Consider the following 115,343-nt stretch of genomic DNA (forward strand, 5'->3'; position numbering starts at 1 on the left):
CCGTCGAGCACACCGCGGTCGTCGAGGATTCCTTGGCGGGTGTCGAGGCGGGCCGACGCGGCGGCTTCGGCCTGGTCATCGGCGTGAACCGGGGGTCCCGCCCCGATGCCGATGCCGATGCCGACGCCGACGCCGACGCCGACGCCGACGCCGACGCCGACGAGGAACTGCGGTGTCGCGGCGCCGATGTCGTGGTACGCGATCTCGGTGACCTGCTCGTCGAAGGGACATCGTCGTGACGGCCATGACCTGGGAGTACGAAGGATATGACGCGGGGCAGGAACAGCTCAGGGAAGCGCTGTGCACGCTGGGCAACGGCTACTTCGCCACGCGTGGCGCGCTGCCGGAGTGCGCGGCCGACGACGTGCACTACCCGGGCACGTACGCCGCGGGCTGCTACAACCGGCTCACCTCGACGGTGTCCGGTCGGCGGGTCGAGAACGAGGACATGGTCAACCTGCCGAACTGGCTGCCGGTCCGCTTCCGCGTCCGCGGTCCGGAGGGCACCGGCGCGTGGCTCACGCCGGACACCGCCACGGTGCTCGAACACCGCTTGACCCTCCATCCGGGTTCGGGCCTCCTGGAGCGCAGCACACGGTACGAGGACGAGTCCGGGCAGCGGATCGGGGTGCGGCAGCTGCGCATCGTGCACATGGCGGACCCTCATCTGGCCGCGCTGCGCACGGAGTTCAGCACCGAGCAGCGGGCCTGCGAGCTCGAGGTCGAAGCGGCGCTCGACGGGACGGTCACCAACTGCGGCGTCGCCCGCTACCGGGACCTGGAAGGCCGCCACCTCACCCACGGACACACCGGCACGGCCGCCCCGGACACGGTGTGGCTGCGCTGCCGCACGCGGCACTCGGACATCCGGATCGGCATGGCGGCCAGGACCACCTCCGACGCCGCGGCGGCGGCCGAGACCCGGCGCGAAGGACCGCGCGTGACGCAGGTGTTCCGCTTCGCCCTGTCGCCCGCGGCCACCGTCACGCTCGACAAGACCCTGGCCCTGCACACCTCACACGACCCGGCGATCACCGACCCGCTCCAGGCCTCCGTCGACCGCGTGGGCGAGGCCCCCGGCTTCGACGAGCTCCTGAAGTCGCACCGCACCGCGTGGCACCAGCTCTGGCGCAGGGCCGACCTCGACGTGCCGGGCGAGGCAGGACGCATCCTGTGTCTGCACCTCTTCCATGTGTTGCAGACGCTGTCCCCGCACACGGCCGACCTCGACGTCGGCGTCCCGGCCCGCGGGCTGCACGGTGAGGCGTATCGGGGCCATGTCTTCTGGGACGAGCTGTTCGTCCTGCCCTATCTCAACCTGCACTTTCCCGAGGTGTCCCGCGCCTTGCTCACCTACCGGCACCGACGCCTCGGGCGGGCCTGCGCGGCGGCCCGGCAAGCCGGCCGCACGGGCGCCATGTTCCCGTGGCAGAGCGGCAGCGACGGGCGCGAGGAGACCCAGGAACTGCACCTCAACCCGCGTTCGGGGCGCTGGCTGCCCGACCACTCCCGGCTGCAGCACCACGTCGGCTCGGCCATCGCGTACAACGTCTGGCGTTATGTCGAGGCGAGCGGCGACACCGAGTTCCTGCACACCAAGGGCGCCGAGATGGTGCTGCAGATCGCCCGCTTCTGGGCGCACTCGGCGGCGTACGACGAGGCGCTCGGCCGCTACCGCATCCGCGGTGTGGTGGGCCCCGACGAGTATCACGACGGCTATCCGGACAGCGACCGGCCGGGGCTCGACGACAACGCGTACACCAACGTCACCGCCGCCTGGGTGCTCAGCCGTGCCCTGGAGCTCCTGCAGACGCTGCCGGAGCCCCGCAAGCGGGAGCTGGTGGAGCGGATCGGGCTCGACGACGGTGAGCTGGAGCTGTGGGAGTCCGTGTCCCGTTCCCTGTATGTGCCCTTCCACGCGGGCGTGATCAGCCAGTTCGAGGGGTACGGCCGCCTCGCGGAGCTCGACTGGCAGTCGTACGTCGAGAGGTACGACGACATCCGCCGCCTGGACCGGATCCTGGAGGCGGAGGACGACTCGGTCAACCGCTACCAGGCGTCCAAGCAGGCCGACGTGCTGATGCTCGGCCACCTCTTCTCCCCCGCCGAACTGCGGGCGCTGTTCCGGCAGCTGGGGTACGACTTCGATGACGCCCTGTGGCAGCGCACGGTGGACTACTACTTGCACCGCACGAGCCACGGGTCCACGCTCAGCGGCCTCGTTCACGGCTGGGTGCTCGCCCGGGTGCGCCGCGCCGAGGCGTGGACGTACGTCCAGGAAGCGCTCGCCGGGGACATCGCCGACGTCCAGGGCGGCACCACCGGCGAGGGCATCCACCTGGGCGCCATGGCCGGCACCCTCGACCTGGTGCAACGCGGCCTCACGGGCCTGGAGACCCGGGACCAGGCCCTGTGGCTCGACCCGGTGCCGCTGCCCGAACTGTCGGAGTACGGCTTCGCCATCCGCTACCACGGCCACTGGGGCGTCCGACTGCGGATACGCCACGGAGAGCTACACATCCACGTACCGGCCTCCGACCGCACCCCCATCCGGATCGAACTGCCGGGCCGCGAGGTGGACATCGAGCCGGGTGAGACCTCGGAACTGACGCTGCCGGACTCCTGAGCCCGGTGGTCGGACACCCTTCCCTCTGCGCGGGGCACCGAGACCTTGAGTCCGGTGCGTGCCTTCGTGTTCGACGCGAACGAACCGTGGTGAGGTCAGGACGAACGTCGGCCGGCTACGAAGGCCGCGCACCCGAAAGCCACACCACCAACGACGAACCAGGGGTTCCACAACACCAACGTCCAGAACCGCTGCCCGGCGCTGATGGACGTGTCCACGTGGGTCGCGTTGCTCAGCAGGAGGAACTCGACGCCGACGGCGCGGATCAGGAGCAACGCGGCCACCCCCCATCCCAGGCACCTCACCACCAATCCAGGAACCCCGTGGAGCCGCCAGCGGGCCAGCGCCCACCCCAGCAGGCCCCCGACCAGGCACAGTGCCCCAACACCCCACAGACCAGTGACGACGAACCAGATCGGCCGTTCAGCGGCCAGTCTGTCTCCCGCCGAAACGCTCAGACCCCAGTCACCACCAAGGGCCCAGTAGAAGTGAAGCCCGCCAAAGAGGCTCGCCCACAGGCACGCGAGGTACCCCCACCAACCGCGTAGGTGTATCCGCGCGCTCACACCGCTCCCCTCAGCAGCCGACCAGGTTTGCCGCGACTGTACCCGGCAGAGTGCTGCAACAGGCCTACGGGGCAGAGGGCGTACGAGGCACGGGGCCGCGCCGCGGGCGTGCATCGTCCGCAGGGCCGCAGGGTCGCAGGGCCGCAGGTGCGACAAGGCCACGTCTCCACTTACGAGTTGGTCTCTGCCTGCGTCTTCTCGCTGGTCGACTCGGTGGTGGTGGCCGAGTCGGTGGTGGTGGCCGACTCGGGCGTCGTCGGAACGGCGCTTGCGGGCGTGGCGGCGGAGGAGCCGGTCGTCGCGACGCCGAACCACACCGCGCCCTGCTTCTCCTCGCGTTCGATCGCGCCCTTGCGCAGCAGTCCGTTGAGCGCGTTGCGCACCGATTGCGTGCTGGACGCGCGCTCGGGGTGCTTCTGCTTCAGCTCGTCGAAGATCTCGCGCACCGTGCGCCGTTCCGGCGCATGCTGGTCCAGGAGGCCGGAGACGACGTCCTGCAGCGTGGGTCCCCGACCGGCCTTCGGGGCGTCGCCCTCCTTGGCATTGGTGCTCTTGGCGTCGGTGCTCTTCTTGGCGGCCGCGCTCTTCGGCGCGGCGACGTTCTTCGCGCTGCCGCCCTTCTTCGTGCCCGCGGACCCCTTCGCGCCGGTGGCCTTCGTTTCGGGTGCCGCGTTGGTTGCGGCTGCGGACTTCTTCGCCCGCTTCGGCTCCGTGTCGGTGCTCGCCGCCGCCTTCTTACGGCTCCGCCGCTGCTGCGGGACGGACTCCGCGGTGACCTTGGCCTCGTCGGTCACCGTCTCCGGGGTTGCGACGGGCTCTTCCCGCGGTGTGGTCTCGTGGCCGAGGGCCGCGAGCAGACCGCTCAACGTCGTGTGGTCCTCGCGCAGTTGGCGGAGGCGCTCTTCAAGTTCCTTCTGTTCCTGCTCGTTCCGTGCCAGCTCCTGTGCGAACTGCGGGGCGTACCGGTCCTGGACCGAAGAAGTGACCTGCTCGTCAGACACAACGGCTCCCTTTCGTCGAGTTGTTGGAATTGAGTTGAGCCCGGATGCTAATCACCCAGGTGTGTCTTCTGTCCAGCGAAGTTGCACTACCTCACCCAACGCGGGCCGGAAGTTCAGCATTTGAGGCACACGACGACCGCTCGGCTCGTAAGGTTGCCCGGCTGATTCACGGTGCCGCGACCGACGCCCAGGACCGGCACACGCACCCGCACCCGCACTGCGGCGAGGGACGGTGGTGGTTGCCATCGTCTCTCGCCGCGGCGATTACTTCTCGTCGCGACGGGGGTCTGCATGTATGTGCGTAGTGGGGAACCCATCCGCCACGCACCTGGGGCCGATAACTGCCGCGAGGAAGCGAGACCTATGAGCCGCCGACTGAGCCGCCGACAGGACCTTCAGAGCCTCCTTGCCTCGCATGTCGCCGAGGAGTCGCTGTGCGGAGCGGTCGCCCTGGTGGCGCGGGGCGAGCGGGTCGAGGTGGCCGCCGCGGGGTCGGCGGACCTCGACGGGCACCGGCCCATGACGCGGGACTCGATCTTCCGGATCGCCTCGCTCACCAAGCCCGTCGTGGCCGCGGCGGTGCTGACGCTGGTCGACGACGGCACGCTCACCCTCGACGCCCCGGTCTCCACCTGGCTGCCGGAGCTGTCCGCCCCGATGGTGGTGCGCACCCCGCAGTCCCCGCTGGACGACGTGGTGCCTGCCGAGCGGCCGATCACGGTGCAGGACCTGCTCACCTTCCGCGCGGGATACGGTTTCGCGCCGGACTTCGCACTGCCCGCGGTGGCCGCGCTGGTCAGCGAGTTGTACCAGGGGCCGCCGCAGCCGCAGTTGGTGGTCGCGCCGGATGAGTGGATGGCGACGCTGTCCCGGATTCCGCTGCTGCATCAGCCAGGTGCGGCCTGGCTCTACAACACCTGCTCGGACATCCAGGGCGTCCTGGTCGCCAGGGCCTCGGGCCGTCCGTTGCCAGAGTTCCTCGCGGAGCGGCTGTTCGTGCCGCTCGGCATGGTCGACACGGCGTTCCACGTACCGGCCGGGAAGCTCGACCGGTTCACCGACTACTACCGGGCGGGCGGGGCAGGCAGCGGCGGCCTTGACCTTGTGGACGCCCCCGGGGGGCAGTGGAGCCGACCGCCCGCGTTCCCCTCTGGCGCGGGCGGCCTGGTGTCGACCGTCGACGACTGGTGTGCGTTCGCCCGCATGCTGCTCGCCGGGGGTGAGTACGGCGCCCGCCGCGTGCTCTCGGTCGAGTCGGTGCGCCTGATGACCACCGACCACCTCACCGCCGCGCAACGCGCGGACAGCACCCTGTTCCTCGACGGTCAGGGCTGGGGTTTCGGCGGCTCCGTCGACGTCTCGCCACCCCTCAACTCCTGGAATGTGCCGGGCCGTTACGGCTGGATCGGCGGCCTCGGCACGGCCGCGCACCTCGTCCCGGCCACCGACGCGGTCACGATCCTGATGACCCAGCGCGAACTGACCGGGGCGGCGGAATTCCCCGCGGTGATGCGGGACTTCTGGACCTACGCGGCCGACGCACGGCACAACGGGGACCGACCCTGCCCCGATACCCGACGGGCATGATCAGCCTCGCCGGGGCACGTCGTTCCGTATCCGCTTCACGCCCTCTGGGCCCGAGGCCACGTACGCCACGTACCGCGGCAACCACCAGATGGGGAGCCCGGGCAGGTGGCGCGGATCACGGACTTCGTCGGGTGCACGACTAGAGACGAGACGCATCGTCTTGTTATGGTGGGCGCATGGCTTCCTTCTGCTTTCTCTGAGTCCGGGCACGGCCGACGCCGCCGTTTCTGCTGCCCGTAGACCCTTCGCATCCCCAGGGAAAGTCACATGCGCGAACGCGCCCATACCGCTGTGCCCGCTGCCGTGGCGCAGCTGTCCGTCAAGGACGTCACCAAGTCCTACGGCACCCGGACCATCCTCGATCAGGTCTCCTTCACCGTCCGCCCGGGTGAGAAGGCCGCCGTCATCGGCGAGAACGGCTCCGGCAAGTCCACCCTGCTGCGGTTGCTGGCCGCGGCCGAAGCGCCGGACGCCGGGGAGATCACCGTCAGCTTCCCCGGCGGCACCGGTCACCTCGCCCAAACCCTCGTTCTCGACCTGGACTGCACCGTGCAGGACGCCGTCGACCTCGCCCTCGCCGAACTGCGCGCCATGGAGCGACGGTTGCGCACGGCGGAGGAGCTCCTCGGCGAGGCGACGGAGGACGAACTCGCCGCGTACGGCGAGCTGCTGACCGCCTACGAGGAACGCGGCGGCTACGCGGCGGACGCCCGCGTCGACGCCGCCCTGCACGGGCTGGGCCTCGCCACGATCACCCGCGACCGCGTGCTCGGCTCGCTCTCCGGCGGCGAGCGGTCCCGGCTCGCGCTCGCCTGCGTGCTTGCCGCCGCCCCCGAGCTGCTGCTCCTCGACGAACCGACGAACCACCTCGACGCGGCGGCCGTGCGCTGGCTCGAGGACCATCTGCGCGCGCACCGCGGCACCGTCGTCGCGGTCACCCACGACCGCGGCTTCCTCGAGCGCGTCGCCACCACGATCCTTGAGGTCGACCGGGACGCGCGCACAGTGCACCGGTACGGCGACGGCTTGCCCGGCTACCGCGCCGCGAAGGCCTCCGCCCGACGCCGCGCCGAGCAGGAGTACGCGGACTGGCTCCAGGAGGTGGCCCGTACCGAGGAACTGCTTCAGGCCGCCGGGAAGCGGCTTGCCACCACCGGCAAGGACCCCCGGCAGGGGTTCGGCAAGCACCGCCGCTCCCACGAGGCGAAGCTCGGCGGACAGGTGCGGGCGGTCCGGGAGCGGCTGGCCCACCTGCAGCGCAACCCGGTCGCGGCGCCGCCCGAACCGCTGCGGTTCACCGCGGTGCTGTCGGCGGCGGGCGCCGAGCATCCCGGCGAGCGCGCCTGCCCCGGCTCTCGGCCTCGCCCTCGCCCCAGCACGGGGTGCCCCATTGCCGAGCTCGACGGCGTAGCGGTCGGCGACCGGCTCCGCCTGGACGGGCCGTTGGCGATCGGGCCCGGGCAACGGCTCCTTGTCACGGGCGAGAACGGTGCGGGCAAGACGACGCTGCTGCGCGTCCTGGCGGGCGACCTGGAGCCGGATGCGGGCACGGCACGCCGCCCGGCCCGGATCGGGTACCTGCCGCAGGAGCTGCCGACGCACTCCACGCGGCTGCCGCTGCTCGCCGCCTTCGCGGGCGGGCGGACCGGACTGCCGGAGGAGTACGCCGAACAGCTCCTTGCGCTGGGGCTGTTCCGTGAGGAGGACCTGCACGTCCCGGTCGCGGCGCTGTCCGCGGGACAGCAGCGGCGGCTGCAGCTCGCGCGCCTGGTGACGCGGCCCGCGGACCTGCTCGTACTCGACGAGCCGACGAACCACGTCGCGCTCGACCTGGTCGAGGATCTGGAGGCGGCACTCGCGGCGTATCCGGGAGCGGTGGTCGCGGTCTCGCACGACCGCGGCTTCCGCGCACGGTTCCCGGGCGAACGCCTTGAGCTGCGTGGTGGCCGCAGGCGCTGACACACCACACCCCACACCGAAGGACCGAGCCATGACCACCTTCCTGACGCCACAACACATCGCCCACCGCACTGCCGCCGCAGTCGACGCGGCTGTCGGAGCAGGGCGCGCCCTCGGACTCACCGTGACCGACGCCAGGGTGCTCCATGACCTCTTCTCCGTCGTGGTCCACCTCGCGCCCTCGCCGGTCGTGGCCCGGATTCCGACCGTCCTGCCGCACCACGAAGACCTTGATGCCCTCGCACGACGCCAGCGGACGGAACTGAACGTGACGCGGTGGCTCGCGGGCCAGGGAACGCCCGTGATCCCGCCCAGCCCTCTCGTGCCACCCGAAGCCGTTCAGCGCGACGGGTTCTCGATGACGTTCTGGCAGTTCGTCGACGAAGACCGGTCCCAAGAGCCCGACTATGTGGCGAACTCCGAAAGCGTTGCCGTCCTGCACGCCGCGATGCGCGCCTACCCGGGCCGTCTGTCGTTTCTGTCCGCAGCCGACCCGCAGTTCATTACGGAGAGCCTGGTCCTGCTCGACAGGCTCCCCGGTCTCGTCGGTGCGGCCGAGCTGGACCGCGCGCGCCGCGAGTGGCAGGTCCTGGAACCGCTCGTGCGCTCACGCACGGCCTTCGAAGAAGCGTTCCCGGGGATCGAACTCCAGCCGATCCACGGCGACTCCCCGCCCGCGAACATCTTCCCCGGGGTGGACGGGAACCGCTACGCCGACTTCGAGCTGGTGACGTTGGGCCCCGTCGAGTGGGATCTGGCCTCTCTCGGGCCCGACCTCGCATCCGCCTACAACCGCGGCGCGCGGCGCGCGGGCATGAGGCCGCTGGACGAGGACGTCCTGCGCTTCGTGAACGCCGTGGGGATGCTGCGGGCCGTCTCCGCCTTCGCGCTCGCACCGCAACTGCCCCAACTGCTGGAATACCTGCAACCAGCCCTCGCCCAATGGCAGACGACGCCGTTCGCCGGTGGCCTGTGGTGACCGGCGATGCGCGGCTCCTCGACCGGGTCCGGTCGTCTCTGATCAGGTCCTATCCGACCGTACGCCGGAGGGCGCGCGCGATGGCGCGGGCTTCGACGCGTCCCTCGCGCATCGGTCCCGTGAGGGGGTTGGCGTAGCCGGTGAAGTAGAGGTGCGGGGCTGCGGGATGGGTGCGGGCTCCGTGGACGGCCGGGTAGCCGTCAGGGGTGAGGATGCCGTCGAGGTCCGGCAGGAGCGGGCGGAGAGCGGGGCGGTAGCCGGTCGCGGCGATGACGGCGTCGGGCGTCAGACGCGAGCCGTCGGCCAGTAGTACCTCCGGGCCGTCGAAGCCCTCGACCGCCGCTACGGGCCGGACCCGCCCCGACCGCACAGCCGCCACGAAACCGTGGTCAAGGACCGGATTCACCCCCTCACGAAGGTTACGGGTGAACGCTCCGCTCCGGGGCCGGGGCAGACCGTACCCGGTCAGGTCGGGGACAAGGGCCCGCTGTAGCAGCTGTACCGTCCCGTCGGCCCAGGCCGTCGGGATGCGCTGGGCGAACGCGCCCGCGCGGTAGAGCCTGCTGATGTCCCTGGGCAGGATGGTGGGCGGGGTACGTACGGCCAGCCACACGCGTGCGGCTCCGTTGCCCGCCAGGGCGGTGGCGATCTCGGTGCCCGTGTTGCCCGAGCCCGCGACGAGTACCGAACACCCGCGATACGGGGCGGGGTTGCGGTACTCGGCGGCGTGAGCGAATGTGCCGGTGAACGCATCGCGTCCCGGCCACTCCGGCAGGTACGGGGTGTGGCAGCGGCCGGTGGCCACCACGACCGCGCAGGCCGCGATCGGCCCGCCCGGTGTCTGCACCCGCCAACGCACCGCCCGGGAGTCGTCCTCGCCGCAGGGCTCGATCCGGGCCGCTGGAGTGTTGAGGCGGACATCGAGTTCGTGGTGGGAACGGTAGCGCTCCAGGTAGCGCACGAAATCGTCCCGCGTCGCCCAGGGCCCGTATGCCCGGGGCAGTCGGAGCCCTGGGAGGCTGGAGAAGGAGGGCGTGGTGTTCAGACGCAGGTGATCGTGCTGGGATCGCCAAGTGGCCCCGAGGGCCTCGGAGCGCTCAAGGACGACCACGGGGATGCCCGCACGGCGCAGCAGGGCGGCGGTGGCCAGGCCGTTGGGTCCGGCGCCGATGACCACGGCCGGAGCGGGGGCGGAAGAGCGGGGGTAAGTCGTCATCGCCCGGCCCCAACGAGCTGGGTGCCCCCGCGTCACGCGATGCGTCCACGGACCGATCGCGTCCGGAGAAGACCGTGCGTATGCGGGTTGACGGTCAGTGACCCGCGGGGACCGGCTTCGTTGAAGGCGGCGATGCCTGGATACCCACACACCCATCCTGAACTGGCGGCTGTGGTCATCGGAGCGGGACCGTACGGACTCGCGGTCGCGGCCATGCTGCGCCGGGCGAACGTTCCCGTCGTCGTCCTGGAGCGCTCGGACCGCGTCGGCGCGAGCTGGGCCGGGCGCTATGACCATCTGCGGCTGCACACCACGCGGGGCTCGTCCAAACTGCCTGGGCTCGCGATGCCGTGGCGGTACGGACCCTGGGTGGGCCGGGACGATTTCGTACGGTACCTGGAGCGGTATCGCGGCCACTACGAGCTGGATGTGCGCCTTGGGAGTCGGGTGCGCCGGATCGAACCGGCCGCGCCGGGCCCGGGGGCGCAAGGCCCGATGACGCAAGGCCCGGGGGCGCGCTGGCTGGTGCGTACGTGCGCCGACGTCGTGGCGGCTCGCGCGGTCGTGGTGGCCACCGGCCGCTGCCACACCCCGTACCTGCCGGAGTGGCCGGGACGCGATGCGTTCACCGGCACACTGGCGCACGCCGCCGAGTACCGGAACCCCGCTGCCTACACAGGTCGTACGGTGCTCGTAGCGGGCGCCGGGAACAGCGGTACCGAAATCGCCACGGCCCTGGCGGACAGCGGGGCCAAGAAGGTGTGGCTTTCCGTGCGCACGCCACCGAACATTCTCCCGCGCTCCAGCAGCCGGTGGTCCGCGGCGGGCCGGCTGATGGATCGTCTGCCGATCGGATGGCGCGACCGCCTCTCCCTTCTGACACAACGCCTCTCGGTTCCGGACCTGAGCCCGTACGGGCTGCCGCGCCCACGCGTCGGCGTCTACAGCCGTAACCTTCGTGAGGGGGTGAATCCGGTCCTTGACCACGGTTTCGTGGCGGCTGTGCGCTCGGGACGGGTCCGGCCCGTAGCGGCGGTCGAGGGTTTCGACGGCCCGGAGGTACTCCTTGCCGACGGCTCGCGTCTGACGCCCGACGCCGTCATCGCCGCGACCGGCTACCGCCCCGCTCTCCACCCACTCCTGCCGGACCTCGACGGCATCCTCACCCCTGACGGCTACCCGGCCGTCCACGGAGCCCGCACCCATCCCGCAGCCCCGCACCTCTACTTCACCGGCTTCACCAACCCCCTCAACGGCGCCCTCCACCAAGCGGGCATCGAGGCCCGCCCCATCGCCCACGCGATCCGCCGCGACACGGCCACGCCACGGCTCCCCGGTCCCCGCATTCCCGATCTCGACGCGGGGCCGCTGCACGGAAGAAACGCCCGATGACGGTACGGGTTCCCGGAGCGGTACCGGCACCCGGCGCGCTCCCCGGTCTAGGCCACCTCTGGGCCGTGCTACGCGATCCCATCGCGTTCGCCGGCTCACTCCCCGCGCACGGCGACCTCGTGGAGATCCGCCTGGGCCCCGCGCGCGCCTACGTGCCGTGCCACCCAGAGCTGCTCTGGCAGGTCCTCACCGACGACCGCACCTTCGACAAGGACGGCACCCTCTACACCAAGGTACGGGCGGTCGCCGGCAACCCCCTGCCGCTGTGTACCCGGCAGGACCACCGCAGGCAGCGGCGCCTGACGCAGCCCGCCTTCCGCCGCAGCCGCATCGAGGACTTCAGCGCGGTCATGGCCGACGAGTTCGAGGCCGCCACGTCCCGGTGGTCGGAAGGCCAGGTCCTCGACGCCTTCCCGGTGCTCTTCGACGCCTCCCTGCGCACCGTCTGCCGCACGCTCCTCGCCCTGAGCCCAGGCCCTGACGCGGTACGCGAGTTCCGGCAGGCGCTCGCCACCGGGCTGCGGGGCTTCCTGCCCGGCTTCCTCCTCCCCGCACCACTGGAGCGCCTGCCGCTGCCGTTCATCCGGCACCCGCAGCTGATGCGGGCCCTGGAACGCGCCCGCGACATCCTGCTGCACAGCGGCGCATCAGGCGCGAGCCAGGAGAGCAGCGCCCTGTTCACCGCCCTGACGACACCCCGGGGCAACTGCCCCGCCATGACCGAGCGGGAGCGCGGCGAGCAGCTCGTGCCAATGATCATCGCGGGATCGGACACCGTCGCCTCGCTGCTTTCCTGGACGCTGTATCTCCTCTCCCACCACCCGGAGGCCGAACACCGCCTCCATGCCGAAGCCGACGCTCTCCCGTCGGTCCGGTGGGAGCACCTGGGGCGGCTCCCCCACACCACCCGTGTCCTCACCGAGGCCCTGCGCCTCTACCCGCCCGCCTGGCTGATGCCCCGCAGCACCACCACGACGGTCCGGCTCGGCTCCGCCGAACTGCCCCGCGCCACGACCGTCCTGTTCTGCGGCGCCGCGGTCCATCGCCACCCGGACGTCTACCCCCACCCACACACCTTCGACCCCGACCGCTGGCTCCCGCACCGAGCCCAGAGCCTTCCCCGCGGGGCCTTCGTACCCTTCGGCGCCGGGCCACGCACCTGCATCGGAGACCACTACGGAATGGCCGAAGCCACCCTCGCCCTCGCCACGATCGCCCGCCGCTGGACCCTCCGTATCCACCCCCGGTCCGACCCCCGCCCCACCGCCCTCGGCACCGTCCTCACCCCCCGCCGCCTCCTGCTGCGCCTCCATCGCCGCTGAACACCCGCGGCTACCAGTGCCGTCGCGACGGGGACCAGGAGGGACGCGTCTGACGCCCGACCAGCCCGACCAGCCCAATCAGCCCCATCAGCCCGCTCGGCCGGTTCGGCCTGTTCGTGTGCGGTCGGCGTCGGTGGCGTGACGGTCGAGTTCGTACGCGGTGTGGATCAGTGGGACGTGGGTGAACGCCTGCGGGAAGTTGCCGAGTTGGCGCCGGACACGGGGGTCGTACTCCTCGGCGAGCAGCCCCACGTCGTTGCGCAGGGACAGCAGGTGTTCGAAGAGCTCGCGCGCCTCGTTCTCGCGTCCGATGAGACGTAGCGCGTCCGCGAGCCAGAACGAGCAGCCGAGGAAGGCGCCTTCGCCGCCGGTCAGCCCGTCCGGTGAGCCGGCCCGTCCGGCGGTATAGCGCCGGACCAGGCCGTCGACGACCAGCTCCCGCTGGACGGCCTCGACGGTGCCCACCACCCGCGGATCGTCCGGCGGAAGGAACCCGGTCCGCGGGATGAGCAGCAGGGACGCGTCGAGTTCGGGCGAGCCGTAGGACTGCGTGAACGTGCCGCGTACCGCGTCGAAGCCCTGGTCGCAGACCTCACTGTGGATACGGTCCCGGAGCTCGCGCCACCGGTCGACGGGCCCCGGCCTGCCGTGCCGCTCGGCCATCCGCACCGCCCGGTCGAAGGCCACCCAGCACATCACCTTGGAGTGGGTGTAGTGCCGTGGCGCGCCGCGCATCTCCCACAGCCCTTGGTCCGGTCCGGACCACACCTGCTCCAGATGCTCGAGCCACGCCCGCTGCAGGGACAGCAGGTGGCGCTCCGGCCGCAACCCGGCCCGCAGCGTGAGCGCCAGCGTGTCCATCAACTCACCTGGTACGTCCAGCTGTTGCTGCCCCACAGCGGCGTTGCCGATGCGCACCGGGCGGGACGCCTCGTATCCGGGCAGCCAGTCCGCCTGCCACTCCGTGAGCCGACGCTCGCCGCCGATGCCGTACATGATCTGAAGGTCCTGTGGCCGTCCGGCCACCGCGCGCTCCAGCCAGCCGCGCCACGCATCGGCCTCTGCGGTGAAGCCGCTGCGCAGCAGGGCCTCCAGGGTCATCGCGGCGTCCCGCAGCCAGCAGTAGCGGTAGTCCCAGTTGCGGACGCCGCCGGGCAGTTCGGGCAGCGAGGTGGTCGGGGCGGCGACGATGCCGCCGGTCGGCTCGTAGGTGAGGGCCTTCAGCGTGATCAGGGAGCGTACGACGGCGTCGCGATAGCGGCCCTCGTACGAGAAGGGGCGCAGCCACTGGTTCCAGAACCGCTCCGTGCCGCGCAGCGCCTCGAAGGGGTCCACGGGGTCCGGGACGGGCAAGTGGGAGGGGTGCCAACTCAGGACGAACGGGAGCCGCTCACCCGCCCTGACCGCGAACTCGGCGATGTGCGCGCCCTCATGCCGTTGTCCGGTCAGCTCGACCGGTGAGTCGAGGCACACCGCGTCGGGCCCGGCGACGGCGGTCAGCCGCTCCTGCGTGCCGGTCCACCAGGGCACCACGCGGCCGTAGTCGAAGCGCAGGCGCAGGTCCATGTGCAGGGGCACGGTGCCGGTCATGCCCTCCACGATCCGTACGACGCACGGGGCGCCGTCGCCGCGCCCCGGCATGAAGTCCGTCAGCTGCACCCAGCCGGTGGAGGTCTCCCACTCGGTCTCCAGGACGAGGGTGTCGCCGCGGTAGTGACGCTGGGTACAGGACCGGGCCGCGGCCTCCGTGGGGGCGATCTTCCAGCGGCCGTTGCCCTCGTCGCCGAGGAGCGCGGCGAAGCAGGCGGGCGAGTCGAAGCGGGGCAGGCACAGCCAGTCCAGACTGCCGTCGGCACGGACCAGGGCCGCGGTCAGCAGGTCCCCGATCAACGCGTAGTCCTCGATCGGTCCTGGCATGGGCCCATTGTCGTCTCCGGGGCGCATATCGGCGCGCTGACCAGGGCGTATGAGCGCTCAGGTTGCCGCGGGCCGGGGCCGGTGTGCTCCGGAGGCCGGGTTCGGGTGAGCGGCGGCAGCGGCAGCGGCAGCAGCGGCGTACGCGCACAAAGGGCAGGCGGACCGTCGGGCCACCTTGCCAGGCGCTCCCACTGGTGCAACGCTGATTACATGATTACATCGGAGCAGCGCGAGAAGATCCGCGGCTGGTTCGTCGGCCGCCTGCCAGAAGATCTCTACGAGAGCGTCCTCGACGTGACAGTGGACCGCGAGGAGATCACCGTCATCGGCCGCATTCCCGAGCCCCGGCTCGCCGAGTCCGCCTCGGCGGCCGAACGGGAGGCGGCCGTCAAGGGCCGCATCCAAGAGTTCCGGGAGCGCACCCGCGAGGCCCGCATCGCCGTGGCCCAAGAGGCCGAGCAGCGCTTCCGCAGGAAGGTCTCCTGGGGGGCGGCATGCGGCGCGCACCAAGCCCTGTTCACCCACGTCGCGGCCCCCGTCATGACCCGCCTGCGCCAGCCCGAGCGGCAGGTGCTCGACACACTGATCGCAGGCGGCGTGGCCCGCAGCCGCAGCGACGCGCTGGCCTGGTGCGTCCGCCTGGTGCAGCGCCACGCCGACGACTGGCTGACCGAACTACGCGAGTCGCTCGACCACGTCCAGCGCGTGCGCGCCCAGGGCCCGGACGCGGGGCAGGAGGACGGCACCGACGACGAGACCGGTGACGCCTGATCCAACTCGCCGACGGACAGCGACAGGCCCCGTGCTGGAACCACCGCCGGAGCGCCCCGCGGAGCCGGTTCAGTAGGAGCAGCGGTTGAGCATGGACTGCGCGGCGGAGTCGGTCTTCAGGCCCCGGCGGTACTTGGTGTGGATCCAGAACTTCGCGTACCCGCACCAGGAGGCGATGCGCGGCGGCTTCCAGGAGCGCCTCCGGAAGGGGAGTTCGAGCGCCAACAGTTCCAGCGTGAACTTCCCTCAATCGAAAGGGGTTCTAACGGCGCATCAGTGAGTGCATGCGGCATGTGTACGGCGATACGGCCATATCTTGCCTTGGTCCTGAGTCCCGCGCCGTGTGCGCACTCCGAGCGGGGGTCACTCCCAGGGCAGCGGGCCTTCCTGGCGCAGCGTGTGCACGTCGAAGAGCACCGCGGACTCCACGCCGAGGGACCGGCCGCCCATCCGGGCCAGCCAGGTCAGAAAGGGCCGCGGCTCGAAACCGGCACTGCCCAAACCCTTGGTGTACTCGGCGTGCGCCGCGAGCGACGCGATGCCCCGCTCCACCGGCTCGCCGGTCACGTCGACGCCGTGCGTGGGGCGTTCGGCACCGGCGAAGCAGACGTACCGCACCCCGTCCCAGGGCGTGAGACCCTCGTCGGCGAGGTCGGGGAAGATCCACCGGTTGCCCGCGTCGCGGGCGGCGTCCAGGGCCGCCAGACCCACCGCGCGGTGGTCGGCCTGGTTGGTGAGGCCGCCGAACATCCTGACGGTGAAGGCCCCGGACACCACGACCTCGGGCCTGAACCGGCGCATCGCCCGCACCAGGTCACGGCGGAGCGGAAGGCCGTACTCGACGACACCGTCCCGGTGGTCGAGGAACTCGACGTCCGTCACACCGACTTCACGGGCCCCGGCCCGCTCCTCGCCCTCCCGCAGCGGCCCCGCACGATCGGGGTGCATCCCGTCGATGCCCGCCTCGCCGCGGGTGGCGAGCAGATACGCGACCTGCTTGCCCTGCGCGGTCCAGCGGGCGACGGCGGCCGCGGTGCCGTACTCGATGTCGTCCGGATGCGCGACCACCGCGAGACACCGCTGCCAGTCCTCCCGAAGGGCGGGCAGCGGAACATCCCCGGTGCCGCCGCCGTTCGCGCCCTCGGCGTCTGACCCGATCATGACTCCCATGATGGCCATGCCCCGCACCGGACGCCAACGGTGGCTCGGGCATCGCCGTGGCCATATGGGTCGCGGGCACCACAGGCGGCGCCCGGCGAACGCAGGGCCGAGCGCCGCCCGCAAGGTCAGTCGCTCTCGTGCAGCACCATCGCGGAGCCCCCGCCCCGGCGCTTCGGCTCGGCGACCACCTGGAGCCTGCCGTCGGGCAGGAACTCAAGGGCCGCCACTGCCCCGATCTCCGGGGACGGAGTGAAGGTTTCCGGGGCCGGGACGAAGCGGTGTCCCAGGCGTTCCAGTGCCGTGCGCTCGGGCGAGTCGAGGAAGGCCGGTTCGGCTTGGGTCGCCGCCCGGTTCCGCTGCGAGATGCGCGGCGCGGCGACCGCCTGCGGCAGCGGCATGTCCAGGTCGAACCGGTTGACGAGGGTCTGAAGGACCGTGGTGATGATCGTGGCCCCGCCGGGCGAGCCGACGGCGAGCAGCGGCTTGCCGTCGTGCAGCACGATCGTCGGCGACATGCTGCTGCGGGGGCGCTTGCCGGGGCCGGGCAGGTTCGGGTCCGGCACGCCCTCGGTCAGCGGCGTGAAGTCGAAGTCCGTCAGCTCGTTGTTGAGCAGGAAGCCCCGTCCGGGCACGGTGATGGCCGAGCCGCCGGTCTGCTCGATGGTCAGGGTGTACGAGACGACGTTGCCCCAGCGGTCCGCGGTCACCAGGTGGGTGGTGGAGGGCCCCTCGTACGGCTCCTTGCTGCCGGTGCCCTGCTTGCAGCCGGAGCCCGGGTTGCGTGGGTCGGCTGACGCCAGTGGGCTGGTCAGTGCGGCGTCGGGGCGGATCAGGCAGGCGCGGTCCTTGGCGAACTCCTTGGACAACAGTTCCTTGGTGGGTACGTCCGAGAAGGCCGGGTCGCCGACCCAGCGGTTGCGGTCGGCGAAGGCGATCCGGCTTGCCTCCACGTAGTGGTGGAGCGCCTGGCTCTTGTCGGCAGCCGACAGGTCGAAGTTCTCCAGGATGTTCAGCGCCTCGCCGACGGTGGTCCCACCGGACGAGGACGGCGCCATGGAGTAGACGTCAACGCCGCGGTACGTGGTGTGGGTCGGGTCGCGCCGTACGGTCTCATAGTCGGCGAGGTCGCTCTGCTCCATCAGCCCGGGGCGGACCCGACGTTCGGAACTCGGGTCCACCGGCGGCTTCTTGACGGTCTGTACGACGTCGCGCCCGATGTCACCGTGGTAGAGCGCGCCGACACCGTCACGCGCGAGCTCGCGGTAGGTCCGGGCGAGGCCGGGGTTGCGGAAACGGGAGCCGACGACGGGGAGTTCGCCGTGGGGAAGGAACAGCTCGGCGGTGGAGGTGAAGTCGCGGAAGCGGTCCTCGTTGAGCTTGGTCTGGGCGCGGAACTCGTCGTTGACGACGAAGCCTTCGTCGGCGAGGCGGGTGGCCGGACGCAGGGCCGACGCCAGCGGCACCGTGCCCCAGTCCTTCAGGGCCTTCTCCCACGTGGCGGGGGTGCCCGGGACGCCCACGGACAGGCCCGAGTTGACCGCTTCCTGGAAGGGTATGGGCTTGCCGGTCGAGGGGTCGACGAAGGAATCGGAGCGCATCTTCGCCGGGGCGGTCTCCCGGCCGTCGATGGTGCGGGTCTTCCCGGTCCTGGCGTCGTAGTACACGAAGTACCCGCCGCCTCCGATACCCGCCGAGTACGGCTCGACCACACCGAGCGCGGCCGCGGTGGCCACCGCTGCATCGACCGCGTTGCCGCCGTGGCGCAGCACGTTCATTCCGGCCTGCGAGGCATACGGATTCACGCTGGAGACCGCACCTCCGCTACCGACGGCGACGGCCTGCTTGTCCGGCGGTTGAAGCCCGGAGCCACCGCTACCGCTACCGCCACCGGCGGCCGGTGCTCCGGCCGGAGCACCGGTGGCGCTGGTGGACGTCAGGACGGGGATGAGGAGCGCCGTTGCGGACACAACTGCGACGACGGCACGACGGACAGCCAAGGGAGCCTCCGGTGACCTGCGTTGAGGGAATGATCGAACCCTGACAGCGTCCGTGCAGGCCAGCAATGGCGCACAGCAAGATTTGCGTGAGATCTGAGGTTTCCGACCGGTAGCGGTCGGGGCTCAGGCGGCCGCGAAGAGCCGGTCGTACGCCTCCAGTTGCGGAGGGATGCCCACGTGTCCGCGGGCAGTCCGGTGACGGTGACCCGCACGCTGCTGGCCGGGCCAGCCGCCGCCCCACCACAGTTCGTCAATCGTCCCGTACTGGGTGACCAGTTCCTTGACCTGCCGGTACACCTCGTACTTCATGGTCCGCGCGTTCTCCTTGTGCGCGGCGTCGGTGACGTAACCCCACACGTTGGGCAGGCAGTTGGTGCCCGTCACGTCGTAGTAGCTGGGGTAGCGCCAGTCGGGCTGCTGCTCGGCGCCCATGTCGTCGCGGGGGATGCGCGGCAGGGGGATCGGCAGCGGCGGGACGGACCGTCCTCACCCAGACCCAGCCCTACGCCAACCACAACGGCGGCGACCTCCTCATCGGCGACGTCGGCCAGAGCGCCTGGGAAGAGATCGACTGGGCCCCGGCAAGCAGCAAGGGCGGCGAGGTCGTCGCCTTCGCCCAGAACAGCAACGGCGAACTCTACGTACTCAACCTCGGCGGCAGCATCAACCGCATCGACCCCGCATAACCCCAGGGAGACGGGAAGAGGCCAGGGACAGGAAGAGGGCCAGCACCTTCCCGGTGCTGGCCCTCTTCTGTCATGTCAGCCGTGGCAGGCTTGGCCTGTCAGGGTACTTACAGCGCGCGGACGTGCGAAGCCTGCGGGCCCTTGGGGCCCTGCACGACGTCGAACTCCACCTTCTGGTTCTCCTCCAGGCTGCGGTAGCCCGAGCTGTCGATCTCCGAGTAGTGCACGAAGACGTCCGGGCCGCCACCTTCCTGGGCGATGAAGCCAAAGCCCTTCTCGGCGTTGAACCACTTCACGGTTCCCTGAGTCATTGTTGCTCCTTACAGGGGCTGGTTGAGGGGACTCACACGGTGCGAGATCCCGGCCGGTTCACGACGCGGCTGCTCCAGCAACCTGGAAGGCAAGCTTCGCGCCCGCAACATCGTTCTCTGCGAGCATGCGATGAACACAAACACACACATAAAACTGCGACCACTTCGTACAACCAACCTGCCGTCGGAATCATTCCCGTCGTACCCGCGACACCCCCGCGATCACTGCTGTGGTCAGCAGCCAGCCCGCCGCCGATCAGGCGGATCAGCGGACCTCGAGCAACAGGTCGCCTCCCTCGACCTGCTGAATGGCGCCGATCGCCAAGCGGGCGACGGTGCCGCCGCGTTGGGTGGTGATGGTGGCTTCCATCTTCATGGCCTCGATGGTGGCGACGGTCTGCCCGGCCTCGACGGATGCCCCTTCTTCGACCTGCAGGGTGACGACCCCGGCGAAGGGGGCGGCGACGTGACGGTCGTCGCCGCGGTCGGCCTTCTCCGCGACCTTGACGTCGGTGGCGATCGAGGTGTCACGCACGGACACCGGGCGAAGCTGACCGTTCAGGGTGGCAAGGACCGTGCGGTAGCCGCGCTCGTCGGGCTCGGAGATCGCCTCCAGCTCGATCAGCAGGTTCACGCCCTGACCCAGAGTGACGGTGTGCTCGGTGTCGGGTTCCAGGCCGTAGAAGAAGTCCTTCGTCGAGAGCACCGAGGTGTCGCCATAGGTCTCGCGGTGGGTGTCGTACGCCTTGGTCGGTGCGGGGAACAGCAGCCGGTTCAGCGTGGCCCGTCGCGTATCGCGCAGCCCACGCCGGTCGTCGCCGGAGAGCTGTGGCGGCTCGGCCTGCGCGGGACGGCCCTCGAGGGCGCGGGTCCGGAAGGGCTCCGGCCAGCCTCCGGGCGGGTCGCCCAGTTCGCCGCGCAGGAATCCGATCACCGAGTCCGGCAGGTCGAACTTGGCCGGGTCGGACGCGAAGTCGCGCGCCTCGACTCCGGCACCGACCAGGTGGAGTGCGAGATCGCCTACGACCTTGGAGGACGGGGTGACCTTCACCAGGCGGCCCAGCATGTCGTCGGCGGCGGCGTAGCAGTCCTCGATCAGCTCGAACCGGTCGCCGAGCCCGAGCGCGAGCGCCTGCTGGCGCAGGTTGGAGAGCTGCCCGCCGGGGATCTCGTGGTGGTAGACGCGTCCGGTGGGCGAGGCCAGGCCGGACTCGAACGGCCGGTAGACCCTGCGTACGGCCTCCCAGTAGGGCTCGAGGTCGGCGACGGCCTGCAGGGACAGTCCGGTGGCCCGGTCGGTGTGGTCGGTGGCGGCGACCAGGGCGGACAGCGAGGGCTGGCTCGTCGTACCCGACATCGACGCGACCGCCGCGTCGACGGCGTCGACTCCGGCGTCGATCGCCGCGATGAGGGTGGCCAGCTGTCCGCCCGCGGTGTCGTGGGTGTGCAGGTGCACCGGCAGGTCGAAGCGTTCCCGCAGCGCGGTGACCAGCTTCCTCGCCGCCGGGGGACGCAGCAGCCCCGCCATGTCCTTGATCGCCAGGACGTGTGCACCGGCCTCGACGATCTGCTCGGCGAGGCGCAGGTAGTAATCGAGGGTGTAGAGCTGCTCGGCCGGATCGGACAGGTCGCCGGTGTAGCACAGGGCCACCTCGGCCAGCGCGGTCCCGGTCGCCCGTACCGCGTCGATGGCCGGGCGCATCTGCGAGACGTCGTTGAGCGCGTCGAAGATGCGGAAGATGTCCATGCCGGTGGCGGCGGCCTCGGCGACGAACGCGTCGGTGACCTCCGTCGGGTAGGGCGTGTAGCCGACGGTGTTGCGGCCGCGCAGCAGCATCTGGGTGCAGATGTTCGGCGCCGACTCACGCAGCAGCGCGAGCCGCTCCCACGGATCCTCCGCCAGGAAGCGCAGCGCGACGTCGTAGGTCGCACCGCCCCAGCACTCCAGGCTCAGCAACTGCGGTGCCGTGCGGGCGACATGGGGAGCGACAGCGAGCAGGTCCCGGGTCCGCACCCGGGTGGCGAGCAGCGACTGATGCGCGTCGCGGAACGTGGTGTCCGTGACCGCGACCGCGCTCTGCTGCCGCAGCTCGGCGGCGAAAGCTTCGGGGCCGAGCGCGGCGAGGCGCTGCCGGGAGCCCTGTGAGGGCGCATCGGAGAGGTTGGTGGAGGGGAGCTTGTCGACGGGCTCGACGACCACAGGTCGCGGCCCGTGCGGCTTGTTGACGGTGGTCTCGGCGAGGTAGTGCAGGATGCGGCTGCCCCGGTCGGCCGGAGGGCGGGCCCGCAGGAGCTGGGGCCGTTCGTCGATGAAGCTGGTGGTGACGTGCCCGGCCTGGAAGTCCGGGTCGTCGAGGACCGCGGCCAGGAAGGGCAGGTTCGTGGAGACTCCGCGGATACGGAACTCCGCGATGGCGCGGCGGGCCCTGCTCGCGGCGCCCGCGAAATCGTGGCCGTGGCAGGTCAGCTTCACCAGCATCGAGTCGAAGTGGGCGCTGACCTGGGCACCCGTGTGGACGGTGCCGCCGTCGAGGCGGACGCCGGGGCCGCCCGGGGAGCGGTAGGCGGAGATGGTGCCGGTGTCGGGCCGGAATCCGTTGGCGGGGTCCTCGGTGGTGATACGGCATTGCAGGGCGGCGCCGGACAGGACGATGTCGTCCTGGGTGAGGCCGAGCTCGGGCAGGGTGGCGCCGGACGCGATCCGCAGCTGCGCCATCACCAGGTCCCGGCCGGTGACCTGCTCGGTCACCGTGTGTTCCACCTGGATCCGCGGGTTCATTTCGATGAATACGTGGTTGCCGCGCTCGTCGACCAGGAACTCGACCGTGCCCGCGTTGACGTATCCGATGTGGCGGGCGAAGGCGACGGCGTCGGCGCAGATCCGCTCCCGCAGCTGCGGGTCCAGGTTCGGGGCCGGGGCGATCTCGACGACCTTCTGGTGGCGGCGCTGCACCGAGCAGTCCCGCTCGTAGAGGTGGACGACGTTTCCGGCGCCGTCGGCGAGTATCTGCACCTCGATATGGCGCGGGTTCACCACCGCCTGCTCGAGGAACACGGTGCCGTCACCGAAGGCGGACTCCGCCTCGCGCATCGCCGCCACGATGGCCTCACGCAGTTCCCCGGGCTGCGCGACGCGCCGCATACCGCGGCCCCCGCCACCGGCGACCGCCTTGACGAACAGCGGGAACCCCACATCACCGGCCGCGGTCAGCAGCCCCTCCACGTCCGTGGACGGCTCGGACGACGCCAGGACGGGCACCCCGGCCTCGCGCGCCGCCGCGACCGCGCGCGACTTGTTGCCCGTCAGGTGCAGCACGTCCGCGGGCGGGCCGATGAACGTGATGCCGGCATCCGCGCAGGCAGCGGCCAGGTCGGGGTTCTCCGACAGGAAGCCGTAGCCGGGGTAGACCGCGTCCGCACCGGCCTTGCGCGCGGCCCGGACCACCTCGTCGACCGACAGGTACGCCCGCACGGGGTGGCCGCGCTCCCCGATCAGGTACGACTCGTCGGCCTTCGCCCGGTGCAACGAGTTGCGGTCCTCGTGCGGGAACACCGCCACCGTAGAGATCCCCGACTCGAACGCGGCCCGGAACGCCCGGATCGCGATCTCACCCCGGTTGGCCACGAGAACTTTGCTGAACATCCGAATCCTCAACGTCGGTGGAGTAACACGGTGGGTGTGAAATGTACGGGCCGTGCGTACCCGTGGGGAGTCTTCGCGGGTCAGCGAACGCCATCCGCCCCTGTGATATCGATCATGTCCCCCGTGGTGTAACGCGAGCGGCCGGAGGCAGGACTCCCTGAAGGCGGCTCCCTTGATGCCGACGTTGACCGGGTCGAAGACCGGGTCGAGCCCGACCGCACGTTGACCGGGCTCCCCTGGCCGAGGGGCGTCACGGAGCGCAGGCGCTGACCAGCGAATCCGCCTCCTCGGACACCGCGCGGGCGAGCACATCCAGATCCGGGACGGACTCCGCGTCGGCGACGAGCCCGTAGTGCACGCTTCCGCGATACGTGGAGACGGCCACGGCCAGCGACTGCCCCTGGGCCAGCGGTGCCAGCGGGAAGACCTCGGTCAGCGGGCAGCCGCCCAGCGTCAGACCGAGGCTGGGCAGCGGCACACTGGTGACAAGCAGGTCGAAGAGCAGCCGTGCGCCGCGCCCGACCAATCCCCCGCCGAACCGGTGCCCGAGCGGCGGCACATGGTCGGCGAGGAGCGCCACGGCCCCGGCGCCGCGGTTCGGCCCGTGGTCCTTGCGCCGGTCCATCGCGGCCCGCACGGTACGCAGCCGCTCGACGGGGTCCGCCTCGGCGACGGGCAGTCTGACCACGTATCCGGAGAGCCGGTTGCCCTGTGGGTGGGCGGTGCGCGGACGGCGGCGCGAGACGGGGATCAGGGCGCGCGGCTCCACCCCGTCGCTGCCGTCGCCTCGCTCGTCGAGCCAGCGCCGCACGGCCCCGGCCACGACCGCGATCAGCACGTCGTTGACGGTACCGCCGACGGTCTTCCGGATCCGGTGGACGTCGTCCAGGTCGAGCACCACGCCGGCGGTGCGCCGGGTGCCCCCGCCCCGCGAGGTGAGCGCGGGTGATGTGCGCACGTCCCAGCTGGCCCGGGCCACGGACGCGCCGATGGAAAGAGCCCGCGTGGCATCGCCCACGACCGAGCGCACGTGATCCGAGTACCGCCCGGGCTCGAGGTCTTTCAGGGTGACGTCGCGCATGCCGAGGAACGGCAGCCGCGGCCACCGCTGCGGCTCGGGCTCCTGCCGGGGCGCCTTCGCGGCCGGGAGGTCCGTCGGGTCAAGGACGGCGGCGGCCAGCGCCAGGGCGCGCAGCCCGTCGGCGAGGGCGTGATGGAACTTGAACAGCACGGCGAAGGAGCCACCGTCCACCGACGGCAGCACATGCGCTTCCCACGGTGGACGCGTCCGGTCCAGGGGCCGCTCCATCAGAGCCCCGGCCGCCGCGTGGAAGTCGTCCACGGGCTCGCCGAGCCGGACGTGCTCCAACGGGTCGAATCCGGTGGCGGGCACCCGGGCCGCGCCGCCCACGGGTACGAGCACACCGGCTATCCGCATGCGCAGGCCCGGCACCCCCGCCGCACGCGTCGCGAGCAACTCGTGGGCATGCTTGGCCGCACCGGGCCCATCGGCCGTGAACACACCCAACGCACCGAGATGCATGGGGTGTTCGGGGGTCTCGATGTGCCAGAAGGCAAGGTCGAGTGGGGCGAGCAGGTCCGAACTCTTCGCAGTCATGAAGTGCTTTCAGGTCGGCGCCGGGATCTGGCAGTCAACAGCCAGCACTCGATTACGGTCAAGTACGGTCTCGACACGGTCAGTTAACAACAGATGAAGATCCGCCACGGCGGGAAAAGTGGGCCCCCGAGGGCACGGCGTACCGGGCTGTCCGCCACCGGATGCCGTCGAACCCGCCCGAGGAACGGCAGGCCGAGGGCATCGGCCCGGGCGGCAGCGGCAGCGGCGCTCAGGGGCTCAGGGGCTCAGCCCATCAGGCGTTCAGGCGTTCCAGCAGGCGCGCCAGGAAGACCGCTTGCCCCTTCACCAGTTTCCCGGCCGCTGCCTCCGGAACGAACCATGCGACCCGGTCGATCTCAGGGAACTCCCTGAGGGATCCCGACCCTTTGGGCCACTCCATCGAGAAGGTGCCGGGCACGATCTGGTCCGGGTCGAGATCCCCTTCCACTGCCCACACGGTGACAACCTTGCCGTTCGACTGCCGCGTCTCGCCCAGCGGCAGATAGGCGCCCTGGGGTGGCGCCAGGCCCAACTCCTCCTCGAACTCCCGGCGCGCGGCGGCCATCGGCTGTTCGTCCGGCTCGTACTCGCCCTTGGGAATCGACCAGGCGCCCGCGTCGCGGTGCGCCCAGAAAGGCCCGCCCATGTGCCCGAGCAGCACCTCCGTACCGTCTGCCGTCCTGCGGTAGAGCAGCAGTCCCGCACTGCGCCGTTCCGTCATGGCCTCAGTAAACCGCTGCTCCAAGGATGGCTCGCTGCGCCCACGCGGGGCTGCCGTCGGATCACTCATGCGCTCTGCCCGTCTGCGGCATCGCTCAGTAGTTGCCGGACTCCGCGAACAGGGCGGTATCCGAAGGCGTTCGCGGCGGCGGTCGAGTCGTACACCCGGTCCAGGCGATCGGGCACCGGCCACCCGTGGTCACGGAATGCCTCGAAGACGTCCGGAGCCCGACCGGCGAGGACCGCGCCCGCGTCGTGGTGAAGGGCAAGGCAGTCCTCTCGGTGAAACAGGTGCGGCCCGGAGATGTTGAACGTGCCGGTCACGGTGGCGTGCGTCGCGGCCAGGACCCCCGCCGTCGCGACATCGGCCACGTCGACCGCCCGGTGCAGCAGGTGGCGGGCCAGCACAGGCAGCGGCTCCGGAAAGCATCGCGCTATGCGCAGCGTGACCGAGGGCACGCCGCAGGCGGCGACCAGATCCTCGGCGGCCAGCTTGGTCTCGTCGTAGATGTCCCGGGGAAGCGGCGTGAGTTGCTCGTCCACCCAGACCGCGCGGTCGGTGGGCACCAAGGCGTGTCCGTAGACGCTCGTACTGCTGATGTAGAGAACACGCCGGACGTCGAGGCGGGCAGCGTCCTCGAGCAATTCCGCGGTCACATCGACGTTCACGGCGCGGAACTCTTCATCGGTCAGGCGTCCGACGTGCGGGGCGTGCAAGGCGGCGGCATGGACCAGGACATCAGCCGACGGCAATGCGCCCCACCGCACGCGCCGATCCCTGAGGTCTCCGACGACACTCGTCCAACAGCCGGGCACCCGGTCCACGCCGCGGACCACCCAGCCGGCCGCGTCGAAGGCCGCCGCCAGGGCCGATCCGACCCGGCCCGAACTTCCCGTCACCACAACCACCCCAGCAGGGGCTGCTTTCCGCCGCTCCGTCCGCACGCCCTGATGCTGTCATCCCCGCGCGAAGCCGATCCATGAATTGCTGAAAGGCGCTACGTCGGCGCTGAAGGCGGGGACGTCGGCCGTCCCAGTGAACCGCCGTGCCGCCGCCCACCCATCCTTGAGCCGGAGCCCTCAAGGGGCGGCCTCCGGATCGACGACCTCACCGTCGGCGTCACACCCGTCGGCGTCACACCCGTCGGCCGCTGCCACGACAGCGCGGACAGCTCCGCCCGGGATCTCCTGTTCGGCCCAGATGATCTTTCCGCCTGCCGTGTACCGGGCACCCCAGCGATGGGCGAGCTGGGCCACCAGGAAGAGGCCACGGCCGCCTTCGTCCATGCTCCGGGCGTGCCTCAGCCGCGGGGCCGTGCTACTGGCGTCGGCGACCTCGCAGGTCAAGCGGAAGTCGCGGAGCAGTCGCAGGCGCATGGGCGGGGCGGCGTAGCGAATCGCGTTGGTGACCAGTTCGCTGACGATGAGTTCGGTCGTCATGGCCAGTTCCCCGAGGCCCCAGGCTTCCACTTGGCGAGTCGCGCGGGCCCGGAGGTCGGCGACGGCGGCCGGGTCCGTGGGCACGTCCCACGAGATGACGTGGTCGGCACCCAGGGCGTGCGTGCGCGCCAACAGAAGGGCGATGTCGTCGGGTTGAGGCACGGGCACGAGCTGCCGCACCGCGGACGTGCACAGTGTTCGAAGGTCGGGGTCGGCGGCGGCGGCCTTGGCCAGCACATCGCCGAATCGGGACATGCCCAGCTCCATGTCATGGTCGGCCCCTCGGATGAGGCCGTCGGTGTAGAGGCCGAACAGGCTGTTCTCGGCGAGCTCGATCTCGGTGGCTTCGAACGCCACCCCTCCCAGGCCGAGCGGAGGCCCGGCGGGCGGTTCCGGGAAGGAGACGTGCCCGTCGGGTGCCACGACGACAGGTGGCGGATGTCCGGCCCGGGCCATCGTGCAACGCCTGGTGACCGGATCGTAGACGGCGTACAGGCAAGTTGCTCCGAGGAAAGCCGTCGCGTTCTTGTTGGCCGCATCGGTCGCGTCGGCCGCATCGGCCGCATCGGCCGCGTCGCCTTCGGGCTCCTCCTCGCTCAACCGGAGCACGAGATCGTCGAGATGAGCGAGGAGTTCGTCGGGAGGCATCTCCATGTCGGCGAGGGTCTGCACCGCGGTGCGCAGTCGGCCCATGGTCGCCGCCGCGGTGATGCCGTGACCCACCACATCGCCGACGACCAGGCCCACTCGGGCGCCGGACAGCGGGATCACGTCGAACCAGTCGCCGCCGACCCCGCCTGTCGCGTCCGCCGGCAGATAGGAGGAGGCCACGTCAAGCGCTGTTCCTCCGGTCAGGGCGTGGGGCAGCAGACTGCGCTGAAGGGTGACCGCAGCCGTGTGTTCCCGGGTGTAGCGACGGGCGTTGTCGACGCACAACGCTGCCCGCGCCACCAGCTCTTGGGCCAGCAGGACATCGTCGGGCTGAAAGGAGACGGAATTGAGGGACCGGGCGAACGTGGTGAGGCCCAGGGCTGTGTTCCGCGCCCGCATCGGTACGGAGATGAGGGAGTGCAGTCCGTACGCGCGGATGCTCGCCGCTCTGGTGGGCTGTTCGGCCACCCACAAGTCGTCGTCCGGGTCCAGGACCGGGATGAGGATGGGCTCGCCGTCGATGAGCAGATTCACGTCGTGCGGCGGGGGCAGAAAGTCCACCCTGTCCCCGATCTGCGCCACGGCCTCCGGGCAGCCTTCTCGCACTGAGCTCATTCCGGCGCGGCGCATCATCGGCTTGGCGGGGGCCGGTCCCGCGTCGGTCAGCCACGCTCCGTGCCCCTCGGTGCTGAGGACGGGCTCCAGGAGATCGACGACGACGAAGTCCGCGAAGCGGGGGACAGCGAAGTCGGCAAGCTCCTGAGCCGTCCGCATCACGTCAAGAGTCCTGCCGATGCTGGTCCCGGCCTCATTGACCAGCGAAAGGAGCTGGCGCGCGTTCCACCGCTCGGTGACGTCCAGGACCATGTAGCAGACCCCGGTGACGGAGTTGTCGGCGTCGACCAGGGGGAAGAAGGAGGTGGAGTAGGCGTGTTGGCGATGTGGATCGGCCCAACTCCATCCCACGTACTCGTAGTCGGTCACCGGGACTCCGGTCGTCAGGACCTTACGCATGACCCCCTCGATGGCCTCCGTCTGCAGCCCGGGCAACAGCTCGCTCAGGCGACGTCCAAGGCGCTGCTCGCGGGGCACACCGCCGAAGCGTTCCAGGGTGTCGTTCAGCCACACGTAGCGCAGCTGCGTATCCATGACCGCCATGCCGACGGGCGAGCGGGTCAGGAAGTCGTCGAGTACGGACTGGCCGACCGTCCACTGCTGCCGCTGCTCCCATGCCGAGATCAGGAAACACTCGTCCCCGCCGATGCGGAAGGACGCGGAGACCCGCAGGTGTACGTCGATACGCCTGCCGTCTCGGTGCCGTACGGGGATGAGACCGGTCCATCCCTGTCCGGCGCGGCACCGCTCCGCGATGCCGACGACGCGTACCGGATCCCCGGGCATCGCGAGAAGACGCGCGGCGGAGCCGCCGACGATCTCCGGCGCCGGGTAGCCGAGAAGTGCTTCGGCGCCCCGGGTCCAGCCGACCACGATCCCATCTGCGTCCACCACCGCTGCCGCGTCGGTGGACGCGTCGAAGGCATCAGGCGGCCCTGTCGACGTGGGCACATCGGATCCGTTTCGTGGAGAACCCACCATTCTTTCCACCTCTACAGGCCATAGTCCTGCTTGTCCGCCCGATGTGCACGGACTCAACGCACTCAACGGTGCCCGCCACGCGCCGACGCTGGGCAGGGCAAAGAGCCTGGGGCAGGGGCAGCATGGAAGGGCGGCTAGTCGGAACCCGGGCGTGCAGCGATGCCGGCAGGAGGCCGGAACGTCCTGCCTGCCGACGGGTGGAGGAGGACCTGCGATGACGGCCGAATCCTTCCAGTCCAACGGTGACGAGTACGGCTCCGAGCCGCCCCTGCCGACCGGCCTGCTCGATGTGCTGAGCGTGGCCGCGGTCGTCGTCGACGCCGACGGGCGCCTGGTGTTCTGGACCCCGCAGGCCGAGGAACTCTTCGGCTACACCTCGGAAGAGGCCCTGGGCACACACGCGGCGCGGCTGTTCATCCATCCCGAGCACCTGGGGGCGGTCACGCGTCTGTTCACGGAGGTCCTGGAAACCGGCCGGAGCTGGGCCGGTGCCTTCCCCATCCGGCACAAGGACGGCAGCACCCGGCTGACGGAGTTCCGGAACATGCGCCTCCATGACGATCTCGGAGATGTCTACGCGCTGGGCATCGCGGCCGACCACAGCCTGCTCCAGCGCGTCGAGACCGATCTGGCGCTGTGCGAACGGTTGATCACCCAGTCACCGATCGGCCTCGCCCTCCTCGACTCCGACCTGCGGTATCTCCTGGTCAACCCGGCACTGGAGCGGATCGACGGCATCCCCGCCGAGGACCACACCGGCCGGGGTCTGCGGGAGACCCTGCCCTTCCTCGACATCGACACCGTCGAGTCCGCGCTGCGGCAGGTGCTCACCACGGGCACCCCGCTGCTCGACCAGTACCACGTGGGGCGCCCGCCGGCCGACCCCGAACACGAGCACGCCTGGTCCCTCTCCTTCTACCGGCTCGAGGACCCCGGCGGGCGGGTCCTGGGCGCGGCCGCCTCGGTCGTCGACGTCACCGAGCGGCACCGCGTGGCCGCCGAGGCCGACCGGGCCCGGCGACGCCTGGCCCTCATCGCCGACGCCTCGACCCGCGTCGGCACCACGCTGGAGGTGGAGCAGACCGCCGCCGAGCTGGCCGAGATCGCCACCCCCGAGCTCGCCGACGTGGTCGCCGTGGACGTTCTCGACTCCGCCCTGGCCTGCCGCCGCGCCCGCAGACCGGACAACGGCCCGGAACTGTTCCGCGCCCTCGCTCTCAAGGCGGGCCACCCCACCGTGGCGCTGCGCGCCGCCGACCCGCCCGGTCAGCTCGCCGCCTACGACGGTGACCGGCTTGTCACTCTGTGTGTCCACACCGGCCGCCCGGTCCTGGTGCGCCACGTCGGCGATCACGATCTGCCGCGTATCGCCCGTGACGCCGAGGCCGCCTCGCTACTGGCCCGCGCCGGCGTCCACTCGTATCTCGCCGTACCGCTGATCGCCCACGGCGAGGTGCTCGGCGCCCTCGACCTCAAGCGCACCCGCAACCCGCTCCCCTTCGACGATGACGATGTCGTCCTGGCCAGTGAGCTGGCCGGCCGTGCCGCCGTGGCCATCGACAACGCCCGCTGGTTCCAGAGCGTGCGCAACACCGCCCTCACCCTGCAGCGCAGCCTCCTGCCCGACCACCCGCCTCGTCACCCCGGTCTCGACCTCGCCTCGCGCTATCAGCCCGCCCAGGCCACCACCGAGGTCGGCGGCGACTGGTACGACGCCATCCCCCTGACCGATGACCGGACCGCCCTGGTCGTCGGCGACGTCATGGGCAACGGCATCGACGCCGCCGCCACCATGGGCCGACTACGCACCGCCACCTGCGCGTACGCCGAACTCGACCTCGACCCCGGCGCCGTGCTCCGGCACCTGGACAAGATCACCTGCGACCTGGAGCACTACATCGTCACGTGCCTCTACGCCGTGTACGACCCCCGTACGAGGCAGTGCCACATCGCCAACGCCGGACACATGCCGCCCGCGCTGGCCCGCTCGGACCACACCGCCACGCTGCTCGACCTGCCCACCGGCGCTCCGCTCGGCGTCGGCGGCATCCCCTTCGAGACCACCACGGTCCGCCTCGACCCCGGCGACCTGCTTGTCCTCTACACCGACGGCCTCGTCGAGACCCGGCAACACCCCCTCGACGACCGCCTCAACACCCTCCTCAGCTTCCTCGACGCCCCCGACCGGCCCCTCGAAGAGACCTGCGACCTCCTGCTGTACGGCCTGCGCCACCCCGACGACCACGACGACGTCGCGCTCCTCGTCGCCCGGGCGCTGTAGCCGTTCGCCCGGGCCCTATAGCCAGCCGTCACGTAGGCGTCGCGGACCCACGCACCGGTACCGGCTCTCTGATCACGCCTCGATGGGCCGGATCACGACCGGGTAGTCCGGCGTCCCGTGCGGGATGGGGCACTGCGCGACCCGCTTCGCGATCTCCGTGACCCGTTCCTGACTCGCGCAGTCGACCACCCAGTACCCGGCGAGCACCACCTCGGTCTCGCCGTACGGGGCGTCCGCGACGACGAACTCACCGTTCTCGTCGCGGGTGACCGTACGGGCCTGGGCCGGTGAGGTGAGGCCGTTGCCGTCGACGAGCTCGCCGGACGCGGCCAGGTCGTCGTTGACGCGCCCCATGAACGCGTACATCTCCTGCAGTTCCTGCTCACTCCAGGCCGGGCTGTGCGCGGACGCCTTGCCGCTCATCGCCTCGTAGTCGGCCTGCGAGCCCTGAACCGCCAACAGGTACTTCATGAGTCCACTCCTCGTGCGGGGGGGGGCGCCCGGTACGGGCTTTCACAATGAGGACCGCGGAACGGCTCCGAACTCATCGCTCACCCGAAACAGCGGGTCAGGCCCGTGCCACCTCGTGTGCAGGCGTCGCGTCCCAGGTCGCGAGGTCCACGACCCGGTCGTCCGCGAAGAGTGCGCAGGTGCGGCCGTCCGCCACGAACACGCTGCGCAGTTCGGCGTCGAGGACGGTCGCGGCGACGAATGTGCTGACGATGAGCGGGAAGTCGCAGACGGCGCCGATGCGGAAGAGCGACTGCGATTCGGTGGTGACCTCGTCGCCTCCGGCGCGCAGCACGATGCGCTGGTCCCCGGCGACGGCCCGGGTGGCGACCGCGACGGCGATGTTCCCCAGGCCGTCCGAGGCGACCGCCGCCAGGGCGCGGGCCCGCCGTACGGAGAGCCGCTCCAGCAGAAAGCGGTCGCCGCCACGGCCGATGACGACGGGGATGTTGAGCGAGCGGGCCAGCGGAAGGCAGGGGGCCTGCCGGTTCCGCTCGACGGCGACGACCTTGACGCCGAGGTCCCGCAGCCGGGCGGACAGGCGCAGGCCGACCTGTCCGAGGCCGACGACGATGACGTGGTTGCGGCGCGGGATGGAGCGGGCGCCGAGAATGCTGGTCATCCGGTGTCCGGTGAACCGGTCGACGACACCGGCGGTGAACACGGCGGCCAGGACGAGCACGCCGAGCATCGCGGCGGCGGAGAACACCTTGTACCAGCCGGGCCCGTGTTCGGCGGCGGGCGAGGAGCCGATCGTGGTGAGCGTACGGGCCGCGTTCCACACGGCCTCGGTCCAGTGCTCGTGCAGGACGAGCACCCCGAGCGCGACATCGACGGAGAAGGCGAGCAGCAGCGCGATCAGGCTTGCGACCAGTGCCTTCGCGGACTTGCCGAGGGAGCGGAACCAGGCGCTGACGGTGCTGCGCGGGTGCGGCTTGGGCACGGTGGCGAAGGCCCGCCGCGGCAGATGTTCGACGTCCGTGGTCGCGCCTTCCCGTCGTACGCCCACGAGGTCGTCGCCGACGGCCTGGAGCATGGCGTACTGGGGAGCGAGACAGTTGGCCAGGAGGCTGGGCAGGATCGCGTCGGTCATGCTCAGGGCGGTGCAGTTGGGGATGGTCCGCGATACCTCTTCGGCGACCGTACGGTCGAAGATCGTCACGACCAGGCGGACCCCGGGCTTGAGGTGCTCGGCGAGGAGCGCGTACCGCAGGGCGACCATGTCGTCGCGGGAGACGATGGCGATGCTGTCGACGGGACCGTTCAACTGCCGCCGCAGGGCGTCGTCGTCGGGGCGGGGCAGGCGGTGCGCGGTGCTCCCCCAGCGTTCGATGCAGGCGGCCGCGGAGCGGCCCAGGGTCGCGTCGTCCTCGATGATCACGACGTCCCGGCCGGTGGCGGGAGTGTGCGGGCGTGGGGCGGCACGGTCGCCGGAAGATATCTGTGGGCTCAACCTGTCGGCCTCTCTACGACATCGGGGGCCGAAGGCACCCCTTGATTCGGAAGGCGCGGCAGTGCCTGATCGAGGCGGGCGCATACGCTTCGACGCCACCCGGATCGTCCGGTGCGCGCGCCCCGGCCACTCGCGCTCGAGGGGTGAGGAGCGCGGCCGGGAGGCGGAGATGAAGCGGGTTTCTTTGTAGCACCCGCCCTCTGTGACGCGGATTCACCAGCTCGTACAAGAGCGAGTGGCCGACTACGCAGATCTGTCGAATGCGCGGAGTCGGCTCGGTCCCGTACGGCGGCCGCCCCGCCACTTGAGCGTGCGTGGACCGCGGGCACCCGCTTCGGGCGAGGCGCTGCTCAGTTGCGGTCCTGTTCGAAGGTCCGGAGCAGGTCTGCCGCGACGCTCACCGCGATCGTGGCGGGTTCCTTGCCGGTGATCCCGGTGAGCCCGATCGGGGTTCTGATCCGGCCGATGGTGGTGGCGTCGTGGCCGCCCTCGGTGGCCAGGCGGTGCCGGAAGCGGGCCCATTTGGCGGCCGATCCGATCAGTCCGATGGAGCCGAGGCCGGTGGTGCGCAAGGCCGCGTCGCACAGCGCGGCGTCCTCGGCATGGTCATGGGTCATGATCAGGATGTGGGTGCCGGGTGCCAGCTCCGCCAGCGCCTCCTCCGGAAGCAACGGTGTGTGGTGCACGTGGATCTGCGCCACCGCATCCGCGAGCACGTCGAGCCGTTCGTCGGTGAGCATGTCGGGACGGGTGTCGATCAGGTGCAGATCGAGGTCGTGGCGGGCCAGGATGCGTGCCAGCTCAAGGCCGACGTGCCCGACGCCGAAGACCGCCACCGCCGGGACCACCGACAGCGGTTCGAGCAATACGGTGACGGCCCCGCCGCAGCATTGCACGCCGTGTCGGCTTGTGACCTTGTCGTTGAGAGCGAACTCCATCAGCTCCGGCTCCGGATCGGGCGTGCCGATGAGTTCACGGGCCCGGTCGATCGCGACGGCCTCGATGTTGCCGCCGCCGATCGAACCCCACGTCCCGGTCCGTCCCACGACGAGTTTGGCACCGGCCCGGCGGGGTGCGTGGCCGCGCACGGTCGCGACGGTCACGAGCACGCCGGGTTCCCGGCGGGCCCGCAACCTCGCGACCGCGGCCACCCAGGTCATCTCAGGCATGGCTCAACGCGCTTGTTCCGGTGGGGATTTCGCTGCCCGTACGAACGTGGTCGTTGCGCTGCGCGTCGCCGCCGCGGGCCGCTTCGATCGCCCAGTACACCGCCTCGGGTGTCGCGGGAGAGGCGAGCTCCACGCCGACTCCGGCGGGCCCGAATGCCGCGGCGGCCTGCCGCAACGCTTCCCGTACCGAGAACGCGAGCATCAGCGGAGGCTCACCCACCGCCTTGGACCCGTACACCGCGCCCTCTTCGGTGGCGTTCTCGAGGAGCGTGACGTTGAACTCCTCGGGCATCTCCGAAAAGCTCGGCAGCTTGTACGTACTCGCCGCCTGGGTGAGCAGCCGACCGCGATTCGGGCCCGCACCGGTGTCCCAGCGCATGTCCTCGAGCGTCAGCCAGCCCGCGCCCTGCACGAAACCGCCCTCGACCTGACCGATGTCGATCATCGGGGACAGGCTGTCGCCGACATCGTGCACGATGTCGACCCGCCGGATGCGGTACACGCCGGTGAAGCCGTCCACCTCCACCTCGGCCGCTGCGGCGCCATAGGCGAAGTACTTGAACGGCGAGCCCTGGAACGTCTTCGCGTCCCAGTGCAGACCCTCGGTCCGGTAGAAACCGGCCGCCGACAGCTGAACGCGCTGGAAGTACGCGGTGCGCACCAGGTCGTCCCAGGCGAGCTCCGTGTCGTTGCCGAGGGCGCGCGCGACGCCCTCGACGATGCGTACGTCCGAGGCGTTCGCGCCCAGCTGGGTCGCGGCCACCTGAAGGAGCCGCGTACGCAGCTGCTCGCAGGCGTTCTTCACCGCCGCACCGTTGAGATCCGCCCCGGAACTGGCGGCGGTGGCTGAGGTGTTGGGCACCTTGTCGGTGCGCGTCGGGGCAAGCCGTACCTTGTGCAGCGGGATGCCAAGGGTGGTCGCGGCCACCTGCAGCATCTTGGTGTGCAGGCCCTGGCCCATCTCGGTGCCGCCGTGGTTGATGAGGACCGAGCCGTCCTTGTAGATCAGGACCAGCGCGCCGGCCTGGTTGAAGGCGGTGAGGTTGAACGAGATGCCGAACTTGATGCCCGTCATCGCGAGCGCCCGCTTGGTGTGGGGGTGCGCGGCATTGAAGGCCGCGATCTCGCGCGTACGGTCGGCGATGCTGGCGTTGTCCTTGACCTGCTGCCAGACGGTGGAGATCCGTTCGGGGTGAAGGACCGGCTGTCCGTACGGCGTCGAGTGGCCCTGCCGGTAGAAGTTGCGCTCCCGCAGCTCCATCGGATCCAGGCCGAGCAGCGGCGCGCACCGGCCCATGATGTCCTCGATCACCAGCATGCCCTGCGGTCCGCCGAAGCCGCGGAAGGCGGTGTTGGAGACCTTGTTGGTCTTGGCGATACGACCGGCGATGCGGGCGTGGGGAATCCAGTAGGTGTTGTCGATGTGGCACAGCGCGCGGGCCACGACCGGCTCGGACAGATCCAGGCTCCAGCCGCCGTCCGCGGTCAAGGTGGCGTCCAGCGCCTGGATACGGCCGTCGGCGTCGAAGCCGATCTTCCACGTGGCGTGGAACCCGTGCCGCTTGCCGGACATCGTCAGGTCCTGGGTCCGGTTGAGCCGCAGCCGGACCGGCCGACCGGTCAGCTTGGCACCGAGCGCGGCGACGGCCGCGAACCCGTGCGGCTGCATCTCCTTGCCGCCGAAGCCGCCACCCATCCGCAGGCACTGCACGGTCACCTCGTGGCTGTGCAGGCCGAGCACGTGCGCGACGATTTCCTGGGTCTCCGAAGGATGCTGGGTGCTGCTCTGGACGAACACCTGCCCGGCCTCGTCGACCTGGGCAAGCGCCGCGTGCGTCTCGAGATAGAAGTGCTCCTGATCGGAGAACTGGAACTCGCCGGTGAACACGTGCGCCGAGTCGGCGAAGCCCGCGTCGACGTCGCCGGTCCGCATCACGGGCCGAGCGCCGTGGAAGCTGTCGGCCGCGATCGCGTCCTGCAGCGTGATGACGGAAGGCAGTTCATCGAGTTCCACCTCGACGGCCGCCGCACCGAGCCGGGCCGCCTCCAGGGTCTCGCCGAGCACCCAGGCGACCGCGTGGCCGTGGAACATGACCTCGTCGGGGAAGAGCGGTTCGTCGTGCTTCATTCCGGCGTCGTTGACGCCGGGCACGTCGGCCCCGGTCAGCACGCGGACCACACCGGGCACGGCGAGCGCGGGCTCGGTGCGCAGCGCGGTGACCCTGCCGTGGGCCTTCATGACCTGGACCGGGTAGGCGTGCAGTACGTCCTTGGTGCGATGGACCAGGTCGTCGGTGTAGCGCGCGGTGCCGGTGACGTGCAGGTGGGCGCTCTCGTGCGGCATCGAGACGCCGACGACGGGCTTTTCGGGACGCTCGGACAACTGGCTCATGACGGCACCGCCTCGGTGGTTTGCGCGTACAGCTTGAGCAGGCTCTGGCCGAGCATCGCGGAGCGATAGTCGGCGCTGGCGCGGTGATCGTTCATCGGCGTGCCCTGGGCCCGCAGCATCTGGGCCGCGGCCTCCACGGTCTCCGCCGTCCAGGACTTGCCTTCCAGGGCCGCCTCGACGGCGAGGGCGCGGATCGGGGTGGCGGCCACGCCGCCCAGACCGATGCGGGCCTTGCGTACGAAACCGTCCTCGATGTCGAGCGCGAAACCCACCGCGACACTGGAGATGTCGTCGAAGCGCCGCTTGGCGATCTTGTGGAAGGCCGTGACCGGCGACAGCGGCAGCGGGATGCGCACCGCGCGGATCAGCTCGCCGGGACGGCGCACGCTCTGCCGGTAGCCGGTGAAGTAGTCCGCCAGCGGGACCTCGCGCTCACCGTCGGCGTCGGCGAGCAGCGCCGACGCCTCAAGGGCGAGCAGGACCGGCGGGCTGTCACCGATGGGCGAGCCGGTACCCAGGTTGCCGCCGAGGGTTGCGCTGTTGCGGATGAGCCGGGATGCGAACTGCGGGAACAGTTCCGCAAGGAGCGGGACGCTGCTGTCGAGGCGGCGTTCGATCTCGGTGAGCGTCAGCGCCGCCCCGATCTCGATGCGGTCGGATTCGACACGCAGCTCCCGCATTTCGGGCAGCCGGTCGACGGCGATCACACAACTCGCCCGCCGGGAGCGGATGTTGACCTCCACACCCCAGTCGGTGGACCCGGCGACCACCACGGCGTCGGGCCACTCGCGCAGCAACTGCAGCGCTTCGGTAAGGGTGCTCGGCCGCAGGAACGCGCTGTCGCCCTGGGTGTATGCGGTGGCAGCCGGTTCGGGCGGGGACTGCTCGCGACGCCGCGCCAGAGGGTCGTCGTCGGTGGGTTCCCCAACGGCGAACGCGGCATCGCGAATCGGGCGGTAGCCGGTGCAGCGGCACAGGTTTCCGCTCAGCGCATGCAGATCGAAACCGTTCGGACCGTGCTCGGGGTGGGTGCCGTCGGCCGACTCCGCCTGCGCGTCCGCACAGCGGTCGGGACGGTAGTACTCGGCGGCCATGCTGCACACGAACCCCGGTGTGCAGTACCCGCATTGGGAGCCGCCACGGACCGCCATCTCTGCCTGCACCGGGTGCAGCGTGGGCGCCGTGCCGCCTTCGCCTTCGATCGCCAGGCCCTCGGAGGTGACGATCTCCTGACCGTCGAGCGCCGCGACCGGGGCCAGACAGGCGTTGACCGCGACCCAGTCCGTGGGCTTGTTCGTCCCGGGACGGGCCACCAGGACCGAACAGGCGCCGCACTCGCCCTCGGCGCAGCCCTCCTTGGTGCCGGTGAGGCCGCGCTCGCGCAGAAAATCCAGCACCGTGGTGTGGGGCGCGGCCGGTGAAATCGGTGTCTCTTTCCCATTGACCGTGATCCGCGCCGCTACCATGACGCACCCTCATTTCGGCACGCGGTCGCGGTCGATCTGATTACCCTAGTCGCCATTTCAGAGCCTTCTGTTTCGGTGGCGCAGCCCGAGAGTCCCGGTGCGCAAACCAGCACGCGACGGCGTGCCGCAGGCGGTGACAGAAATCAAAAGAAGCCGGGGCCGTAATCGGGCACTCCGGAAAAAGGGGGCTGCTCAGCAGCCGTGCGCTACACGACCCGGAACCCAGGCATCCCGGCGGGCGAGGCGCTGCAGATCGGAGAAGGCCGACATCCGACTTCGCCTCCTTCCAGCGGTCCATGAGTCAACGGTTCACGAGTCGGTGCGGCCGAAATTACGTTGCCGCGGACCCATCGGTCAAGACTGCGAGCGTCGCAGACCCTGAGCTGATTCTTCCTCCGACTGTCGTCAGGAGGGCGTGGTCAGGAGGGCGTGACGGCCAATACACGGCTGAGTACGCTGTCGCGGCGGCTGATGAGTTCCTCCCAAGTGCCCTCCTCCGCGATGCGGCCCGCTTCGAGTACGGCGATGCGGTCGGCGCGGCGAATGGTGGCGGGCCGGTGGGCGATGACGATCGTGGTGCGGTGTTCCTTGCCTCCGATCACGGTGGCGAGTTGGGCGTCTCCGGCGTTGTCCAGGTGGGCGGTCGTCTCATCGAGCACGAGGACCCTGGGCTCGGCCAGCAGGGCGCGGGCGAGGGCGATGCGCGCGCGCTGGCCGCCCGAGAGGGTGCGGCCGCGCTCCCCGACGAGGGTGTCCATGGCGGCGATCCTGTCGATGCCGCACAGCCGGGCTGTTTCGGCGAGGACGTCCTCGTCCGCATCGGGTGCGACAAGGCGCAGGTTCTCGGCGAGGGTTCCGTGGAAGAGCGGGGTGTCCTGGCCCACCACGGCCACGGCACTGCGGAGTTGGGCGTCGGTCAGGTCGCGGAGATCGATGGAGTCGCCGCCACCGGGCACCAGGTGGATGGCTCCAGCGGACGGATCCCAGAAGCGGGCCAGCAGGTGGGCGCAGGTCGACTTGCCGGCTCCCGACGCGCCCACCAGGGCGAGGGTCTGCCCGGCGGGAACTGTCAGCTCGACCCCGTCGAGGACGGGCCGTCCCCCGTAGTCGAAGCTCACCCGGTGCAGCCGCACGCCCAGTGGGCCCGGGGGAAGGGGACGGGGTGAGGCAGGCGGCGGGGCGAGCGCGGGGGCTTTCAGGGCGGCGTCGACGCGGGCGGCCGCGGCACGCAGTCCCACGGCCTGGCTCAGCGCCCGGGCCGACTCGGCCACCGGCCCGAGCACCGACAGGGCCAACGCCATCGCTGCCGGGGCCCATGCGCCGTGCAGACGCCCGGAGGTCACGGACTGAGCCGCGGCGGCCACCACGCCGAGGAGCGCGACGACGATGAGTACGTCGCGCACGGCGGCGGCCACGGCCTCCCAGGTGGCCTCGGACCGCTGGGCCGCTCCCACCCTGCGGCCCTGTTCGGCGATTCGGCGGCGCCGCTCCGCCAGGCCGCCGAAGGCGAGCAGTTCGCGCAGCCCGTCGACGGTTTCCACGGTGTCGGCCGAGAGCTTCGCGGCGGCCGCTCGGGTGCGGGCGCCGCGCACCGCGCGGCCGCGCGCATCCGCGAAGGGCGCCACGGCGAGCAGCGCGGCGACCGGCAGCACCGCCGTCAGGAGCCACGGCTCCACCGTGGCCAGCGCGGCGGCTCCGCCGGTGAACACCACGCCGGATGCGAGGAGTTGGGCGGTGGTGTGGGCGTAGAAGAACTCCAGTGCCTCCACGTCGGCCATCGCGGTGGCGGCCAGGTCTCCGCTGCGCTTGCCGGCCACCCGGGCGGGAGCGCTGCGGGCGAGCCCGTCGAAGATCCGCACGCGCAGCTCGGCCAGGACCCGGTAGGCCAGGTCGTGCGAGAGGTCCATCTCGCGCCAGGTCATCAGGGCGCGTACGAGGACGAGGACGGCGAGTGCGGTGACCGTACCGGCCGAGGGGGCGCGGTCTTCGATGACGGCGGTGCCGACGGTGTGTGCGGCCAGCGTCAACAGCATGACCAGCGAGCCCTGTTCGATGAGGGCGGCGGCGCAGGTGCGGGTCATCATGGCCCGGTGCCCGGCGAGGGCGGGCAGCAGGGCGCGCAGTGAGCCGCGCGCGGGCACGGCGGACGCGTCGGCCGTGGTGATGTGGTCGGTGGTGCTGGTGCTCATGCGGCGAGCCCTTCTTCATGAGTGCGGCCCGCGTTGACGAGCTCGGCGTAGACGCCTCCTGCTTCGACGAGGGCGGCGTGTTCGCCGACGGCGTCCACGCGTCCGCCGTCCAGTACCACGATGCGGTCGGCGTGCCGGACGGCGGCGAGCCGGTGGGCGACCACCAGGACGGTCCGGCAGCCCGCGGCGGCGAGCAACTCCCGGACGATGTCGGCCTCGCGGCGTTCGTCGACCGCGCTGGTGGCCTCGTCGAGGACGAGTACCGGAGCATCGGCGAGCAGGGCACGCGCGAGGGCCAGCCGCTGCCGCTGACCGCCGGACAGGGTGGCGCCGCGTTCGCCCAGGACGGTGGCATAGCCGTCGGGGAAGGCGGCGATCTCGTCGTGGATACCGGCGGTGCGTGCCGCCCGTATGAGTTCGTCGTCCGTGGCGACCGGCTGTGCCAGGCGCAGGTTGTCGGCGATGGTGGCATGGAAGAGGTACGTCTCCTGGGAGACGACGGCGATGCCGTGGCGCAGCGAGTCGAGTGCGTACTCGGCCACGTCGCGGCCGCCGACGCTGATCCGGCCCTGCTGCGGGTCGCGATGGCGCAGGAGCAGGGCGAGCAGTGTGGACTTGCCGGCGCCCGACGGGCCGACGATGGCCGTGGTGCGCCCTGCCTCGGCGGTGAAGGTGATCCCGCTGAGAGCGGGGGCCTTAGCGCCGTCGTAACCGAACTCGACGTTTTCGAAGCGCAGTTCGGGCGCGGTCGGCCAGTGTGCCTGCGCTGTTCCCGTGTCGGGGACCGCCGGTTCGGCGGTGCGCAGCGCCGCGAGCCCGTCCGCGGCCGACACGCCCAAGTACCCGGCGTGCCACTCACGGGACAGGTCACGGACGGGCCGGAAGCACTCGGAGGCCAGGAGCAGCACCAGATAGGTGGCCGTCGCCGTGGTGGATCCGGTGACGGCCGACAAGGAGCCGAGCAGCGCGGCGGCCACGACGCCGCCCTGGATGGCCAGATCCGTCAGGCCGGTGTCGACGAGCGACACGCGGAGCTTGGCGACGGTCGCCCGGTGCAGCGCCGCCGAACGCTCCTGAAGCCGCTCCCGGGCGCGTCCGACGGCGCCCGCGGCTCGCAGTGCGGGCATGCCCTGCAGGGCCTCCAGGTAGTCGGCGCCCAAGCCTTCGTAGGTGTCCCAGTGTTCCTTGCCGCGCTTGGCGAGGAGCCGGTCCCAGGCGCGCGGCCCGACCAGAGCGAGGAGCAGGGCGGGGACGAGACCGAGGAGCGAACGGGGTTCGATGGCGGCCATGGCGGCGAGCAGCAGGGGCGGAACGGCGAGCGTGATGAGGAGCTGGGGCAGGTAGCGGGAGACGTAGGCGTCGACGCCCTCGACCCCGTCGACCAGCGTGGTGCGGACGGCCCCGGCGCGGGCGGTGGTGAGATGCGGGGGGCCGAGCCGTCCGAGGTGGGTGAGGAGTTCGTCCCTCAGGCGCACCCTGACCTGTGCCCCGGCGCGGGTGGCGGTACGGCGCTGCCGGTTGCCGGCCACGGCCCGGGCGGCGACGACGCCGAGCACGGCACCCAGGAGCAGGGGAAGCCGATCCGTCCCGCCCCGGGCCAGGTCGGCGAGGGCGACGGCGAGCAGCACGGCCTGCGCGAGGTGGGTGAGGGTGACGGCCCCCTGCAGGAGGGTGGCCGCGAGCAGGGGGCGCCGGGCGTGCCGTGCGGCGCGGCGCAGCTCGGGGTGAACGATCACGGGGTCCTCTTCTGGGGGTGGGTGGTGCTTAGGGCCCGTCTTCCAGGTCTTCGTGGATCTGCCCGCGCCCGCCGCGGAGCGGCTGATGGATGCAGTTGGTGCGTGCTGTCGGCGTGCCGGGCGCAGTGCTGTTCACTCGATGGCCCAGGCGTACGGGGGGCTTCGGCTGGTGCGGCGAGAGTGCGTGCCAGGCGTCGCGGGCCCGCCAGGATCGGGGAGACACCCCCTAGGGCCAGGCCGTGGACGATCCAGTCCTTGCCCGGCGCGGCGCCGAGCGCGGCGCCCAGGTCGGCCTGCTGCCAGGAGCCGACGGGACGGGCCGCGAGACCCTGTCGTACGGCGGCTGTCTGGGCCAGGTGGACGGCGAATCCCGCGTGTAGGTGTGCCCGGCGGATGAGCGGGGCGTCGGCGTCCGTGGGGCAGCCGTACCCCAGCAGGACGGCGCCGGCCTCCGCGATCCATGCCTGGCCCGCGGCCCAGGCGGCGAGCGTCGGCCGGGCCTCCCCCGCGGCGAGGCGCCGCAGTGTGCCGTCCGGGGCCAACTCGGCGAGTCCGGGCTGCGGTTCACCGAGGGCCACGCACCAGGAGAGCTCACCGGCGCTCGCGTCGACGGCGGTGGCGAGCACCGCTGCCAGGACGTCCCGGGGCGGGGCGCCGCGCAGCGGTGGCGGGGCGCTACGCCGGGCCAGCAGTTCGCAGGGCGTGGGTCCGTCCACGAACCGGCTCGCTTCTTCGGAGGCAGCCACCTGACCGGCTCGGCGGTGCACGCTCTCGAGCGGGTCCAAGTGCACTGTGGCCAGGGGGTCTTCGGTGGACCCGGCCAAGCGGAGTACGGGCTCGGAGAGGCCCAGCGCCCGCCCGGCGAGCGACAGCGCCGCGGCAGCGTGTCCGGTGTCCAGAAGGATCAGCGGCCAGGCGCGGTGGCCGTAGTGGGAGACCGTGCGCTGCGGGGTTACGGAGAGTTCGACGGTCAGTCCCGGTGACGCGTCATCGGGTACGGGGCCGAGACGGTGCACCCGGTGGGCCAGCGGATCGTAGCCGTAGCGCCCGGGCGGCAGCGAGCAGTGAGTCGCCACGAGGAGCTGGGCGTCCACCGGGTGCAGCGCACCTGCGGACGGGGCGGGCCGCAGTCGTCCGGCACCGTCCGATGCCGCAAGCGAGAGGCGGAGCAGTCGGTCCAGGTCCAGCTCCGCGGGTCCGGGCTCCGGCAGGCGGCACGCCTTGCCCGGCCACGCCCTGACAGCGGGCCCGGCGGGCGTGTCCGGGCCGGGCCGTTCGGCGGAACGGGCGCGGGCGAGAGCGGTGACGAGATCCACGGGGCGGCCCTCACATGTGGGGCGGAGGAGCCAGCGTGAAGTCCTCCGGACCGGTCGGTGCGGTCGTACGCCAGCCACGCTCGAGGGCGGCCTCGGCGAGGCGCGGGCAACCGAAGTACCCGAAGGCGGCGGGGGCGTTGGGGATGAGTCCGGAGACGAGGACCCGGGCGACGCGCAGCGGGGTTTCGGCGACGTCCTCGGTTGTGACGTCGAAGGTCATGACGCGGTGGCCGCCGTCGTCGAGGGCGCGCTGAAGCCGGTCCCGGCTGCCGGGCCCGACCTCCTCGATGGACACGACCCCGTGCGCCGGTGCGGTGAAACGCCGTGCCTCGGAGGCCATCCGCTCGTCCAGCCACACCTGTACGTGTGCGCCCAAGTCCCGTACGCGGGCGAAGTGTTCGCCGCAGGCGTCGAGGTAGCGGCCGTCCTCGCGGTGGTCGAGGTAGAGCCCGCGGGCGAGCAGCCCGGCCTCGACGGCCTGGAACACCCAGCCTTCGGGGTCGGTGAGGCCCTGGGTGAACACCCAGGTGTGGACGGCTTCGAGCACGGCCTTGCGGGCGGCCTCGGCCGGGTCGTACTTGCAGGCGAACCCGGCGGCGTAGAGGCCGAGCCGGGGGTCGTGGACGAGTGCGGCCATGCAGGGGGCGAACTCCGACGGCATCTCGGCGAGCCATACGTCGAGTGCGGATCCGGCGAGGTCGTCGGTCAGGCCGGGCACGCTGGCCGGGTCGATGCCACGGGTGGGGCCGTCGAGGTGCCACCACAGTTCCAGCGCGTCCCGCTCGACGATCTCAAGGAGGCCGCGCTCGACGGCGTCGTCGAATCCTTGCCCGGTGGCGATCCCCGCGTAGTTGAGGTGGTGGGTGCGGGGCAGCGAACGCAGCTCGCCCTGGCGCCAGTTGAGGTGGGTGAGCGCGACGGGCGCCCACACTTCCGTCGTGCCCCCGCCGGGCAGCCGTTCCTGCCCGCGTGTCCACAGCGAGGGCGTGTCGGGGGTGAGGGGGCGGTAGGGGAACTGTGCGCGGCTGTACTGCCAGTCGGCGTACGCGGGAAGCTCGTCCGGCCCGTACAGTCGCAGCCCCTTCTCGGCCAGCTCGGCGGCCGTTGCGCGCAGCGGCGCGTCGGGGTGGCCGGGTGGCGGTACGCGGTTGCCGCAGTACCGTTCGATTCCCTCGGCGATGGCGGCTATTCGGGCGCCCTCGGGGTCGCCGAAAGTGGTGCCGAGCGACACGCGGTCCGCGGGCCATAGGCCGAGCTTGCGCGCGTCGGCGATCTCGGCGGTGAGCGCGGTGTAGCGGGGCGGAGCGCCCGCGGGGTGCTCGACGGGCTTGACCTTGCGGACGATGCCGCACACGGGGTCGACAAGAGCTTCCAGCGGCAGCGCCGTCATCGCAGGATCTCCTCTGCGGGATCGGTGGGCGTGGGACGGGTACGGAGCACGGGCAGCCGCAGAGCCACCCGCCCGGCGTCGGCCGTGCGCCGGGAGGCGAGCAGGCGGGTGGCGGTGACCGGGTCGTCGCCGGAGTGGGGGTTGCGGGCGTGGGCCGGGAAGTGGTGCCCGGCGATCTCCAGGCGGAGCCGGGTGCCGACGGGCAGCCGCCGTGCGAGCCGCCCGAGCGCCACGCTGAACTCGGCGGCCCCGCCAGGAGGGTCCGCACGCCGCACGACGCCGACGGCCAGCCGCTCGGCCGTGCCTTCCGGGGTGACCGCGACGAGTCTGACGAACCAGTCGGCGGACGGGGTGTCGGCGGTGGCCCGCAGGCGCACCTCGGCGGCTCCGACGACATCCAGCGGGCGTGGCAGCGGCGCGGAGACGAGCAGGCAGCGGTCGGGCGTGCCGACGGTGGGAACGGTCAACTCCCCCGAGGACACGGGGCGTTCGGGGTCAGCGGCGAAGGAGGCGCCGTGCAGTAGTCGTACGTCCGGACTGTACGGCTCGCCCTCGGTGCCGGCGGACACCCACAGCGGGCTGCCGCCAAGGCCGACCGCACCGCGGCGCCCGTGTCCGACGTTCCCGGCGAGGGCGAGGCGGGCCCAGCGGGCGTAGAGCTCGCCGAGGCTTACCCGGTGGGCGGGCCCGGCGTCAGGGCCGGGCTCGGCGACCAGGCCGTGCCCCCACGGACCCATCAGCAGGCGCGCCGAGGGCCCGCCCCAGCGGTTCCACAGCGTGATGGTGTCCTCGGCGAAGTGGTCGTGGTGGCCGCCCACTGCGAGAAGGGGCATCCCGGCGCGCTCCGCCCGCATCACGAGCCGGCCGCAGTCGTGGTTCCGCCACAGACCCGGCCAGGAGGGCAGGCTCTGGCGCAGTCGCGCGGGGAGGTCGCTCACCGGCAGGTGGGCGAGCAGTCCGGGGTCGGCGTCGAGGGCCTTGGGCAGGGCCTCCAAGTCGGAGTCCCGCCGGTCGCCGTGGGCCGCCCACCACCCGGCGCGTGCCAACAGCCGTTCCACACCTGAGGGTTCGCGAGCGGTCTCGACGGCGCCCAGAGCGGGCACGGCTGCGATGACGGCGTCGGGGCGGTCGCCCTCGGGTACGTCGAGCGCGAGGGCGAGCGCGCAGTGCGCGGCGTAGGAGGCGCCTGCTGCCACCAACCGCCCGTCGCTCCAGGGTTGTTGGCGGATCCAGCGGGCGGTTGTCGCTCCGTCGGCGGCCTCGTTCTCGTACGGGTGCCACTCCCCTGCCGAGGCGTGGCGGCCTCGTACATCCTGGGCCAGTGCGGCGAATCCGCGCCGGGCCCAGCCGCGCAGCTCGGCGTGGTGGCGTCGCCGGTCGTAGGGCGTACGGATGAGGACGGCGGGGAAGGGGCCGTCGTCGTCCGGGAGGTGGACGTCGGTGGCAAGGCCCCCGACGGCGACGGTGAGCGGGGTCATCCGGCCCTCTCGGGCATGGGGGCGACGTCGGGGACGGGCAGCACGGGGTGCTCGGTGACGGTCAGCGTGCGCAGGTCGACACGGCGGAGTCGGCGTCGGGTGGGCAGCCGGCCGGTTTCGGGGGTGCCGGTGGCCCACCGGGTGAGGTCGTCGGTGAGCAGGGCGGCAAGCAACCCTGCTGCCGGAGCTGTGAGTTGGACGGATGCGCCGGACGTACGAGGGCCGCTCCAGTAGGCGTCCAGTTCGTGGTGCGCGGGCGTGGCGGCGAGCCGGCGGGAACGGATGTGAGCGGAGATGACGTCACCGGCTGCGGCCGCGAGGGGTTCCAGGTAGGCCTGCCAGCCCTCGCGGTGGCAGCGCAGCCAGGCGATACCGCGCTCGGGGAGCCGGTCGGCGGCGTCCCACAGCCCTTCGGGCACGGGCCCGTCGAGGCACCAGACCACGGCGGCGGGCTCTCCGCCGGCCGCTTCGTCGGGCCCTGCCGACCGCGGCTCGGCACCCGCGGCCCGCAGGTACGCGGCCAGCGGCCCGGTCAGCACGGGGTCGCCCACGAGCCGGACGTCCCGGCGCCCTGCGGGCCATGCGGCGCGCTGCGGACCGTCCGCCAGGTATCCGGCGCCTTCGAAGGCCCCGACGAGGCGGTCGAGTTCGGCGTCCGGTTCGCCCGTCACCGTACCGGCGAGCCGGGCAAGCAGGGCGTCCTGGTCCGTGTCGCCTGTCCGCACGCTGAGGAACTCCCCGTCGGCCGTGCGGACGGCGAGACCCCGACCGGGCACGGTGACGACCTCCACACCAGGTGCGAGCCGGCTTCGGGACACGTCTGTTCTCCTGTCGGGATGGGCCTTGGGGGAGTCGGATGGGCCTGGAGGAGCGTGTGGGCCCGCCCCGAAGGGGACGGGGCGGGCCCACGATCAAGGCGTCAGCCCTTGATCACTCCTCGGTGTCGTCGAAGGGGTTCTCGACGAGCGCGTTGGAGTGGGAAGCCGAGTCGTGAGCCAGCTGGCCCGGGTCGGCGATCGGCGCGAAGACCTGCTCGTTCTCCATGAACTCTCCTTATTCGCACGGGAGTTGCGGCGTTCGGGTGAGCACCGCAGGAGAGAACTTAATGAATATGATTATCATTTACTAGACTGGGAGAGGGTGATCTGGGTAACACACCGGCCAGCCGCCCTCAGGGTCCTCACCGACCCGGCCCGCAACCTGGAGCACGTCCGCGAGGAGCCCGCGCGTGACGACCTCCTTCGGCGCCCCGTCGGCCACCACGCGGCCGTCTCGCAGCGCGACGATCCGCTCGGCGAAGCGGGCGGCGTGCGCCAGGTCGTGCAGCACCATCACGACCGTGAGACCGCGCTCCTCGCGCAGCCGCACCACGGTCTGCAGCACGTCGAGCTGGTGATGCAGGTCCAGATAGGTGGTCGGCTCGTCGAGCAGCAGGACGCGGGTGTCCTGGGCGAGCGCCATCGCGAGCCGGACCCGCTGCCGCTCGCCCCCGGACAGCACGTCGACATCACGCTCGGCCCACTCCTCCACACCGACATCGCGCAGTGCGCGCTGCACGGCGGGGTCGTCGCCCTCGCGCAGCATGCCGAGCGGGCCGCGGGCCGCGTACCGCCCCTGCCGCACGAGCTGGCGGACGGTCATACCGGGGACGGACGGGGCGGATTGGTGCAGCAGCGCGACGCGCCGTGCGGTGGCGCGCCGGGAGATCCGGGCCAAGTCGTCCCCGCCGAGCAGTACGCGTCCCTCATCCGGACGCAGCAGCCCGGCGGCCAGCCGCAGCAGGGTCGACTTGCCACAGCCGTTGAGCCCGATGAGGGCGGTCAGCTCGCCCGGTTCGACGGTCATGTCGACGCCGCGCAACACGGGTTGGCCGGGGTAGCCGAAGTGGACCCCTTCGACGCGTACCCCCACGGATTCGGTCATGTTCTGTCCTTCGTCGACATCAGAACGTACGGCTCGGCGCGCGGCGCACCACGATCAGGAGCAGCGCGGCCCCGAGGCACGTGGTGAGCGCCCCGACCGGCAGCGTGAGTCGCCCGGTCTCCAGCACGTCCGCAAGCAGCCGCGACACCAGCTGCGCCGCCGCGTCCGCCCCGCACACCACGGCGGCCCCCACGAGAGCGGCACCGGGCAGCGCCACCCGCAGGTCTGCGCCGAACACGGCCACGGCGACGTGCGGCACGAGCAGCCCGACGAAACCGAGCGCCCCCACGGCGGCCACCGCACCGGCCGTCAGCGCCACCGCGCACAGCAGGGCAAGGCTCCGGGCCCGTGCGGTGAACAGGCCGGCCGAGGCGGCCAGTTCGTCGCCGCAGCGCAACAGGGTCAGCGGCCCGGCGAGGAGCCACGCCGCGGCTCCCCAGGTCAGTGCCCACGGCCACAGCAGGTGCCAGTGCTGCCACACCCGGCCCTCCGTGGTGCCGACGAGCCACTGGACGACGCTGCCAAGTTCGCCCGGGGCGACAAGGAGCACCATGGCGGTGAGCCCGCCGAGCACCGCCGAGACGAGCACCCCGTGCACGGCGATCTGCGCCGGGTCGCCCCGGCCCCGTCCGGCGAGCAGCCACAGCAGTGCGGCTCCGGTGCAGCCGCCCACGCACGCGGCGACGACCACGGCGAGGGGTGATTCCCACCCCGCGAGGCCGAGGCCGGTCGCGGCGACGGCTCCGAGCACCGCTCCCGGCGTCACGCCCGTGACCTCGGGCCCGGCGAGGGGGTTGCGCAGGGCGGACTGCAGGACCAGGCCCGCGACGCCCAGGCACGCTCCCGCGCCGAGGGCCACAAGGAGCCGCGGAAACCTGAGTTGGAACAGGATGTGCCGTTCCGTCGCGTCGCCGCCCCCGTCGAGGACGTCCCGGACCACGGCCGGGGACATGCCCGTCCCCGCCAGCAGTTCCGCGCAGGCGCATACGACGACGAGCGCGGCGAGCGCCGCGATGCGCCCCTTCACCGTGTCTCCTCCACTCCGGACGGCATCTTGGGGCCGGCCGCATCGCAGCCCGTCTCCCGCACGGCGTCCGAACCCTCGGCCCGGCGTCGGCGCCCGCCTGCCGGCATCCGACGGCCCGTCCGGAGCAGGGCGACCCCGGCGGGCACGCCGAGCAGGGCCGTCCAGGCGCCGACCGGTGTCTCGACCGGCGCGAGCGCCAGCCGGGCCGGGACGTCGGCGGCGGCCACCACAACCGCGCCCCACGCCGCCGACCAGGGCAGCCACCGCACGGCGTCCGCCGCGGGGTTGAGCTTCCGCGCCAGGTGCGGGGCCAGGAACCCGACCCACGCCACCGGCCCGCATACGGCCGTCACGGGGGCGATCAGCACGACGGCGATGGCCAGCGCGGCGAACCGGGCCCGCTGTGCGCGCACCCCCAGCGCCTCGGCGTCCTCGTCCCCCAGCCGCAGCACCGAGAGCACCGGCGCGCACAGCACGAGCCCGGGCACCGCGACGAGCAGCCAGGGCCACAGGCCGGTGACGTCGTCCCAGGTTCGGGCGGAGAGCGAGCCGAGCAGGTAGCGGTAGATCAGCTGGAGGTCGAGCTGGTCGGCCATCACCATGAGCACGAGCAGCGCGGCCTGCAGCGCGGCGGCGACAGCGGCCCCGGTGAGCAGCACGGCGGACGGGCTGCGTCCAAGACCGGCGGCGAGCAGCGTGAGTCCGCCACCGAACACGGCCCCGCCCATGGCAAGCAGCGGCTGGACGGCGGCGGGCAGGGACACCGCGAGCACCAGCGGCGCGGCGACCCCGAGCGCGGCCCCCGAGGAGACCCCGAGCATCTCTGGAACGGCCAGAGGGTTGCGCAGCGCCTCCTGCAGCACGAGCCCGGCGGCCCCCAGGCAGGCCCCGGCAACCAGCGCCAACACCAGGCGGGGAACGCGGAGTTCGGTGACGACGACCCCGGCGAGCGTGGTGTCCGCGTCCCCCAGCGCGCCGGCCAGCTGATGCGGCGGCACATAGGGCGTGCCCAGGCTCAGGGCACAGCCGGAGGCGACGGCCAGCAGGGCAACCAGGGCGAGAAGCTGCCATGGCCGTGGCGGTCTCGGCACCGGCCGAGGCCCGCGCGAGGTCGTGTCACCCGCCGCGTACCGCGCCGCAGTGGGTGCGCTCACCGCAGCGCGGCCGTGGCCTCGTCGAGAACGATTCCCAGCGAGCGGGTGCCACGTCCCTTGGCCCACACCTCGGAGTTGACCTCGTGAACGTCCCCGTTCTTCACGGCCGGGATCTTCCCCCACAGCGGGTTCTTGGCGAGTTTCTTCGACAGCTTGCCGTCCGTCTCGCCGAAGCTCAGCGTCTCGACGAACATCACGTCGACGTCGCGCGCCAGGATCTCTTCGAGGCTGTAACTCCCTTCCACGCCCCGCGACTTCCACGGGTACTGGGCCAGCTTCGGGAACAGACTGGCGGCCACGTCCCCCTCCGGAGTGGCGACGCCGAAGTTCTCGTCGCTGCCGAAGATGATGAGGGCGGTCTTGTCGCTCCTGGCCCGCTCGGCCTTCGCGAGCTTGTTACGGAAGGTCTTCTCCGCCTTCTCCCCCTCGGCGGTACGGCCCGTGAGCGCGGCGACATTGCGCAGGTAACCCACACTGTCCTGCCACGTTTCGGGCTGCATGGGCCAGAACGTGGTCGCTCCCTTCAGCGCCGGGGCGAGCTTGCCGTGGGTGTCCTCCAGACCGATCACGAGATCGGGCTTGTGGGACAGGATCGCCTCCACCTCGGGAGCGATGAAACCGCCGGGAATCACGTCGACCCGCTTCGCCTTCTCCTCGCCCAGGAAGTCAGGATGGGCGAGGAGTGTGCTGTTCGTGGCCGTGGGGACGATGCCCAGCTCGGTCAGGATGTCGTCGCACAGCGCGAACAGGCAGACGACCCGCTCCGGCTTCTTCTTCAGGGAGACCTTGACGCCGTTCTCGTCCGTCAACTCCCGTGTGGCCTTGATGGGTTCGACGGTGACGTCCGTCTTCGGCCCGGCCGCGGCACCGCTCTGCTCACTCGCAGGTTCGGTGGACCCGCCACATCCGGCCAGGACCGACCCAACTACCGCTGCGGCTATGCAGCTTCGGACGAATCTCGACGGTGAGCGCAGCATCGATGCCCTCGCTTCTTCCTTGGATGCTCCCTGGACCCCCCGAACATACATGATAATCGTTTTCATCAAACCCCTCTTGCCGATGGAGGCACCGATGACCACCGGTCCACTGCTGCTCATCTCCGACCACGTGGGGGGATACGTCCATGTGCTGACCGTGCCGGACGGCACCGAGACGGGCCGCCTCACGGGCCGCCACCTCTCCGAGCACGCCGGGTTCCTGGCGCTGCCGGGCGGGCGTACCGCCTGCGTCGACGACCGCAGGGGCGAACTGCTGGTGCTCGACCCGTTCGGCCACGAGCTGGTGGAAGCCGCGATTCCGGTCGCCGTACCGGCCGAGCACCTCGCCGTCGACCCGTCCGGCCGATGGGCGGCCATCACGACGGGCCTGGGCAAGAACGGCGAACCATGGTCGGATCTGCTGACGGTCGTCGACCTCACCACGGGAGACACGGCCCGGGTGCGCACGCGCGTGGGCGAGCCCGGCGTGACCGTACTGGGCGACGGAGACCCTCTCGTCGTCCTGCGCCACAGGGAACCCGGCGCCCTGGCCGTCCACCGGTTCGCCGACCTGCTCGGCGCGCCGCCCGGCTGCCCTCCGGCAACGGCCCACGCACACCTCCCACTGCCGGACGACGGGCACGGAGACGCCCAATCCCCGCTCCACGGCCAGGTGTTCGCGGCTACCGGCGAGGGGGTGCACCGGGCACACCGTCAGGGCGACGCACTCGTCGCGAAGCCGGTGATCCCGTGGGGTTCGCCCGCCAGGGGCTGGTATCTGCGCCTCGATCCGCGGCGGCGGACACTGTGGTCGACGCTACGGGGCGGCCCGGCGGACCCGCTGCGGTGGCCGGAGTGGACGAACCAGGCGTGGTGCCACGATCTGGACGCCGACCGTACAACCCTGACAGAGCTCGGCCCGGGGCTGGTCTTCCGGTTGGCCCTCGCCAAGGGCCATACCGCGTTCACCCGCATCCACCCGGACGGCGACGAACTGATCCTGCTTCACGCCGACGACAAGCCCGCCCACCGCGTCCCGCTCCCGGCCATGGACGGCGCACCCCGCCGCGGCGGCACGCCTTGGGAGGGCGTCCAACGCCGCGCGGTGGCAGCCTCACCGGGCGCGGACTGGGTTGCCGTCACCCGCGGCGGCCACGGCGAAGTTCACCTCTTCGACGCCCGAACGGGCAGCGAGGCAACCCTTGTGAAGCTGGGCACACCCTTGCACCACGGCGGCCACGCGATACTGCGCACGCAGACCGACGGGGCCGAAGGTGACCCCGTAGGCCGGTAACCAGCGCGGCACCTCGGGCTCCAGCAGCAGCGGCACGGCCAACAGCCTGCCGCACCCAACTCTCCTGTCGGGCCAGGGGAGTTGGGTGTGCCTTCGGCGGTCGATGTGGTCCTGGACGGCCTCGGGGCGCGGCCCGCGCGGCAGCTGTATCCCACGGAGCGGCTGATCTGGACCTGATCCTGGTCGGCGCGTGGGTCCCGGTACTTGAATCAGTGACCCGGCGCTGTGCGACAACGATGACCACAAGGCGGCGAGTTCGGCGGCCTCGTACGGGTCGGTGGCGAACGGCTTCTCCTCCAGCAGGCGCGCCAGATCGGTGGAACCGGGCACCTGCCTCCGGCCCGCTCGTGCCGAGGCCGCTTCCTGATTCAGGACATGGCAGGGGGTTCAGGGACTGCGAGTTGGACGAGGTAGCCGACGAACTGGTGCCCGCCCTGTGCGGCGTTCCAGCCGTCGGCCGAGGTGACCGGCGTGAGGATGGCAGAGCCTTGCACCGGATAGAGCGTGCGGTCGTCTTCTGAAGGCGCGTAGCGACAGTGGACGGCGCTGATGCCCGTTACTTTGCCTGCCGTGACGGTGCACGGTTCAAGCTCTGTGGTGTGGTGTTCTTCGGCCGCATCGATGTCGGCGGCAGCCTCCGGGCCGAGCAGGTTGGTGAACCAGTCCGCGTCGGCTTACTTGACCGACCAGGACACCTCATCGCCCACGGAGAATGGCGTACCGCAGCACTGCATCTGCCAATCGTCCACCCACACCGTCATCTCCATGCGCTGGTTTCTACCACCCACCCGGCCTGACGCGCCTCGTCATTCTTCGGCCACGAACGCCCAGGAAGGGCCGTTCCCTCCTGAGTCACGGGCCCAGGGCTTACTGCGAGAGTCCCGGTCGCGGCCATCGCTGGGTGGCCGCGTGACGAGTGGACGAGTAGTCGGCGCTGTTTTGAATACTTCCATTGGTCATAGAATCGGCGCGTGACTGCTGATGATTCCGCTGATTCCGCGTTCGCGGTGCTGGGTGTGCTGGCTGATCCCGTGCGCCGTCGCCTCTATCGACACGTCGCCGCCGCCCCGGGTGAGGTAGGGCGCGATGCGGCGGCGGAAGCGGCCGGGGTTTCCCGGTCGCTGGCCGCCTTCCATCTGGACAAGCTGGTCGAGGCCGGACTCCTTGCCGTGTCCTACCGGCGGCTGTCCGGGCGCACCGGCCCCGGGGCGGGGCGGCCCGCGAAGGTGTACCGGCGCGCCGAGGGCGAGCACGCCGCGTCCGTCCCGCCCCGGTCCTACGATGCGGCCGGCCGGCTGCTCGCGGAGCTGGTGGAGAACGCCGGCTTGGACCAGGAGTTGCAGGCCGCGGCGAAGGCCGCGGGTGCGGCACATCCGGATGCGGCCGCCGGTGACCTGGTCGAGGTGCTGCGCGCCCGCGGCTACCAGCCCTTCTGGGACGGGGGGACGCTGCGGCTGCGCAACTGCCCCTTCCACGCGCTGGCCGAGGAGTTCCCTGCCCTGATCTGCGGGATGAATCTCGCGCTGCTCGAGGGCCTGACCCCCGAGCAGTGGTCCCCGGCGATGGACCCGTGCCCAGGCGGGTGTTGCGTGGCACTGTCTAAAAACAATAACCATTGACTATAGAAGCAGGGTCGGGCCATGCTTGGCCCATGACTGGCTTTCACCTTGCGCAGGTCAACATCGGCCGCACCGTCGCCCCGCTGTCCGGCCCCGAGTTGGCCGGCTTCGTCGCTCAACTGCCCGAGATCAACGCGCTTGCCGAGCGCAGCCCCGGGTTCGTCTGGCGCATGGTCGACGATGACGGCGAGGACGCGACCGGCTTCCGTCCCGACGAGAACGACGACCTTCTCCTGATCAACTGCTCGGTCTGGGAGTCGGTCGAAGCCCTGCGGAACTTCACGTATCACACTGATCACCTGCGCGTACTGAGCCGCCGCCGCGAGTGGTTCCAACGCATGGCCGAGGTACACCAGGCCCTGTGGTGGATCCCGGCTGGTCACCGCCCGAGCATCGCCGAGGCGATGGAACGGGTCGCGATGGTGCGCGAACACGGCCCCGGGCCAAGCGCGTTCACCTTCCGCGACCCCTACCCGGCACCAGCCGGGGCCGCGCAGGTCTAAGGCGCCGGGGAAAGCAGGGCCCGGGGGCGTTCCGCGGGGCACGTCGCGGCCGGGGCGTTCCCGCGGGGCGCGTCGCGGCCGGGGCGCTCCGCGAGGCACGTCGCCGCCGGGGCGTCTCCGCGGGGGGTATGTCGCGCCCGAGGCGGTCCCGGGGCAGGCACGGGAACGCCCCGGCCGCCGTGGCCCCAGGCCCCTCCCCCTCCTCTCTCCCCCCCACACAAGGGCGGGGCCCGTCCGTTGCACCGCGGCGTGCGGCGTGCGGGGAAACCCACTTCGGCCAGCCCTCGCACCTCACCTAAGCTGATCCGATGTCGCCTCTGCCGCTCTCCGTGCTCGAAGTCGCCGTCGTCCAGGCCGACTTCACGCCCGCCGCCTCGCTGCGCAACTGCGAGACCGCCGCCAAGGAGCTCGACCGGCTCGGCTATCACCGCCTGTGGTTCGCCGAGCACCACCACTCCCCCGCCATCGGCGTCTTCCCGCCGCCCATCATGACGGCGCACACCGCGGCCGCCACCTCCCGCCTGCGCATCGGCTCCGGGGGCGTGCTCGCGCCCAACCACGCGCCCCTCACCGTGGCCGAACAGTTCACGACGCTCGCCGCCCTGCACCCCGGCCGGATCGACCTCGGCATCGGGCGCGGCCCCGGCACCTTCCACGAGGACACCGCCCGCGCCCTGCGCAGGGGCGCGGACCCGACCACGGACGAGGAGTACCAGCACGACGTCGAGGCGATCCTCCACCAGCTTCGCGAGTGCAGCCTCGGACCACTCCCGGAGCCCTGGCTGCTCGCCTCCAGCGAGGCCGGTGCCGCGCTTGCCGCACACCTCGGCCTGCCGATCGCGGTCGCACACCACATCCGCCCCCAGAACACGATGCGCGTGCTCGAGCGTTACCGGGAAAAGTTCCGGCCCTCCCCCTGGTGCGAGAAGCCCTACACGCTGGTCTGCGTGGAGACGGTGTGCGCGGACACCGAGGAGCGGGCGGACGAGCTCAAGCGCCCCATGGACATCATCAAGTCCCGTCTGCTCGCCGGGCAGGCGGAGGAGGCGTTCGTGAGCCCGGCCGCAGCCGCCGCCCACCGCTTCACTGCCGAGGAAGCAGAGCAGCTGGCCGCCTTCGGCGCCCACCAGGCGTACGGCACACCGGAGTCGGTGGCCTCCCGGCTCGCACAGCTCGCCGACGCCACCGCCGCCGACGAGCTGATGCTCGTCACTCCGGTGTACGAAGTCACGGACCGCATCCGGTCGTTCGAGCTGGTGCGCAAGGCGTTCACTCGCGGAAGCTGAACTGAGTCGGAACCGATCGGCGCACGCGGCGCCGCCCAGCTTCCGGGTTCAGCGATCAACCCGCCGGATGCGCCGCGCACTCACCCAGCACGCACCGACCATGCGCCGCGCGTGTCTGCTCGGTCCCGGCGTGCACCGTGGACAAGACGTCGCGACGGTCACCGTGCCCGGCCGGTCGCGCGGTGACACCGGGTACGAGCGTGGTGTGGTCGTCGAGCGCGGTGAAACCGCGGACGGGGTTCCGCTGCCATCGACGGGTCGACGGACCATACTGGTCGAGCCCCGATCGCCCACAGAACGATTCCATGACCAAGAACAGCACCTCCTCGACCATTGCCCCCGACACCGCGTGGCTGGGGCGCGGGCGCCACCTCGGGCCCGAGCCCGAGCAGGACGTCCGACGCAACCTGATCGCCCTCAAGGCGGCCGGGGTGCTCGACGACTTCCTGGACCTCGACCCCGTCGAGGCGGCCCGCTCCACCGTCCTGTACCCCCGGGGCGCGTCCGCCGACCCCGGCCCGTCGGCCCGCCGCCTCTTCGAGGCGCGCTGGCGCGTGGCCGACGACGTCACGGTGCGCGCACAGCTGACCACGTACGACCCCGAGGCCCGCCGCAAGCAAGGCGCGGGGGTCACCTGGATCCTCGCCGCCGAGGCGGAGCGGACGTGGGATGTGCACTGGCCCTCGCCCGCCACCATGTTCTGGCCCGACAGCGACCGGGTCGCCTGGGACCAGGACACGGTGCCGGGCGTGCGCCTCCGGTCGACGAACCACCTGCCGAAGGACGACGACGAGTTGCGCCACCGGCTGCGGGACTGCGCCCGCAACAGCTGGTTCATCCATGTCGTGGTGCACGAGGCGATGACGCCGGACGCGAAGGGGCAGCAGCCTGTCCTGGCGTTCCTGCCGCCGAGCCTGCGGCACCGGGTGGTCGAGCACCGGGGCACGCCGGAGCAGGCACAGATCGCCGACTTCGCGATGAAGCGGGAGCTGAGCGTGCGGATGCCACGCGGCGGCGCCGTCGTCCTGCCCACGGCCCCGCAGGACCCGGGATACGACGCGGAGCGTTTCACGGTGCGCAATGTCTTCCTGGACGGCTCGGAACCGACCGAACTCCTCGACAAGATCAAGGAGTTCGCCGCACTGGCACGGCCGCTGACGGCCGACGCCGAGCGGGCCCTGACGCGGCTGCGCCAAGGCTGGCACCTGCTCACCCCGGACGAAGAGCTGGTCCACGCCAAGGGCATGGTCACCCAGTACGCCGAAGCGCTCGATGCCATGACGAACTCCCGTGACCTGTACCAGGAGGCGGCCGAGGCGGCCCTGGCCGCGCTGGCCGAGGCGACCGGTGGCAACGGTGTGCCCCGGCCGCCCGCGCAGCGGCCGGGCAAGCCGGACGGTTCGCCCCTGAGCGCCCTCACGAAGGCATTCGGCCGCTTCCGGGACCCGAACAAGTAGGACGCGCCGACGTCATTCCCCCCTCATTCCTGCTCATTCCTCCTCGTTCCTCCTCAAAGCGGGCGAGGTCGCTGCCCTGGTCGGCCCCGGCACCGGCCCCGTGGGGAGGCACGGTTCGGCGGCGGGCGTCCAGCGCTGCGCGCCGGTCTCACGAACCTCAAGCACGCAGGACATCTCGCTGAGCACCACGACGCCCCCGATCGTGCCGCCGATTCCTGCTTCACAGCCGACTGCCCGCCCGGCGTACGCCAGCAGATGGCAGGGCAGCGCCGGGGTGTGTGACCTGGGCGCCTTCGCGTGCTGTCCGGTCACCCCTGGGGAGGACCTGTCCGGTGGGTGAGGGTGCATCCAGGTCCGATCCGCCGCTCTCCGCGGAGGACATTTGCGCACGTCACGTGGTTGCTAGTGACCGGACGACGCAAGCAAGAGCGCCTATCCGGACGCGCCATGCACTTTGAGTCGCCTGACGAACACTGCGCGTAACCAAAGAGGGCAGTGGCGAACCTCTCCTCGTCCCACACCCGGTGGGTCCGCAGGGGCCACCCGCCCCAGCTTCTTGACCACGCAGGAGGAACGCATGACGACTCGCCACAGGCGCCACACCAGGCTGGCCCGTCTGACCGCGATGGCGGCAGCGGCGGTGGCCGCCGCGATGCTGCCGCTGAGCGCCGGAACCGCGCACGCCGCCGCACTGCCTCCCGGCGTGATCCAGCTCCACGACGGTGAGCCTTGCCCGCCGGCCACCCTGTGCCTGTACCGCGACTACGGCAACCAAGGCCCCGCGTACGGCATCGGCGCCGGCTACGACGTCAACCTCAATGACCTGCCGATGGGAGGCGGCAACGGCTACACCGCAGCCAACAATGTCTCCTCCTGGGTGAACAACACCGAGAGCCCGGCGCTCCTCATCGACGACGACGGCCAAACCGTCCGCCCGCTCCACCCGCACCAGTGGCTCCAGGAACCTCCGCCGTACAACGACTCGGTGGACCTGGTCGTATGGCCGTCGTAGCAGGGTCGGCGTCCTCCCACCAGTGATCAGCTGAGTCGGCCTCCGGCCCACCCTCGCGTACGCCGTCAGTTCCGCGTGACGGCGTACGCGACGGAATCGGCCCAGGCGGTCGGCTGGACGGGACCGGACCGCGCCCTGCCCCTTACAACTCCCTGGCACCGCCCGGGCCGTAGTGGACGAGGTTGACGGTCAGGGCCGCCACCACGGTCACGAAGAACACGGACCAGAAGGTGAAGTCGTAGTCACGCACCCGTACATGGGCGTATAGGGCACCGACGAAGTACAGCACCAAGCCGATGGCGGCGAGCGTGCCGATGAGCGGCACGGCGATACCCGCAAGGAGTCCCAGCGCGCCCGTCACCAGCAGCGTGCCCAGGACGGGCGTCCAGGACCCGGGCACGCCCAGCTTCTGCGCCTGGGCCTTGGGGGTTGCGTGGCCGATCAGACCGAGTACGCCGGCCAAGGCGCACAGGGACGCGGCGATCAGGGTGACCGTGAGGTGGAGAGCAAACACGGGACATCTCCGTTTCCGTGAGAACGTGCTGGTTGTTCGCCCCACGGACGAGACGGTGCACCGGAGCGTGACGCGGTCCCGCATGGTCTGCGTCACATCGCGACGCCCGCCAGCTTCTTGGGGTTGCTGACCATGTGGATCGTCTCGACCGCCCCGTCCACCAGATGCAGGGTGCCCGCCAGGACCGGAGTGTTTCCGGCGAGGACGACGATCCCGGGGGCGCCGTTGACCGGGACCACACGCGCGGCCGAGCCGTCCGGCCTGCGCCGGAAGAGGACAGCGACCGCGCGGGCCACGCGCTCGGCGCCGTGGATCGGCTTGCGGGGCGCGCCGGTGAGGCCGCCGCCGTCGCTCACCATCGTCACGTCCGGCGCAAGGACCTCCATCAGGGCCCGCACATCGCCGCCGGCGCAGGCGGCGAGGAACCGTTCGGTGGCCCGCTGCCGGGTGGCCTGGTCGGTGTCGTAGCGGCGTCGGCGCGCCTCGACCGCCTTCTTCGCCCGGTGCGCGATCTGACGTACCGCCACATCGGTGCGCCCGACGCAGCGCGCGGTCTCGGCATGGCTGTAGCCGAAGACCTCGCCGAGCACGAACACCGCGCGCTCGACCGGGGACAGGCGCTCCAGGACGACGAGCATCGCGGTCGAGACCGAGTCGGCGAGCAGCACGTTCTCGGCGATGTCCGGGCCGGTCAGCAACGGCTCGGGCAGCCAGGGACCCACGTATGTCTCCCGCCGCACACGCGCGCTGCGCAGCCGGTCGATCGCCAGCCGAGTGGTCACGCGTACGAGATAGCCCTCGGCGTCCGCGACGCCCGACACATCCTGGCGGCTCCAGCGCAGCCAGGCCTCCTGCACCACGTCCTCAGCGTCGGTGACGCTGCCGAGCACGCGGTAAGCCACGGCGTGCAGCAGCCCGCGGTGCTCGACGAACCGGCGCTCTGCTTCGGCGGTCCCGGACGGGCGCGGCCCCGCGTCACCGGACATCCGCTCCCCTCCATCTCCCACGCCGCGCCCGGGAATGGGCCCTGGTCACTTCAGCCCGCACGGCCCCACGATGGTCCGCCCTCCCGAAGCGCGTCCGGGTCCGGGGCGGAACAGTACAGCCACGAAGCGGAGGGCGTGGTGGCCTGCTGTCGTTGGGGGTTGGTATACGCGAAGTTGAGGACGGTGCGGCGTAGCCCTGGTCGGTTGAGTGGGGTGACGCGGTGGGCGGTGGTGTCGCTTCGCAACAGGTAGCCGTCGCCGGGGCGATGGTGATGTTGCTGTCCGGCGGCGGTGCCCAGGGCTCGGAGGTCAGTGGTGTGGGGCGTGTGTTCCAGCAACCCGCCGTCCTGTTCGTGGTCGGGGGCTTCGGTGAACAGCACCAGGGCGAGTGGGTAGTCATCCGTGTGAGCGCCGTGGGTGTCGCCCTGCTGGTGGAGGATGTTGATGACGTGGCGTTCCAGGAGGTCGTCGACCGGCACGGTGCGGAAGTCGGCCGTGTAGCTGAGCCAGGCGAGCAGGGTCTCATCGTGGTAGAGGTCCGGGATCATGTCGGATTCCTTGGCGATGACGTGGCCACCGAGGGTGGTCATGTGCCGCGGTGAGTCGTCCATGCACGTCATGGTGAAGTCCCGGCGTAAAGCCAGCTTCTCCAGGCGCCGCACTTCCCCGTCCACCTCTCTGAGCCCTCCAGGCGACAGCAGTGCGGGCAGCGACAGATAGCCATCGGCCGCGAAGCGCTCACGCAGGATGGGGTCGTACTCGGGTAAGAACAACACCGGCACGCACTACCCGGTACTCAGTGTCCTCAAGCCATCGGTACGGGCCATCGGTACGGGCCATTGGAACGACCCATCGGTACGGTGTTGGAGTCCCTCAAGGTGTTGGAGTCCCTCAAGACGAGCCCCAGTTGGCGGGGACGCTCATGTCGCTGAACTCGTTCGCGTCAGGCCCGCGTAGCGGTGTGCGACGCCGCCGGGCAGCAGGTATTCGGCGAGCAGGTTCCCGGCGCGGTGGGACGGCAATCCCATGTCGTGCAGGAGTTCGTCCGCGCAGTGGATGTCGTAGGGGCCGAAGTCGTAGCCGCCGGAGCCTGGCAGCACCTGCTCCTGCCAGGCCAGGCGGGCGTCGATGGCCTCCCGCATCTCCCGCTCGCTCGGGGCGGTGCGCAGCGTCGCGCGGAAATAGCTGTTCAGCCAGTGCGCGGTGAGTTCCATGCCCATGATGTTGTTGAAGACCTGCCGGAAACCGACGAACGCCAGCCGCTCGGCGCCGGGTGGCACGATGCCTCGGTAGAGCCGCAGGCGCCCGGCGGAATCGTGCACGCGCACGCTCGCATCCAGGAACGGGAAGACTCTGCGGTGGCCCGTGGCGAACACGATGACCTCGGCCGCCACTTCCTCGCCGGTCGCCAGTCGCAGCCCCTTGTCGGTATACGCCTCGACAGCGCTGACCTTGGGGGTGATCAGGCCGCGGCGGACGGCTCGCGCGTAGCCGCGTGGCATCACTCCCGCGTGGGCCAGGTGGAAGGGGAGCGGGTGAGCGGGCCGCAGCTGCCTCGGCAGCCGGTACAGGCCGGTGGAGATCAGCATGTCGCGGGTGATGAGCCACCACAGGGCTCGCTTGGCCCGCTCGTCGATGCGGTCGATCGGACGGACGCAGGCCGGATCGTGGTAGCGGGGCAGGAGCGCCTCACCGAGCCGGGTGAACAGGATCCACTTGTATCCGACCAGACCGAACAGGAGCCGCTCGGGGATCATCCAGTTCACCTTGCGCTGCACGAGGGTGGCCGAGATCGCCTCGCGTGCGGCGCGCGTGGTCAGGTCCAAGGCGGACTTGCCGCCGCCCACGACGACCACGCGTCGGCGGGCGAACGTCCCGGCCCTCACTTCGTTGGAGTGCAGCACGGTACCGCGGAACAATTCACGCCCGGGCAGCTCGGGCAGGTGGGCATGATGATGAGCTCCACTGGCGACAACGACGTAATCGAAGGTTTCGCGATGAACCTCCGCCGTCTTGTCTCCGGCAGGCCGGGAGTCGACCAACCAGCCGGAGGCGCCCGCCCGTCCGGGCCCCTCTTCCGGCCGGATGGAGATCACCTCGGTGCCGGGTCTGACGCGGTCGAGGACGCCGAAGGTCTTGGCGTACGTCTCCAGGTAGCGTTGCGTGTCCTCCGCGCCGGCGAAGTGCAGGCGGTTGGGCAGGTCCGCGAACTCGAAGAGGCGGAGCGCGGCCTGGCCGGCCAGCCCGTGGTAGCAGCCTTCCGCTGACCAGATCCCGCCGACCTGCTGGTACTTGTCGAAGACCGTGACGTCGAAGCCGTTCTCGAGCAGCACCTTGGCGGTGACGATTCCCCCAGGACCGGCCCCGATCACACACGCTCTCATCAGCCGCCACTCTCCTTGGGCGATCGGCGCATCCAGCCGACTCATCATCCCGGTTGCGGACCCTCATGCCCAGGCGACGACGTAAACCAAGAGGGCATCAGGCCACGCGGCCTGCGAGCCCTGGCCGCCACGGCGAGGCGATTGATCCCGCTGTCGACTCATGTCCTCACGTCGACTCACGCGACGTGCGCCGCCCCCGTACTCGCCGCCCCCGTACTCGCCACCGCCGTACTCGCCACCGCCGTACTCGCCACCGCCGTACTCGCCACCGCCGTTGGAGCCGTACGCGTCAGCTCGTCCAAGGCTGCCGCGATGGCAGGATGTTCGCGTCCGCCGCTGCGCGTGCACGTGAGGAGTTTCCGCCTTGGGCTGCCGGCGCACGGGACGCGGGTGACCGGGAGGTGCGGCGCGACATGCGCCAGGCGCGGTACAAGGGCTACGCCGAGGCCGTGGGCGACGAGGGTGGCGACGGCGTTCCACTCCATGGCGTTGTGCGCGATCTTCGGCGTGAACCCGGCCGAGCTGCACGCCCCGAGCGTGTGCTGACCGCAGGTCGAGGGGGCGGACGCCAGGATCCAGTCCTCGTCGGCCGCCTCGGCGAGTGCGACCTGCTGCCGCCTCGCGAAGGGGTGCGTGACCGGCACCACCAGGTCGAACGGGTCGTCAAGGAGCGGCTGTTGGTCGAACCGGGAGTCGCCGGCCGGCGGATTGCTCGTCGTGGACTCTACGACCGCGAGATCCGCCTCGCCCTCGAAGAGGAGGTCCAGACTCGACCGCAGCTCCGTCTCCTGGATCTGCACGGTCAGGCCCGGATGGCGTTCCCGCAGTGCGACCGCCATCGGGGCAAGGAGCGTTGAGACGGCGACCGGGAAGCCGCACACGCGCAGCAGTCCGACGGGCTGGTCGTGAGCTCCGCGCAGTTCGGTCTCGGCCCGCTCCCAGCGGGCCTGAATCGCGTCGGCGTGTGCGAGGAGGCTGCGCGCGGCGGGAGTGAGCCGTACCCGGCGGCCGTGCGGTTCAAGCAGCGCTACGTCCAGTTCGCGGCCGAGTTGGCGGATCTGCTGGGACGCGGCAGAGGGCGTGAAGTGCAGGGCCTGGGCGGCGGCGGTGACGGTGCCGTAGTGGTCGACGGCGCGCAGGACGCGTAGGCGGCGCAGGTCAATCATGTAGTCAACGCTTCATGGTTGACTTCGGAAAGTCAACCTGGACGTGCAAAGTTCGGGCTTCCATGCTGGCAGTGACGCCGTAACAGGGCGTACGACAAGACGCCGCAGGAAGAGGAGTGAATCCCCGTGATGAGCGTGATGAGTTCGTGCCCGCACTGCGGATGGCCGGACGCCGAACCGTTCCAGGTGCTTTCGCGGCACCGTACGCCGCGCGGGCAGACGGTGTGGACCCGCTGCAGCTGCGGGTCCCTCCAGGTGCGGGAGGTCGACGAGACGGGCGTACGAGTCGCCACGCGCGGCTGTCCCGACCCCCGGTATCTGCGGGAGCGGTCCGCACCGCGACCGGGTACGCCTTGCCGCGGTCCCGCCTGAGGTGATCCCGCCTGAGGTGATCGCGCCGGGAGGGGCCGCGGCACGGCGTGGGTGTTCTTCCTGCCCAGGGTCGGGTCGCCAGCACGGCCCGCCCAAAGCCCGCCCAAAGCCCACCCAAAGCCCACCCAAAGCAGCACTTGGCAAGCCCATAAACCTGGCTTATGGGCTCATAAACCGGACCCGTCTACCAACTAAGGCTTGCCTTACTTTAGGCTTCCTGGTGATCACCCAGCCATCACTCGAAGGGAACCTGACCATGCCGCGCCCTCTGCGGGTAGCCATCGTCGGAGCCGGTCCCGCCGGCATCTACGCCGCCGACGCTCTTCTGAAGTCCGCGGCGGCTGCCGAACCGGGGGTGTCCATCGACCTCTTCGAGCGCATGCCGGCGCCGTTCGGCCTGATCCGCTACGGCGTCGCTCCCGACCACCCCCGGATCAAGGGCATCGTCACCGCCCTGCACCAGGTGCTCGACAAGCCCCAGGTCCGGCTCTTCGGCAACGTCGACTATCCGCGGGACATCGACCTCGACGAGCTGCGGAGCTTCTACGACGCGGTGGTCTTCGCCACGGGCGCCACCGCCGACCGGGCACTCGACATTCCGGGCATCGACCTCGACGGTTCCTACGGTGCGGCGGACTTCGTCTCCTGGTACGACGGCCATCCCGACGTCCCCCGTACCTGGCCGCTCGACGCGGAGAAGGTCGCGGTCCTCGGTGTCGGCAACGTCGCTCTTGACGTCGCCCGCATCCTGGCGAAGACCGCTCAGGAGCTGCTGCCGACCGAGATCCCGCCGAACGTCCATGACGGTCTCAAGGCCAACCGGGCCAAGGAGATCCATGTCTTCGGGCGCCGCGGTCCGGCGCAGGCGAAGTTCAGCCCGATGGAGCTTCGGGAGCTCGACCACTCCCCCACCATCGAGGTCATCGTCAACCCCGAGGACATCGACTACGACGAGGGGTCGATCGAGACGCGGCGCGGCAACAAGCAGGCCGACATGGTCGCCAAGACCCTGGAGAACTGGGCGATACGCGACACCGGATCCCGCCCGCACAAACTGTTCCTGCACTTCTTCGAATCGCCCACCGAGGTCCTCGGTGCGGACGGCCGCGTCGTCGGCCTACGCACGGAGCGCACCGAACTCGACGGCACCGGCAACGTCAAGGGCTCCGGCTCCTTCACCGACTGGGACGTCACCGCGGTCTACCGCGCCGTGGGCTACCTCTCCGACGAACTGCCCAAGCTTCCCTGGGACATCGCCTCCGGCACCGTCCCCGACGAGGGCGGCCGCGTGCTCGAGGACGGCGGCGCGCACCTTCGGTCGACGTACGTCACCGGCTGGATCCGACGTGGCCCCGTGGGCCTCATCGGTCACACCAAGGGCGACGCCAACGAGACGGTGGCCAACCTCCTTGAGGACCACGCCGCCGGGCGGCTGCACCACCCCGCCTCCCCCGCGCCCGAGGCCATCGAGGCGTTCCTGGGCGAGCGCAACATCCGCTACACCACCTGGGACGGCTGGTACCGACTCGACGCCGCCGAGAAGGCACTCGGCGCGCCCCAGGGGCGCGAACGCGTCAAGATCGTCGAGCGCGAGGACATGCTCGACGCCAGCGAGGCGTGACGTACGGGCGTACGTCCGTACGTCCGTACGTCTGTTACACCCCGCTGTTACACCACCCGCGACCTGTAGGTGGCCCCGGCGTCCGCTTCATGGACGCCGGGGCCACCACGCGTCGGTGGGCGGGCAGTCCAAGCGGCCCGGCGGACACGCCCCCGTCGTCGAACGGCTCGCCGCCGCCATCGAGAAGTCGCCTCGCACCAGCTGAGCCGCTGGTCAGCACCAGCTGGGCCGCAGGTCATCTGCCGCTCCGAGTCAGTCGGCCCGTTTCCTGGCCGCAGTCCCGGATGGCCTCTTGCGCCGCCGTTCGGCCAGCCAGGACGCGGTGAAGAACAGCGGCAGGGCGATCCCCACCAGCAGCGCGGCACCGGTGCACGCGCTCAACAGAAATCGGCCGCCGAAGCGTGCCACGCCGTAGTAGTAGCCGACCACCACGACCATCAGCAGCAGATATCCGCCGAGGGCGGTGTCGACCACCCGGCGGATCAGGCCGAGCCATCCCCGTCGCGCGGCAACCGGGGCGAGGGGGCCCGCGCGCCGGATCTCCGGCCGCCGGGGCGGCGGTTCGGTTTGCTCCGGGTGTCGGCGCAGGATGCGCAGGCCGAGGGCGAGGTAGCCCATGACCAGCAGATAGCCGGTCAGCATGAGGGCGACGTTCAGTGAGGTGGGGAGCACTTCAGGGCCCTTCGATCACCGGTGGACCGTCATTGCACGTCCCGGAGCAGGAAGTGCCAGCCGCGGACGAAGGTGTGCCAGCCGAACCACAGCCACAGTGCGAACAGCGCCCATCGCCCCGCCGGATAGCGCATGACCGCGCGCACGGCATCGCTGAGGGTGGGAAAGACGTCCCCCGTCCGGATGAGGGCAATGCCCTCCCAGGCGAACACGGCGCCGAACAGCACCGCCCAGACGAGATACCCGATCACCGGACGCTCTGCCACCACGGCCTCCCGCCACACTCCTGTGCACCGCCCGGCCGTATTCGGGTACGCCACGGAGGCCCAGGGCCAGGCGATGCCGACCATCCGCTCGTACCCACGTATACCGCCGGGCCGACACACCAGCGCCGCGCTGTGGCGTGTCGTACGCCCGGAGTCTGATGCCCAGCTTGTGCACGCTCAGCGCCGTCGGCCTCGTCGAGGGAGCTCGGCGCCGCGTCGAGAATGCGGCGCCGGAACTCCGTAGGGGGACTCGCCGCCCACCAACGCTGCCTCGATGCCGGTGACATGCGGCCCGGCCTCGGTCTCGGCCTCGGCCGGGCGACCCGCGACGTGCTCGCCGCCGGGTCACATACCGATCACCACGACATCGGTGTCGTTCTCCTGCGGCATCCGGCTCACTCTTCCCGTTCTGGGGGTGCGGCGCCGGACGGGCCCGCGGATGGGCCCGCGGCCACAAGGGCCTCGCCGAAGTCCCGTAGCCTCGACACCACCGCGGGGTCCGCGATGTCATGGCGGGCGAGGGCGTGCTTGATCTCCTGGTAGACGGCCACTTCGAGGCCGCACCGGTGGCAGTACTCGACGTGCTCGGCCACCCGACGGGCGGTCAACTCGTCGGTCTCGCCGTCCAGGTAGGACTGCAGCACCTTGGCGACCTGTCGGCAACTCATCTCGCGGTGCGCTGTACTGCGGCGGTGCCACGGCCTGTTGTTCACATCGCACCTCGTTTCGGGGCGAGTCCGGCCGCGGTCAGCCGCGCTCGGATCCGTTTGCGCGCCCGGTGCAGGCGACTCATCACGGTGCCCTCCGGGACGTCGAGGATCCGGGCCGCCTCGGCGTAGGTCAGGCCGCCGATGTCGACGAGCCGTACGACCTGACGGTGCTTGTCGGGCAGTGCGCTGAGGGCGGCGTCGACGACCTCGTCGAACTCCTCGCCGACCACGATCTCCTCGGGGCTGGTGTCCGGGCCGGCCGGGGTGGAGGCGAGCCGGTCCAGGTCGGCGTCCGGGTCGTCCAGGAGGTGGGGCCTGCGGCGGCGGTGCCGGTTCAGCTCCGCCCGCCGCATGATCGTGAGCAGCCAGGCTCGCGGATGCTCACCGTCGAAACGGTCGACGGCCTTGTAGGCACGCACCAGCGTGTCCTGCACCAGGTCCTCGGCGTCGGCGGGCTGCGCGGTCAGCGTCATCGCCACCCGCAGCAGCACCTCCACCTCGGGCAGCACGTACTGAGCGAACGCCTTGTCCCGCGGCCCGCTGTCCCTCGCGCCCACCGGCTTCGCCACGCTCTCTCCCACGTGCCGGGAACCCGCCCACCCGTCCGCCCCATTCCATTCTGCGCGTCACCAGCACACCAGCACGCCTCCGCGCCAAGGATCCTCCTCGCGCTGTTTCGCGTACCCCTGGCCGGGTCACCGACCCGTCCTGAGATGCGATGGGCCCGGCGAACGCCGATATCCCTACGCCCCGGAAGCGCGTCCCTCGCCGCTGCTGCCTTCTTCCCCCGGCTGCCCTTCTTGCGACAGGGACGCGCCGAAGCTACGCAGTCTGGCCACCGCGTCCGCGTCGGGCTGCTCGCGCCGGGCCACCGCCTCCTTGATCTTCTGGTACGTCTCGGCCCGCAGGCCGCAGCGACGGCAGTCCTCCAGGTGCGCCGCCACGCGGCGGGCGGTGACCTCATCGGTCTCCCCGTCCAGGTACGACTGCAGAATCCGCGCCACCCGCATGCAGTTCAGGCGGCGCTCGTCCGGATCCCGCCGCCGCAGCCACGACCGCTTCCCCGCGCCGCGCTCGTTCCCCGTCATCGCCGCCCACCTCGCCTCGCCACAAGACCTGCCGCCACGAGCCGCGCCCTGATCCGTCTGCGGCCCCGGCGCAACTCGTCCGCCGCGGCGGCCTCCGTCACCCCGAGCAGCCGGGCGGCCTCCGCGTACGTCAGTTCCGCCTCGTCGACCAGGCGCACCACCTGCCGCTGCAGAGTCGGCAGCCCGGCGGCGGCCCTCGCCACCTCCTGCTGGAACACCGCATCGGCCCGCGGGTCTTCCCCCGCACCGGTCCAAGGGTGCTGACGCTCCGGAGCCGCTCCCCCGCCCGCTGCCTTCCGTTCGCCCCAGGCCGCTCGCATCAGGTCGAGGAGCCAGGCCCGCGACGGCGCACCGCCGCCGGACCGTGTCTCCTCGGTGTGACGCTGTACCTCGCGGTGCGCGCGCAGCAGGGTGTCCCGCACCAGAGCCTCGGCGTCCGCCGCCCGCCCGGTCAGCGCGGTTGCGGCCCGCAGCAACAACTCCACCTCAGGGAGCACGATCCGTCCGAACGCCTCGTCGCGCCCTGCACCGGCCTGCGGAAGCGATTGGTCCATGCCCGGCAGACTATCGGCGTTGGCCACGTGCCCGCGTTGCCCACGTGGCTTGTGGGACAGGTCCGGAGTCGGTCCGAAGTCGGTCCGGAGTCGGTCCGGAGTCGGTCCGAAGTCGGTCCGAAGTCGGTCCAGAGTCGGTCCGAAGTCGGCCGAGGAGCCTCGAAGTACCGGCCGGGCCGTACGTGTTCGCGGTCACATTCGTGTATGGCGCATGACTCCTAGCGTGAGCGGCATCCTGCCCCGTACAGAGAGGTGCCTCCATGACCACCGCACACGCCTCACCTCAGCGCAGCGCCAGCGCCGCGATCCCGGTCCACGCCCTGTTCGGTGCCGCCGGAGGCGTGCTCGGCGGCGTCGCGTTCGGCATCATGATGCAGCTCTGGGACATGATGCCGATGGTCGCGATGCTGGTCGACTCCGCCTCCACCGGCGTCGCCTGGGTCGTCCACCTGGCGATCTCCGCGTTCGCCGGTATCGTCTTCGCCCTGCTCACCGGGCACCGGGCCGCGAGGATGCTGCCCGCCGCCGCTCTCGGTCTGGCCTACGGGGCGGTCTGGTGGGTCCTCGGCGCCCTGTGGCTGATGCCCGCCAAGCTCGGCATGCCCGTCTTCGAGGTCAACGAGATGGCCTGGAGGAGCTTCGCCGGACACCTCGTCTACGGCCTGCTCCTCGGCCTCGCGTACGCCTGCATCCACCAAGTCATGCACCACGACGCCACACGGAGCTCGAACGCGTCATGACCGACGGCGCACGGCCGTCCTCGTCCCCTCCGGGGACGGCCACCCCCGGCCCGGAGCCCTCTGGCCGCACGAGGGCGACGGACTCGGTGGGACCCGTGCGCGCCTCGGTCTGCCTGCCCCAGGGCACCGACGCGCTGGGCGCCCCTCGGTGGGGAGCGCGGCCTCCGCCCTGGGCCCCGGGACGACGCGAGCGGAGCCTGGCTCTGACCGGGCATGCCACCGACTCCGACAGCACCTGGTGCGTGTCCGAGGCCGACATCTTCCGCGACCTGAGCGACGACGAGGTGGTGGCCATCGCGGACGCGGCGCCGATGAAGGAGTACCGGGCGGGAGAGATGCTTTACGCCCCGGCCGAGCCCTGCGAGCTGCTGTTCATCCTCAAACGCGGCCACGTCCGCGTCTTCCGGGTATCCGCCGACAGTCGTGCGCTGACCACCGCGATCCTCGAACCCGGCACCGTTTTCGGCGAGATGACCCTGCTCGGGCAGCGCATGTACGGCCACTACGCCGAGGCCCTCGACGCCGTGACGGTCTGCGTGTTGAACCGCGACGAGGTGCGCCGTCTGCTCCTCCCCGACCCCCGTATCGCCGTCCGCATCACCGAGATCCTCGGCCGCCGCGTCGCCGAACTCGAACAGCGCCTGTCCGACAGCGTATTCAAATCCGCCGCACAGCGCGTGGCCACCACCCTGCTCGCCCTCGCCTCGGCGCAGCCGACCTACCGGGCCCCGCGGCCGATCGCCGGTCACCCCCAAGTCGCCCTCACGCACGAACAGTTGGCGGCCCTTGCGGGCGCCTCCCGGGAGACCGTCACCAAGGCCCTGCACGACTTCGCCGACCGGGGACTGCTGCGCCTTGGCCGGGGACGCATCGCCATCCTCGACGAAGCCCACCTGGGCGACGAGGCCGGGTGAGCCCCGTCACCGGCACATACCGGCACAGAATTGAGTACGCGCCACACACCACTCCGGACACCACTCCGGCCGCCCGGCACCGCGGCCGCCATCGGGCGGCCCCCCGGCCCGGAATCCACCACCTCCGGATCAGAAACCGGGCGCCGAGGGAAGCCCGAACCCGGGCCACCGGGTTCCCTCAGAACCAGGTGACCAACGCTCGGTCGGTGGACAAGGCCCCAAGGAGGCGAACGGATCATGATGCGCGCGATCTACAACGGCGTGGTCATCGCGGAGACCCCGCGCACCAAGCGCGTCGAGGGAAACGACTACTTTCCACCCGCGTCCCTCAACCGCGAGTACTTCACCGAGAGCCCTGCCAAGTCCCTGTGCTTCTGGAAGGGCGTGGCCCGCTACTACACCATCACCGTGAGCGGCTCGGTGGCCCCTGACGCCGCCTGGTACTACCCGCACCCCAGCCCGCTGGCCCGCCACATCAAGAACCACGTCGCCTTCGGGTACGGCGTCATCGTCGAGGGCACCCGCGAGAAGAAGCCCGCGCAGACGTGACTCGGTGCATCTCGAACCGCTGCTCCCAGAAATTGATCGCCGCACCGCGTCCCAGTGGAAAGGCATGTCCTCACGCAGAAATCTCACTCCGGACCGATGAGTCTGCCTCTCCATGGGGGTCCAAGTGATGAACCGCAGATCACTACTCACTACGCCGCCCAGGAGGACGAATGGTCACCACCTCAACGCATACCGAGCAGATCCTCGAGGTGCCCGGGGCCCGCTTGCATTACGAGGTGCGGGGTCAGGGCCCCCTCGTCGTGCTCTGCGGTGCTCCCATGGATGCCGCGGCCTTCGCGCCGCTGGCCGACCTGCTCGCCGCCGACCACACGGTGCTCACCACCGACCCGCGGGGCATCAACCGCAGCCGTCTCGACGACCCCGGCCAGGACTCCACCCCACAGCTGCGTGCCGATGACCTGTCCCGGCTCATGGCCCACCTCGGCGCGGGCCCAGCCGTCGTCCTGGGATCGAGCGGCGGTGCCGTCAGCGCGCTGGCCCTCGCCGAGGCCCGGCCCGAGCAGGTCCGCATCGTCATCGCCCACGAGCCCCCGCTGGACGAGTTGTTGGAGGACCGTGAGCAGCTGCACGCGGCGACCGACGATCTGATCGCCACCTACCTCGAGGGCGGTGTGATCGAGGCGTGGAAGAAGTTCTTCGCCCTGGCCAATTTCGCTCTGCCCGATCCCGTGGTGGAGCAGATGTTCGGCGGCGAGCGCGACCCGCGGCAGGTCGCGGACGAGCGCCGCTGGTTCGCCCACGAACTGCGCGCCACCACACACTGGCAGCCGGACATCGCCGCCCTCAGCTCAACCGACACCCGCATCGTGGTCGGCATCGGCGACGACTCCGCCGGGCAGCTCTGTGACCGTGCCTCCCGAGCCCTCGCCTCGGCGCTCGGCATCGAGCCCACGATGTTCCCCGGCGGACACACCGGCTTCGCCGAGGACCCCCGCTCGTTCGCCACCCGGCTGCGCGAGGTTCTGCGGGAGGGCTGAACCGGCGGGCGGCGACCCGGAACGCGCCGACCAGCAGGCACTCCAGCAGCACTTGGGGGTCGTCTTCCCTCCTCGCCCAGAGGGTTGCCCCGCGGTCGGCGCGGATCTCACAACTGCCCGGCTCGGGCATGGAGTTCGGCCGCCATCCTGCCCAGGACCTCGCCCTCGATGACCGAGCCCTCCACCGCCGCGTCGCCGAAGCTGTTCACGGACACCAGCTTGCCGCGACCCGACTTCTCGTCGAAGTCGGCCAGCCAGGGGCCACCGCTCGCCCCGGCTTCCATCGGGCAGCGCACGCTCTGTGCGCCTTCCCGTGTGGTCGACGTGGTGCCCGCGCAGTACATCAGCCGCTCGCCGCGCTGCTCCTGGCTGTCGGGATAGCCGAAGACGGTCACCTTGCCGCCGGGCTTGCGGTCGAAGGCCACGGACTGCCCGCCGACCGCGTCGGTCAGTGACGTGCCGCCCTGCGGGTCCACCACGACAGCGGCGACGTCGTTCTCGGCGTCCTGCTCCCAGCTGCGCGGCATCACGACCGACCGCACCGCGAACGCCCCGTACGGGCGCTTGCCCTCGCTGTAGGCCGGTAGGAACACCATGTTGCTGTAGCGGTTCACCGGAGAGGCGGGCAGCTGCACGCAGTGCCCGGCGGTCATCACCGCGGAACGGTTGTGGCTCTCGACCGCGGTGGCGGTGCAGTACGAGTCCTCGCCCTTCTCGTTGGTGAAGAAGAACCGCCCCACGGTCTTCATCGCCGGGCCGCTCCAGGGTTTGACGGACGCGGCGTCGTGCCCCAAGTCGGCACCGGCTGCGACCTCGCGCATCCGGTCCGCCGTCCAGTACGCGAGGGTCGCGCGACGCTCGGCCGCGGTGAACGTCACCGTACTGATCGCCGCCTCATCGCTCGGCGTACCACCAGGCGTGCTCCCCGCGGCGAGTGTCACGACGGAGGCGGCAGCCAGCGCGGAGACAACGATCCGATGCATGCCTCGCACCTCCTGCCCACGCGCGATTCACGGGCCTGGGACACCCCCCACGGGCTTAGGACAACACCCAACGGGCTTGGGACACACCCCACATGCTTGGGACACACCCACTGGCTTGGGACATCCCTCGTACCACGCTAGGCCGGGGCCGGACGATCCGCCCGTTGAGAGTCCGGTGAGAGTCCGGCCTTCCCTGCCCACCATCCGTGCTCCGCTCGGTGTGACTCGTCATGGATGTTTGTGACTCGTCATGGACGTTGAGGAGTCCAGTTGGGCCGGTGCGTGTCAAACTCCCCTCGGCTACTCGGCGTCGGTGGTGGCGAACCCGGTGGCAGCCAGCGTGTACGTCCGGCCCTCGCGCCCCCATGCGCCCCACTCGGGTCGCAATCCGGCGTCCATCGCGCGCAGGCACGGGCGGCCGATGTGCGCGTAGACCAGCCGTCGCACGCCGTGCGCGGCCGCCTCGCGGCCGACCTCCAGGGCGCCGAGGTGGCCACCGACACCGCCCCGGAACCGGATCCGCCGATCCCAGCCGGCCGCCTCCGCGAACATCAGGTCCGCGCCCTGTGCCCATGCCGGGAACTCCCAGAACTCCGGCGCCCACACGGCCACCACACCCCTGGCCGCTATCCGGTAACCGCAGGTGGGATGTGAGGTGTGCACCACCGGACAGGCGCTGATCCGCAGTTCACCGAGGTCCAGATCGGCCATGCGCGGCACGACGCCACGGTCCGCCGCCATCCGGCGCAGCTCCGAACGGAGCTCGGCCCGCTCGTCGGTCACCAGCCAGGCGTCCAGGCGCTGGGGTGGTTCGGCGCCGGGCCCGCCGTCGAAGGCGACCCGGCCACGGCGGTAGCGCAGCAGCAGCCCGGCCGGGGCGAAGCGCGGCGAGTTCATCGCTCCTGTCCCGAGCAGCGTCAGCCGCAGCCGCCACGTCACCGCGCTCACCTTCCGGCCGGGCCTTCCGGTCAGGACTGGTCACATCCGCGCCGTCGCCTCCGTCCACCGCAGAATGGCGCCCAGTCCCCCGGCCGGTGCTTGGGCGGGATCGCTCACCACCAGGACGTCGGCGCCGTTCGCCACGGCGGAGCGGACCAGGGCGTCGTCGGCGCGTGCCGAGGTGGGGCGGACCTCGCCCAGGTACTGGAGTTCGGAGCTGCGCACCGCCACTTGGTCGGGGGCCTTGCCGACCCAGACATTCCGTGCGGCATCCGCGCCGTGCGGGCTGACGAGCAGGGTGTCGATCTGGTGCTCCCGTGCCGCCTCGACCAGAGCCGGTACGCCGGACGCGGCGTACGGCGTCTCACCGCCCGCGGGCTCGGCCCGCGCACGGAAGCGCCCCGTCACCTCCGCGAGATGCGCACGCTCACTGACGGCCCGCACCTGCGCGATATCCCGGTCGAGCGCCGCGGTGTCCGTTCCCGGCGCCCGCCCTCCGTGCGTCGTCTCGTACGTCACGGCGCGAAGGGCCGCGGGGAGTTTCTCGTGCACCGACCGGCGCTCACGCGAATCTCCGGCCAGGAGCAGCGCCGCGGCGCCGCTCTTCTCGAACACCTCACGGGCCGCTTCGGCGATCTCACGGGCGTTGTGCTCCCAGGTTTCCTCCGCCTTGGACTGGACGTGACGCTCGGCCCGGTCGTTCCTGCCCGTTCGAGGGATCGACCAGTCGACACCGGCAACCGTTCCGGCATCCTCGCCGCCTCGGCTGCTGTGCAGTGCGAAGTCCGCGCCGGTCTTGTCCACCGTGACGACCAGGCAGACCGGATCGTCGCCGACCGCTTCCAGCAAGGGCGTCAGCCGGGGCACGAACCCCCATGACGTGGACGGCACCGCGGGTGGCGCGGGAAGGGAGACATCGAGGACCACCTCGCCCTCGGTGGCGAACAACGCACGGCCGGCCTGCGTCGCCGGCTCTCCCGTGCGCTCAACAGCCAGGGCCTTCTCCACGGCACCGCAGGTGGCGTCGTCCGCGCCGAGCTCGGACAGCTTGGCGGCGGTCGCATGCGCCGTGAGGCTCTGCTGCTTGGCCGCGTCCTTGGTGTCATGGGACGTATCGGCATAGACCGATGCCCAGGGCCCCGGCCGGTCAGCGAGCGGTCGAAGGAGCGAGAGGTGCATGGCGCTGCCTCCTCGGAGTTGCCGCCGTGCTCACATTCCCAGGATTACGATCATGACGCCCCCCGCAGACGGCGTGCGTGTGCACTTCCAGACTGCACCCGATCGCTTCCCCTTGCAGCGAGGGCGTGGGTCTCGCCGTCACTGACACCAACCCATCGTGCTCGCCCACTCGCCCACGGCCGCGCACCGCGTGCATGTGGGACCGCCCGGTGACGAGGGCCAGGCCAGTGCCGTGGTAGCTTTCCAGCGCCAGTCGAACCTCTGTGCGTTCTTGTACGCGCACGGGTCAGGGAATCCGGTGGGAGTCCGGAACTGACGCGCAGCGGTGAGGGTGACGGGCGGAGCCACTGCCACTGGGCCGGTGCACCGGTTTGGGAAGGCGCTTCGCGCGGATGACCCCGAGTCCGAAGACCTGCTGGCACCCCGGCTCCGACCAGTGGGCCGGGGTGGACCGTAGACCGGCTCCGCGTATGAGCCCTGGACGCAGAGGAATCCCCGTGCCTTTCGCACGCCAAGCAGGTCAAGCACGTGCAGTTCGTCCAGCACGTCCAGCACGTCCAGCAGGTCTCTCTCGTCAAGTTCGCCGTGCCGTACCCCTGTTGGCGGCCGCCGTGCTGCTTGCCGGATGCGGCGGCACCGGCTCCACAACCGACACCGCGCAAGGCACCGGTCGGGCCGTCACGCTCGACAACTGCGGCACCAAGGTCCGTATCGAGCACACTCCGCGACGTGCCGTCGCCCTCGACCAGGGCTCGGCGGAGATCATGCTCTCGCTGGGTCTCGCCGACCGGATGGTGGGCACGGCCACCTGGACCGACCCGGTCCTGAAGAGCCTGGCGAAGGCGAACGCCAAGGTGCCGCGGCTCGCCGACCGCTACCCGTCCTTCGAGAAGGTCCTGGACACCGAACCGGACTTCGCCGCCGCCTCGTTCACGTACACCTTGGGCAAGGGCGGTGTGGCGCCCCGCGAGCGGTTCGAGCAGCTCGGTGTGCCGACGTACCTCTCCCCCACCGACTGCGCCGGCAAGGACAACGGCGGGGACGGCGACGGAACGCGCACCACGCCGTTCGCCCTGGACACCGTGTACGGAGAGATACGCGATCTGGCGCGGATCTTCGACGTGGAGGAGCGCGGCGAGAAGCTGATCTCGCGGCTCAAGTCGCGTGTGCACAAGGCTACTTCGGGGGGCTCCGTGGATTCGGGGGCGAGCGCCGGAGGCGTCAGTGTCCTGTACTGGTTCGCGAACGCCCAGTCGCCCTACATGGCGGGCTGTTGCGGTGCGCCCGGCGTCATCACCAAGGAGCTCGGGCTGCGCAACGTCTTCGACGACACGCACGAGGAGTGGCCACAGATCAGCTGGGAGACGGTCGCGGACCGCGATCCGGACGTCCTGGTCATCGGCGACCTGACGCGTCGCTCGCAGTCGGCCGAGTCCGCCGCCCAGAAGATCAAGTTCCTGGAGTCCGATCCGGTCACCAGGAACATGACGGCCGTACGCAAGAAGCGGTACGTGCTGCTGAACGGGCAGGACCTGAATCCGACCATCCGGACCGTCGACGGCGTGGAGAAAGTGGCCGCCGCCCTGCGCGAGTTCGGCCTCTCCGAGCGTACGGAGAAGCGAGCGCGGTGAATGTAGCGAGCGCAGTACGTGCGGCGCGTGTGGTGCGTGCAGTGCGTGCAGTGCGTGCAGTGCGTGCAGTGCGTGCGGTGGGCTCGGCGAACCGCGTGAGTGTGGTCCGGAGCGGGCTCTACTGGGCGGTCGGCGTCGCTGTGCTGTGCGTGTCCGTCGCCGTGGCCATCACCATCGGCCCGGCGCACATCCGCGTCGGCGACGCGTGGTCGGCGTTCGGCGCGCGGCTCGGTCTGACCGCCTCGGACCTCTCGCCGATCCGGGACGGCATCGTGTGGAATCTGCGGCTGCCGCGCACGCTGCTCGCCGCGGTGTGCGGGGCGGGCCTCGCGGTGTGCGGCACCGTGCTGCAGGCGCTGCTGCGCAACCCGCTCGCGGATCCGTTCGTCCTCGGCGTGTCCTCCGGGGCGTCGACCGGTGCCGTCCTCGTCGTCGTGCTCGGCGTGGGCGGCGGCGCGCTCTCGGTCTCCGGGGGCGCTTTCATCGGCGCCGTCTGCTCGTTCGCGCTCGTTCTGTTGCTCAGCCACACGCTGGGCGGCACGACGGACCGGGTCGTCCTGTGCGGGGTCGCCGCGATGCAGCTGTTCTCCGCGCTCACCTCCCTCGTCGTACTGACGTCCGCCGACGCGGAGACGACACGCGGCGTGCTGTTCTGGCTCCTCGGTTCGCTCGGCGGGGTCGGCTGGGCGGAGGTGTGGCTCTGTCTCGCGGTGCTCGTGGTGACTTCGGCGGTGTGTCTGGGGTACGGGCGCACCCTCGACGCCTTCGCCTTCGGGCCCGAGGCGGCCGCCGCGCTCGGCGTCCACGTCATCCGCACCCGGCTCGTACTGCTGTGTGTGACCGCCCTGTTGACCGCGGCGCTCGTCAGCGCGGCGGGCGCGATCGGCTTCGTCGGCCTGATCCTGCCGCACGCGGCACGTGCCTTCGTGGGGCCCGGCCACACCCGGCTGCTTCCGGTCACGGCGCTTGCCGGGGCCGTGTTCCTGGTGTGGGTGGACACGCTGGCACGCACGGTCCTGGAGCCTCAGGAAGTACCGGTCGGAGTGATGACGTCCTTGATCGGCGTGCCCGCGTTCGTGCTCGTGCTGTACCGCGGCAGGAGCGTGCGGTGACCGGTGATGCGCGGGGGCTGCGCGCCGAGCGCGTGTCCTGGTCGGCAGACGGGCAGCTCGTCCTCGACGGGGTGAGCCTCACACCCCGGCCCGGCACGGTCACCGGACTCCTCGGACCGAACGGCTCGGGCAAGTCGACCCTCCTTCGCCTGCTCGCCGGGGTGCTCGCCGCGCACGCCGGTACCGTCACGCTCGACGGCACCCCGCTCTCCCAGGTGCCCCGCAAGGTGGCCGCGCGGCGCCTCGCCGTGGTGGAGCAACAGGCCGATACCCAGGCCGCGTTGACGGTCGCCGATGTCGTACGCCTCGGCCGCATCCCGCACCGTCGGGCCTGGGCACCCGCCGCACCCGCCGACGAGGCCGCGGTGCGCTCCGCCCTCGACCGCTGCGGCCTCACCGACCAGGCCCACCGCCAGTGGCACACGCTGTCCGGCGGCGAGCGCCAGCGCGCGCAGATCGCCCGCGCCCTGGCGCAGGAGCCGCGCGAGCTGCTGCTCGACGAGCCCACCAACCACCTCGACATCCAGCATCAGCTGGAGCTCCTCGATCTCATCACCGGCCTCGACCTGACCTGCGTCGTCGCCCTGCACGACCTGAACCTGGCCGCCACGTACTGCCACCAGGTCGTCGTCCTCCAGCAGGGCCGCGTCATGGCGGCGGGCGCACCGGACGACGTCCTCACCGAGGACCTCATCGCACACGTCTACGGCGTCCGCGCCCACGTCACCCGCCCGGGCCCCGACGCACCCCCGCACATCCGGTTTCTGGGCACGCTCACGAAGGAGACCTGAAGACCTGACGCGGGACGCTGAGGGTCATCAACTGCCGTGCGGGGTAGGCATGCAGACGGTCGGTCGAAGACATCGGCATCGACCGCTCAGACGGGACACCGACCCCGATCACTCACGGGCCGCGCTCGGCGGCCCTCATGTGAAGGAGCCCCCCATGGACGCACTTGAGGTCACCGGCTACCGCAACAACCACGTGCCCGACGCGCGGTGGTTCAAGAGCTCATTCTCCGACCTGGACCATTCCAAGGACTGCGTCGTCTTCACCGAACTCGACGACGGGCTGATCGGCATCTCCGACTCCAAGGACCCCGATGCCGCAGTCCTGCGCCTGAGCCGCGGCGAGATCACCGCATTCGTCCAGGGAGCCAAGGCGGGAGCCTTCGACGCCTCCACCACCCCCTGAGGCTCCTACGCTGAGCCCAGCGCGAGCACGGAGGTCTAAGGTGTAATACCTCACATCTCCTTCCGTTCGGTCTGTCCACCCCTGACGCCGGCCGGAATGGCAACCGGTACCACGCAGTAGGCCGCCTCCGTTGAGCAGTAGGCCCGCCCGGCCGTTAAAGGGCGACAGCTATGGTGACCGTGCGAATCGAACGTGCCGGAGCTGGCGGAGGCAGGGCTGTGTCGGAAGAAGGACGGCTGATCGCTGGGCGCTACCGGCTCACCGAGCAGATCGGCCGTGGCGGCATGGGCACGGTATGGCGCGTACAGGACGAGGTTCTGGGCCGCCAGGTCGCTCTCAAGCGGCTGCACGCGCAGCCGCACCTGTCCGACGACGAGCTCGCCACGCTGTACGAGCGCATGCGCCGTGAGGCGCGCAGCGCCGCCCGTATCGGGCACCCCAACGTGGTCGTGGTCCACGACGTCGTGGACGACGGTGGGCAGCCCTGCATCGTCATGGAGTACGTTCCGGCGGCCACGCTCGACGCTCTCCTCAAGGACGGCCGGACCCTTCCGCCCGAGGAGGCGGCCCGCATCGGCCTGGGCATGGTCGCCGCGCTGCGGGCCGCGCACGCCGCCGGTGTGCTGCACCGTGACGTCAAGCCCGGCAACGTGATGATCGGCGCCGAGGGCCGGGTCGTGCTCACCGACTTCGGTATCGCGATGACCGCCGACGCCTCGACCCTCACCAAGACCGGCGAGATGGTCGGCTCCATCAACTACATGGCGCCGGAACGCATCCGCGGCCAGAAGTCCGGACCGGCCTCGGACCTGTGGGCGCTGGGCGCGACGCTGTACCAAGCGGTCGAGGGGCATCCCCCGTTCCGGCGGGACACCGCGATGGAGGCCGCGTACGCCATCGCCGTCGACCCGCTGGAGCCCCCGAAACAGGCCGGGCCGATGACACCGCTCATCGAAGCCCTCCTGTCCAAGGACCCCGAGGACCGCCCGTCGGCGGAGCAGACCGAGCAAGCCCTGCGTACGGCTCGGTCCGGTGGGTCGAACGGACTGACTGGGGCTACGGCGATACAGCCCCCGGCGGCCTCCGCATCCGCTGCACCCGCAGCACCCGCTACACCCCGCACACCCCCTGCATCCACTGCATCCACTGCGGCCCAGTCCGCCGGTCAGGACGGCGAAGTCTCGGGCCGTCGCCGGGGCCGCAAGGGCCGCATCCTCGTATCGGCCACCGCTGCCGTGGCGGCGGCAGCCGCGGCCATCACCGGCGCGCTCTACGCGACATCGGACCGTGGCACGGACACCCCCGACAACGGCGCCGGGAAGAGCCGCCCCTCCGCCGTACCGTCGTACACACCACCACCCGTGCCCCAGGGCTTCCACCGGGTCAGCGAGAAGAGGCTCGGTATCTCGTTCCCCGTGCCGGACGGCTGGAAGGTCAGCAAGCGGACGAACGAGACGGTCACCTACGTCAACAAGTCCGGCCTGGTAGGCATCACGATCGGGATGGTGGACCCCGCGGGTTCGAGCCCCGTGGCCCACTTCAGGGACATAGAGGCCAACACGAAGCTCAACTACGACGTGTACCGCAGGCTGCGCATGCAGCAGACCACGTTCCGCGAACAGCCCGCCGTGGTGTGGGAGTTCACCTTCCAGGGGCGGGCGCGCGCCTACCGCGCCATCGATCTCGGCTTCGGCCGCGAGGGCGGCCGGGAGTACGACCTCTATCTCTCAGCACCGGAAAAGCAGTGGGACACCCACCGCCCCGTCTTCGACACGCTCAAGGACGGATTCACCACGACCGGTCACTGATCCTCGTTCAGGCCAGGTGCTCCGCCTCGACGGGGAGGTCGTCCAGGCGCCACTCAAGCATGCCGTCGTTGAGGCGGATGGCGCGCCGTCCGCGGTCGGTGAGGAGGCGGACCGCGTCGTAGGCGAGTACGCAGTACTCGCCGCGGCAGTACACGACGATCTCCAGGTCCTCGGGCAGCTCGTCGACGCGGTCGGCCAGTTGCTCGACCGGGATGGAGAGCGCGCCCGGAATGTGACCGGCCCGGTACTCCTCGACCGGCCGCACGTCCAGGACCACCACGTCACCGGCGGCCACCCGGGCCCGTAGCTCTTCGTGGGTGACCTCGGTCGCGCCGTCCTCGCCGAGGTAGGCGTCGCGGGCGGCGGGTACGGCGGTCCGGTGGTGCTCGGCGACCTTGCGCAGCAGTGCGAACAGCTGCGCCACGTCCGCGCCGGCGAGCCGGTAGTGGATCCGTACGCCCTCGCGGCGCGTGGCGACGAATCCGGCCTGCTTGAGGGTCTGCAGGTGGGCGGAGGCGGTCGTCAGGTTCAGCCCGGCCGCCTTGGCCAGGGCGTCGACGGTGCGCTCGCCCTGGGCGAGCAGGTCGAGCAGTTCGAGGCGCTTTCCGCTGGCCAGGGCTTTGCCGCTGACCGCGAACGCCTCGTACAGCTGTGCCTTCGAGCCGGTGGCAGTGGTCTCCGTGGTCTCCGACATGCTTCCTCCATAACTCCATGGAATATTGTATATGAGAAGGGAGGCGGTGACCGGACGTCCCCTTGCCGCACACCCGTGCCCCACCCTTTTCACGGATCTTGGAGGAGACCATGGGCTTCGCCGACGACCACCTCATGCCCCTGGTCGACCCCGGCCTCGGCAACAGTGCCTATCTCGTCGACCTCGGTGACGGCCGTGCTCTTGCCGTGGATGCCTGCCGCGACCTGCGCACTCTGCATGCCGCCGCGCGGCGGCGCGGGCTGGGGGTCGCGTACGCGGCCGACACCCACCTGCACGCCGACTTCCTCTCCGGCGCGGTCCAGCTCGCCCACGACCAGCGGGCGACCGTGCTCGCGTCGGCCGCGGGGCACCGCGCCTTCGCCCACCGCGGCCTGGCCGACGGCGACGAGGCCGACCTGGGCGGGCTGACGCTGCGGGCTCTTGCCACCCCCGGCCACACCGACGAGCACCTGTCCTTCCTGCTCCTGGACGGCGCCCGCGAGCTCGGGGTGTTCACCGGCGGCTCGCTGATCGTGAACTCCGCCGCCCGCACCGACCTGCTCGGCGCCGAGCGCGCCGAGGAACTCGCCCGCGCCCAGTACCGGTCACTGAAGCGGCTGGCCACGCTCCCCGACGACGTGGCCGTGTGGCCCACGCACGGAGCGGGCTCCTTCTGCTCCGCCCCGCCCGGCACCGAGCGCACCAGCACCATCGGCGCCCAGAAGCGCGACAACCCGCTGCTCGCCGCTCCCGACGAGGACACCTTCGTACGGCAGCTGACCGACAGCCTCGGCAGCTACCCGGCCTACTTCGACCGGCTCGGCGCGATCAATCGGCGCGGCCCCGCCGTCGTGACCTCACAGCCGGTGCTGCCCGCGCTGACCGCCGCCCAGGTCCGCACCCTGCTCGCCGACGGCGGCCGCGTCGTCGACGTCCGCCCGGCCGCCGACTACGCCGCCGGTCACATCCGAGGAGCCCTGTCCATCCCGCTGCGCGAACAGTTCGCCACCTGGCTCGGCTGGCTCGTGCCCGACACCGCGCCTCTGGTCTTCGTCGCGGGCGACGACCAGGACCTGAGCGAGATCGTCTGGCAGGCGTACAAGATCGGATACGAGCGGCTCGCCGGGCGCCTCGACGGTGGCATGGACGCCTGGACCGCCGACGGCGGCGACCGGGCCACCACCGCCTTCCTCCCTGCCGACCGGGCCGGGTCGCGCCCGTACGTCGATGTGCGCCAGGACGCCGAGTTCGCGGCCGGGCACGTGGCCGACGCCGTACACATCGAACTCGGCGACCTGCCCGCACACGCGGCCGATGCCCCGCCCGGCGCGATCGTCGCCTGCGGTCACGGGGAGCGCGCCATGACCGCCGCCAGCCTGCTTGAACGCGCCGGGCACACCGACCTGGCCGTCCTGGACGGCGGCCCGGGCGACTACGCCGCCGCCCACGGCCAGCAGCTTCAGGAGACCCGCTGGTGAACGCCCACCCCGATGCCGTGGCGCCCGCGGGCGCCGCCGGGCGGGAGGTCCGGCTCGGACTGAGGGAGAACTGGGTCCAGTTCACCCTGCTGGTCATCGTCAACATCTGTGTCGGCGGCCTGGTCGGCCTGGAACGCACCACGGTTCCGCTGATCGGCACCGATGTCTTCGGCCTCACCAGCGACCTGGCCGTCTTCTCCTTCATCATCGCCTTCGGCGTCACCAAGGCCCTGACCAATCTCGCCGCAGGCGCCCTGACCGCACGCTTTCGCCGTAAGCAACTCCTGGTCACCGGCTGGCTGATCGGCATTCCCGTGCCCTTCGCCCTGGCCTGGGCGCCCTCCTGGGGCTGGATCGTGGCCGCCAACGTGCTGCTCGGCATCAACCAGGGCCTGGCCTGGTCGATGACCGTCAACATGAAGATCGACCTGGTCGGCCCCGCCCGCCGGGGGCTGGCCACCGGCCTCAATGAGGCCGCCGGGTACACGGCCGTCGGTGTCACCGCCCTGCTCACCGGCTATCTCGCCACGACGTACGGCCTGCGCCCCATCCCCGAACTCATCGGCGTCGTCTTCGTCGTGGCCGGTCTGGCCCTGTCGCTGACCGTGCGTGACACCGCCGCCCATGTCGCCCTGGAACTGGCCCAGCACCCCAAGCCGTTGCCGACCGGTGAGCACAACGGCCTGGCCGCCGCCTTCGCGCGTACGTCCTGGCGGCACCGCTCCCTGCGCGGCGCCAGCCAGGCCGGTCTGGTCAACAACCTCAATGACGGCATCACTTGGGGCGTCTTCCCGCTGCTGTTCACCGACCACGGCCTGGGCCTGGCCGCCGTCGGCCTCATCAAGGGCCTGTATCCGATCCTGTGGGGCATCGGTCAGATCCCCACCGGCCACCTCGCCGACCGTATCGGCCGCAAACCCCTCATCGTCACCGGCATGTTCGTCCAAACCGCCGGCTTCGTCCTCGCCCTCGCCCTCCTTGACCACCCGCTGCTCGCCGGAGTCCTCTCCGCGATCGCCCTCGGCCTGGGCACCGCCATGGTCTACCCCGCGCTCATCGCCTCCGTCACCGACCACGCCCACCCCGCCTGGCGGGCCAACGCCCTGGGCACGTACCGCTTCTGGCGAGACATCGGCTACGCCGTCGGCGCCCTCGTGGCCGGCCTCCTCGCCGACGCCCTCGGCCTCAACGCCACCGTCATCGCGGCCGCCGCCCTCACCGCCGCCTCCGGCCTGCTCGCCGCCCGCTGGATCAGCGACCGCCCGGCGCCCTGACCCGGGCCCTGGGGCTCACGCCTGCGGCCGAACAGCGCGCTGCGCGAAGTGACCTCGCGTACGTGCGCGAGGAGTTCATGAGAGCACCCTCATGGGAACTTCATGCACGGGCAAACGAATGGCAAATGCGTGGCCTGTGTTTCGGGCGGGCCGGTTCAACGCGCTTGTCTTTTCTGGGTCGTGTCCGCACCACCACCCAGCCCGACTGAAGGACACGTCCCCATGCCTTCGGACACTTCACGTGCCGTTGCCCGCATTCTCCGTCATGATTTTCCCGCCTCCGTCGTCGTCTTCCTGGTCGCGATCCCGCTCTCGCTCGGTATCGCCCTGGCCTCCGGCGCCCCGATCACCGCAGGCCTGATCGCCGCCGCGGTCGGCGGCATCGTCGTCGGTGCCGCCGGCGGTTCCGCACTGCAGGCCAGCGGGCCCGCGGCCGGGCTCACCGTGGTCGTCGCCGGATTCGTGAACGAGTACGGATGGGAGGCCACCTGCGCCATCACCGTGGGGGCCGGTCTCATCCAGATCGCCCTGGGCTGCCTCGGCGTCGCCCGGGCCGCCCTTGCCATCTCGCCCGCCATCGTGCACGGCATGCTGGCCGGCATCGGCATCACGATCCTGCTGGCCCAGATCCACGTCGTACTCGGCGGCCAACCGGCCAGCTCCGCCACCGAGAACGTGCTACGCCTGCCCGCCCAGGTCTCGCACCTGAACGCGGCGGCCGCGGTGCTCGGCGTGATCGTGATCGCCGTCATGCTGCTGTGGCCGAGGCTGCCGAAGGTCCGCGCGGTGCCCGCCGCCCTGGTGGCGATCGTCGTTGCCACGGTGGCGGCGAGCACGCTCGGCCTGGACGCCGTACGCGTCGACCTGCCCTCGAACGTTCTCGACCTGGGCCTCGCCCCGCAGATACCGGGAGGCAGTTGGAGCGGCATCGCACTGGCCGCCCTCACCGTTGCGGTGATCGCGAGCGTCGAGTCGCTGCTCTCCGCGGTCGCCGTGGACCGGATGCACGACGGCCCGCGCGCCCGGCTCAACCGCGAGCTGGTCGGCCAGGGCCTGGCCAACTCCACCTCCGGCCTCCTGGGCGGCCTGCCCGTCACCGGCGTGATCGTCCGCAGCTCCACCAACGTCGCGGCCGGTGCGAAGACCCGTGCCTCGACCATCATGCACGGCGTATGGGTCGTCCTCTTCGTCGTCCTGGCCGCCGGTCTGATCGAGCAGATCCCGCTCGCCGCCCTGGCCGCGCTCCTGGTCGTGATGGGCGTACGGATGGTCAAGCCCGCGGAGATACGCCACCTCAAGCGGCACCGGGAACTGGCCGTCTACGTCGTCACCGCGTTCGCGGTCGTGGAGCTCAACCTGCTTGAAGGCGTGGCGCTCGGCATCGTCGTCGCCATCCTCCAGGCGCTCTACCGCCTGACCCACACCAAGATCCGCACCGAGCACAAGGACAACTACTGGCACGTCGTGGTCGAGGGCTCCATGACCTTCGCCGCCGTGCCCCGCCTCAACCGGACCCTGGCGCAGGTGCCGCAGGGCGCGCGCGTCGACGTCGACCTGAACGTGGACTACCTGGACCACGCCGCGTTCGAGGCCCTGCACACCTGGCGCGTCACCCACGAACGGCTCGGCGGCAGCGTGGACGTCGACGAGGTGCACGAGAACTGGTACGAGAACGCGGTGGCGGGCAGCCCGGCCGGCCGCAAGTCCGCCGGGACCGGCGCCGCCGCCTGGCTCTTCCCGTGGGCGCACCGGCGGCCCGAGGCGGCCCCGAAGTCCCATCTGCGGCACGGCGTCAGCGAGTTCCAGCGGGTCACCGCGCCGCTGATGCGGCCCGTCCTGGCCGAGCTGGCCGCACAAGGACAGTCGCCCTCCCAGCTGTTCATCACCTGTTCCGACTCGCGACTCGTGCCGCACCTGATGACGGCGAGCGGTCCGGGTGACCTGTTCACCGTGCGCAATGTGGGGAATCTCGTTCCGCGTCCCGGACAGCAGGGCCTGCCCGACGGCGCGTCCGTGTCCGCGGCGGTCGAGTACGCCGTCGAGGTCCTCGGCGTGAGCACGATCACCGTCTGCGGCCACTCGGGCTGCGGCGCCATGGGCGCGTTGCTCGACGGCGCGGGCGACGGCGACCGGGCGCTTGACGCATGGCTGGCGCACGCCGCCGACACGATGGCCCGGTACCGCGCCGACTCCGGGGCGGAGGGCGAAGCGCGTACGGAGAACGCAGCGGGTACGGAGAACGCAGCGGGTTCCGCGCAGGACCGCCTCGCACGGCTCAACGTCCTCCAGCAGCTGGACAACCTGCTCGCCCACCCGGGTGTCAGTGAGCGCGTGCAGGCGGGGACGCTCCAGCTCACCGGAGTGTTCTTCGACATCGGTGGGGCCGAGGTGCACTTCCTCGACCCGGCCACGGGCACGTTCAGCCCTCTCGGCGCCCAGCCGGTCTCCAACCCGTCCGAGAACCATGACCGTCCCGCCGACACCGACGACCGTCCGGCCGACACCGACACCGACGACCGTCCGACCGACAGCGACGACCGTCCCCAGGAGCCCGTGCCCGCATGAGCTCCCGATCCGGCCGCCCCCGCACGGTCGTCGCCGCGCTCACTCTGGCCCTCGTCACCGTGGTGCCGGTGATCGGCGCGCAGCGGGCGCCGTCGCCGGGGCTCGGTGGCCCGGTCGTGGTCGAGCGCGCCCCGGAGGCGTCGGCCGCGGGCCCGTACGAGAAGGACAACCGGACGGCGACGAGCACGCCGCCGTCCGGCCCGGGCGGGCGGCCGGACCAGCCAGTCGGTGCCGACCCGACGGACGCGGAGGACGGCTCCCCGGACGTGCCCGCCCCGACGCCGACCTGGGCGCGGGCCACGTCCGGCAGCCGTCCTTCGTCCGCCACGGATTCCGACGCGCACTCCGATACCGGCTATACCGGCGCCGAACCGGTGGCCCCCGAGTCCCCGCTGCCCGCCGACGGCGGGGCCCGGGGCGCGCGCTCCGCGACCCCGGCACCGACCGTGACCCCGACCCCGAGCAGCTCGGACGACGATGGCGATGACGGAGACGACGGCGGCGCTGACGACGACGGCGGTGACGACGGCTGACGCACCGCACTCCCTGGAGCAGCCGCCGCCGGTGACGCGCGGCCGGGGCGCCTTCCGGCGGTTCCGGTTCCGCTCGATCCGGCTGCGGCTGCTCTGGCGCATGCTGCTGCTCGTCGGCCTGACCCTCGGCCTCATGACCGTCGCCGAGAGCTTCGTCCTGTCGGCGCGCATGAACGAGCGCATCGACGCGGAACTGGCCAACGAAGTCCGCGAGTTCCGTGCGTTCGCGAAGGGCCACCGCCCGGGGGCCCGGCTTCCCGGCCCTGGCGCGGCCGAACCTGACTCCGGTGTCCGCGAGTTGTTCACGGACGTCCTGCGGAACCAGGTCCCGGACCGGCACCAGACCCTGCTGACCCTCGTCGACGGAGTGCCCTTCCAGCGCAGCGGCATCGAACCACCGGCCCGCCTCGACCTCGACCCCGCGCTGGTCGCCGAGTTCGCGGCCGCGACCCGGCCCGCCTACGGCGACGCCACCAGCGCTGCCGGGCCCATCCGGTACGTGGTCGTGCCCGTCACGGTCGAGGAGGACCCCGCCAGGGGCGTGCTCGTCGTCGCCACGTTCACCGAGCGGGAGTACGCCGAGATCAACTACGCCATCCGGATCGAGGTGCTCCTCGGGCTCAGCGCCCTGGTGCTTGCTACCGGCGTCGGCTGGGTCTTCGTCGGCCGCCTCATCGCCCCGCTCCTGCAACTACGGGACACGGCCCGGTCGATCAACGAGACGGACCTCACCGCCCGCATCGAGGTCCACGAGCAGGACGAGATCGCCCAACTGGCCGCGACCTTCAACGCGATGCTGGACCGGCTCGAGAAATCCTTCGCCACGCAACGGCAGTTCCTCGACGACACCGGCCACGAACTGCGCACCCCGATCACGATCGTCCTCGGCCATCTGGAGCTGCTCGACGACGACCCGGTGGCACGCCGCAGATCCATCGACGTGGCCACCGACGAACTCCACCGGATGTACCGCATCGTGGAGGAGCTCCTCACGCTCGCCACGGCGCGCCGCCCCGAGGGTCTCGTGGCCGCGCCCGTCGTCGGGCCGGAGCTGATCGAGGACGTGTACGTCAAGGCATCCGCCCTGGCCCCGCGCCGCTGGCTGCTCGAACTCGCCGACGACACAGACCCGTTCGTACTCCACGGCGACCGCCAGCTCCTCACCCAGGCGCTGATCCAGCTCGCGCAGAACGCCGCCCAGCACACCGAGGAACACGCGCGCATCTGGATCGGCGGACGGGCGTACGACGGTGTGGCCGAGCTGTGGGTCCGGGACAGCGGACCGGGCGTGCCCCCGGCCGAACAGGACCGCATCTTCGAGCGGTTCCGGCGCGGCGGCCGGGCGCGCGGTTCCGGTGGCGCGGGCCTCGGCCTCGCGATCGTCAAGGCCATCGCCGAGGCGCACCACGGCACGGTACGGCTCGACAACCACCCCGGACTCGGGGCCACTTTCACCCTCCGCATTCCGCTTCACAAGGTGCCATGCGACCAGCAGAGAACGCAGCCCGTATCCTCATCGCCGAAGACGAAGCCGAGATCGCGTCCTTCGTGGAGAAAGGGCTCCGCACCCACGGCTTCCTGACCACCGTCGCCACCACTGCCGCAGCAGCCCGCGACCAGGTCCTGACCGGGAGCTTCGACCTCCTGGTCCTCGATCTGGGCCTGCCGGACGAGGACGGATTCACGGTCCTGTCCCAACTCCGCGCGGCCTCCGTCCTCCTGCCGGTGATCATCCTCACCGCCCGCAGCAGCGTCACGGACACGGTGAAGGGCCTCGAGGGCGGCGCCAACGACTACATGCCGAAACCGTTCCGCTTCGAGGAACTCCTGGCCCGGATCCGGCTCCGCCTCCAGGACAGCGACGATGCCCGCCTCTACCACGCCGGCGTGGCCCTCGACCGCCGCACCCGCCAGGCCCGCGTCGACGGCCGCATCGTCGACCTCACCCCCCGCGAGTTCGCCCTCCTGGAGGTCCTGATCCGCGCCACCGGCCGCGTACTGCCCCGCGAGGAACTGCTCTCCGCGGTATGGGGCTACGAAGCCGACGAGGCCTCCAACGTCGTGGACGTCTACGTCCGTTACCTCCGCCGCAAGCTCGGCACCGCCCGAATCGTCACCGTCCGAGGCCGCGGCTACCGCCTTGACCTGCCAACGGGAGGCGACGGATAGGCGCGAAGGACACCCGACTCCGGCCTCCCGCATCTGCGACCCTCTGCACACTCCCCCGTCGGCACCGGCCTCGCTGGAGCCACAGCTTCATCGCGATGCCGCTGAAAGAATTCGTGCCGCACGTGTAAGACAACGCTGCTGCCGCACATATGCGAGGTGGAGGGGATGTGGACACATCAACGGACGATCAGCGCTTCACCGAGTTGTACCGGCGGCACTACTCCGCCGTCGATGCGTACGTTCGTCGGCGGATCCTGGATGACCAGGTGGCCGATGTGGTCGCCGAGGTGTTCCTGGTGGCGTGGCGAAGATTCGGCGCAGTACCGACCGACGCCGCCCTGCCGTGGCTCTACGGCGTAGCGCGGCGAACGCTCGCCAACGCCTACCGGTCGGACAAGCACAGACGTCGCCTGTCCGAGACGCTTCGGCAGCAGCATCGGGCCGAGGTCGACGACCATGCCGAAGTCGTGACACAGAAGCTCGGCCTGGCCGCCGCCTTCGACGCGCTCAGCGAGGCGGACCAGGACGTGCTGCGACTGTCGATCTGGGACGGGCTGACCGCGGCGGAGGCGGCGAAATCGCTGGGATGTAGAACGGCCACCTATCAAGTCCGCCTGCACCGGGCGCGCAAGCGGCTCCAGGCCGGCTGGGCCTCCGCCACCAGGTACCCGCCACGGCAGGGCGCATCGGCATCGCCACGGATGACACGGAGTGGAACACATGAATGAAGCAGACGAGACATTCCGGTCCCTGGATCCCGCCCGGGGCACCACCACGCCTCCGGACGACGCCGCACTGGAACGTATCCTCGCCACTCCTCGCCAACACGACGCGCTGCCCCCTCGTCGAGCCGCCGCTCGCCGCAGCCGCCGATGGGTATGGGCAAGTGCGGCAGCGGTAACCACCGCCGCTGCCGGGTTGGTCCTCACCAACATGCTCGGCACCGCGCCACAGCCGGCTCTCGCGGTCACACCACAGCCGTTGAAATATCAGGAGAGCGACCGGTCAGCCGCTGCGGTTCTGGAAAACATCGCCCGACACGTCGAACATCTCCCGAAGGAAGCACCGCGCGGCGGCACGCAGCGCTTCGTCCAGGACAGCTGGTCGCTCTCCACCCGCATCGATGGGATTCAGGTGACGTCGGCCGTCATCCCTGAACGACGCATCACCTGGAAGAAGCCGGACGGTTCGGAGAAGTGGACGGTCCGCTCCGGCACGCCTGAGTTCCAGTCAGACGCCCAACGCGAGCAGTGGGAAGAGGCCGGGTCGGTGGGCGATGAACCGGAGGAATCCCACGGCTCTTCGGGACCGGCCGACATGTCGGACCGAAGGAACCACCATGCCCCGACCACACCGCACGGTATGAAGAAGTGGCTCGCCCTCGGCTACTCGTCGAACGGCCCTGGGGAGACATTCGACTCTGTCGCGGAGCGCCTCCTGGACCGGAACTTCTCAACTGCCCAAAGAGCCGCGCTCCTCCGGGCTCTGAAGGACTCCTCGGGCATCGACTACCGCGGTCGTGTCAAAGACCGGGCAGGGCGAGTGGGTGACGCGTTCACCGTGCAGTCGAAGTACGGAGGGCTGCCCAAGATGCAGACCCTGGTATTCAGCTCATCCAGCGGGAAGCTCCTCGCGTACGAGGAGGAATTGACCAGCGACGCCGGGAGCCTGAATGTGAAACCTCCCGCCGTGGTCCTCTACATCACGTACCTCTGATGCTGCGGGGTAGGCTCCTCACCCCGCAGCATCATCACGTCAGTACGTGAAGAAGCAATCGGCGCGATTGTCGAGTGATGCGGGGACGCTTGTGGACCTGCTGTGATCCCTCTCTTCCCACAGCGTGATCCCTATCGTGTTCGGTCGGCAGCTCCAGTCCGATCCGCTCTTCGCTCGACCCATTGCATAGATGTACATTCCTCCCTTGTTCGACCACGAGGAGGTCCGGTTCACGAAGTTGTAGCTGGAGAAGTACACCGGGGTGTCATACGGGTGCGAGGCGTTCCACTGCAGTCGTCGTCCGCCAAAGTTCTTGAACTCTTGGCGGCCACCTGGTCGTTTCGCGCCAATTGAGTCGAAGCTATGGCCAGTACTGCGGGCTCGCCCGGGCGCTTGATGTCGTTGGCGACCGGTGGAACCTGCTCATCGTCCGCCAGCTCCTGATGGCTCCCGCTCGCTACCGCGAGCTGCAGGATGGGCTACCTGGTGTGGCCACGAACCTGCTCACCGACCGGCTCCGCGACCTCGAGACCGCCGGAGTGGTCGAGCGGCGCCTGGCCGAGGAGGGCAACGCCGTCGTGTACGCGCTCACCCCATGGGGCGCCGAGCTGCGGGAGCCGATTGAGAGCCTCGTCCGCTGGTCTACGCCGCTCATGGCGCGCGGGCCAGGCGGCGACCGCTTCCGCGCCGAATGGCTCGTCGTCGGCCTGCGCGCCTTGCTCGTCGGCGGGGCGGCTGCACGCCGGTCATCGACGGTGGGGATCGCGGTCGACGACCAGCTGCTCCAGGTGCGGACGACGCGCTCGGGCATAGAGGTGAGCCTGCACGATGGTCGCGATCTCGATGCCGTCGTGCGCGCTGACGCCTCGATCGTTCTCGGGCTGGCAGCGGGTGTGCTCCCCCTCAACGACTCCCTCGGGCTCGTCGACATCGAAGGCGATGAAGCTGCCGTACGAGCCGTCTTCACCCCCCGACGCACCTCGGTCGGAGGCTCCGTGCGCCGATGACCGCCCGAAGTCGCCTACGCCGTCACCAGCTTCGCCTTCGAACAGGCTGCCGCAGCTCAGATCGCCGCCCGCCTCGTAGGAGACGCATCGGCTGGGCGGCGCGAGCAGGGCTCAGGTACCGGGTGCCCGGTACTCCACCTTCTGGCGGACCGCCTCGTCGATCTCCTCGGGCGTCAGCAGCACAACCGTGCTCGTGTGAACGCTGCCGGCTGCCGAGGTGACCAGACCGATGGCCGCGGCGGAGGTGTTGCCCGGCAGGTCCACCGTGACGTAGACGTCCTCGTCACCGAATGCCCAGTACATTGATTCGAGCCGGCCTCCCAGGCTCTGGACCGTGCGTTCGATAGCCTCGCGGCGCGCAGTGCCACCCTCTTTGAGTACGCCTTTCAGACCATCCACGGTCAACTTGGCCCTGAACAGGTACTTCGGCATGGGGATCCGCCTCTCGCGTTTGTCTCGATGACCCGACCCCCTTCGCGAATCTTCCCTGTCTTCCGCGACCCTCGCTATGCGGACCGACGCCATGCGCCTTACGCCCGGCCGAGGCGGGGGGCGAGAAAAATGGCGAGCAGCTGCCGCCCGAGTCCACGCGGGTCCAGATCAAGGCCGAGGACGTGCTGCGCGAGATGTCGGCATCGCTGACCCGGTTGTTCGACGTGACGGCCACCAAGGACTGGGCCAACTGCGCGGCTCGCGCGGACGTCACCGTCGACGGGCGGACGATCGTCGCGGACGTTCCGGTCAGTTATCTGCTGTTCCTGGAGAAGCAGCTCACCGACCTGCACACCTTCATCAAGAAGCTTCCCGTGCTCGACGCCGCCGAGTCCTGGTCCCTCGACCCGTCGACGGACTGGTGGAAGACGGATCCGGTCCGCACGATCCGTACGAAGAAGGTGCCGCGCAACCACGTCAAGGCCGAGGCGACGGACAAGCACCCGGCGCAGGTCGAGGTGTACTACGAAGATGTGCCGATCGGTTACTGGACGACGGTGAAGTTCTCCGGGGCGCTCCCCGCGCGGCGGGTGAACGAACTCGTGGAACGGGTCGAAAAACTCCAGCAGGCGGTGAAGTTCGCCCGCGAGGAGGCCAACGGTGTCGAGGTCACCGACCAGCGCGTCTGCGACGCGGTGTTCGGCTACCTGTTCGGCTGACGTCGGCCACAGATAGACAGGTAGCATCCACGATCGCCCCCGCGTGCGAGCGCGGGGGTGCGCAACAGACGCGGGCCGGATTGAGGACCGGTTCGCGTGATGAGCGCAAGCTGAAACTGAAGTTCAGCCTGACGACGCGGTCACAGTGGAGGTTCGAGTCCTCCCCCCGGCACAACGGACCACGGGCCGGGGTAGCCCAACCTGGCAGAGGCAAGCCGTATCAATCTCAGACTCTCGCTCCAGCTTCAGCATCGCCGCCGATCGCCGGATCGACCGAGGACGGACGAAAGCCGTCGGATGCGAGTTCGACTCTCGCCTGCACCTCTTTCACGGTGCGGTAGTTCAAAGGCAGAACACGACGGCCTGATGACTGATCCGTCCTCTTAAACGCCACCGGCGTGCGCAATTGGGTGGCATCCCCAGGGGCCCGGGAGCTGGATACGACTCCCGGGCTCCGCCACGTGCGCGCGGCGTGCGGAGCAGGCGTACGGGTGGGCCCCGCTACCCCTCGCCGAATTCGGCCCGCACGCCGAGCAGGCGTACCGGGCGGGTGTCCTCGAACAGCTCCAGCGCGGCCAGCGCGGTGCGCTCGATCTCGGCGGGGTCGCTGGTCGGGGCGGGCAGGGTGATGCCATGGGTCTGCGTGATGAACGGAGCGAACCGCACCTTCACCGCGACTCGTTTTGCCGGGCGGCCTTCGGCGGCGACGTCCCGTGCCACGCGTCCGGCCAACGCGGCTACGTTCGCGACGATCTCCGAACGGTCGGTCAGGTCGTGCTGGAAGGTGGTCTCCCGGCTGCGCGAGCGCGCGACGTGCGGAGCGTCAGTGACCTCGGTGCTCCCCGCACCCTGCGCGAGCATGCGGTACCACGGTCCCAGGACCGGGCCGAATCGCGCGGCGAGTTCGGCCGGGTCGGCCCTGGCCAACTGGGCAACAGTGGCCAAACCCGCTTCGGCCAGCTTCCTCGCGGTCTTACGGCCGATACCCCACAGTGCATCGGTCGGCCGCTCGGCCATGACCTGCGCCCAGTTGTCCCGGGTGAGGCGGTAGATACCGGCCGGCTTGGCGAACCCGGTGGCCAGCTTGGCGCGCAACGTGTTGTCGCCGATGCCCACCGAGCATGACAACCCGGTCGCTTCCCGTACCGCCTCCTGGATTTCGGCGGCCAGGGCTTCAGGATCGTCGGTGCGGACTCCGAGGAATGCCTCGTCCCAGCCGAGGACCTCGACGACCACCGGAAACCTGCGCAGCGTGGCCATGAAGCGATCAGAAACCCGTTGGTAGGTCGGCGGGTCCGAAGGGAGGAACACCGCTTCCGGGCACCGCCTGGCGGCGAGGCGCAGTGGCATGCCGGATCGGATGCCGAACTCGCGCGCCTCGTACGAGGCCGTGGCCACCACACCTCGCTGGGTCGGGTCACCAGAGCCACCGACCACCACCGGCCGTCCACGCAACTCCGGTCGGCGAGCTACCTCGACCGCGGCGATGAATTGGTCGAGGTCGACATGGAGCACCCAGTCCCTGAAGGACACGGTCCAGTATGCGACTCTCACGGGCACCGCGCCCGCCGAGTCCCGGAACGAGCACCCTTTCCTGCACGTGGCCGAGGCCAACTCCGCGGCCGTCGCCCTCTACAACGGATGCGGTGGCCGGAGGGCCGTCGGACCATCGTTGGCATGATCAGGGAGACGCGAGGCGGCTCAGGCCCGGCCGAGGCGGCCTGTCGAGCCTTGGTCTCGGCCGGGACGTACGCCATGCCGTCGGCGGATGTGTCGGCGTGCGTGGGGGCCGACGAGGACGGCTGGGCGCGGTTTGCCGCTCACTGGGACGACCTGGCGATCGACCGGTACGCAGCCGCCAGCGGCACGAACCGGCAGCGCCGCTACGGGACCTTCACCTTGTCAGGTGCCGACGAACTGGTGCCGCAGCCTCATGAAGCGTTCGTGCAGCCAGAGGGGACCCATCCGGTCTACCGGGATGTCGGCCGTCACCTTGAGCCGCTGACCGGCGCGTTCATCGTCGACCCCGTGCTGAGGGCCCTGGTCGGATTGCTGGGTGCGATGGCCAGGTCTCTCGACGACCAACCCGAGTGGACGGTGCTCGTGCATCCGTTCAGGGTGATCGCCACCGCCCACCAGGACGGTCGGCCGACACCGGAAGGCCGACACCGTGATGGGGTCACGCTGGTCTCATCGCTGCTCATCGGCCGTGAGAACGTCATCGGTGGCCAGAGTGCCGTATACGAGGCCAGCGGCGCACCGTTGCTCAGGACGACACTCGGCAAGCCAGGCACCCTGCTCCTGGCCGACGACCGCCGCACACTGCACGAGGTGTCCCCCATCCGTCCGCTCGACCCCGCGAGAGCGGCCCGCCGCGACGTCCTGGTCACCACGCTACGGCCGCGCTGAACGCCGGAGCGCGGCGGCCGCTGCCGCCCGTGGGCGCACGGCGTTTCTCCAGCGACGTCACCGACTTCGCCCGCGGCCTCGCGCACTCCGCCGACCAACTGGCGGGCAGGGCCCTACCAGTAGCAGGCGCGTTGCCCCGCACGGGCGCGGCTGATGGTTTGCTCATCGGGCGGATGGAGCGACGTCGACGCCATCAGGACGCGCGTACGGCTACGGCCGCGGGGCGCAGGAGGGCGCGGGCCAAGTCGTCGGCCTGGCAGCGGATTTCGGGGATGGCGGTGGTCTCCAGGAGGTTGCCCCGGCGTAGGGAGCCGAGCGTCCAGAGCGGTGCGGGGGTGTGGCCGGGTGCGGGCCTGAGGCGGCCGGAGGGCGTGGTGTCGAAGCCGCCGCCGACCGGGGCGGGCGAGGCGAGGCCGCCGGCGAGCAGACCGGTGATCAGCGGATCGTCGGCGCGGGTGAGATCGGTCGGACAGCCGGTGCAGTTGACCACGGCGCCCACCCGCAGCGTACGGGCCGAACCGCCGTCGGCACCGGCGCCCAGCGTCACGTCCAGGGCGCCCCCGACGGGGCGGGCGTCGGCGACAGTCCCCTTGTGGAGGGTGACGAGACCCGCGGCCAGGGCGTCGGACAGCATCGCGGCACTGGCCGGGGGGATGCGGTGGCGGTGAGCCTCCCACAGCCGCAGGTCCTCGGCCAGGAACCGCGCCCGGTCGGCGGCGGACAGCTGCTGCCACACCGTACTGGTGATCGGGCGGAGGCTGTCGAACCCCGCACGCCAGTCCCCGTACACGCGGCGGCAGCGGGCGAGGTGCCGCAGCACCGCGCGGCGCAGCGCGGGCAGTCCGGCACCGGGGTCCAGGCGCGGGGCCTGAGGCACCGCGTACGGAGCCGTGACGTGCGGCCGGGGCAGCAGTCCGCGCCGGGACACGGCGTGGATCACCCGCCCGGTGCGCCGCAGGGTGAGAGCCACGTCCACCATGGTCAGGCCGGTTCCCACGAGGAGTACGTCGCGGTCGTCCGGGACGGCGTCGAGCGCGCCGGGGGTCCAGGGGTCGGCGAGGAACATCGGGGAGTCACGCAGCGCCGACGGTGCCCACGTCAGGTCGGGCGGCAGGTTGCCGAGGGCGAGGACCGCGGCGTCGACGCTGAGTCGGCGCCCGGTCCGCAGGGTGAGGGTGAGGGGCGCATCGGCCTGACCCGGATGGTGGGTGATGCCGACGACGCGATCGTGGACGCGGTCAAGGCGCGCGGCTCCGGCGCTCGCGCGCGCGGCGTCGAGGCAGTCGGCGAGGTAACGGCCGTACAGGGCCCGCGGCACGAAGTCCTGTCCCTGCGCACGGCCGTCGAGCCAGCGCACGAAGTGCTCGGGATCGTCCCGGTCGGCGCTCATCCCCGCGGCCCGTACGTTCAGCAGATGGGTGGGCACGTCCGTACCGAAGGCCAGTCCGTGCCCGGTCGCGGCACCCGGATCGATGAGCCGGATCCGCGGCGCGGCCGGATCCTCGGCCCAACTGGCCAGGTCAGCAGGCAGGTTGACCGGATCGGTGGCGGCGGCGTGGTGCAGCAGGCGCATCGCCGTCAACGTGCCCGCGGCTCCCGCACCCACCACGGCGATATTGCGGGGCGTACCAGGGTGGTTCACGAGGGTTGTCCCTTTCCGGGAATGCGTACGGGCTGTGCTGTGTGACCACTCACGGCTCGCGGCGCACCGCTCCCGTATCTCCCTCGGGTGGCTGGTAGATCCGGCGGACGCTGGTGCCGAGCCGGGCGATGTCGGCGCCGTAGATGTGGAGGGAAATCGCCTTCGTCGTACAGGAGTTGCGGACGCGGTGGATGTCGCCCGGCGGGGTGATGGCGGCGATGGCTCCGGCCGGGTTCTCCACGTCCCCGGTGAGGATCAGGCGTGCGGTGCGGCCGTCGGTCATGAGCCGGTAGCGACGCTCGTGCTCCCGGCCCTCGTGGACGCCGGTGACGCACCAGGAGACGTGGTCGTGGATCTCGGTCTGCTGGCCGGGCAGCCACACGAGGGCAACGATCGAGAAGCTGCCGTCCGGTTCGGCGTGCAGCACGTGCTGCCGGTAGCGCTCGGGGTCGCCCTCGCACTGCTCGGCGGTGAGCAGGCCGGGCAGGCCGAGCGACGGGGCCAGCCGCTCGGCGACCAGATGCACGGTCAACTCGGGCGGAAATCCACGCTGGACGACCTCACGGACGTCGGCGACGAGCCCGCCGAGCAACGGGGTGGTCCGCATGGCGACGGCGTTGGGAGCACTGGGATCAGCCATACGGCCAACTTCAGGTCCGTCCGCCCGCCGCGTCCAACGACAATCTCTTCGCCCCCTTCCAAGCGGAGCTTATGGATCCGCACCGGGCGGGCGGCACGACCGGAAGGGCCTGGGCCTCCGCAGACGGCTCGCTCGCGGTTCCGCCGTCAGCAGCCCGCGGTGCGTGCGGCGGCGGCCGTGCTGAGCGCGTCGAGCACCACCTTGACGGCCGGGATCCGCAGATGGTCGCGGAGGACGTACGCCGACACCTTGCGGCGGGTGTGCGGTATCACCGCACGGCCCGTCACCTTGTCGTGGCAGAGGAAGGAGAGCACCAGCGCCGGCATCAGCGCGATGCCCGCGCCGACCGCGACCAGGCTCTGCACGGCGAGATTGTCGTCGGTGGTGAAGACGATGTCGGGGGTGAAGCCGTCCTCCGCGCACACATGCAGAAGATTGGCCCGGCACCGCGGGCAGCCCGCGATCCACCGCTCACCGGACAGGTCACCGAGACGCACCGACCCCCGTCGCCCCAGTGGATGCCCGACCGGCAGGACGACCGTCAACAGGTCCTCCATCAACGGGATTCCGACCACCTCGTCCGAAACCTTGGCCTGCAGGCCCGGATAGCTGAAGGCCAGGGCGATGTCGCACTCCCCGCTCAGCACCCGTTCCACCGAGGCCGGCGGCTCGTCCTCGAGCAGTTCCACGCGGATGCCCGGGCTGTCGGTCAGCAGGCGGGAGACGGCCTCGGGGACCAGGGTGGCGTTGGCGCTCGGGAAGGCGCAGACCCTGACCCGTCCGGCGCGCAGTTTGGCCAGCGCGTCCAACTGCTGCTGCGCGGTGGTGAGATCGCCGAGGATCACCTCGGCATGACGGGACAGCGCCTCCCCCGCCTCGGTCAGCTTCAGCCTTCGCCCGACCCGGGTGAACAGCGGAATGCCGATCTCCCGCTCCAGAGCCTTCATCTGCTGGGTGACCGCGGGCTGCGTGTACCCCAGAGCCCGCGCGGCCGCCGAGTACGAACCGCTGCGGACGACTTCATGAAAGGTTGCGAGGTGCCGCGTGTCCAACATGTCGCGGAGCATAAGCAGAACTTGAGGGCGCATCGCAGGCGCGGGGGCGCAGACGAGCCATCGAGAGGTCGTGGCAGAAAGCGTGGCAGAAAGCACGGCCTGTCGGCCCGCTCACGTCGATGTCAGTGGCGTCCGCTTCAATGCCTGTATGGACGAACAGGAAGAGCTCCTCTCGGCCGTCCACCGCCTGGTCTGGCCAGGTACGGGCGATCTGGAGTGCGATGAGGCGGGCCATCCCTCAGGACACGTGTGCCTGGCGCTCTCGTACGAGCACGATCTCGCCGTGCTCCAGGAGGCGCTCAGCGGGCGGTACGGGCGGCCGCGCACCCTCGCCATGGACGGGTTCGCCGATCCGACGGTGAACGGCCGGACCGGGCTGCCGCTCCTGACTCCGTTCGGCGATCGGGTCGTGGAGATGCGCGCGTGGGCGTATGCGGGCCGATGGATCGGCTGTGGCACGGCCCGCTTCGACGACGGCGTACGCATAGTGGCGCTGGTCGCGGAGCGGGAGGACCCGGCGGCGGACCTGGCGGAGGTGACGTCCTGGGTGGACGGGGTCGTCGCCGTCACGGGATGGGACATCACGCGTGTGCGTACGGTCGACTGGGCGGCGGTCGAGACCCGGATCGGGACCGCGCTGCCCAGTGACTACAAGCGGCTCGCCGAGCTGTTCGGTCACGGCGCGTTCGACGGCTACCTCCACATCCACGTCCCCGAGGCCGCTTTCAAGAGCGACGACCTCGTCCGGCACACCGAGTGGCTGGGCCAATGGGCCAAGGCGCACCGCAGCGGCCTGTGGGAACCGTACGAGGTGTACCCGGCCCCCGGCGGACTCCTTGAGTGGGCGGGCTCCGAGCAGGCCGACCAGTTCTACTGGCTCACCGAGGACCCGGACCCCGACAGGTGGCCCATCCTCGCGAAGGAGGACATACCCGACTCCTGGCAGCGGTTCGACGGGACGACCGCCGAGTTCATCTACCGCATGCTCACCGACCGCCAGCACCCGTTCTCGACGGCCCGCTACTTCGACATCCACTGGTTCGACAGCTACGAGGACGAAGACTAGGCGGAGGCTCAGCCGTTGGTCAGGGTGCGGTCGAGGAGAGGGAGCAGCCGGTCCCAATGGCGCTGTAGGGCGGAGGGGTTGAAGGCGTCGGTGTCGGACATGGTGAAGCCGTGGATGGTGCCGGGGTAGATCTCGGTGGTGTAGTCGACGCCTGCGGCGTCCAGGGCCTGGTTGAGCTCGCTGAGGGCCTCGGGCGTCATGTCGCCTTCGGCGAGGCCGACGTGGACTTGGGCGGTGAGCTTGGGGACGAGGCGGTGCGGGCTGTCGGGTGCGTCGGTGACCAAGAAACCGGGGTGGAACCCGGCGACGGCGGCCACCTGGTCGGGGTGGGCCGTTGCGGTGCGCATCGCCAAGGCGGCGCCGATGCAGTAGCCGATCACGGCGGACGGTCCGGCGCTGACCTCGGGCTGGTTGGCGAGGAACCTGAGGTAGGCGTCGGCGTCGCGCAGGATCCGTTCGGTGGTGTGCTCCTCGACCAAGGGCAGCAGCTGGGCGATGACCGCGGGCCGGATGTCTTCCGAGATGTGCTCGGGAAGTTCGACCACCGGTGCCGGGCCGTGCCGGTAGTAGAGGTTGGGGACGAGTACGTAGTACCCGTGCTCGGCCAGTTCGCGGGCCTTCTTCTCCAGCTCGGGCCGCACGCCGAAGGCGTCCGGGTACAGCAGCACCCCCGGGTGCCGCTCGCCGCGATCGGGGAAGGCGGCGAAAGCGTCGGCCTGGCCGTCCGTGGTGGGAATCTGCAGAGTCTTGGTGGGCATGGCTGATCATCTTTCCTGGGGCGGTTGCCGGGTCACAACCTCTTTCAGGGTTGAGGCCGACCAGAGATCCGGCCAGAGATGACGTACGGCCGGGATCGCGGCCCGTCGGCGGCAAGGCAGCCGGTTCATCCCCGGTAGTCCTGAATACGCTGCCCCTCGATCCGGCGCGTCAACTCGGGGAGCCGCTCGGACAGTTCGGCCAGGGTGGCGGGTACGTCGAGGGTGCGCAGCTTCCGTTCGTGCATCAGGACCCGGCCGTCCACCACGGTCGTGCGTACGTCGCTCGAGCGCGCGCTGTGCACCAGCGTCGCGGCGAGGTCGTGTACGGGCTGGGTGTGCGGCCCGCTCAGGTCCACCAGGACGAGGTCGGCCCGGCGGCCCGGCGCGAGCGAGCCGATGCGGTCGCCGAGCCCGACCGCGCGGGCGCTCTGCAGCGTGGCGTGGTGCAGGGCCTGCCGGGCGGTGAGCCAGGTCGGGTCGCGCCGCGTGGACTTCTGCACGAGCGCGGTGAGGGCCATGGACTCCCAGACGTCCAGGGAGTTGTTCGACGCGGCGCCGTCCGTGGCCAGGCCGACCGGAATGCCCAGCTCCGCCAACTCTCTGATCGGTGTGGTGTCCCAGCCGAACTTCAGATAGCCGCGGGGCGAGGTCGCGACGGCGATCCGCCCCGTGGCCCGCCGCAGCACGTCGAGGTCGCGCTCGATGATGCCGGTGCCGTGGGCGATGAGCAGGTCCACACCGTCGTCCGTCAGGCCCGCGTCACGCAGGATCTCGATGGGCGTACGACCGTGCCGGGCAAGGCTGTTCGCGGTCTGCTCACGGTTCTCGGCGGCGTGGATGTGCACCTGGAGGCCGTGCGTACGGGCGAGTTCGGCGGTGGCCGCGAGGTCGGCGTCGTCGACCGTGTACGGGGCGTGCGGCGCGAGCGCGGTGGTGATCCTGCCGCCCGCGCCGCCCCGGTGCCGCAACGCGAAGTCGAGGGAACGCTCGCGGCCCGCCGCGCCTTGGGAGGAGAAGAAGGCGGCGCCGAGGTGAGCGCGCAGACCGCTCTCCTCGGCGACGGCGGCGATGGTGTCCATCGCGAAGTAGTGGTCGGCGAAGCAGGTGACGCCGCCGCGGACCATCTCGGCGCAGGCGAGCCGGGCGCCGAGCTCGACGTCGCGGTCGGTCAGGTTGGACTCGATGGGCCAGATCCAGTCGTTGAACCACTCCTCGATCGGAAGGTCCTCGGCGATGCCACGCAGGGCCACCATCGGCGTGTGCGTATGGCAGTTGATCAGGCCCGGCAGGGCGATCCGGCCGCGGGCGTCGATGCGTTCGGCGGCGGTGATGTGGGCGGCGTCCGCGGTCGTCGTGAGGGTGTCGATGACCCCTCCCCGTACGACGATCGCGGTGTCCTCGGTGAAGCCGATCCGCTCCTCGTCGTCGTGGACGAGCGCGGTGCAGCCGGTGATGACCAGGTCGGCGACGGTCACAGTCATTCCGCCACGGTAGTGCGTGTTTCGGGAAGTCGCCGCAGTCGCTCCGGTCGGCCCTCAGAACATTGAGGGAAGGGGTGCGGCCCGCCTTGAATACCGAGGGCTGCCCTGGACACCCTCTCAACAAAGGTTCCTCTGACACCGATTGACCCCGCCGCTGAAGTCGAGAAGTCTCTGCTCGGCGACTCCTTTCCCTGTCTGCGAATCTCACGGAGTACGGCGAGCTGTCCGAGGCCCGCCGTTACTCCGGGCGCCGCAAGCCCGCCGACTGGGCCTGTCCGTTCTCCGCCCGGGTCTGACGGCGGTGTCGGGGACTGGCACGCTGGCCGGCCGCGGCGCATCCGTGCGCTGGGTGCACGCTGCCTGCTCCTGCTGGGCAGCGGCCTTGTGATCGCCGTGAACTGGGGGACGTACATCTGGGCGACGACGCACGGGCGGGTCCTGAAAGGCGTCACTCGGCTACTTCATCAACCCGATCGCCACGCGCTGCTGCTTGCGAGCGCGGGGGTGGCGACGGTCGTGCCGCTCCTGTCGTTCGGGGCCGCCACGACGCGGGTGCCGTTGTCGGCCATAGGGTTCCTGCAGTACATCAACCCGGCCATGCAGTTCCTGATCGGTCTGATCCTGCTGCGCGAAGAGGTGTCGGGGGTGCGGTGGGCGGGCTTCGCGCTCATCTGGGGGGGCGTTGCTGCTCTCCGGCCTCGGCAGCCTCGGCGGCCTCTCCGGCCTCGTTGGTCTCCGGCGGGCCCGCACGGTGGGGTGCGGGAGGCGGAGGATCCTCCGGACGGCCCTCAGTCCGCGCGGCCCGTCGCCGCGACCGTCACGCCCAGGCCGATCATCGCGAGGCCACCCGCCCCGCCGACCGTCGACAGGCGGCGCTGCGAGCGGGCGAACCAGGTACGGGCCGCCGAGGCACCCAGGCCCCACAGGGTGTCCGTGATCAGGCCGATGGCGACCGGCACCAGGCCCAACACCATCATCTGGAGGGGGAGATGGCCCGCCGAGTGGTCCACGAACTGCGGTAGCACCGCCGCGAAGAAGACGATGCCCTTCGGATTGGTGACGCCCACGAAAATGCCGTCCAGGATCGTGCGCAGATCGCCGCGTCGCTCGCCCGCCGGGGCGTCCATGTCCGCCGCGCGCATCTCCCTGCGGCGCCGGAACGCCTGTACGCCCAGGTGGACGAGGTACGCCGCTCCTGCCAGCTTCACGCCCATGAACACGGCCGCCGAGCTCGCCACAAGCGCGCCGAGGCCCCACGCCACAGCGATCACCAGGGCGTACGAGCCGACCACGTTCCCGAGGACCGTCGCGAGCGCCGTACGGCGGCCGTGTGCGAGAGCTCTGCCGACCACGAACAGCACGCTCGGCCCCGGAATCACGATCACCAGCAGCGACATCGCCGCGAACGCGAGCACGCTCTCCGTGGACACCATGTGTCCGTCACCTCCTGGATGGCTCTGGCCAGAGGCATGCAAGCACACGGAGGAACGTCCGCTCCAGTCACATCCACAAAGCGCCCGGCCAGGTCCCCGTCTCCTGTGCCACGCGACCCCTCACGCCAAGAGAGAGCGCCAGCGGTCGGCCGAATCCATCATGTCCAGGATGACGCGCTCCAGGAACGTCCCCGCCCTGGTCAGTCGCTGCCCCACGGGACTGTCGGGCCCGAACTCCTGCGCCGCCGCCAGCGCGGCCCGCGCCGACGCGAGCGTCTGCTGCGAGCTGATGACGATCGAGTGGTACCAGGCCTCGTCGTCGACCACATAGACGTCGCGACGCCGCTGCGGATCGCGCTCGCGCCGGACATACCCCTGCTCGACCAGGAAGTTCACGGCCACGGAGACGGAGGCTGGGCTGACCTTCAGCCTGCGGGTCAGCTCGGCCGCGGTGCGCCTGCCGTCCTCGGACAGCAACAGGTCGACGTGCACGCGGGCGGTCATCCTCGGCAGCCCCGACCTGACCGCCAGCTCGATGATCTCGTCCCCCATCGTGCCGTCCGGCGGTGCGGCCCCGCGCGGGGGTGCCGGTGTGCCACGGCGCGCTCGCTGGACCGTCGCCTCGTGCGCCTCCTGTGGCCGGTAGTCGGCAGGGCCGCCGTTGCGTCCGACCTCCCGGCTGATCGTCGAGGTCGGCCGGTCGAGCCGCCTGGCGATCTCGGCGTAGGAGAGCCCGTCGGCCAGTCCGGCCGCGATGCGCTGCCGTTCCTGCTGGGTCAGTCGTCCTCCTGGCATGCCATCAGTATTGCCTTCGGGCATCATTCATTGCAACGCGCCATTGCATTCGAGCTCAGCGTCATTGCATCAATTTACCGCCAACTGCCTGCACTTACGCCTTTTTAGCGATTGACCAAATCCTGAATGCAACGTAGCTTTCGGAATGTGCCGAACACGTACTATCGCGAGATGAGGAATGGCCATGAGTGAGTCCCCGCACGTCGTCCCGGCGATGCCGACGCAGCGTCGGCCCGGTTGCCCCTTCGACCCGCCGACCGAGCTGCTCGACGCCCGTGAGCACGGCCCCATCAGCCGCGTCACCCACCCCGGCGGCAGGCCCGGCTGGCTGATCACCGGATACGACCTCGTCAGGTCGGTCCTGGCCGACTCGCGGTTCAGCTCGCGCAAAGAGCTCCTGAACTTCGGCGACTTCGAGGTTCCTCCGGCACCGCCCGGCGAGTTCCTCCTCATGGACGATCCACAGCACCGCCGCTACCGCAAGCCGCTGGCAGGCAAGTTCACCGTTCGGCGGATGCGACTGCTCACCGAGCGCGTCGAGCAGATCACCGCCGACTGCCTGGACGCCATGGAGCAGGCCGGGCCGCCGGTGGACCTGGTGACCGCGTTCGCCAAGCCCATTCCCGCCATCGTCATCTGTGAGCTCCTGGGTGTCCCGTACGAGGAACGGGGCTCCTTCCAGAAGCAGATCGAGTCGTTCATGGACGGGGAGACGGGCGACGAGGAGCTGATCGCGGCCTACACCGCGACGCAGAACTACCTCGAGGAGCTGGTGGCCGCCAAGCGCGCGAACCCCACGGACGACGTGCTCAGTGAACTCACCGACAGCGATCTGACCGATGAGGAGCTGAAGGGGGTCAGCCTGATCCTGCTTGCGGCCGGGCTCGACACCACCGCGAACATGCTGGCCCTCGGCACCTTCGCGCTGCTGCAGAACCCGGAGCAACTGGCCGCGCTGCGCGCCGATCCCGCGCTCGCCCCCGTGGCCGTGGAGGAGCTGCTGCGGTATCTGAGCGTCGCCAAGACGTTCTGGAGGACGGCGCTGGTGGATGTCGAGCTGGGCGGCCGGGTCATCGAGGCCGGCACGACGGTCGTCCTCTCGTACAACACCGCCAACCGCGACCCCGAGCGCTTCGCCGATCCCCACGTGCTCGACCTCCGCAGGCAGGACGGCGGGCACGTGGCCTTCGGCCACGGCGTCCACCAGTGCCTGGGTCAGCAACTGGCCCGCGTCGAAATGGGCGTCGCGTTCCCCGCCCTGCTCAACCGCTTCCCCACGCTGCGCCTGGCCGTACCGGCCGAAGAGGTCGGCCTGCGCCCGGAAACCGCGGACATCTACGGGGTGAAGAGCCTGCCGGTCGCCTGGGACGTGTGATCGGGAGCCAGTGACGGCGGCCCTGCTGGAAGGTCGCGCGGACCGCGCGGACTGTCAGGTCATCGAGAACTTGGCCACGTACTCGTCGAAGGGCTCGATGCCGACTTCCGCACGCAGTTCGTCCATGCGCTCGGGCTCTTCACAGGGCCACGGGACCGGTGCCCCGTCCTTCAGACCGGCAATCTGTGTTCCGTAGATCTGCTTGCGGCCCTCATTGACGAGCGTGCGGTCTCGCAGAAACGCCAACTCCCGTGAGCGGGCCGACCCGGCCGACACCGCCCGCTGCATCAGCTGGAGAGCGCGTCGCTGGACATCGAGCTGCCGGTCGGCGTGCTGGGCGATCAGCCATGCGGCGCGTGCGGCCTCCTCGCCGACCCGTTCTGCCGTCGGCCAGCCGTGCTCATCCATGAGCTCGTCGAGTCGGTCACCATGCCGTGCGGTCAGCCGACGCCACGCCAACTGCTCGGCGGGGTCCGTGCTGTTCGCGTGGACCGAGGATCGATGATCGGCCGCGGCCATCTCCGTGAGCTCCTCCGCCAGCGCGGCAAGGTCGTACACCACTGTCAACTCCCTCATCCATTCGGTGCGTTGTGCTCCGTGCCCGCAACCCTAAGCCGCATACCGCGCGTAAAGATCATTCCGTAGAACGGTGACGGACACCTCCGTGCACCGGGATAATGGATCTACACGAACGACCCGGCCGTAAGAGGCCGTTCGGCGTCAGCTGACGGAACACCGGGCATGCGATCGGCGCCGTGCGAACGAACCGGGACCGTGCGGCCGCGCAGTGCTCACCACCCTTCCACGCGTTCCTGGAGTACGGCGCGTTCGGCGGGGTTGGCGGTCAGGGCGAGGGCACGCCGGTCCTCGGTGCGGGCCTCCTCGGGCTGGCCGAGGGCGCGGAGCAGGTCGGCGCGGGTGGCGTGGAAGAGGTAGTAGCGGTCAAGGGCGGGGGCGAGGGCGTCCACCTCCGCCAACGCGGCGCGTGCGCCGCGGGTGTAGCGGAGGGCGACGGCTCGGTGCAGCCGGGTGACCGGTGAGGGGGCCAGGTGCAGCAGCATGTCGTAGAGGAGCACGATCTGCTCCCAGTCGGTGTCCTCCCAGCGTGCGGCCTCCGCGTGGCAGGCCACGATGGCTGCCTGGAGCTGGTACGGGCCCGGGCGCTGCCGCCGGATGGCGCGCACGAGCAGGGCCGCGGCCGCCGCGATCGCTTCGTGATCCCAGCGGGAGCGGTCCTGGTCCCGCAGCCGCACCAGCGTGCCCTCGGGCGTGAAGCGAGCGGCCGTCCGGGCGCGGTGCAGCCGGATCAACGCGAGCAGTCCCGCCGCCTCGGGCTCGGTCGGCATCAGCCGGTGCAGCAGGGCGGCCAGCCACTCGGCGTCGTCGACGAGGTCGCGTGACTGCGCCTGCTCGGCCGTGGACAGATAGCCCTCGTTGAACAACAGGTAGATCACCGCGAGGACTTGGGCGAGGCGGCCGCCCAACTCCTCGTCGCCGGGCACGCGGTACGGGATCCCCGCCTCGGTGATCTTCCGCTTGGCGCGAGTGATGCGCTGTGCCACGGTGGATTCCCGTACGAGAAAGGCCCGGGCGATCTGAGCGGTGGTCAGACCGCACACCACCCGGAGGGTGAGGGCGATCTGGGCCTCCTGGGTCAGGGCCGGATGGCAGCAGGTGAAGATCAGGCGGAGGCGCTCGTCCGGTTCCGACGGCTCCGAGCCGTCGGCGGCCTGGTCCGGTGGCCATTGCAGCTGTGCCAGCTTGCGCCGGTAGTTCTCCTCGCGCCGTACCAGGTCGATGCCGCGGCGCCGGGCCACCGTGAACAGCCAGGCGTCGGGCCGCTCCGGGATGCCCTCGGTCGGCCAGCGCTTCAGCGCCGCGAGGACAGCGTCCTGCACCAGGTCCTCCGCCGTGGCGAAGTCGCCGGTCACCCTGATCAGCGCGGCGGTCAGCCGGCCCGCGTGCTCGCGGACCACGCGGGCCAGTTCGTCCGCCTCGTACGACGGGGTGGTGGCACTCACCCCGGTGGGACGGTCTCTACAGGACGGATCTCGACGACCGGGCAGCCGGGCCAGGTCCGCACCATGCGCAGGGCCTCGTCGAGGTCGGCGACCTCGATCTCCGCGTATCCGCTGACGACCTCCTTGCCCTCGACGAACGGCCCGTCGACGACGACCGGCTCCCCGCCCCGCAGCCGCACGGTCGTCGCCGTCTCCGGTGCCCGCAGCTTCTGCCCGCCCGCGATCTTGTCGGCGTGGGTGGCGAACCACTCGTGGACCCGCTCGAACGCCCGCGCCCGCTCGGCCGGGCCCATGGCGCGCAGCTCCCCGGCGAACTCCTCGGTGTCCACGAAAAGCAGCACGTACTTCATGCGTTGCCTCCCTGCTCCTGCATGGCAGCGAGCCGCCGTGCCAGCTCGTCCGGCGCCACGTCCTCGACGTGGGTGGCCACGGTCCAGCCGTGCCCGTAGGGGTCGACGATGTAGCCGTCCCGGTCCCCGTAGAACTGGTCCTGCGGCGCCCGCTTGAGTGTGGCCCCGAGCTCCACGGCGCGCTCGACCACCGCGTCCACGTCCTGAACGTAGACGAACAGGAAGACCGGGCTGCCGCCCAGGCCCCCGGCGGGCGGCGCCTCGGTGGCAAGGATGGGCGACGCGTCCTCGACAATGACGACCGAGTCGCCGATCTCGATCTCGGCGTGCACGATCGTCCCGTCCGGCCCGGGGAACCGCATCCGCTCGGTCGCGCCGAACACCTCGGCGTAGAACTCGAGCGCCTTGGCGGCGCCCCGCACGACCAGGCACGGGGTGACGCGGCGGTAGTCGGCGGGGATCGGCTTCGGGGTGGTGGTAGGTGACATGGGCTCGTCTCCTTTGACCGGCTCCGACGAAGGGTGACCGGCTCCTGCGAAGGGCCGGATGGCCCCTCTACTTGGAAGACGATCGGCAGCGGGGCGGATACGACACGCACACCGACCGGATTCACGAATTCCGGCCGCGGTGCGACCCGGCACGGCACGGCACGGCCTCGGAGCCTGGTCCTTCAGCTCGTGGCGCCCTTGATGATGGCGAAGGGAGCGCCGGACGGGTCGAGGAACATGGCCAGGCGGCCGATGTCCGGTGCGTCGGTGGGCGGGATGAGGGTGGTGGCTCCGGCCTCGGCGGCCTTGGCGGCCGTGGCGTCGCAGTCGCTCACCTCGAAGTACGGGTGCCACTCCGGGGTCGATCCGGCGTCGAGGTTCTCTTGGGGCAGTTGCATCAGCCCGCCGTGTGCCGCCTCCTGCGTGGTGCCGGAGGGTCGCAGAACGGTGTAGGTCAGGTTCTCGCCCATAGCCATGTCGTCCATCTGCCAGGAGAGGACGGCACGGTAGAACTCCCGCGCCACGGGGGCGTCGGTGGTGTAAAGCTCGGTCCAGGTCAGGGTGTTGGGGACGCCCACGGACTCCAGGCCCTGGGTCTCGGCGGGCTGCCAGACGGCGAAGTCGGCGCCGGTGGGGTCGGTGAAGGCGGCCATCCGCCCGTAATGGAAGACGTCCGCCGGGGCGACGCGGACGGTGCCACCGGCCTGCTCCACGGCCTTGGCGGTGGCGTCGGCGTCCGGGGTGTGGAAGTACACCGTCCAGGCGGGGCTCGCGCCTTCTTCGGTGAGCGGGCCGAGACCCGCGACCGTCTTGCCGTCCTGTCGGAAGAAGCCGTAGCCGCCCGCTTCGGGGCCGGCCGACTGGAACTCCCAGCCGAAGGCGGCGGCGTAGAAGGCACGACTGGCTTCTGTGTCGGTGCTCCCCAGATCGAGCCAGTTCGGTGCGCCTGGTACGTACGTTGTCGTCAGCATGGTGCGGCCCTTCGTGATGGTCGTCGACTTGGCCTCGCTCGGGGTGGCTGGACCGGGAGGACCGGGAGGTCGTTTCCAGCCCCCACGGTGATCGACACTAACCGTCGGTCGGGCATACCTGGATGATCCGGACGGCTCGACATCGAGCGCGAGGGCGGGGCGTGCCCGAGGTGCGAGAGCGAGCGGGGAGTGCCCGAGGTGTGAGAGCGAGGAGTGCCCGAGGTGCGCCGTCGCGCCGTCAGCGGCCCCGGCGGGCGTTGAGCCGGGCGGCCTGGCGCGTCAGGTAGTCGCGCTCGGCGAGGTTGGGGGCCTTCTGCGCCGCCTCGGCATACAGCCGTGCCGCCGTCGCCAGGTCGCCGTCACGCTCGTGGAGGTACGCCGACACCGCGGCGTGGCGGGGCAGTGAGTCGTCCAGCTCCGCGAGCGCCGCAAGCCCGGCGCGCGGTCCGTCGGCCTCGCCGACGGCCACCGCGCGGTTGAGCCGGACGACGGGGCTGTCGGTCAGGCGCGTGAGCTCGTCGTACCACTCGACGATCTGTACCCAGTCGGTCTCCTCGGCGGTGGGCGCGTCGGCGTGGAGCGCCGCGATGGCGGCCTGGGCCTGGAACTCGCCGAGGCGGTCGCGGGCGAGGGCGGCCTGGAGGATCTCGACGCCCTCGGCGATCAACTCGGTGTCCCAGCGGCCGCGGTCCTGTTCGGCGAGCGGCACCAGGCTGCCGTCGGGCGCGGTCCGGGTGGCGCGCCGGGCGTGGTGGAGCAGCATGAGGGCGAGCAGCCCCGCCACCTCGGGGTGGTCGATGGCGGCCGCGAGTTGCCGGGTGAGCCGGATGGCCTCGGCGGCGAGGTCGACGTCGCCGGAGTAGCCCTCGTTGAAGACGAGGTAGAGGACGCGCAGCACGGTGGCGACGTCGCCGGGCTTGTCGAACCGTACGCCGGAGACGGTGCGCTTGGCGCGGCTGATGCGCTGCGCCATGGTCGCCTCGGGCACCAGGTAGGCCTGGGCGATCTGACGGGTGGTGAGCCCGCCGACGGCGCGCAGGGTGAGGGCGACCGCGGACGACGGTGTGAGCGATGGGTGGGCGCACAGGAAGTACAGCTGGAGCGTGTCGTCCGCCGCGGGCGCGGGCCCGGGCGCCGGCTCCTCCTCGACGCGGTCCTCGCGTCGGCGGCGGGCGGCGTCGGCCCGGGTCGCGTCGAGGAACCGGCGCCAGGCCACGGTGATCAGCCAGCCCTTCGGGTCCCGCGGCTGGTCGGTGGGCCAGACGCGGACCGCCTCGACCAGGGCGTCCTGTACGGCGTCCTCGGCCGCCGCGAAGTCGGCTCCGCGGCGGACGAGGATGGCGAGGACGCTGGGCGTGAGGCTGCGGAGCAGGGCCTCGTCCATTGATGCGGTCACGGGGGAGGTCACTCCGTGATGGTGGGCGGCGCGGTCAGGAACGGGCGTACCTCGAGCCACTCGTGGATCGGCTTCCCGCCCGCTCCGGGGGCGGCCGACAGTTCCCCGGCCAGCTCGATGGCGCGCTCGTAGCTGTCGACGTCGATCACCATCCAGCCTGCGATGAGGTCCTTGGTCTCGGCGAACGGACCGTCGGTGACCGGCGGGCGCCCCTCACCGTCGTACCGGACCCACGCCCCCTCGGGGGCGAGCGCCTGACCGTCGACGAACTCGCCGGTCTTCTCGAGGCGGTCCGCGAAGTCCTGCATGTACTGCATGTGCGCCGAGATCTCCTCCGGCGTCCACTGGTCCATGGGTACGTCGTTGACCGCTGCCGGAGCGCCACGGTAGTGCTTGAGCAACAGGTACTTGGCCATGATGGTCTCCTCGGTGCTGGTGCGACCCATTGTGGTCGCGTTCACCTCGGGGACGGAGCAGGCCACGGATTCTCGACATCGCCGCCAGAAGTTTTTTGAGTCCGCCCGGGCGCGCGCCGGGGCGGACTCTTCAGCCCACCGGACTCAGTGCCGCTAGACCGTCGGACTCAGTCCCGCTGCTTCACTCCCGCTGCTTCAGTCGCGCCGCTTCAGTCCCGCTTCTTCAGTCCCGCTTCTTCAGCAGCGCCTTGATGGCGTAGACATCGCTGTAGTTGGACGGGCCGCCGCGGGTGTCCTTGTAGAGCGCGTTGTGCTGGAAGTAGCTCATGTTGACCGCGAGCCGGTCCTGGACGAGTTCGAGCCGGTAGGTCCTGCCCTTGCTCAGCTCGGCCTTGGCGAAGGTCGAGCCGCGTACGGTCGTCCAGCTGCCGGTGTGGGGCATGGCGATGACGTGTTCGGTGACGAGGTCGCCGGTGGTGTCGTCGTACACGCGCAGCATCTTCATGCCGCTGGTGACACCGGTGTTGATCGGTCCACCGGCCGCGGCGTCGACGTGGAGGAGGTAGTCGCCGGTCGCCTTCGGGGTGATGTGGGCGGTGAGCTTGTCCCCCGGCGCCGTGCCCCAGTCGGAGTAGTACACGCCGTTGTCGCCGCTGGTCTTCTTGCCGCCGGTCGCTTCGAAGTCTTCGCCGGTGACCTTGTGGATCCGCTCGTCGTCCGGTCCCCAGTAGCACTCGGGCTTGGCGTGCTGTGAGGTGTTTCCGCTGGAGGTGTAGGTCAGGCGGACGCTGTAGCAGTGCGAGACCTCATCCGGCCGCGCGGCCTTGTCGGTCCACGATTGCGTACCGCCGGTGACCGGAACGTTCTCGGCGATCACCTTGCCGTCGCGCAGTACATCCATGGCGACCTTGGAGGGGTCTTCGTCACCGATGTCGAGGAACAGCCGCAGGCCGCCGCCCTCCGCGGTGACGCTCTTCACGTCCGCGGTGGTGGGACCGTACAGGGCCTCCTTGGAGGAGACGTCCACCGGTTCCGGGGCCTTCTGACCCGAGCCCGCCTCCGGCTTGGCGAGCTTCACGACCACGGTGGACCCACCGTCACCGAGCATGCTCTCGGTGATCGCCGTACCGGCCGGGAGCTCCTTGCCGTCCAGGATCAACGACCGTACCTGGTAGGCGCCTTCATCGACCTTGCCCGCCGGGATGTCGAGCGCGACGTTCAGCTTGTGGCCCCGGTAGTTCACGTCGTGCAGGGCGGCGCGCCGCTGACCGGGGAAGTAGGTGTCGCGCAGCTGCGCGGGCAGGAACGGCTCGATGTGCAGGCCGTCCTCGCGGGCGTCGATGCCGAAGACGCTCTGCTGGACCATCGACATCATCCCGGCGACGCTCCACAGCTGACGGTCGGAGTTGATGACCGTGTTGGCGCTGCCGTCGAGGATGTTGATGTTCTCCTTGTTGGTGGCGAACAGCGCCGCGCCCCGTACCAGGGAGTGGGCCTGCTGCGTGGCCACACCGTCGTTCCCGGCCTGGGCGGCCGCCCGCATCATGTACGCGGTCACGAACGGCCACACCCCGTTGTTGTGGTACGACGGCACGCCCTGCTGCTGCGGCCAGAGCACCGACGGGCCGTACGCGGTCTGCGGATAGTGGGCGACGGCCTGTTCGGCCTGCTCGGGCGTGGCGACTCCGGTGAGCACGGCCAGCGAGGTGCCCAGGGCGTCGTAGCGGTTGACCGGGGCGGTGTCCTTCTCGGTGGTGAGCATCTGGGAGAACTGGCCCTTGTGCGGCAGCCAGAACTTCTCGCGGATGGCCTGCGTCAAGTCATCGGCCCAGCCTCGGTACTTGGCCGCGGCGGCCTGGTCGTCGGCGTCGGCCGCGAGCCGGGAGGCCGCGTCGATCGCTGCCCAGTGGGCGACGTTCGTCGACAGCGAGCGGGAGGTGGCGATGGTGGCCACATCGTCCTTGGTCCAGTCCGCGTAGCTCTGCTCGCGCCAGTCCAGGAAGGAGTGTTCGCCCAGGTAGAGGCCGTCGCCCTGGTCGAAGACGACCTTACGGTCGTGCTCGATGGTGTTGCGTATCGCGTGGTACGCCTGGGTGGCGAAAGCCTGCCGCTCGCCGTCCGGCAGCCAGTCGATGATCTCGCTCGCGCCGAGCGCCCAGACGACCCGGTCGGTGGAGCTGGGGTAGCTGCCGCCGGTGCCGGTGTCCTGGATGATCTGGGTGTCCCCGGAGCCGTCGCGGCGCTCACTCAGCTTGAACGCGAGGGTGTTACGCATCCGTTGGGGATCGACCGGGGTCAGGCCGAGGTCCGCGGAGTACGCCACGTCCCGCGTCCAGACGTACGTCCAGGACTTGCCGGTCTGGTAGCAGCCGCCCGGGCAGTCGATGGGCTTGCCGTCGTGGTACGAGCCGTCGGTCAGCCGGTCCGCCTTGTTCAACTCGGCGTCGTCCTGCGCCATCGCGTACAGGCCGTCAAGCAGCACGGACCCGGAGCGCAGGGTCGGCTTACCCGGCGCCTCCTTGAAGACCCGCTCCCCCGCGACGGAGCTGACCAGCTTGTACGTACGCAGACAGTCCGCACCGACAGCCGTCACCGTGACCGTGGCCGCCCCGGTTCCGTCCTTGAACCGGCCCGGTTCCTCGGGAACGGCGCACCGTGCGTCGCGGGCGGCCGGGGCGCCGGTGGCTCCTTGGGAGGAGGACGGTACGGCCATCGCGGACGGCATGGTGGCCACCAGAGTCGCGGCGATGGACGCCGTCAGAAGGGCCCTGTTGCGGCTCTGCGGATTGCTGCTCACATCATGCTCCCTTGTGTACAAGACCTGAACACACTGCATCTCGCACGGCAACCCGCGCCGCATGGGGCACTTGGCACGGAAGAACCGGGTCCCGACCGGGTGAAGTCGACCCAGCTACGGCCGTGAACTGCCGGTGAACGAGTTGACCGGGTCCTCGACCGCATCGCTCCGTGTCGCCGCTCACACTGCCTGTAGCGCTCGAAACTAGAACCCGCTCTGCGCTACGTCAACAGAAAGTGAAGCAATGTTTCCAGCGAAGTGCGTTGCCCAGTTAAGGCGTTAACGAGACGAGGAGTGAAGTGGGGTGGGGTGGGGTGGGGTGGGGTGGAGGTTTCGGCTTCCCGCGCGGCGATTTGACGCGATGTCACCTGCCATCGAGGAATCGCTTCTCGACCGGGCGTCGCGTCAAGGATCCGATCTGCCCTGATTCGCACCAACATGCGGCGAAAGTGGCCGTGTTGGGCTTCAGTAAAGTGACGGCAAAGATCGCCT

The 115,343-nt window shown here is 70.8% G+C and carries 98 protein-coding genes, 3 pseudogenes and 1 riboswitch (1 of these 102 only partly in view); of the genes and pseudogenes, 38 read left to right on the top strand and 63 right to left on the bottom strand.

Annotation, left to right across the window (positions count from 1 at the left end):
* On the top strand, positions 1-239 hold the 3' end of the coding sequence (locus ACWD10_RS11385) for an HAD family hydrolase (protein ID WP_451089443.1). The gene continues 568 nt to the left of window position 1, outside the view; the window shows 239 of its 807 coding nt (coding positions 569-807); its start codon lies off the left edge, out of view; it ends in the stop codon at positions 237-239.
* The gene (locus ACWD10_RS11390) at positions 236-2,626 is read left to right on the top strand and encodes a glycoside hydrolase family 65 protein (protein ID WP_451089445.1); all 2,391 of its coding nucleotides are present in this window, start codon (positions 236-238) and stop codon (positions 2,624-2,626) included. Before ACWD10_RS11385 ends, ACWD10_RS11390 begins: the two co-directional genes overlap by 4 nt.
* A gap of 95 nt (positions 2,627-2,721) precedes the next feature.
* Here the strand turns inward: ACWD10_RS11390 and ACWD10_RS11395 are convergent, their stop codons facing one another.
* Positions 2,722-3,306: a DUF3995 domain-containing protein gene (locus tag ACWD10_RS11395; RefSeq protein WP_451089447.1), complete on the bottom strand. Its 585-nt coding sequence runs from the start codon at positions 3,304-3,306 to the stop codon at positions 2,722-2,724.
* Between the two features lie 56 nt (positions 3,307-3,362).
* Positions 3,363-4,193, bottom strand: a complete 831-nt coding sequence (locus tag ACWD10_RS11400; RefSeq protein WP_451089449.1) for a hypothetical protein — start codon at positions 4,191-4,193, stop codon at positions 3,363-3,365.
* A 363-nt stretch (positions 4,194-4,556) separates the two neighbouring features.
* Between ACWD10_RS11400 and ACWD10_RS11405 the strand changes: the two genes are divergently transcribed.
* The 3 genes from ACWD10_RS11405 (at position 4,557) to ACWD10_RS11415 (ending at position 8,718) form a co-directional block, all read left to right on the top strand.
* Complete coding sequence (locus tag ACWD10_RS11405) at positions 4,557-5,780, top strand: serine hydrolase domain-containing protein (protein ID WP_451089451.1); 1,224 nt, start codon at positions 4,557-4,559, stop codon at positions 5,778-5,780.
* A 267-nt stretch (positions 5,781-6,047) separates the two neighbouring features.
* The gene (abc-f, locus tag ACWD10_RS11410; RefSeq protein ID WP_451089453.1) at positions 6,048-7,739 is read left to right on the top strand and encodes a ribosomal protection-like ABC-F family protein; all 1,692 of its coding nucleotides are present in this window, start codon (positions 6,048-6,050) and stop codon (positions 7,737-7,739) included.
* 31 nt (positions 7,740-7,770) lie between these two features.
* Positions 7,771-8,718, top strand: coding sequence for a phosphotransferase (locus ACWD10_RS11415; RefSeq protein ID WP_451089455.1), 948 nt, complete (start codon positions 7,771-7,773; stop codon positions 8,716-8,718).
* A 49-nt stretch (positions 8,719-8,767) separates the two neighbouring features.
* Here the strand turns inward: ACWD10_RS11415 and ACWD10_RS11420 are convergent, their stop codons facing one another.
* Positions 8,768-9,934 (bottom strand): flavin-containing monooxygenase, encoded by a 1,167-nt coding sequence (locus ACWD10_RS11420; RefSeq protein ID WP_451089457.1) that lies wholly within the window; start codon positions 9,932-9,934, stop codon positions 8,768-8,770.
* Positions 9,935-10,066: 132 nt separating this feature from the next.
* On the opposite strand from ACWD10_RS11420, the gene ACWD10_RS11425 reads away from it, so the two are divergent.
* Together ACWD10_RS11425 and ACWD10_RS11430 are read left to right on the top strand one after the other, a co-directional pair.
* Complete coding sequence (locus ACWD10_RS11425) at positions 10,067-11,326, top strand: flavin-containing monooxygenase (RefSeq protein WP_451089459.1); 1,260 nt, start codon at positions 10,067-10,069, stop codon at positions 11,324-11,326.
* Positions 11,323-12,648 carry a cytochrome P450 gene (locus ACWD10_RS11430; protein ID WP_451089461.1) on the top strand — a complete coding sequence of 442 codons (1,326 nt, stop codon included), beginning with the start codon at positions 11,323-11,325 and terminating at the stop codon, positions 12,646-12,648. The genes ACWD10_RS11425 and ACWD10_RS11430 overlap by 4 nt, the downstream gene beginning before the upstream one ends.
* 87 nt (positions 12,649-12,735) lie before the next feature.
* Here the strand turns inward: ACWD10_RS11430 and ACWD10_RS11435 are convergent, their stop codons facing one another.
* Positions 12,736-14,565 (bottom strand): glycoside hydrolase family 15 protein, encoded by a 1,830-nt coding sequence (locus ACWD10_RS11435; RefSeq protein ID WP_451089463.1) that lies wholly within the window; start codon positions 14,563-14,565, stop codon positions 12,736-12,738.
* A gap of 210 nt (positions 14,566-14,775) precedes the next feature.
* Between ACWD10_RS11435 and ACWD10_RS11440 the strand changes: the two genes are divergently transcribed.
* Positions 14,776-15,336 (top strand): hypothetical protein, encoded by a 561-nt coding sequence (locus tag ACWD10_RS11440; protein WP_451089465.1) that lies wholly within the window; start codon positions 14,776-14,778, stop codon positions 15,334-15,336.
* 69 nt (positions 15,337-15,405) lie between these two features.
* On the opposite strand, the gene ACWD10_RS11445 is transcribed toward ACWD10_RS11440, so the two are convergent.
* From ACWD10_RS11445 to ACWD10_RS11490, 10 genes are all read right to left on the bottom strand, one after another.
* Positions 15,406-15,561, bottom strand: coding sequence for a hypothetical protein (locus ACWD10_RS11445; RefSeq protein ID WP_451089467.1), 156 nt, complete (start codon positions 15,559-15,561; stop codon positions 15,406-15,408).
* Positions 15,562-15,699: 138 nt separating this feature from the next.
* Positions 15,700-16,497: a PIG-L deacetylase family protein gene (locus tag ACWD10_RS11450; protein WP_451089469.1), complete on the bottom strand. Its 798-nt coding sequence runs from the start codon at positions 16,495-16,497 to the stop codon at positions 15,700-15,702.
* A gap of 125 nt (positions 16,498-16,622) precedes the next feature.
* Positions 16,623-18,494 (bottom strand): gamma-glutamyltransferase, encoded by a 1,872-nt coding sequence (ggt, locus tag ACWD10_RS11455; RefSeq protein WP_451089471.1) that lies wholly within the window; start codon positions 18,492-18,494, stop codon positions 16,623-16,625.
* 123 nt (positions 18,495-18,617) lie between these two features.
* Positions 18,618-18,926 carry a hypothetical protein gene (locus ACWD10_RS11460; RefSeq protein WP_451089473.1) on the bottom strand — a complete coding sequence of 103 codons (309 nt, stop codon included), beginning with the start codon at positions 18,924-18,926 and terminating at the stop codon, positions 18,618-18,620.
* Positions 18,927-19,287: 361 nt separating this feature from the next.
* Complete coding sequence (locus tag ACWD10_RS11465) at positions 19,288-19,491, bottom strand: cold-shock protein (RefSeq protein ID WP_451089475.1); 204 nt, start codon at positions 19,489-19,491, stop codon at positions 19,288-19,290.
* 265 nt (positions 19,492-19,756) lie between these two features.
* Entirely contained in the window at positions 19,757-23,134 is a 3,378-nt protein-coding gene (locus ACWD10_RS11470; RefSeq protein WP_451089477.1) for a pyruvate carboxylase, read from the bottom strand.
* Between the two features lie 250 nt (positions 23,135-23,384).
* A complete protein-coding gene (locus ACWD10_RS11475) occupies positions 23,385-24,752 on the bottom strand; it encodes a wax ester/triacylglycerol synthase family O-acyltransferase (RefSeq protein WP_451089479.1) in 1,368 nt (455 codons plus the stop codon).
* Positions 24,753-25,005: 253 nt separating this feature from the next.
* Complete coding sequence (locus ACWD10_RS11480; RefSeq protein ID WP_451089481.1) at positions 25,006-25,473, bottom strand: NUDIX domain-containing protein; 468 nt, start codon at positions 25,471-25,473, stop codon at positions 25,006-25,008.
* A gap of 65 nt (positions 25,474-25,538) precedes the next feature.
* Positions 25,539-26,372: an NAD-dependent epimerase/dehydratase family protein gene (locus ACWD10_RS11485; protein ID WP_451089483.1), complete on the bottom strand. Its 834-nt coding sequence runs from the start codon at positions 26,370-26,372 to the stop codon at positions 25,539-25,541.
* Positions 26,373-26,552: 180 nt separating this feature from the next.
* A complete protein-coding gene (locus tag ACWD10_RS11490; protein ID WP_451089484.1) occupies positions 26,553-29,159 on the bottom strand; it encodes a SpoIIE family protein phosphatase in 2,607 nt (868 codons plus the stop codon).
* A gap of 214 nt (positions 29,160-29,373) precedes the next feature.
* Here ACWD10_RS11490 and ACWD10_RS11495 point away from each other — a divergent pair, with 214 nt between their 5' ends.
* Complete coding sequence (locus ACWD10_RS11495; RefSeq protein ID WP_451089486.1) at positions 29,374-31,440, top strand: SpoIIE family protein phosphatase; 2,067 nt, start codon at positions 29,374-29,376, stop codon at positions 31,438-31,440.
* Positions 31,441-31,512: 72 nt separating this feature from the next.
* On the opposite strand, the gene ACWD10_RS11500 is transcribed toward ACWD10_RS11495, so the two are convergent.
* From ACWD10_RS11500 to ACWD10_RS11575, 16 genes and pseudogenes are all read right to left on the bottom strand, one after another.
* Entirely contained in the window at positions 31,513-31,911 is a 399-nt protein-coding gene (locus tag ACWD10_RS11500; RefSeq protein WP_451089488.1) for a YciI family protein, read from the bottom strand.
* Between the two features lie 97 nt (positions 31,912-32,008).
* On the bottom strand, positions 32,009-33,403 hold the full coding sequence (locus ACWD10_RS11505; RefSeq protein ID WP_451089490.1) for an NAD-binding protein: 1,395 nt from the start codon (positions 33,401-33,403) through the stop codon (positions 32,009-32,011).
* Between the two features lie 350 nt (positions 33,404-33,753).
* Positions 33,754-34,563 carry a xanthine dehydrogenase accessory protein XdhC gene (gene xdhC / locus ACWD10_RS11510; protein ID WP_451089689.1) on the bottom strand — a complete coding sequence of 270 codons (810 nt, stop codon included), beginning with the start codon at positions 34,561-34,563 and terminating at the stop codon, positions 33,754-33,756.
* 1 nt (position 34,564) lies between these two features.
* Positions 34,565-36,964 carry a xanthine dehydrogenase molybdopterin binding subunit gene (gene xdhB / locus ACWD10_RS11515; RefSeq protein ID WP_451089492.1) on the bottom strand — a complete coding sequence of 800 codons (2,400 nt, stop codon included), beginning with the start codon at positions 36,962-36,964 and terminating at the stop codon, positions 34,565-34,567.
* Positions 36,961-38,430 (bottom strand): xanthine dehydrogenase small subunit, encoded by a 1,470-nt coding sequence (locus tag ACWD10_RS11520; RefSeq protein ID WP_451089494.1) that lies wholly within the window; start codon positions 38,428-38,430, stop codon positions 36,961-36,963. The genes xdhB and ACWD10_RS11520 overlap by 4 nt, the downstream gene beginning before the upstream one ends.
* A gap of 419 nt (positions 38,431-38,849) precedes the next feature.
* Positions 38,850-40,619, bottom strand: coding sequence for an ABC transporter ATP-binding protein (locus ACWD10_RS11525; protein ID WP_451089496.1), 1,770 nt, complete (start codon positions 40,617-40,619; stop codon positions 38,850-38,852).
* Entirely contained in the window at positions 40,616-42,355 is a 1,740-nt protein-coding gene (locus ACWD10_RS11530) for an ABC transporter ATP-binding protein/permease (RefSeq protein WP_451089498.1), read from the bottom strand. Before ACWD10_RS11530 ends, ACWD10_RS11525 begins: the two co-directional genes overlap by 4 nt.
* Positions 42,352-43,671 (bottom strand): SagB/ThcOx family dehydrogenase, encoded by a 1,320-nt coding sequence (locus ACWD10_RS11535; protein ID WP_451089500.1) that lies wholly within the window; start codon positions 43,669-43,671, stop codon positions 42,352-42,354. The genes ACWD10_RS11530 and ACWD10_RS11535 overlap by 4 nt, the downstream gene beginning before the upstream one ends.
* Before the next feature lie 10 nt (positions 43,672-43,681).
* Positions 43,682-45,061: a YcaO-like family protein gene (locus ACWD10_RS11540; RefSeq protein ID WP_451089502.1), complete on the bottom strand. Its 1,380-nt coding sequence runs from the start codon at positions 45,059-45,061 to the stop codon at positions 43,682-43,684.
* A complete protein-coding gene (locus tag ACWD10_RS11545) occupies positions 45,058-46,539 on the bottom strand; it encodes a CocE/NonD family hydrolase (protein WP_451089504.1) in 1,482 nt (493 codons plus the stop codon). Before ACWD10_RS11545 ends, ACWD10_RS11540 begins: the two co-directional genes overlap by 4 nt.
* On the bottom strand, positions 46,536-47,357 hold the full coding sequence (locus ACWD10_RS11550) for a hypothetical protein (RefSeq protein ID WP_451089506.1): 822 nt from the start codon (positions 47,355-47,357) through the stop codon (positions 46,536-46,538). The genes ACWD10_RS11545 and ACWD10_RS11550 overlap by 4 nt, the downstream gene beginning before the upstream one ends.
* 112 nt (positions 47,358-47,469) lie before the next feature.
* Positions 47,470-47,583 (bottom strand): streptamidine family RiPP, encoded by a 114-nt coding sequence (gene amiA, locus ACWD10_RS11555; protein WP_004004115.1) that lies wholly within the window; start codon positions 47,581-47,583, stop codon positions 47,470-47,472.
* 58 nt (positions 47,584-47,641) lie between these two features.
* Positions 47,642-48,462, bottom strand: a pseudogene (locus tag ACWD10_RS11560) (ABC transporter ATP-binding protein).
* A 19-nt stretch (positions 48,463-48,481) separates the two neighbouring features.
* On the bottom strand, positions 48,482-49,489 hold the full coding sequence (locus tag ACWD10_RS11565; RefSeq protein ID WP_451089508.1) for a FecCD family ABC transporter permease: 1,008 nt from the start codon (positions 49,487-49,489) through the stop codon (positions 48,482-48,484).
* Entirely contained in the window at positions 49,486-50,532 is a 1,047-nt protein-coding gene (locus ACWD10_RS11570; protein WP_451089691.1) for a FecCD family ABC transporter permease, read from the bottom strand. The genes ACWD10_RS11565 and ACWD10_RS11570 overlap by 4 nt, the downstream gene beginning before the upstream one ends.
* A 107-nt stretch (positions 50,533-50,639) precedes the next feature.
* Positions 50,640-51,620 carry an ABC transporter substrate-binding protein gene (locus tag ACWD10_RS11575; RefSeq protein ID WP_451089510.1) on the bottom strand — a complete coding sequence of 327 codons (981 nt, stop codon included), beginning with the start codon at positions 51,618-51,620 and terminating at the stop codon, positions 50,640-50,642.
* A 94-nt stretch (positions 51,621-51,714) separates the two neighbouring features.
* Between ACWD10_RS11575 and ACWD10_RS11580 the strand changes: the two genes are divergently transcribed.
* Positions 51,715-52,914: a hypothetical protein gene (locus ACWD10_RS11580; RefSeq protein WP_451089512.1), complete on the top strand. Its 1,200-nt coding sequence runs from the start codon at positions 51,715-51,717 to the stop codon at positions 52,912-52,914.
* A gap of 368 nt (positions 52,915-53,282) precedes the next feature.
* Here the strand turns inward: ACWD10_RS11580 and ACWD10_RS11585 are convergent.
* Positions 53,283-53,681: pseudogene (locus tag ACWD10_RS11585) on the bottom strand (DUF6578 domain-containing protein).
* Between the two features lie 204 nt (positions 53,682-53,885).
* On the opposite strand from ACWD10_RS11585, the gene ACWD10_RS11590 reads away from it, so the two are divergent.
* The 5 genes from ACWD10_RS11590 to ACWD10_RS11610 all read left to right on the top strand — a co-directional run bounded on the left by ACWD10_RS11590 (position 53,886) and on the right by ACWD10_RS11610 (position 58,791).
* Positions 53,886-54,533 (top strand): helix-turn-helix transcriptional regulator, encoded by a 648-nt coding sequence (locus ACWD10_RS11590; RefSeq protein WP_451089514.1) that lies wholly within the window; start codon positions 53,886-53,888, stop codon positions 54,531-54,533.
* Positions 54,534-54,565: 32 nt separating this feature from the next.
* Complete coding sequence (locus tag ACWD10_RS11595) at positions 54,566-55,036, top strand: DUF3291 domain-containing protein (protein WP_451089516.1); 471 nt, start codon at positions 54,566-54,568, stop codon at positions 55,034-55,036.
* Between the two features lie 308 nt (positions 55,037-55,344).
* Positions 55,345-56,322, top strand: a complete 978-nt coding sequence (locus ACWD10_RS11600) for an MsnO8 family LLM class oxidoreductase (protein ID WP_451089518.1) — start codon at positions 55,345-55,347, stop codon at positions 56,320-56,322.
* Between the two features lie 305 nt (positions 56,323-56,627).
* Positions 56,628-57,779: a hypothetical protein gene (locus ACWD10_RS11605; RefSeq protein WP_451089520.1), complete on the top strand. Its 1,152-nt coding sequence runs from the start codon at positions 56,628-56,630 to the stop codon at positions 57,777-57,779.
* 577 nt (positions 57,780-58,356) lie between these two features.
* Positions 58,357-58,791, top strand: a complete 435-nt coding sequence (locus tag ACWD10_RS11610) for a peptidase inhibitor family I36 protein (RefSeq protein ID WP_451089522.1) — start codon at positions 58,357-58,359, stop codon at positions 58,789-58,791.
* A gap of 142 nt (positions 58,792-58,933) precedes the next feature.
* Here the strand turns inward: ACWD10_RS11610 and ACWD10_RS11615 are convergent, their stop codons facing one another.
* The 5 genes from ACWD10_RS11615 to ACWD10_RS11635 all read right to left on the bottom strand — a co-directional run bounded on the left by ACWD10_RS11615 (position 58,934) and on the right by ACWD10_RS11635 (position 63,841).
* A complete protein-coding gene (locus ACWD10_RS11615) occupies positions 58,934-59,305 on the bottom strand; it encodes a DoxX family protein (protein WP_451089524.1) in 372 nt (123 codons plus the stop codon).
* Positions 59,306-59,397: 92 nt separating this feature from the next.
* Complete coding sequence (locus tag ACWD10_RS11620; RefSeq protein ID WP_451089526.1) at positions 59,398-60,291, bottom strand: RNA polymerase sigma-70 factor; 894 nt, start codon at positions 60,289-60,291, stop codon at positions 59,398-59,400.
* A 50-nt stretch (positions 60,292-60,341) separates the two neighbouring features.
* Positions 60,342-61,067, bottom strand: coding sequence for a HalD/BesD family halogenase (locus ACWD10_RS11625; protein ID WP_451089528.1), 726 nt, complete (start codon positions 61,065-61,067; stop codon positions 60,342-60,344).
* Positions 61,068-61,211: 144 nt separating this feature from the next.
* Positions 61,212-62,675 carry a flavin-containing monooxygenase gene (locus ACWD10_RS11630; RefSeq protein ID WP_451089530.1) on the bottom strand — a complete coding sequence of 488 codons (1,464 nt, stop codon included), beginning with the start codon at positions 62,673-62,675 and terminating at the stop codon, positions 61,212-61,214.
* A 176-nt stretch (positions 62,676-62,851) separates the two neighbouring features.
* Positions 62,852-63,841: a LysR family transcriptional regulator gene (locus tag ACWD10_RS11635; protein ID WP_451089532.1), complete on the bottom strand. Its 990-nt coding sequence runs from the start codon at positions 63,839-63,841 to the stop codon at positions 62,852-62,854.
* 628 nt (positions 63,842-64,469) lie between these two features.
* Here ACWD10_RS11635 and ACWD10_RS11640 point away from each other — a divergent pair.
* A complete protein-coding gene (locus tag ACWD10_RS11640; RefSeq protein WP_451089534.1) occupies positions 64,470-65,834 on the top strand; it encodes an FAD-dependent oxidoreductase in 1,365 nt (454 codons plus the stop codon).
* Positions 65,835-66,086: 252 nt separating this feature from the next.
* On the opposite strand, the gene ACWD10_RS11645 is transcribed toward ACWD10_RS11640, so the two are convergent.
* The 6 genes from ACWD10_RS11645 to ACWD10_RS11670 form a co-directional block, all read right to left on the bottom strand.
* Positions 66,087-66,506 (bottom strand): DUF6256 family protein, encoded by a 420-nt coding sequence (locus ACWD10_RS11645; RefSeq protein WP_451089536.1) that lies wholly within the window; start codon positions 66,504-66,506, stop codon positions 66,087-66,089.
* Between the two features lie 29 nt (positions 66,507-66,535).
* Positions 66,536-66,772: a DUF6186 family protein gene (locus tag ACWD10_RS11650; RefSeq protein ID WP_451089538.1), complete on the bottom strand. Its 237-nt coding sequence runs from the start codon at positions 66,770-66,772 to the stop codon at positions 66,536-66,538.
* A 395-nt stretch (positions 66,773-67,167) separates the two neighbouring features.
* Complete coding sequence (locus ACWD10_RS11655; RefSeq protein WP_451089540.1) at positions 67,168-67,440, bottom strand: anti-sigma factor family protein; 273 nt, start codon at positions 67,438-67,440, stop codon at positions 67,168-67,170.
* Positions 67,441-67,481: 41 nt separating this feature from the next.
* The gene (locus ACWD10_RS11660) at positions 67,482-68,051 is read right to left on the bottom strand and encodes an RNA polymerase sigma factor (RefSeq protein ID WP_451089542.1); all 570 of its coding nucleotides are present in this window, start codon (positions 68,049-68,051) and stop codon (positions 67,482-67,484) included.
* Between the two features lie 174 nt (positions 68,052-68,225).
* Positions 68,226-68,570, bottom strand: coding sequence for an anti-sigma factor family protein (locus ACWD10_RS11665; protein WP_451089544.1), 345 nt, complete (start codon positions 68,568-68,570; stop codon positions 68,226-68,228).
* Positions 68,567-69,124 (bottom strand): RNA polymerase sigma factor, encoded by a 558-nt coding sequence (locus tag ACWD10_RS11670; RefSeq protein ID WP_451089546.1) that lies wholly within the window; start codon positions 69,122-69,124, stop codon positions 68,567-68,569. The genes ACWD10_RS11665 and ACWD10_RS11670 overlap by 4 nt, the downstream gene beginning before the upstream one ends.
* A gap of 260 nt (positions 69,125-69,384) precedes the next feature.
* Between ACWD10_RS11670 and ACWD10_RS11675 the strand changes: the two genes are divergently transcribed.
* The 4 genes from ACWD10_RS11675 (at position 69,385) to ACWD10_RS11690 (ending at position 72,325) form a co-directional block, all read left to right on the top strand.
* On the top strand, positions 69,385-69,864 hold the full coding sequence (locus tag ACWD10_RS11675; RefSeq protein WP_451089548.1) for a hypothetical protein: 480 nt from the start codon (positions 69,385-69,387) through the stop codon (positions 69,862-69,864).
* 242 nt (positions 69,865-70,106) lie between these two features.
* A complete protein-coding gene (locus ACWD10_RS11680) occupies positions 70,107-70,778 on the top strand; it encodes a Crp/Fnr family transcriptional regulator (protein ID WP_451089550.1) in 672 nt (223 codons plus the stop codon).
* Between the two features lie 237 nt (positions 70,779-71,015).
* A complete protein-coding gene (locus ACWD10_RS11685) occupies positions 71,016-71,327 on the top strand; it encodes a DUF427 domain-containing protein (protein ID WP_451089552.1) in 312 nt (103 codons plus the stop codon).
* Positions 71,328-71,497: 170 nt separating this feature from the next.
* Positions 71,498-72,325, top strand: a complete 828-nt coding sequence (locus ACWD10_RS11690) for an alpha/beta fold hydrolase (RefSeq protein ID WP_451089554.1) — start codon at positions 71,498-71,500, stop codon at positions 72,323-72,325.
* Between the two features lie 107 nt (positions 72,326-72,432).
* On the opposite strand, the gene ACWD10_RS11695 is transcribed toward ACWD10_RS11690, so the two are convergent.
* From ACWD10_RS11695 to ACWD10_RS11705, 3 genes are all read right to left on the bottom strand, one after another.
* Entirely contained in the window at positions 72,433-73,308 is an 876-nt protein-coding gene (locus tag ACWD10_RS11695) for a trypsin-like serine peptidase (RefSeq protein ID WP_451089556.1), read from the bottom strand.
* 300 nt (positions 73,309-73,608) lie between these two features.
* Complete coding sequence (locus ACWD10_RS11700) at positions 73,609-74,247, bottom strand: MBL fold metallo-hydrolase (protein WP_451089558.1); 639 nt, start codon at positions 74,245-74,247, stop codon at positions 73,609-73,611.
* A 39-nt stretch (positions 74,248-74,286) separates the two neighbouring features.
* The gene (locus ACWD10_RS11705) at positions 74,287-75,426 is read right to left on the bottom strand and encodes a baeRF2 domain-containing protein (protein ID WP_451089560.1); all 1,140 of its coding nucleotides are present in this window, start codon (positions 75,424-75,426) and stop codon (positions 74,287-74,289) included.
* Between the two features lie 250 nt (positions 75,427-75,676).
* A riboswitch (cobalamin riboswitch) is annotated at positions 75,677-75,860 on the top strand.
* Positions 75,861-76,025: 165 nt separating this feature from the next.
* On the opposite strand from ACWD10_RS11705, the gene ACWD10_RS11710 reads away from it, so the two are divergent.
* The 5 genes from ACWD10_RS11710 (at position 76,026) to ACWD10_RS11730 (ending at position 81,171) form a co-directional block, all read left to right on the top strand.
* Entirely contained in the window at positions 76,026-77,057 is a 1,032-nt protein-coding gene (locus tag ACWD10_RS11710) for an ABC transporter substrate-binding protein (protein WP_451089562.1), read from the top strand.
* Between the two features lie 95 nt (positions 77,058-77,152).
* Positions 77,153-78,169 carry a FecCD family ABC transporter permease gene (locus ACWD10_RS11715; RefSeq protein WP_451089693.1) on the top strand — a complete coding sequence of 339 codons (1,017 nt, stop codon included), beginning with the start codon at positions 77,153-77,155 and terminating at the stop codon, positions 78,167-78,169.
* A complete protein-coding gene (locus tag ACWD10_RS11720) occupies positions 78,166-78,960 on the top strand; it encodes an ABC transporter ATP-binding protein (protein ID WP_451089564.1) in 795 nt (264 codons plus the stop codon). The genes ACWD10_RS11715 and ACWD10_RS11720 overlap by 4 nt, the downstream gene beginning before the upstream one ends.
* 154 nt (positions 78,961-79,114) lie before the next feature.
* Complete coding sequence (locus tag ACWD10_RS11725) at positions 79,115-79,363, top strand: DUF397 domain-containing protein (protein WP_451089566.1); 249 nt, start codon at positions 79,115-79,117, stop codon at positions 79,361-79,363.
* A 218-nt stretch (positions 79,364-79,581) separates the two neighbouring features.
* A complete protein-coding gene (locus ACWD10_RS11730; protein WP_451089568.1) occupies positions 79,582-81,171 on the top strand; it encodes a protein kinase domain-containing protein in 1,590 nt (529 codons plus the stop codon).
* A 7-nt stretch (positions 81,172-81,178) separates the two neighbouring features.
* Here the strand turns inward: ACWD10_RS11730 and ACWD10_RS11735 are convergent, their stop codons facing one another.
* Positions 81,179-81,865 carry an ArsR/SmtB family transcription factor gene (locus ACWD10_RS11735; RefSeq protein ID WP_451089570.1) on the bottom strand — a complete coding sequence of 229 codons (687 nt, stop codon included), beginning with the start codon at positions 81,863-81,865 and terminating at the stop codon, positions 81,179-81,181.
* A 110-nt stretch (positions 81,866-81,975) separates the two neighbouring features.
* Here ACWD10_RS11735 and ACWD10_RS11740 point away from each other — a divergent pair, with 110 nt between their 5' ends.
* The 9 genes from ACWD10_RS11740 to ACWD10_RS11780 all read left to right on the top strand — a co-directional run bounded on the left by ACWD10_RS11740 (position 81,976) and on the right by ACWD10_RS11780 (position 92,607).
* The gene (locus tag ACWD10_RS11740; RefSeq protein WP_451089572.1) at positions 81,976-83,343 is read left to right on the top strand and encodes an MBL fold metallo-hydrolase; all 1,368 of its coding nucleotides are present in this window, start codon (positions 81,976-81,978) and stop codon (positions 83,341-83,343) included.
* The gene (locus tag ACWD10_RS11745; RefSeq protein WP_451089574.1) at positions 83,340-84,617 is read left to right on the top strand and encodes an MFS transporter; all 1,278 of its coding nucleotides are present in this window, start codon (positions 83,340-83,342) and stop codon (positions 84,615-84,617) included. The genes ACWD10_RS11740 and ACWD10_RS11745 overlap by 4 nt, the downstream gene beginning before the upstream one ends.
* Positions 84,618-84,839: 222 nt before the next feature.
* Positions 84,840-87,182: a SulP family inorganic anion transporter gene (locus ACWD10_RS11750; protein ID WP_451089576.1), complete on the top strand. Its 2,343-nt coding sequence runs from the start codon at positions 84,840-84,842 to the stop codon at positions 87,180-87,182.
* Entirely contained in the window at positions 87,179-87,715 is a 537-nt protein-coding gene (locus tag ACWD10_RS11755; protein WP_451089578.1) for a hypothetical protein, read from the top strand. Before ACWD10_RS11750 ends, ACWD10_RS11755 begins: the two co-directional genes overlap by 4 nt.
* Entirely contained in the window at positions 87,666-89,297 is a 1,632-nt protein-coding gene (locus ACWD10_RS11760; RefSeq protein WP_451089580.1) for a sensor histidine kinase, read from the top strand. The genes ACWD10_RS11755 and ACWD10_RS11760 overlap by 50 nt, the downstream gene beginning before the upstream one ends.
* Positions 89,198-89,884: a response regulator transcription factor gene (locus ACWD10_RS11765; protein ID WP_451089582.1), complete on the top strand. Its 687-nt coding sequence runs from the start codon at positions 89,198-89,200 to the stop codon at positions 89,882-89,884. Before ACWD10_RS11760 ends, ACWD10_RS11765 begins: the two co-directional genes overlap by 100 nt.
* A 167-nt stretch (positions 89,885-90,051) precedes the next feature.
* On the top strand, positions 90,052-90,612 hold the full coding sequence (locus tag ACWD10_RS11770) for an RNA polymerase sigma factor (protein WP_451089584.1): 561 nt from the start codon (positions 90,052-90,054) through the stop codon (positions 90,610-90,612).
* Positions 90,605-91,600, top strand: a complete 996-nt coding sequence (locus tag ACWD10_RS11775; RefSeq protein WP_451089585.1) for a CU044_5270 family protein — start codon at positions 90,605-90,607, stop codon at positions 91,598-91,600. Before ACWD10_RS11770 ends, ACWD10_RS11775 begins: the two co-directional genes overlap by 8 nt.
* Before the next feature lie 350 nt (positions 91,601-91,950).
* Positions 91,951-92,607: a winged helix-turn-helix transcriptional regulator gene (locus ACWD10_RS11780; protein WP_451089587.1), complete on the top strand. Its 657-nt coding sequence runs from the start codon at positions 91,951-91,953 to the stop codon at positions 92,605-92,607.
* Between the two features lie 111 nt (positions 92,608-92,718).
* Here the strand turns inward: ACWD10_RS11780 and ACWD10_RS11785 are convergent, their stop codons facing one another.
* On the bottom strand, positions 92,719-93,039 hold the full coding sequence (locus tag ACWD10_RS11785; RefSeq protein WP_451089589.1) for a GYD domain-containing protein: 321 nt from the start codon (positions 93,037-93,039) through the stop codon (positions 92,719-92,721).
* 122 nt (positions 93,040-93,161) lie between these two features.
* Between ACWD10_RS11785 and ACWD10_RS11790 the strand changes: the two are divergent.
* A pseudogene (locus ACWD10_RS11790) lies at positions 93,162-93,758 on the top strand (DUF7873 family protein); the annotation flags it as partial.
* Positions 93,759-94,259: 501 nt separating this feature from the next.
* Here ACWD10_RS11790 and ACWD10_RS11795 read toward each other — a convergent pair.
* Entirely contained in the window at positions 94,260-95,318 is a 1,059-nt protein-coding gene (locus ACWD10_RS11795) for a DNA polymerase IV (RefSeq protein WP_451089591.1), read from the bottom strand.
* Positions 95,319-95,435: 117 nt separating this feature from the next.
* On the opposite strand from ACWD10_RS11795, the gene ACWD10_RS11800 reads away from it, so the two are divergent.
* Positions 95,436-96,167: a 2OG-Fe dioxygenase family protein gene (locus tag ACWD10_RS11800; protein ID WP_451089593.1), complete on the top strand. Its 732-nt coding sequence runs from the start codon at positions 95,436-95,438 to the stop codon at positions 96,165-96,167.
* 193 nt (positions 96,168-96,360) lie between these two features.
* Here the strand turns inward: ACWD10_RS11800 and ACWD10_RS11805 are convergent, their stop codons facing one another.
* The 3 genes from ACWD10_RS11805 to ACWD10_RS11815 form a co-directional block, all read right to left on the bottom strand.
* Positions 96,361-97,809, bottom strand: a complete 1,449-nt coding sequence (locus ACWD10_RS11805; protein WP_451089595.1) for an FAD/NAD(P)-binding protein — start codon at positions 97,807-97,809, stop codon at positions 96,361-96,363.
* A 49-nt stretch (positions 97,810-97,858) separates the two neighbouring features.
* Entirely contained in the window at positions 97,859-98,449 is a 591-nt protein-coding gene (locus ACWD10_RS11810) for a cysteine dioxygenase (RefSeq protein ID WP_451089597.1), read from the bottom strand.
* Between the two features lie 146 nt (positions 98,450-98,595).
* On the bottom strand, positions 98,596-99,504 hold the full coding sequence (locus tag ACWD10_RS11815; RefSeq protein WP_451089599.1) for a LysR family transcriptional regulator: 909 nt from the start codon (positions 99,502-99,504) through the stop codon (positions 98,596-98,598).
* A 148-nt stretch (positions 99,505-99,652) separates the two neighbouring features.
* On the opposite strand from ACWD10_RS11815, the gene ACWD10_RS11820 reads away from it, so the two are divergent.
* Positions 99,653-100,570, top strand: coding sequence for a hypothetical protein (locus tag ACWD10_RS11820; RefSeq protein WP_451089601.1), 918 nt, complete (start codon positions 99,653-99,655; stop codon positions 100,568-100,570).
* 8 nt (positions 100,571-100,578) lie between these two features.
* Here ACWD10_RS11820 and ACWD10_RS11825 read toward each other — a convergent pair whose 3' ends face one another.
* The 4 genes from ACWD10_RS11825 to ACWD10_RS11840 form a co-directional block, all read right to left on the bottom strand.
* Positions 100,579-101,328, bottom strand: a complete 750-nt coding sequence (locus ACWD10_RS11825) for a dienelactone hydrolase family protein (RefSeq protein ID WP_451089603.1) — start codon at positions 101,326-101,328, stop codon at positions 100,579-100,581.
* A 125-nt stretch (positions 101,329-101,453) separates the two neighbouring features.
* A complete protein-coding gene (locus tag ACWD10_RS11830) occupies positions 101,454-102,809 on the bottom strand; it encodes an amidohydrolase (RefSeq protein WP_451089605.1) in 1,356 nt (451 codons plus the stop codon).
* Between the two features lie 788 nt (positions 102,810-103,597).
* Positions 103,598-104,242 carry a LysE family translocator gene (locus ACWD10_RS11835; protein WP_451089607.1) on the bottom strand — a complete coding sequence of 215 codons (645 nt, stop codon included), beginning with the start codon at positions 104,240-104,242 and terminating at the stop codon, positions 103,598-103,600.
* Between the two features lie 120 nt (positions 104,243-104,362).
* Entirely contained in the window at positions 104,363-105,037 is a 675-nt protein-coding gene (locus ACWD10_RS11840; RefSeq protein WP_451089609.1) for a helix-turn-helix domain-containing protein, read from the bottom strand.
* A gap of 184 nt (positions 105,038-105,221) precedes the next feature.
* Between ACWD10_RS11840 and ACWD10_RS11845 the strand changes: the two genes are divergently transcribed.
* The gene (locus ACWD10_RS11845) at positions 105,222-106,412 is read left to right on the top strand and encodes a cytochrome P450 (protein ID WP_451089611.1); all 1,191 of its coding nucleotides are present in this window, start codon (positions 105,222-105,224) and stop codon (positions 106,410-106,412) included.
* A gap of 54 nt (positions 106,413-106,466) precedes the next feature.
* On the opposite strand, the gene ACWD10_RS11850 is transcribed toward ACWD10_RS11845, so the two are convergent.
* From ACWD10_RS11850 to ACWD10_RS11885, 8 genes are all read right to left on the bottom strand, one after another.
* The gene (locus ACWD10_RS11850; protein WP_451089613.1) at positions 106,467-106,988 is read right to left on the bottom strand and encodes a DUF6624 domain-containing protein; all 522 of its coding nucleotides are present in this window, start codon (positions 106,986-106,988) and stop codon (positions 106,467-106,469) included.
* Between the two features lie 215 nt (positions 106,989-107,203).
* Positions 107,204-108,433 carry an RNA polymerase sigma factor gene (locus ACWD10_RS11855; RefSeq protein ID WP_451089615.1) on the bottom strand — a complete coding sequence of 410 codons (1,230 nt, stop codon included), beginning with the start codon at positions 108,431-108,433 and terminating at the stop codon, positions 107,204-107,206.
* Entirely contained in the window at positions 108,430-108,783 is a 354-nt protein-coding gene (locus ACWD10_RS11860) for a YciI family protein (RefSeq protein ID WP_451089617.1), read from the bottom strand. Before ACWD10_RS11860 ends, ACWD10_RS11855 begins: the two co-directional genes overlap by 4 nt.
* Positions 108,780-109,271: a VOC family protein gene (locus ACWD10_RS11865; protein ID WP_451089619.1), complete on the bottom strand. Its 492-nt coding sequence runs from the start codon at positions 109,269-109,271 to the stop codon at positions 108,780-108,782. The genes ACWD10_RS11860 and ACWD10_RS11865 overlap by 4 nt, the downstream gene beginning before the upstream one ends.
* A gap of 182 nt (positions 109,272-109,453) precedes the next feature.
* A complete protein-coding gene (locus ACWD10_RS11870) occupies positions 109,454-110,242 on the bottom strand; it encodes a VOC family protein (RefSeq protein ID WP_451089621.1) in 789 nt (262 codons plus the stop codon).
* A 238-nt stretch (positions 110,243-110,480) separates the two neighbouring features.
* Complete coding sequence (locus ACWD10_RS11875; protein ID WP_451089695.1) at positions 110,481-111,626, bottom strand: RNA polymerase sigma factor; 1,146 nt, start codon at positions 111,624-111,626, stop codon at positions 110,481-110,483.
* 20 nt (positions 111,627-111,646) lie between these two features.
* A complete protein-coding gene (locus ACWD10_RS11880) occupies positions 111,647-112,054 on the bottom strand; it encodes a YciI family protein (RefSeq protein ID WP_451089697.1) in 408 nt (135 codons plus the stop codon).
* A 223-nt stretch (positions 112,055-112,277) separates the two neighbouring features.
* Positions 112,278-114,851 carry an MGH1-like glycoside hydrolase domain-containing protein gene (locus tag ACWD10_RS11885; protein WP_451089623.1) on the bottom strand — a complete coding sequence of 858 codons (2,574 nt, stop codon included), beginning with the start codon at positions 114,849-114,851 and terminating at the stop codon, positions 112,278-112,280.
* Positions 114,852-115,343: the final 492 nt, after the last annotated feature.

The sequence above is a fragment of the Streptomyces sp. NPDC002851 genome, from assembly GCF_053591935.1.

What these genes read in the sequence shown, in the direction of transcription:
- ACWD10_RS11395 (WP_451089447.1), bottom strand. Translation starts at nt 3,306, where the DNA reads ATGCACGCCCGCGGCGCGGCCCCGTGCCTCGTACGCCCTCTGCCCCGT.
- ACWD10_RS11405 (WP_451089451.1), top strand. Translation starts at nt 4,557, where the DNA reads ATGAGCCGCCGACTGAGCCGCCGACAGGACCTTCAGAGCCTCCTTGCC.
- abc-f (WP_451089453.1), top strand. Translation starts at nt 6,048, where the DNA reads ATGCGCGAACGCGCCCATACCGCTGTGCCCGCTGCCGTGGCGCAGCTG.
- ACWD10_RS11415 (WP_451089455.1), top strand. Translation starts at nt 7,771, where the DNA reads ATGACCACCTTCCTGACGCCACAACACATCGCCCACCGCACTGCCGCC.
- ACWD10_RS11420 (WP_451089457.1), bottom strand. Translation starts at nt 9,934, where the DNA reads ATGACGACTTACCCCCGCTCTTCCGCCCCCGCTCCGGCCGTGGTCATC.
- ACWD10_RS11425 (WP_451089459.1), top strand. Translation starts at nt 10,067, where the DNA reads ATGCCTGGATACCCACACACCCATCCTGAACTGGCGGCTGTGGTCATC.
- ACWD10_RS11430 (WP_451089461.1), top strand. Translation starts at nt 11,323, where the DNA reads ATGACGGTACGGGTTCCCGGAGCGGTACCGGCACCCGGCGCGCTCCCC.
- ACWD10_RS11435 (WP_451089463.1), bottom strand. Translation starts at nt 14,565, where the DNA reads ATGCCAGGACCGATCGAGGACTACGCGTTGATCGGGGACCTGCTGACC.
- ACWD10_RS11440 (WP_451089465.1), top strand. Translation starts at nt 14,776, where the DNA reads ATGATTACATCGGAGCAGCGCGAGAAGATCCGCGGCTGGTTCGTCGGC.
- ACWD10_RS11450 (WP_451089469.1), bottom strand. Translation starts at nt 16,497, where the DNA reads ATGATCGGGTCAGACGCCGAGGGCGCGAACGGCGGCGGCACCGGGGAT.
- ACWD10_RS11460 (WP_451089473.1), bottom strand. Translation starts at nt 18,926, where the DNA reads ATGGGCGCCGAGCAGCAGCCCGACTGGCGCTACCCCAGCTACTACGAC.
- ACWD10_RS11465 (WP_451089475.1), bottom strand. Translation starts at nt 19,491, where the DNA reads ATGACTCAGGGAACCGTGAAGTGGTTCAACGCCGAGAAGGGCTTTGGC.
- ACWD10_RS11470 (WP_451089477.1), bottom strand. Translation starts at nt 23,134, where the DNA reads ATGTTCAGCAAAGTTCTCGTGGCCAACCGGGGTGAGATCGCGATCCGG.
- ACWD10_RS11475 (WP_451089479.1), bottom strand. Translation starts at nt 24,752, where the DNA reads ATGACTGCGAAGAGTTCGGACCTGCTCGCCCCACTCGACCTTGCCTTC.
- ACWD10_RS11480 (WP_451089481.1), bottom strand. Translation starts at nt 25,473, where the DNA reads ATGACGGAACGGCGCAGTGCGGGACTGCTGCTCTACCGCAGGACGGCA.
- ACWD10_RS11490 (WP_451089484.1), bottom strand. Translation starts at nt 29,159, where the DNA reads ATGGTGGGTTCTCCACGAAACGGATCCGATGTGCCCACGTCGACAGGG.
- ACWD10_RS11495 (WP_451089486.1), top strand. Translation starts at nt 29,374, where the DNA reads ATGACGGCCGAATCCTTCCAGTCCAACGGTGACGAGTACGGCTCCGAG.
- ACWD10_RS11500 (WP_451089488.1), bottom strand. Translation starts at nt 31,911, where the DNA reads ATGAAGTACCTGTTGGCGGTTCAGGGCTCGCAGGCCGACTACGAGGCG.
- xdhC (WP_451089689.1), bottom strand. Translation starts at nt 34,563, where the DNA reads ATGACCTGGGTGGCCGCGGTCGCGAGGTTGCGGGCCCGCCGGGAACCC.
- xdhB (WP_451089492.1), bottom strand. Translation starts at nt 36,964, where the DNA reads ATGAGCCAGTTGTCCGAGCGTCCCGAAAAGCCCGTCGTCGGCGTCTCG.
- ACWD10_RS11520 (WP_451089494.1), bottom strand. Translation starts at nt 38,430, where the DNA reads ATGGTAGCGGCGCGGATCACGGTCAATGGGAAAGAGACACCGATTTCA.
- ACWD10_RS11525 (WP_451089496.1), bottom strand. Translation starts at nt 40,619, where the DNA reads ATGAGCACCAGCACCACCGACCACATCACCACGGCCGACGCGTCCGCC.
- ACWD10_RS11540 (WP_451089502.1), bottom strand. Translation starts at nt 45,061, where the DNA reads ATGACGGCGCTGCCGCTGGAAGCTCTTGTCGACCCCGTGTGCGGCATC.
- ACWD10_RS11545 (WP_451089504.1), bottom strand. Translation starts at nt 46,539, where the DNA reads ATGACCCCGCTCACCGTCGCCGTCGGGGGCCTTGCCACCGACGTCCAC.
- amiA (WP_004004115.1), bottom strand. Translation starts at nt 47,583, where the DNA reads ATGGAGAACGAGCAGGTCTTCGCGCCGATCGCCGACCCGGGCCAGCTG.
- ACWD10_RS11575 (WP_451089510.1), bottom strand. Translation starts at nt 51,620, where the DNA reads ATGCTGCGCTCACCGTCGAGATTCGTCCGAAGCTGCATAGCCGCAGCG.
- ACWD10_RS11580 (WP_451089512.1), top strand. Translation starts at nt 51,715, where the DNA reads ATGACCACCGGTCCACTGCTGCTCATCTCCGACCACGTGGGGGGATAC.
- ACWD10_RS11595 (WP_451089516.1), top strand. Translation starts at nt 54,566, where the DNA reads ATGACTGGCTTTCACCTTGCGCAGGTCAACATCGGCCGCACCGTCGCC.
- ACWD10_RS11600 (WP_451089518.1), top strand. Translation starts at nt 55,345, where the DNA reads ATGTCGCCTCTGCCGCTCTCCGTGCTCGAAGTCGCCGTCGTCCAGGCC.
- ACWD10_RS11605 (WP_451089520.1), top strand. Translation starts at nt 56,628, where the DNA reads ATGACCAAGAACAGCACCTCCTCGACCATTGCCCCCGACACCGCGTGG.
- ACWD10_RS11610 (WP_451089522.1), top strand. Translation starts at nt 58,357, where the DNA reads ATGACGACTCGCCACAGGCGCCACACCAGGCTGGCCCGTCTGACCGCG.
- ACWD10_RS11620 (WP_451089526.1), bottom strand. Translation starts at nt 60,291, where the DNA reads ATGTCCGGTGACGCGGGGCCGCGCCCGTCCGGGACCGCCGAAGCAGAG.
- ACWD10_RS11630 (WP_451089530.1), bottom strand. Translation starts at nt 62,675, where the DNA reads ATGAGAGCGTGTGTGATCGGGGCCGGTCCTGGGGGAATCGTCACCGCC.
- ACWD10_RS11635 (WP_451089532.1), bottom strand. Translation starts at nt 63,841, where the DNA reads ATGATTGACCTGCGCCGCCTACGCGTCCTGCGCGCCGTCGACCACTAC.
- ACWD10_RS11640 (WP_451089534.1), top strand. Translation starts at nt 64,470, where the DNA reads ATGCCGCGCCCTCTGCGGGTAGCCATCGTCGGAGCCGGTCCCGCCGGC.
- ACWD10_RS11655 (WP_451089540.1), bottom strand. Translation starts at nt 67,440, where the DNA reads ATGAGTTGCCGACAGGTCGCCAAGGTGCTGCAGTCCTACCTGGACGGC.
- ACWD10_RS11665 (WP_451089544.1), bottom strand. Translation starts at nt 68,570, where the DNA reads ATGACGGGGAACGAGCGCGGCGCGGGGAAGCGGTCGTGGCTGCGGCGG.
- ACWD10_RS11670 (WP_451089546.1), bottom strand. Translation starts at nt 69,124, where the DNA reads ATGGACCAATCGCTTCCGCAGGCCGGTGCAGGGCGCGACGAGGCGTTC.
- ACWD10_RS11675 (WP_451089548.1), top strand. Translation starts at nt 69,385, where the DNA reads ATGACCACCGCACACGCCTCACCTCAGCGCAGCGCCAGCGCCGCGATC.
- ACWD10_RS11685 (WP_451089552.1), top strand. Translation starts at nt 71,016, where the DNA reads ATGATGCGCGCGATCTACAACGGCGTGGTCATCGCGGAGACCCCGCGC.
- ACWD10_RS11690 (WP_451089554.1), top strand. Translation starts at nt 71,498, where the DNA reads ATGGTCACCACCTCAACGCATACCGAGCAGATCCTCGAGGTGCCCGGG.
- ACWD10_RS11695 (WP_451089556.1), bottom strand. Translation starts at nt 73,308, where the DNA reads ATGCATCGGATCGTTGTCTCCGCGCTGGCTGCCGCCTCCGTCGTGACA.
- ACWD10_RS11705 (WP_451089560.1), bottom strand. Translation starts at nt 75,426, where the DNA reads ATGCACCTCTCGCTCCTTCGACCGCTCGCTGACCGGCCGGGGCCCTGG.
- ACWD10_RS11725 (WP_451089566.1), top strand. Translation starts at nt 79,115, where the DNA reads ATGGACGCACTTGAGGTCACCGGCTACCGCAACAACCACGTGCCCGAC.
- ACWD10_RS11735 (WP_451089570.1), bottom strand. Translation starts at nt 81,865, where the DNA reads ATGTCGGAGACCACGGAGACCACTGCCACCGGCTCGAAGGCACAGCTG.
- ACWD10_RS11740 (WP_451089572.1), top strand. Translation starts at nt 81,976, where the DNA reads ATGGGCTTCGCCGACGACCACCTCATGCCCCTGGTCGACCCCGGCCTC.
- ACWD10_RS11750 (WP_451089576.1), top strand. Translation starts at nt 84,840, where the DNA reads ATGCCTTCGGACACTTCACGTGCCGTTGCCCGCATTCTCCGTCATGAT.
- ACWD10_RS11755 (WP_451089578.1), top strand. Translation starts at nt 87,179, where the DNA reads ATGAGCTCCCGATCCGGCCGCCCCCGCACGGTCGTCGCCGCGCTCACT.
- ACWD10_RS11760 (WP_451089580.1), top strand. Translation starts at nt 87,666, where the DNA reads ATGACGGAGACGACGGCGGCGCTGACGACGACGGCGGTGACGACGGCT.
- ACWD10_RS11765 (WP_451089582.1), top strand. Translation starts at nt 89,198, where the DNA reads ATGCGACCAGCAGAGAACGCAGCCCGTATCCTCATCGCCGAAGACGAA.
- ACWD10_RS11775 (WP_451089585.1), top strand. Translation starts at nt 90,605, where the DNA reads ATGAATGAAGCAGACGAGACATTCCGGTCCCTGGATCCCGCCCGGGGC.
- ACWD10_RS11785 (WP_451089589.1), bottom strand. Translation starts at nt 93,039, where the DNA reads ATGCCGAAGTACCTGTTCAGGGCCAAGTTGACCGTGGATGGTCTGAAA.
- ACWD10_RS11800 (WP_451089593.1), top strand. Translation starts at nt 95,436, where the DNA reads ATGATCAGGGAGACGCGAGGCGGCTCAGGCCCGGCCGAGGCGGCCTGT.
- ACWD10_RS11810 (WP_451089597.1), bottom strand. Translation starts at nt 98,449, where the DNA reads ATGGCTGATCCCAGTGCTCCCAACGCCGTCGCCATGCGGACCACCCCG.
- ACWD10_RS11815 (WP_451089599.1), bottom strand. Translation starts at nt 99,504, where the DNA reads ATGTTGGACACGCGGCACCTCGCAACCTTTCATGAAGTCGTCCGCAGC.
- ACWD10_RS11820 (WP_451089601.1), top strand. Translation starts at nt 99,653, where the DNA reads ATGGACGAACAGGAAGAGCTCCTCTCGGCCGTCCACCGCCTGGTCTGG.
- ACWD10_RS11825 (WP_451089603.1), bottom strand. Translation starts at nt 101,328, where the DNA reads ATGCCCACCAAGACTCTGCAGATTCCCACCACGGACGGCCAGGCCGAC.
- ACWD10_RS11830 (WP_451089605.1), bottom strand. Translation starts at nt 102,809, where the DNA reads ATGACTGTGACCGTCGCCGACCTGGTCATCACCGGCTGCACCGCGCTC.
- ACWD10_RS11835 (WP_451089607.1), bottom strand. Translation starts at nt 104,242, where the DNA reads ATGGTGTCCACGGAGAGCGTGCTCGCGTTCGCGGCGATGTCGCTGCTG.
- ACWD10_RS11840 (WP_451089609.1), bottom strand. Translation starts at nt 105,037, where the DNA reads ATGCCAGGAGGACGACTGACCCAGCAGGAACGGCAGCGCATCGCGGCC.
- ACWD10_RS11845 (WP_451089611.1), top strand. Translation starts at nt 105,222, where the DNA reads ATGAGTGAGTCCCCGCACGTCGTCCCGGCGATGCCGACGCAGCGTCGG.
- ACWD10_RS11850 (WP_451089613.1), bottom strand. Translation starts at nt 106,988, where the DNA reads ATGAGGGAGTTGACAGTGGTGTACGACCTTGCCGCGCTGGCGGAGGAG.
- ACWD10_RS11860 (WP_451089617.1), bottom strand. Translation starts at nt 108,783, where the DNA reads ATGAAGTACGTGCTGCTTTTCGTGGACACCGAGGAGTTCGCCGGGGAG.
- ACWD10_RS11865 (WP_451089619.1), bottom strand. Translation starts at nt 109,271, where the DNA reads ATGTCACCTACCACCACCCCGAAGCCGATCCCCGCCGACTACCGCCGC.
- ACWD10_RS11870 (WP_451089621.1), bottom strand. Translation starts at nt 110,242, where the DNA reads ATGCTGACGACAACGTACGTACCAGGCGCACCGAACTGGCTCGATCTG.
- ACWD10_RS11875 (WP_451089695.1), bottom strand. Translation starts at nt 111,626, where the DNA reads ATGGACGAGGCCCTGCTCCGCAGCCTCACGCCCAGCGTCCTCGCCATC.
- ACWD10_RS11880 (WP_451089697.1), bottom strand. Translation starts at nt 112,054, where the DNA reads ATGGCCAAGTACCTGTTGCTCAAGCACTACCGTGGCGCTCCGGCAGCG.